This window comes from Limimaricola hongkongensis DSM 17492, assembly GCF_000600975.2.
Lineage (GTDB): Bacteria > Pseudomonadota > Alphaproteobacteria > Rhodobacterales > Rhodobacteraceae > Limimaricola > Limimaricola hongkongensis.
The window spans coordinates 1-113,221 of the sequence record NZ_KK088648.1; the positions used below are offsets into that span (position 1 = coordinate 1).

Genomic DNA, 113,221 nt, shown 5'->3' on the forward strand with positions numbered 1-113,221 from the left:
CCCCTACCGGCGCGACATACAGACGTTGATCCATCGAAATGAACCGAAGCCGCCCGCATATCTCTTCAGATATCTGCGATGTCAAAGAGCGTGAAGAAAACCAAACCAGAGCGCCACTCAATGGCGCCCCGCCCCGCTTCCTTCGGAATGTCGTTCCCGCCGGTGCATCTCTGCGCCGCCGGTGAGGGGCCTTCTACCCATGGGGGCCGCAGGGCGCAAGAGGTTTTTTCGCCCGAAGGCGATTTTTCTTCACCCGGCCCCTTCCCGCCCTTGCAAGACCGCCCCGACCGGAGGGTCGGGGCGGTCAAAACAAGCGTCGCGCCGTCAGGTGAACCTCGGGTAGAGGAAGACCTTCGTCTCCAGCGGTACCTTGGGGTAGAGGTCGATGATGTGATCGTTGACCAGTCGGGCACAGCCGTTCGACACGGCCGTGCCGATGGTGCGCGGCGCGTTGGTGCCATGGATGCGCAGATAGGTGTCGCGCGGGCCGTCGAACAGGTAGAGCGCGCGGGCGCCGAGCGGGTTGTCGGGGCCGCCCTCCATGCCGTCTTCCCATTTCTTGTATTTCTCGGGCTCGCGCTCGATCATGTCGGGGGTCGGCGTCCAGCTCGGCCATTCCTTCTTGGCGCCCATGCGGAACACCCCGGTCTCGTAAAGCCCCTTGCGCCCGATCCCGACCGAGTAGCGCATCGCCTTGCCCTCGGGCAGCGTCCAGTAGAGCGCGAAGCGGTTCGGGTCGACGTGGATCTCGCCCGGGTTCATGGTCGCGGGGATGTTCACCATGCGCGGCAGGTATTTTTCGGGCAGATCCGGCCCGGCGCCCTCGTCCTGCGCCGCGGCGCGGCTGCCCAGAATGCCAAGCGCCGTCCCCGCCGCGAGAAAATAACGTCTGTCGATCATATCCAATGCCTCCGTCGGCAAAATCAACGGGACGGGAGGAGGTTCCCGCGATTTCGCCAGATTTCGAAACGCGTGGCGCCGCCCGGCGCCAGCCTTGGGCATGATCTGGCACGCGGGAGCGTTTGTTGACAACCGCGGCACCATCAATCCCGCGTCAGCACGGCCTGACGGCCCGCTCCCGCCCCTTTCTCCCTTCATGCGGGCCCATGCGCGGCGCGCCACCTTGCGGGCGGAACTCCGGGACGCGCCGGAACCGCCGGGGACCGGCGCGGTTGACCAAAGGGACACCAACCAGGCGGAGGGACCTTGGTTCATGCATGACAACGATTTGCGCCCGCACGAGCCGGGCCGCACCGAAGGCGACAGCAGGCGCGAAATGCAGGCCCTGGCGCGTGCGCGCATCTGCATCGAAAACCTCGACCCCGAGATCGATGGCGGCCGTTTCGCGGCCAAGGCCGTGGCGGGACGCCCCTTCAAGCTGCGGGCCGATATCTTCGGCGAAGGACATGACAGCATCCGCGCCGCGCTTTTGTGGTGGCGCCAGGGGTCTGACGACATGCACGAGACCCCGATGGCCTTCGTCGAGAACGACCGCTGGGAGGGCAGTTTCACGCCGCCCGAAAACGCGCTCTACCGCTATACGCTGATCGCGTGGCGCGACGATTTTCTTGGCTGGCGCAAGGACACCACCAAGAAAATCGCCGCCGGGCTGAACGTCGATCTCGAAGCCGAGATGGGCCACCGGCTCATCGCCAATTCGCGCGACCATGCCCCCGAGGGCGAGGGGCGCGCCGCACTCGAAAGCCTCGTGCATGCCACCAATCACGGCAGCACCGAAGAGCGCATGGACATTCTTCTGAGCGAGGACACGCTCGCCGAGATGACCCGCTCGGGGCGGCGCTACGGCCTGACGCGGCTCGACCGCGATCTCGCGGTCTTCGCCGACCGCGACGTGGCCGCGTTCTCGGCCTGGTACGAGCTGTTTCCCCGCTCCGCCGCGCCGGGCACCCGGCACGGCACCTTCCGGGACGTGATCGACCGGCTGCCCTATGTGCGGGATCTGGGCTTCGACGTGCTCTACTTCACCCCGATCCACCCGATCGGGCGCACCAACCGCAAGGGGCGCAACAACACGCTGACACCCGGCCCCGACGACGTGGGCTCGCCCTATGCCATCGGATCGGAGGACGGCGGCCACAGCGACATCCACCCCGAGCTGGGCACGATCGAGGATTTCGACGCGCTGGTCGCGGCGGCGCGCGAACAGGGGCTTGAGATCGCGCTCGACATCGCGCTCAACGCCTCGCCGGATCATCCGTGGATCAAGCAGCATCCCGACTGGTTCGAATGGCGGCCCGACGGCTCCATCGCCTATGCCGAGAACCCGCCCAAGAAATACGAGGACATCGTCAATTTCCGCTACTATCTCGAGGATGGCAGCCCCAACGCCCCTTATTGGGAAGCGGTGCGCGACATGTTCCTCTACTGGGCCGATCATGGCGTGCTGTGTTTTCGGGTCGACAACCCGCACACCAAGCCGTTCCCCTTCTGGGAATGGATCATCGACGAGGTACGCGCCCGCCATCCCGGCGCGGTGTTCCTGTCCGAGGCCTTCACCCGGCCCAAGGTGATGAAGCGGCTCGCCAAGCTGGGCTACAACCAGTCCTACAGCTACTTCACGTGGCGCAACACCAAGGAAGAGCTGACCGAGTACCTGACCGAGCTGACGACCGAGGAGTGCCGCCACTACATGCGGCCGAACTTCTTCGTCAACACGCCCGACATCAACCCGTATTTCCTGCAGACATCGGGCCGCGCCGGGCACCGGATCCGGCTCGCGCTCGCGGCGACGCTGGCGGGCAATTACGGCGTCTACAGCGGTTTCGAGATCTGCGACGCGCGGCCCCTGCCCGGCAAGGAAGAGTATCTCGACAGCGAGAAATACGAGATCCGCGACTGGAATTTCGACCGCGACGGCCACATCAAGGACGACATCCGGCTGTTGAACGGCATCCGCCGGCGCCACGCCGCGATGCGCGATTTCACCAATCTCGAATTCTTCGACGCGCATGACGACGCGGTGCTCTGCTATGGCCGCTTCGACAAGGACACCGGCAGCTACCTGCTGTTCCACGTGCTGCTCGATCCGCATGCGGGGCGCGATTTCTCGTTCGATCTGCCGCTGTGGCGCTTCGGCCTGCCCGACGAGGCCTCGATCGAGGTGCAGGACGCGATCCACGGCAACCATTTCACCTGGCACGGCAAGGAGCATCGGCTGACGCTCGACCCCGAGGACCGGCCCTACGCGATCTGGCGGCTGATCCCGCCGGGAGGAGCAAGAGACTGATGCAGGACCACAGCATGCCCACCGACGCACAGGACGCCCCGATCGATAACAATCAGCGCGACTGGTACAAGGACGCGGTCATCTACCAGCTCCACGTCAAGGCCTATCAGGACAGCAATGGCGACGGCATCGGCGATTTCGCCGGGCTGATGAGCCGGCTCGACCATGTGCAGGAGCTGGGCGCCACCGCCGTCTGGCTGCTGCCCTTCTACCCGTCGCCCTTGCGCGACGATGGCTACGACATCCAGGAATACACCGAGATCAACCCGCAATACGGCAACATGGACGAGTTCCGCGGTTTCGTCGAAGAGGCCCATCGCCGTGGCCTGCGGGTGATCACCGAGCTGGTGATCAACCACACCTCGGACCAGCACGAATGGTTCCAGCGCGCCCGCCACGCCCCCAAGGGCAGCCCCGAGCGCGATTTCTACGTCTGGTCCGACGATCCGGCCAAGTGGATGGACAAGACGCGGGTAATCTTCAACGACACCCATGACAGCAACTGGACATGGGACCCGGTCGCCGAGCAGTTCTACTGGCACCGCTTCTTCGACCACCAGCCCGACCTGAACTTCGACAACCCCGAGGTTCTCAAGGAGGTGCTGCGGGTCATGCATTTCTGGCTCGACATGGGGGTCGACGGGCTCCGGCTCGACGCGATCCCCTATCTCGTCGAGCGTGACGGCACCAACAACGAGAACCTGCCCGAGACGCATGACGTCCTCAAGGCGATCCGCGCCGATCTCGACGCGCATTACCCCGACAAGATGCTCTTGGCCGAGGCCAACCAATGGCCCGAGGACACGCGGCCCTATTTCGGCGATGGCGACGAGTGCCACATGGGATTCCACTTCCCGCTGATGCCGCGCATGTACATGGCGGTGGCCCAGGAAGACCGGCACCCGATCACCGACATCATCCGCCAGACGCCCGACATCCCCGAGGATTGCCAATGGGCGATCTTTTTGCGCAACCATGACGAGCTGACGCTCGAGATGGTGACCGACAAGGAGCGCGATTACCTCTGGGACACCTATGCGAGCGACAAGCGCGCGCGGATCAATATGGGCATCCGCCGCCGGCTCGCGCCGCTCATGCAGAACGACCGGCGCAAGATCGAGCTTCTCAATTCGCTGCTGATGTCGATGCCCGGCACGCCGATCCTCTATTACGGCGACGAGATCGGCATGGGCGACAACATCTACTTGGGCGACCGCGACGGCGTGCGCACGCCGATGCAATGGTCGCCCGACCGCAACGCGGGGTTCTCCCGCGCCGATCCGCAGCAGCTCTATCTGCCGACGATCCAGGATTCGATCTACGGCTTTCAGGCGCTCAATGTCGAAAGCCAGTCCAAGGACCCGTCCTCGCAGCTGAACTGGATGCGCCGCATGGTGCAGGTGCGCTCGAACCACAGCGTGTTCGGGCGCGGCGAGATGAAGCTTTTGTACCCGTCGAACCGCCGCGTGCTCGCCTATATCCGCGAGCACGAGGGCGAGGCGGTGCTTTGCGTCGCCAACCTGGGCCGCGCCGCGCAGGCGGTGGAGATCGACCTGTCGGGCTATCAGGGTCGGGTGCCGATCGAGCTTACGGGGCATTCGGCCTTTCCGCCGGTGGGCGCGCTGCCCTATCTGATCACCCTGCCCTCCTACGGCTTCTACTGGTTCCTGCTCGCGGACGAGGACCAGGCCCCGTCCTGGCACCAGCCGCCGCAGCAGATCCTGCCGGAATTCGTGACGCTGACCACCCGCGACGGGCGCGTCTCCTCGGCGATCTCGGGGCGCGACGGGCGGCTTCTGGGCACCGACGTGCTGCCGAAATTCCTGCCGCTGCAACGCTGGTTCGCGGCCAAGGACGCGCGCATCTCCCGCGTCGGCATCGCGCCGCTGGCCGAGATCGGCGGCAATGGCGCGCTGGGGCTGATCGATGTCGAGGTCGGCGGCGAGACGCAGCATTACCTGCTGCCGCTGGCCGCCGTCTGGGGCGAGGACAGCGTGTCCTTCGGCTCCTCGACGCTGGGCTACACCATGGCCAAGCTGCGCAAGGGGCCGCGCGTCGGCGGGCTGATCGACGGCACGGTGGACGAAACCCTGATGGGCGAGCTGTTCGCGGCGCTGCGCGACGGCCATGAGACCGACACGCCGCGCGGCAGGCTCGTCTTCGCGCCCAGCGCCGCGATGGCCGAGATCGAGGCGCCGGGCGAGCCGCGCCTTCTCAACGTCGAGCAGTCCAACGCCACCGTCGCCTTCGGCGACAAGGCCGTGCTCAAGATCTATCGCCGCCTGCGCGAGGGCCTCCAGCCCGATATCGAGGTGGCGCGCTTCCTGACGGACGTGGCGGGTTTCGACGGCACCCCCGCCTATCTGGGCGAGATCGCGCTGCGCCCCGAGGAAGGCGAGACCACGTCGCTCGGCGCCGCCTTTGCCTATGTCGCCAACCAGGGCGACGCCTGGGGGGCCGTGACCAACGCGCTCGACCGCTACCTGCAGGACAAGGCGACCGGCAACGAGGACCAAAGCCCGCCCTACCTGCCGGTGCTGGGCATCGCGGGCACGCTGGGCCGGCGCACCGCGCAGATGCACCGCGCGCTGGCGCATCCGACCGACGATCCGGCCTTTGCCGCCGAACCGCTGGACGGGCCGCATCTTGCCGCGCTGTGCGACGAGGTCCGGGCCGAAACCGTGGCGATGCTCGACCGGCTCAAGGGCCTGGCCGACCTGCCCGAGCGGGCGGCACAGCATGCCGAGCAGATCCTCGCACGGCGCGACAGGCTGATCGCGCGGATCGACGCGGTGTCGCGGATGACCCCTTCGGGGCAGCTGACCCGGCTGCATGGCGATTATCACCTCGGGCAGGTGCTGATGGCGCAGAACGACGTCATGATCATCGATTTCGAGGGCGAGCCGCGCCGCACGCTGGCCGAGCGCCGCGCCAAGGGCCACGCGCTGCGCGACGTGGCGGGCATGCTGCGATCGCTCGACTACGCGGCCTATTCGGCGCTGCGCTGGGCCGAGAACTCCGGCACCGACGGCGCCGAGGCCGAAACGCTGATCCGCGAATGGCGCAAGGAGGCCATGCGCGATTTCATGACCGAGTACCACGCGGTCATCGCCGACAGCCCCGCCCATCCTGACGACGAGAGCTTTGCCGCCGCGCTGCTGGATCTCTTCGTGATCCAGAAAGCGGTCTACGAGGTGGGCTACGAGCTTGCCAGCCGCCCGGCTTGGGTGGACATTCCGCTGAGCGGCCTGCTCGACCTGATCGACGAAGAGGATACCCAATGACGACCAACGCGAGCGACACCCAGCCCGCATCCGCCCCCGACCCCTCCCGGATCGAAGCGATCATCCGGGGCCGCATGGGCGACCCGTTCGAGATCCTCGGCCCGCATAAATCCGAGGGCGGCGTAATGGGGCTCACCGTCTTTGCCCCCGACGCCGCCGAGGTGACGGTGCTCACCCCCGAGGGAAGCGACGTCGCGCCGCTTGCCCGGATCAACGCCGAGGGCGTGTTCTGGGGCGAAATGCCCGAAGGCTTCGATTACGGCACGCCCTACCGGCTGCGGATGCGCGCGGGCAGCCATTCGTGGGAGCGCGACGATCCGTACCGCTTCACCCCTGTGCTGGGCGAGATGGACGAATACCTCGTCGCCGAGGGCCGCCACGAGGAGATCTGGAAACGGCTCGGCGCGCATCCCGTGACCCATGAGGGCGTCGAGGGCGTCTCTTTCGCGGTCTGGGCCCCCAATGCCCGCCGCGTCAGCGTGGTCGGCCAGTTCAACGCGTGGGACGGGCGCCGCCACCCGCTGCGCCGCCGCTTCGGCGCGGGGCTGTGGGAATTGTTCGTCCCCGGCCTCGCGGTGGGCGATCTCTACAAGTTCGAGATCGTCGGCGCGCATGGCGACCTGCAACCGCTGAAAGCCGACCCGATGTCGTTCCGGCAGGAGCAGCCCCCCTCCACCGGGTCGATCGTGCACGGCATGCACCGGCATGACTGGCAGGACGGCGACTGGATGGAGAGCCGCTCCAAGGGCACGCTGCACGACAAGCCGGTCTCGATCTACGAGGTGCATCTCGGGAGCTGGCGCCGCGGGGCCGAGGGCGAGGTGCTCGATTACGACACGATCGGCGAATTGCTGGTCGACTACCTGCGCGACATGAACTTCACCCATGTCGAATTCATGCCGGTCTCCGAGCACCCCTTCACCGGCTCGTGGGGCTACCAGCCGGTGGGTCTCTTCGCGCCGACCTCGCGCTATGGCACGCCCGAACAATTCGCCTCCATGGTCGACCGGCTGCATCAGGCGGGGATCGGCGTCATCGTCGACTGGGTGCCCGCGCATTTCCCGTCGGACGCGCATGGCCTCGCCAATTTCGACGGCACGGCGCTTTACGAACACGCCGATCCGCGGCAGGGCTTCCATCAGGACTGGAACACGCTGATCTACAATTTCGGGCGCAACGAGGTGGCGAACTTCCTGCGCTGCTCGGGTACCTTCTGGCTCGACAAGTACCACATCGACGCGCTGCGCGTGGATGCGGTCGCCTCGATGCTCTATCTCGACTATTCGCGCAACGAGGGCGAATGGATCCCCAACCAGTATGGCGGGCGCGAGAATCTCGACGCGATCGAGTTCCTGAAGGGCACCAATGCGCAGGTCGTGGCGCGCACGCCGGGTGCGGCCACCATCGCCGAGGAAAGCACCGCCTTTCCGGGCGTCAGCCGCCCCGTCGATCAGGGGGGCCTCGGCTTCGACTTCAAGTGGAACATGGGCTGGATGCATGACAGCCTCAGCTACATCCAGAACGATCCCGTCTACCGCAAGTACAACCACCACCAGATGACCTTCTCGATCCACTACGCGTGGTCCGAGAATTTCGTCCTGCCGATCAGCCATGACGAGGTGGTGCACGGCAAGGGGTCGCTTTTGAACAAGATGCCGGGCGACCGCTGGCAGAAATTCGCGAATTTGCGCGCTTACCTGGGCTTCATGTGGACCCATCCGGGCAAGAAGCTTCTGTTCATGGGCTGCGAGTTCGGGCAGGAGCGCGAGTGGAACCACGACGTCTCGCTCGACTGGCACCTGCTCGACGACGACAAGCACAAGGGCGCGCAGAACCTCGTGCGCGATCTCAACCGGATCTACCGCGACGAGAAGGCGCTGCACGCGCTCGACTGCGACCCGGCGGGCTTCGAATGGGTCGATGGCGGCGATGACGAACGCTCGATCTTCGCCTTTCTGCGCCGCGCCGACAGCGGCACGCGCCCGGCGCTTGTCATCTCCAACATGACGCCGGTTGTGCGCGAGGATTACCGCATCGGCCTGCCCGAAGGCGGCGACTGGACCGAGCTTCTGAACACCGATGCCGAAATCTATGGCGGCTCGGGCGTCGGCAATGGCGGCAGGATCGCCTGCCGTCAGGAGGAATGCCACGGGCGTTCGGTCTCGCTGTCGCTGACGCTGCCGCCGCTGGCGACCGTCATCCTCGTTCCCGACCGCTAGGACCGCAAAGGCCGGAGCCGGGGCTGCCAAGACCGGCGGCCCACGGCCAACTTGTCACGGCGGGCCGGGGGTTTACCGGCCCTGCCGTCCCCCTCTTTCCCCACGGAGTCCGCATGACCGACCTTGCCGATCTGTGCCATCATCACGGGATCACCACCGAATACGACGATCCCGACGGCGGCACCCGCCCGGTGCCCGAGGCGACGCTGCGGCTGATCCTGCGCAAGATCGGCGTCGATCCCGACGCCGCCGCCAGCGGTCCCGCCGCGCCGCAGGAGATGACCGTGCCCGAGGATGGCGTCTGCCACCTGCCCGGCTGGCTCGACCGCGCGCGCCGGCTGGGGGCTGTTCTGCCAGCTCTACGAGCTGCGCTCGGCGCGCAATCACGGCATCGGCGATTTCCGCGACCTGGCCGAGATGGCGCGCATCGCCGGGCGCGCGGGCGCGGATTTTCTCGGGGTGAACCCGCTGCACGCGCTGTTCTGGGGCGACCCGTCCAAGCGCAGCCCGTTTTCCCCCTCGACCCGGAGCTTTCTCAACCCGGTCTATATCGCGCTGGATGACCTGCCCGGCCATGACGCCGCCGACATTGATGGCGCCGCACTTCGGGCGGGCGATCTGGTCGATTACGACGCGGTGTTTCCCGCCAAGCTGGCGGCGCTGCGCGCGGCCCATGCGCGCCAACCCTTCGACGATGACGAAGACGCCTTCGAACGCTTCGTCGAAAAAGGCGGCCAGCCGCTCCATCGCCACGCGCTGTTCGAGGCGCTCTCGCTCGACATGGCGGGCAAGGGGCACGGCGTCGGCTGGGGCGGCTGGCCGGAGGATCTTCGGGATGTCGAAAGCAAGGCGGTCGCGGATTTCGCGACGTCGCAGGCGGAAGACATCCGCTTTCATCTCTGGCTGCAATGGCAGGCCGCGCGCCAGCTCGACGCCGCCATGGCCTGCGCGAAAAAGGCGGGCATGCGGATCGGGCTCTACCTCGACCTCGCGGTCGGCGAGGCGCCCGACGGCTCGGCGAGCTGGGGCGGCGGCGAGGTGCAGATGACCGGGTTGTCGGTCGGCGCACCGCCCGATGTCTTTGCCTCCGAGGGCCAGAACTGGGGGCTTTCGGCGTTTTCGCCGGGGGGCCTGCGCAAGCACGATTTTGCCCCCTTCCGCGACATGATCGCGGCCCAGCTGGCCCATGCGGGCGCGCTCAGGATCGACCACGCGATGGCGCTGTGGCAGCTGTTCCTGATCCCCGAGGGCGAAAGCGCCAGCGCCGGGGCGCATCTGCGCTACCCGTTTGCAGAGCTTTTGCGCGTGCTCGCGCATGAGAGCCGCGAAAAGGAGGCGGTGGTGATCGGCGAGGATCTCGGCTTCGTGCCGCCGGGGTTCCGCGAGGCGATGCAGGCGGCCAACATCCTGTCCTACTCGATCCTTTACTTCGAAAAGGACGGCGCGCGCTTCAAGACGCCGCAGGAATACCGGCCCACGGCGCTGGCGTGTCTTTCGACCCATGACCTGCCGGTGCTGGAACGCTGGTGGGCGGGCGAGGATATCGAGCTGCGCCGCGAGCTCGGCCTCGTGAACGATGCCGACAGCGATGCCCATGCGCGCGAGCGGGCGCGCGAACGCCGCGCGCTGCTCGACGCGATGCGCAGATCCGGCGCGCTCAGGGGCCGCCTGCCGCGCCGGCGCGAAATGCCGCGCGAGGTGCTGGTCGCCGCCCACCGATACCTCGCGCGGACGCGCGCGGCGCTGGTGGGGGTGCGGCTGGCCGACATGGTCGGGCCGAAATCGCCCACCAACATGCCCGGCACCGTCGACAGCTATCCCAACTGGCGGCCGCGCGCGCCGCTCGATCTCGACGACATCGCCACCCATCCCGATTTCCGGGCCGTGACCGCGATGATGCGCCGCGAGCGGCCCCGCGACCCCGGCTGAGCGGGATGACTGAGCGGGCGGGGCCTCAGCCCTGCGAGGCGAGGTCTTCCCCGCCCTGCGCGCCCTGCCCCGCGACGCGTTCGCGGTGCACCACATAGGCGCCCGAGCCGAGAATGATCGCGGTGCCGAGCATCGTCGGCGCGTCGGGCAACTCGTTGAAGACGAAATAGCCCAGGATCACCGCGCCGACGATTTCGAGATACTGGAACGGCGCCAGAAGCCCCGCCTCGGAGCGGCGGAACGCCTCGGCGATGAGCAGGAACGTCCCCGCCGACAGCAGCCCGGCCAGCGGCAGCACGCCCCAGACCCACCCCGGCGCCGACAGCGCCGCAAACCCCGGCCCGCCCATGAGCCGCACCGCTCCGAATACCAGCAGCGCGATCGCGCCGGCATAGAGCGTGGCGCCGGTCTGGATCGTCAGCGCCGAGCGGGTGCCCGACACGCCACGCAGGATCACCGCGTTGAGCGCATAGCCCGTGGCCGCCGCCAGCGGCAGCAGCGCCGCCGGGGTGAAACCGTCGAAACCCGGCCGGATCACCACCAGCGCGCCGAGAAACCCGACGCCCACGGCGGCATAACGGCGTGGGCCGACCTTTTCGCCCAAGAGCGGCGCCGCCAGCACCACGAGGATCAGCGGCTCCACGAAGAAGATCGCGATCGCCGTGGCGATCGGCATCACCGCGAAGGCCCCCACGAGACCGGTCATCGTGACGACTGAGCACAGCCCCGACAGCACCAGCACCGGCGAGAACATCGGCCCGCGCAGGCGGTGGCGCAGCAGCATTGCCAGCCCGGCGAGGATCGCCCCCTGAAAGCCGAAGCGCCACAGCACCACCTCGCCGGGCGGCATCGCCTGCGTCAGAAGCTTGGCCAGCGTGTCGCCGACCGGCAGCAGCGCCATGGCGATCGCCATCATGAGGATGCCCGTCCCGGCGGCGCCTTGCGCGGCGCGGCGCGGCGGGGCCACGGGGCTCTTGGTGCGGGGGCGGATCATGGAGGCGTCTCCCAACATGCGCGACCCACCTGCGAGGGGCGCGGCTGTCCGGGCGTCCGGGACGGAAATGAAACATGGCCGGGGGTTCTGACGACGCCATCGCCCACCCCGTGACCGGCCATGTCCAAGGGCTAGAGGAGGCATGACACCGGGTCAAGCGGCGCCATCGGCCCCGGCATGTCCCGGACCCCGGCGCGCGCCCGGCCCCGGCGCGCCCCGGCCTCGATGCCGCCACTCCTCAGCTCTGCGGCGCGGGCAGCGACAGCCGTTTCGGCCCCGTGGCCCGTTGCCGCGCGCGATCCTCGGCCAGCGCCGCGCGCAGCCGGTCGTCGAGCCGGTCGGCCACATGGGCGGGCGCGCGGAACCAGTCGGTCGACCAGACCCGCTCGATCCGCCAGCCCAGCCCTTCGAGCACCGCCTGCCGCACCCGGTCGCGATCGCGCGCGGTGGCCGCCGAATGATAGGTCGCCCCGTCGCATTCGACGCCGGCGAGATAGGCCCCGCCCCGGTCGGGATGCACCACGGCAAGGTCGATCCGGTAGCCCGACACGCCGATCTGGGTGCGCACCTCCCATCCCTTGGCCTCGAGGCTGCGCGCCACCGCCTCCTCGAACGGGTTCTCCGCCGGGCCGAGGCTGCCGGTGTCGCGCGCGGGCAGCGCTACCGCGCCGCGATCGGCATAATCGAGAAACGCCTTGAGATCGGCCACGCCGCGGGCGCGGCTGCGGCCCAGATCGATATCCTCCGCCCCCAGCGAGGCAAAGACATGCAGCTCGCGCCGCGCCCGCGTGATCGCGACGTTGAGCCGCCGCTCGCCGCCCTCGGCGTTGAGCGCGCCGAAATTCATGCTGAGCTTGCCCGCGAGATCCGGCCCGAAGGTGACCGAGAACAGCATCACGTCGCGCTCGTCGCCCTGGATGTTCTCGAGGTTCTTGACGATCACCGGCTCGTCACGCGCCTCGTCGAAGAACCATTCCAGATCGGGCGCGTCGCGCCGCATCGCGTCGAGCTGGTCGAGGATCAGCGCCTGCTGGTCGCCGTTGAATGTGATGACACCGATGCTGTGCCGCACGGCTTCGGGTCGGGCCAGCTCGGCCACGAGCCTGTCGCGGATCATCGCGGTGACGGCGCGCGCCTCCTCGATATTGGTGCGCCCGCGGCCCCGGCCATAGCGCCCGTCGACGCGGTGCAGCGCGATCGCCTCCCCGCCGGTTCCCGGCGAGGGAAAGGTGACGAGACCGCCATCGTAATAGAAATGGTTCGAAAACGCGATCAGCGCCTCGTCGCGCGAACGGTAATGCCAGTCGAGGCGGCGCACCGGCACGCCAGAGGCCGCCACCTCGTCGAGGATCGACGGCATGTCGCGCAGCGCGAAGGCGCCCTCTTCCTCGTCGTCCTCCTCTTCTTCGGCGCGGCCGAAGAAATTGGTCGGCGGCAGCTGCCTGGGGTCGCCCACCACGATCGCCTGACGCCCGCGCGCGATGGCGCCGATGGCGTCCCATGTGGTGATCTGGCTCGCCTCGTCGAAGATCACCACGTCGAAGGCGGGCTGGCCCGCGGGCAGGTACTGCGCCACCGACAAGGGCGACATCAGCACGCAGGGCGCCAGCTGCGGGAGGCTGTCGGGCATCTGGCCCAGAAGCTGGCGGATCGGCATGGAGGGCCGCTTGAGCCCGAGCTGGTGGCGCAACAGCCCCAGCTCCGAGGCGCGCGGCACCGCGTCGCGCGCGGGCAGCCCCCCGCCGATCCGGCGCAGCGCCTCGCCCGGCGCCAGCGCGGCGGCGCGGTCGTCGAGCATGCGGAACCGGGCGACGAGATCGTCCTGCGCCCAATGCGCGAAATCGCGCAACAGCGGCTCGGCATCCATCGCGCGCGGCAGCCACCACGCGGCATAGGCCGCCTCGAAGGCGGCGCGGGCGGGCCGGTCGAGCCGTCCCTCTTCGATCGCCTCCACCAACGGCGCGAGCCCCGCCGCTTCGGCCCGCGCGCGCAGATCCATCCAGCGGGTCCAGTCGGCCAGCCGCGCCGCCTGTTCGGCCAGCGCGTCGAGCGCGCGCGCCAGCTCCGCCGGGGCCATTGTGTCGGGCACCCGACCGCCGAGATGTTCGAACGCCGCCCGCGCCGCCGCGACCTCCGCCTCGGATCGTTCAAGCGCCGCGAGCGCCGCGCGCAGCGGCCCGTCGCCGGGCCGGGTCAGCTCAGCCCGCAGCGCGCCGAGCCGGGGCGCCTGCGCGCCCTCCCCGGCGAGCCCGGACAGGGCGGTCTCGACCGCGCGCCGCGCTGTGACGAGATCCGCGATCCGGTCCTCGGCCAGATGCGACAGCGGCGAGGCCTCCAGTGCTGCGCGCGCCCGCCCGAGCCGGTGCAGCGCGTCGAGATCGGCGTCGGGATCGACGGTGCCGGCGCGGGCGTGGCTTTGCAGCACGGCGCGCACCCGGCGCCGCGCCAGCGCCGAGAGCGGCCAGACCCCGCCCTGCGCCGCGCGCCAGTCGGCGTCGAGCGCGGCGATGTCGAGCCGGGTGTCGATATCGGGCGGGTAGTCCGCGGCGAGCCGGGCGCGCGCCGCCGCCATCGCCGCATGGGCCGCGCCTTGCGCCTCGGCGGCGCGCTCCAGCTCGGCCAGAGGCAGGTCCGGCAGCTGCGACAGGTCGGGCGCGTCGGGCCCCGCCAGCGCCGCGAGCCGCGCGAAAAGGTCGCGCCGCGCCGCCATGCGCGCCGCCTCGGGGGCGAGGCCGACCCGGTCGCACAGCACCCCGAGGCACCGTCCCTGCCCGCGCGCCGCCCCGCCCAGCGCCGCGGCCGCGTCGAGGAACTTCTGCTGCCAGTCGAACGACCATTCGGCGCCGTGCAGCAATTCGGTCGGCGCATCGCCCCCGGCCACCTGTGCCAGCCGCTCCAGATCGCCCGCCAGATCGCGCAGCCGCGCATAGCTCGTCGCGTCATGCGCCTCCGGCCCCGCGAACGAAAGCCGCAGCGGCGGCGCGCCATCCGCGACGCGGCCGATCGCCTCGAACACCGAGAACCCCTGCCGCCCCTTGCGATGCAACGCCGCGACATAGGCGTTGAGCCGGTCGCGGGTGATACGCAGATCCTCGGTCACCTCGACCCAGTCATCCGCATCTCCCGCCGCCGCCCGGTCCCAGCCGCGACCGAGCTGGGCCAGCACGGATTTGCGGTCGGTCTTGCTCGAATGCAGCTCAAGGCAGGCATCACCCAGGCCATGCGCGGCAAGGCGGCGATGCACCACGTCGAGTGCGGCGGCCTTTTCGGCCACGAACAGCACGGTGCGCCCCTGCGCCATGACCTGCGCGATGATGTTGGCGATGGTCTGGCTCTTGCCGGTGCCCGGCGGGCCGATCAGCACGAAATCGCGCCCCTGCGCCGCCGCCGCCACGGCGGCGAGCTGGCTGCTGTCGGCGGGCAGCGGCGTCACCAGATCGGCGGGCGCGAGCGCGGCGTCGAGATCATGCGGCGCGATCTGCGGCAAATCGGGCTGGGCAAACGCCTCTTGCGGCCCGTCGAGCAGATGCCGCACCAGCGGGCTGTCGCGCAGCGCGGCCTCGCGCGCGACGAGATCCTCCCACATCAGGAACTTGGCAAAGGAAAAGGTCGAGAGCGACAGCTCCTCGATCACCTCGAAGCCCGGCATGTCGCGCACCGCGAGGCGCACCAGATCGAAGATCCGCGCAAGGTCGATACCGCTGTCGTCGCGCGGCAGATCGCCATCGAGACCGGGCACCGTCAGCGCGAAGTCGCGGCGCAGGAATTCGAGCAACGTGGCGTTGATGCGCACCTCGTCCTCCAGATGGCCGAGCCGGAACGCGGATTTGGCCGAGCGCCGCTCCAGCCGCGCCGGGATCAGCAGAAGCGGCGCGCGATAGGCCCGCTCCTCGCCCTCGCGGCGCCAGCGCAGGAACCCGGCGGCAAGGAACAGCGTGTTGGTGCCGCCCTCCTGCATGTCGCTCTTCGCGCGGCGGTGCAGCGCCACGAGGCGGGCGTTGAGTTCCGCCGCGGTGAGCGGCGAAGCCAGCCGCCCGCGCTCCTGCGCCCGGCCCGCGCGGTCGGCGATCTCGTCGGGCGACAGGCTTTCGGCCTCGTCCATCGGCTCGGGGATCGCGGTCGCCCCGCCCGCCAGCCGATCCTCGAACGCGGCCATGTCGGTGCACAGAAACGGCACCGCGCCGCGCCCGTCGCGAAAGTTCAGGAGCCGGTTGCGCAGGCTCAGGTCCAGAAGCTTGCGCTGCCAGCGTTCGATGCGCCCCTCCGGGGTGGCGGGGTCGTCCTCGACCTCCTCCACCGGCAGATCCTGCGGGCCGGGTCCCGCCGGGAGCGGCGGTGTCACCGCTCCGCCCGGCGCGGAGGCCGGGTCGAGGCCGGTGGCCCCCAGCGGCGCGATGCCCGCCGCCCGCGCCGCCGCCACGTCGATCGCGGCGATGAAGCCCGTCTCCTGCGCCTCGGCGCCCAGATCGCGCCCCGCCGCCCGCGCCGCCTCGAAGCCCGCGCCACGGCCAAGCGCTTCGGGGTCGAGCACCAGAAGCTCGCGCGCGGCGATCGCCTTGCGCAGCGCCACCGCGTCGGGCTCCACCACCCGGCCCAGATCGCGCGGGGTGAGCCAGACGCCGCACCAGACCCGGCCCCGGGCAAAGGCGATGACCGGGTTCAGGCCCAGCGCCTCGGCCCCCGCCGCCAGGAGCACCGCCGCCTCCAGCGGGGTCGCCAGCCGCTCGCTGCGGATCCGGCCCGGCTGGCGCAGGCTCTGGCCCTGCACGGCCACGTCGCCGCCCGCCATGGCGCCGCGCAGCCCCCAGCCCGCGGCCGCCGACCACAGCGCCGCCACCTGCATCCAGACCCGCCCCGGATCGTTCGCGCGGTAGCCGTCGGGCGCGCCCCGCCCGGCCTCGGACAAAAGTGCTGTCGCCGCCTCGGCCAGCCCCGCCGTCACGGCGGCGTCGGGCTGCACGAAGGCGGGCAGAAGATGCGCCATTTCGCCCAATCCCCCCCAGGCGTCGCGCGGCAAAAGCGTCGCGGTCCGTTCGGCGCGGGCCAGCACGCGCCCCCCCTGCCGCAGCTCCAGCCGCAGCGTGGCGGGCGTGGCGGTCTCCAGCGTGGCGAGCGGCGCGGGGTCGAGCGCGACGGCAAGATCGGTGATCGCGACCCGCTCGCCCGGCGTGATCCGGTCGAGCCGCCATTGCCGGGGCCGCAGCACCGCCGGGTCGGACCAGACATGCAGCTCGGCGCCCTCGACCGGCACCTCGCCCTCATGCACCAGCTCCAGCGACCGGATCACCGCCGCGCGCGCCTGCGCGCTGGCGAAACCGAGCCGCGCCGCCGTGTCGACCGCGATGGAGATGCGCGGCGCGAGCACCGGCAATTGGGGGTCTTGGTTCGTCATCCGTTCTCTCCTGCGGCTGGCCGGACATGAATCCATTTGCCCTTTGCCGTCAACAGCCTCGCCCGGCTCCGGCAAGCCGCCGCCGACGCGAAAGGCTGGACAAGCCCCCCGCGCATGGATTTATCTCGCCTCTGGGCCCGCTGCCCGGGAGGGGCGCGGGACATGAGAGACAACAGGGAGAGACGCGTGGATCGTCGTTCGTTCATCACCAAGGCCGGTCTCGGCGCAGGCGCGGCCGCACTGGCCGCCCCCGCCGTGGCGCAGGGCAACATCACCTGGCGCATGGTCACCACCTGGCCCAAGAACTTCCCCGGTCTCGGCGTCGGCGCGCAGCGCCTGGCCGACCGGATCACCGCCGCCTCGGGCGGGCGTCTGACGATCCAGGTCTATTCCGCCGGTGAACTCGTGCCGCCGCTGCAATCGCTCGACGCGGTGATCGACGGCACCGCCGAGATGTCGCATTCGGCCGCCTATTACTGGCAGAACAAATCCTCGGCGCTGAACTTCTTCACCGGCGTGCCCTACGGCATGACCTCGGGCGAGCTGGCGGGCTGGATGCGCCACATGGGCGGCCAGGAGCTGTGGGACGAGGTCTATGACCAGTTCGGCGTGAAGGGCTTCCTATCGGGCAACACCGGCACGCAGGCGGGCGGCTGGTTCCGCGACGAGATCACCTCGCTCGACGACCTGCAGGGCCTGCGCTTCCGCACGCCGGGCCTCGGTGGCCGGGTCTGGGAGAAGATGGGCGTCACCGCGACCAACATGGCCGCGGGCGAGATCTTCCAGGCGCTGCAGTCGGGCGCGCTCGACGCGGCCGAGTTCGTCGGCCCCTACAACGACCTCGCGCTGGGCTTCCACCAGGTCGCCAAGAACTACTATTTCCCCTCCTTCGTGGAGCCGGGGCTCGCGACCGAGCTGGTGGTCGACAAGGCCAAGTATTCCGAGCTGCCCGAGGATCTGCAGGCGATCATCCGCGACGTGTCGCAGGCCGAGTACGATCAGGTCGCCTCGGACTTCGCCGCCAACGACCCGCGCGCGCTCAAGACGCTGGTCGACGAGCATGGCGTCAACGTGCAGCAGTTCCCCGAAGAGGTGCTCAAGGCCGCGGCGGATGCCGCCAAGGAGGTGCTGGGCGAGCTGCGCGACGGCGGCGACGACCTGACCAAGCGCACCACCGAGAGCTTCATCTCCTCGCTCAAGCTCTTGCGCACCAAGGGCGAGACGGCGGATGCCAACTTCATCCGCGCGCGCCAGCAGTATTTCGACATGTAAGCGCAAGCCGCTTTGCAAAGAGAAAGCCCGGATCGAAGGATCCGGGCTTTTTCGTTCTGTCTCGCCGGGTTCGGACGGTCAGAGCACCGTCGGCAGCCAGGTCACGATGCCGGGGAACGCGAACAGGATCGCGATGCCGATCATCTGCAGCACCACGAAGGGGATGATGCCGCGATAGATCGCCGATGTCGGCAGCGAGCTTGGCGCCACGCCGCGCAGGTAGAACAGCGCGAAGCCGAAGGGCGGCGTCAGGAACGAGGTCTGCAGGTTCATCCCCACCAGCACGCCGAGCCAGATCGGATCGACATCGAGTGCCAAGAGGATCGGCGCGGTGATCGGGATCACGATGAAGATGATCTCAAAGGTGTCGAGGATGAAGCCCAGCACGAACATGATCGCCATGACGACGATGACGGCCGCCACCGTGCCGCCCGGCAGGTTGGTCAGGAACTCGTGCACGAGGTTGTCGCCGCCCATCAGGCGGAACACGATCGAGAAGACCGAGGCGCCGAACAGGATGATGAACACCATCGAGGTGATCGTCGCCGTGGCCACCACCGTCTCGTGCAGCACCTTGAACGACAGCCGCCAGCGCAGCGCCGCGAGGATGATCGCGCCGACCGCGCCCACGGAGGCCGCTTCGGTCGGGGTCGCGACGCCGCCCAGGATCGAGCCCAGCACCGCCATGATCAGCAAAAGCGGCGGCAGCAGCGCCACCACCACCTCGCGCCACAGCCCGCGCTTTTCGGCCTCGGGCACCGGCGTGGCGGGGCAGCTGTCGGGATCGGTGATCGCCTTGAACACGATCCAGAGCGAATAGAGCACCACCAGCATCACGCCCGGCAGCAGCGCGCCCGCGAAGAGATCGCCGACCGACACCGGGGTGGGCGCGAAATTGCCCTTTTCCATCTGCACCTGTGAATTGATGCCAGACAGCATGTCGCCCATGAAGATCAGCACCGTCGAGGGCGGGATGATCTGGCCCAGCGTGCCGGACGAACAGATCACGCCGGTGGCGAGCTTGGGGTCGTAGCCCGCGCGCAGCATCGCGGGCAGCGAGATGAGACCCATGGTGACGACCGTGGCGCCGACCACGCCGGTGGAGGCCGCGAGCATGGCGCCGACGATCACCACCGACAGCCCCAGCCCCCCGCGCAGATTGCCGAACAGCTTCGACATGGTGAGCAAAAGCTGCTCGGCGATGCGCGAGCGTTCCAGCATCACCCCCATGAAGATGAACAGCGGCACCGCGACCAGCACCTCGCTCGACATGAAGCCGATGTAGCGGCCCGGCAGGCTGCCGAAATTCGACGGGTCGAACACGCCGATCGCCCAGCCCGCGAGCCCGAACAGAAGCGACACGCCCGCCAGCGTGAAGGCGACCGGGAAGCCCATCATCAAAAAACCGATGATGCCGAAGAACATGAGACCCGACAGGATCTCTCCGATGAGTACTAGGTCCATGTTATTCGGCGGCCTCGGTCAGATGGTCGGGTTGGAGCGTGTAGCGCAGCCGCTCGGGCAACAGCCCGTCGCGCCCGGCCAGCGTCAGGATCGAGCGGCCCGCCATGGCGAGGCCCTGAAGACCGACGAGCAGCGCGAAGGCGATGATGAAGCTTTTCAGGATGAACAGCCCCGGCAGGCCGCCGATGTTGGCCGAGGCCTCGTAATAGCCCCAGGAACGCTGCACGAAGGGCATCGCGTAGAGCCAGACCACCACGCAGAAGGGCATGAGGAACAGCACCACGCCGATCAGGTCGACCAGCGCCTTTCTCGGGATCGAGGCGGGGCGGTAGAAGATGTCGACCCGCACATGGTCGTCGCGCAAAAGCGCAAAGCCCGCCACGGCGGTGAACATCGCGCCGTTGAGCCAGATATAGAGATCCTGCATCCAGACATGGCTGATGGCGAAGACGTAGCGCTGCACCACGACGGTGAAGCAGACCACGACGATCCCCAGCGCGAGCCAGGAAAAGACGTGGCCGATGATCCGGTTCAAGGCCGATATGGCGGTGACCACCGCCGCGAGAGCGCGCATTTCTCCCCCCTCCCGGGTAAATTCGTGTCGCGCTGTCATGGCATTCGGGGCCGCGTCTCGCAACGCTTCGATGCGGCGCGGCGCCGGAAAACTGCCCTGCATGATGGCATTTTCGCAAGGTTTTCTGCACGACAGCGAAATTTTGCGGCGCTGGCGGAGCCCGAGCCCTGCCACATGGTTGACACACGCTCCGGCTGCTGCCTAGCTTCGTTGAAATCCGCCCGGGGAGTAACGGAGGCGGAACGCAAAATGGGAGGAAGGCAGTGATGCAGATCACGTTTGCCGGTCCGCGTTCGCGGGGCGGTTGGTGATGGACGCCGTTCTGAAGGCCGAAGGGCTCACCAAGGAATTCAAGGGCTTCGTCGCCGTCAACAAGGTCGACCTCACGGTCGAGCGCGGATCGATCCACGCGCTGATCGGCCCCAACGGCGCGGGCAAGACCACCTGCTTCAACCTGTTGACCAAGTTCCTGCAACCGACCCGCGGCACCATCACCTATGACGGGCGCGACATCACCAGGATGGCGCCCGCCGACATCGCCCGGCTCGGCATGGTGCGCAGTTTCCAGATCTCGGCGGTGTTTCCCGATCTCAGCGTGTTGCAGAACGTGCGCGTGGCGCTGCAGCGCAAGCGCGGCGACAGCTATGATTTCTGGCGCTCGGAGCGCGGGCTGACCCAGTTCGACGACGAGGCGCGCGCGCATATCGACGCGGTCGGCCTGTCGGAGTTCACCGACACCCGCGCGGGCGAGCTGTCCTATGGCCGCAAGCGGGCGCTGGAGATCGCGACGACGCTGGCGCTCGATCCGGCGATGCTGCTGCTCGACGAACCGATGGCCGGGATGGGCCAGGAGGACGTGGAACGCACCTCGGCGCTGATCAAGCGCATCGCCGCGAACCGCACCATCCTCATGGTCGAACACAACCTGAAGGTCGTCGCGGATCTGTCTGACAAGATTACGGTTCTTGCCCGTGGCGAGATCCTCGCCGAAGGCGATTACGACACCGTGTCGAAATCCCCCGACGTGATCGACGCCTATATCGGAGCCGGACATGACTGATGCCGCCACGATGAGCCAGCGCCCCGCCGCCACCGGCGAGGCGCTTTTGAAGATCGAAAATCTGCAAGGCTGGTACGGCGAAAGCCACGTGCTGCACGGCATCGACTTCGAGGTGCGCGAGGGCGAGGTCGTCACGCTTCTGGGCCGCAACGGCGCGGGCAAGACCTCGACGCTTCTGGCAATCATGGGGATCCTGTCCAAGCGCAGCGGCTCGGTGACGATGCGGGGCACCGAGATGATCGGGCTGGAGCCGCGCCACATCGCCAAGCGCGGCATCGCGCTGTGCCCCGAGGAGCGCGGCATCTTCTCCTCGCTCAATGTCGAGGAAAACCTGATGCTGCCGCCCAAGATCGCCGAAGGCGGCCTGTCGGTCGAGCGGATCTACGAGCTGTTCCCGAACCTGCTGGAGCGCAAGCGCAGCCAGGGCACCAAGCTGTCGGGCGGCGAGCAGCAGATGCTCGCCATCGCCCGCATCCTGCGCACCGGGGCCAAGCTGTTGCTGCTCGACGAGCCGACCGAGGGTCTCGCCCCCGTCATCGTCCAGCAGATCGGCGCGACGATCCGGCAATTGAAGCAGGAGGGCTTCACCATCGTGCTGGTCGAACAGAATTTCCGCTTCGCGGCCTCGGTCGCGGACCGGCACTACGTCGTCGATCAGGGCCGGGTGGTGGACATGATCCCCAACGCCGAACTCGACGCCAACATCGACAAGCTTCACGCCTATCTGGGCGTCTGAAGACTTCAAAAGGCGCATCAAAAGCGCCGTCCAATGGGAGGAAAACATGAAGAAAACGGTACTTGGTGCGCTGACTGTCGCATCCTTTGGCCTGCCCGCCATGGCCCAAGACAGCATCGACGTCACGCTCGGCGTGCTCAATGACCGCTCCGGCGTCTATGCCGACCTGTCGGGCGAAGGCTCGGTGGTCGCGGCGCGCATGGCGGTCGCGGATTTCGGCGCCGCCGACAAGAGCATGAATGTCGAGGTGATCTCGGCCGACCACCAGAACAAGCCCGACATCGCGTCGAACATCGCGCGCCAGTGGTACGATCAGGACGGCGTCGACGCGATCCTCGACGTGCCGACCTCCTCGACCGCGCTCGCCGTGGCCGACATCACCGCGCAGGCCAACAAGATCCTGATCGACAGCGGCGCGGGCTCCACCGCGCTCACCGGCGAGCAGTGCCAGCCGACCACGATCCACTGGACCTACGACACCGCCGCCCTCGCCAAGGGCACCGGCGGCGCCGTGACCGAGCGCGGCGACGCCAAGTGGTTCTTCCTGACCGCCGACTACGCCTTCGGCCATTCGCTCGAGGAAGAGACGATGAAGATCGTCGAGAACTCGGGCGGCGAAGTGGTCGGCTCGGTGCGCCACCCCTTCCCGGCGACCGACTTCTCGTCCTTCCTGCTGCAGGCGCAGGCTTCGGGCGCCGACGTGATCGGTCTTGCCAATGCGGGCGGCGACACGGTCAACGCCATCAAGCAGGCCGCCGAGTTCGGCGTGACCCAGTCGGGCCAGGCGCTCGCCGCCCTGCTGATGTTCATCACCGACGTCCACGCGCTCGGCGCCGAGACCGCCCAAGGCCTCGTGCTGACCGAGGCCTTCTACTGGGATCACGACGACGACACCCGCGCCTGGTCGGCCCGGTTCGAGGAGCAGTTCGGCTCCAAGCCCACCATGGTCCATGCCGGGGTCTACTCGGGCACCATGCATTACCTACGCGCCGTCGAGGCCACCGGTTCGACCGATGGCGACGTGGTGGCCGAATGGATGAAGGCCAACAGCTTCGACGACCCGCTCTTCGGCGAAGGCTATGTGCGCAAGGATGGCCGGGTGATCCACGACATGCATCTCTACGAGGTGAAGTCGCCCGATGAATCCACCGGCGAGTGGGATCTCTACAACCACGTCTCGACCATCTCCGGCGAGGACGCGTTCCTGCCGATGGAAGGTTCGGGCTGCGCCTTTGCCAACGAAGGCTGACGGCTGACCGGGCGCGCCGCGCAAGGCGCGCCCACCCCCGCCCTTCGGGGCCACTCAAAACAACGGGACAGGCATGTTCGAACTCCTAGGCATTCCGCCGCAGGTTCTGATGGGGCAGCTCCTGCTCGGGCTGATCAACGGGTCGTTCTACGCGGTCCTCTCGCTCGGGCTGGCTGTGATCTTCGGCCTGCTCAACATCATCAATTTCAGCCATGGCGCGCAGTACATGCTCGGCGCCTTCGTCGCGTGGATGCTGCTCGAATATCTCGGCATCAACTACTGGTGGGCGCTGATCCTCGTGCCCGTCATCGTCGGCGCGACCGGCATCGTGCTCGAAAAGCTGGCGCTGCGGCGGCTCTATCACCTCGATCACCTCTACGGCCTCTTGCTGACCTTCGGCGTCGCGCTGATCATCCAGGGGCTGTTTCGCAACTATTACGGGATCTCGGGCCTGCCCTACAACATCCCCGACCAGCTTTCGGGCGGCCAGAACCTCGGCTTCATGTTCCTGCCCAACTATCGCGGCTGGGTCGTGGTGGCCTCGGTCATCGTCTGCTTCGGCACCTGGTTCGTGATCGAGAAGACCCGGCTCGGCGCTTACTTGCGCGCCGCGACCGAGAACCCGACGCTGGTGGGCGCCTTCGGCATCAACGTGCCGCTGATGATCATGCTGACCTATGGCTTCGGCGTGGCGCTGGCGGGCTTTGCGGGCGTGCTCGCGGCGCCGATCTACTCGGTCAATCCGAACATGGGCGCGGATCTCATCATCGTCGTCTTTGCGGTCGTCGTCATCGGCGGCATGGGATCGATCATGGGCGCCATCGTCACCGGCTTCGGCCTCGGCGTGATCGAAGGGCTGACCAAGGTGTTCTACCCCGCCGGTTCCGCCGTCGTCATCTTCGTCATCATGGCCATCGTGCTGATGATCAAGCCCGAAGGCCTGTTCGGGAGGAACAACTGATGAGCGTCAGCGATATCCAGCCCGAAACGAACGAACGCCGCCCCGCCACCGCCGGCATGCCCAAGCTGCACATGGCGATCTTCGCCGTGCTGTTCGTGGTGCTCGCGGTGCTGCCGATGCTGGTCTACCCGGTCTTCGCGATGAAGGTGATGTGCTTTGCGCTCTTCGCGGCGGCCTTCAACCTGCTCTTGGGCTTCGGCGGGCTCTTGTCCTTCGGCCATGCCGCCTATTTCGGCGGCGCCTCCTACGTCGCGGCGCATGCCTCCAAGGTCTGGGGGCTCTCGCCCGAGCTGTCGATCATCGCGGGCACCCTCGCCGCGGGCATTCTCGGCCTCGCCATCGGCGCGCTGGCGATCCGGCGGCAGGGGATCTATTTCGCCATGGTCACGCTGGCCTTCGCGCAGATGGTCTATTTCTTCGCGCTGCAGGCCGATTTCACCGGCGGCGAGGACGGCATCCAGTCGGTGCCGCGCGGCTCGCTGTTCGGGATCTTCCCCGTCGACAGCAACGAGGCGCTCTACTACCTCGTGCTCGCCGTGACCTTCGGCGGCATCCTGTTCCTCTACCGGATCGTGCATTCGCCCTTTGGCCAGGTGCTCAAGGCGATCCGCGAGAACGAGCCGCGCGCGATCTCGCTCGGCTACAGGGTGAACCGCTACAAGCTCATGGTCTTCGTGCTCTCGGCCTCCTTCGCGGGTCTGGCGGGCGCCACCAAGAGCCAGGTGTTCCAGCTTGCCTCGCTCACGGACGTGCACTGGTCGATGTCGGGCGAAGTGGTGCTGATGACGCTTCTGGGCGGGGTCGGCACGGTGTTCGGGCCGCTCTTGGGGGCCACCATCGTGGTGACGATGCAGAACTACCTCGCCTCGATGGGCGCATGGGTCACGGTGATCCAGGGCGTGATCTTCGTGCTCGGCGTGCTGCTGTTCCGCGAAGGCATCGTCGGCGTGATCTCGAAATGGCTCAAGCGGCCGCTCTGAAGCGGCAGCGAACGGAACCGAAAAAAAGGCCCGGGGGGATGCTCCCGGGCCTTTTTGCGTGGCGCGATCCGACATGTCGGGTTTGCGTATTTGTGGAACAAAGTGGCCTCAGCCAAAGCGGCGACCGGCCTCCAGCGCAAGACCCGTGCCGACCGACCCCAGCATGTCGCCTGTCGCGATCCGCGCCTCGGGCAGACGCTCGGCCACCAGCGCGCGCAAGATGGGCAGGCGCGAAGAGCCGCCTGTCATGAACACCGTGCCGATCGCCTGGGGCCCGACGCCCGCCTGAGCCAGTACCGCGCCGATCCGGTCGCCGATCCGGGTCAGCGGTGCGGCAATGGCCGCCTCGAATTCCGCGCGCGTCACCACCGGGTTCGGGCCGCCCACCAGCGGCTTCAACTCAAGGCGCGCGGCCTCGGCCTCCGACAACTCGACCTTCACGCCCTCCACCGCCATGGCAAGCGCGTGGCCGCGCCGGTCCTCGACCGCGCGGACCATGCGGCCCACCAGCTCGGGCGCATCCGCCTCGCGCGCGAGCGCCTTGAGATCCGACAGCGCGCGCGCCGCATAAAGCCGGTTGATGCGGTGCCACGTGGCGAAATCGACGTAGTAATGCCGCGGCATGTCGCCCTTGCCGCCCCGGATCGGGCTGCCGAGACCGAGATGCGGCATGGCGCTGGCGAGGCTCAAGAGCCGGTCGAGATCGGTGCCGCCGACCCGGATGCCGTCATTGGCAAGGATGTCGTCCGCGCGGTCGGGACGCGACCTGCGCCCGGGGCCGACGCGCACCACCGAGAAATCCGAGGTGCCGCCGCCGATATCGACGATCAGGACAAGCTCTTCCTGCGCGATGCCGCTTTCGTAATGCAGCGCCGCGGCGATCGGCTCGTATTGAAAGCTCACCTCCGAAAACCCCGCGCCGCGCGCGATCTCCTCCAGCGCGTCCTGCGCCGCGCGGTCGCCCGTCGCATCGTCGTCGACGAAATGCACCGGGCGGCCCAGAACCGCGCGTTCGACGCCGGGCATGGCCGCGTCGAGCCGGGCGCGCAGATGCCCGAAGTAATGCCCGAGGATCTCCACGAAGCTCACCGAGCGGCGGCCGATCGCCGTGCGCTCGGTGATCAGCGACGAACCCAGCGTGCTTTTCAACCCGCGAAGGAGCCGCCCGTCCTCGCCCTCGGCATAGGCGTCGATCGCGGCGCGGCCAAAGATCGGCGCGGGATCGTCCACCTCCCAGAACACCGCGCTCGGGATCGTCGGCTCTTCTCCCTCGACCGCGATCAGCCGCGCGCCCTGCGCGCAGCCCAGGCCGACGGTGGAATTGGAAGTGCCGAAATCGATGCCGCAGGCCGTGGACGTCATGAGGGGTCTCCGCCGAGTGAGGCCCCGCCGGGCCGGTCCGAGCGGACCTCTCTAGACGTCCGGGACCACGGGCGAAAGCCCCCTTCAGCCGGGCGCGCGGCGCAGCGGCGCGGGCGCCGCCGGGGGCTTGGGCAACGCCACGGCGATGCCCGCCTCGGCCAGCATGCGGTAGATCTCGGCAAAGCTTTCATCGGCGACCATCGCTTCGCCCTTGCGCTGGCTGAGAAACGTGTCGGCGGGGCGCGCGAAGCGGATCGCGGCGTCGACCTCCTCGTCGGAACCGGACTTGTAGGCACCGATGCGGATCAGCTCCTCCATGTCGGCATGCCGCGCGAGGCTGCGCCGCGCCGCCTGCAACACCGCGTATTCCGCCGCCGAATGACAGCCGGGCAGCATCCGCGAGATGCTCTTTTGGATGTTGACCGCCGGAAAGCGCCCCTGCTCGGCGATGGCGCGGTCGAGCACGACATGGCCGTCGAGCACGCCGCGCACCGCGTCGGCCACCGGCTCGTTCATGTCGTCGCCATCGACCAGCACCGTGTAGAGACCGGTGATGTCGCCCTGCCCCTCGGCGCCGGGGCCCGAACGCTCAAGGAGCTGCGGCAGCTCGGCGAACACCGTGGGCGGATAGCCCTTGGCCGTCGGCGGCTCGCCCGCCGCCAGCCCGATCTCGCGCTGCGCCATGGCAAAGCGGGTGACGCTGTCGAGAAGCAAGAGCACCTGAAGCCCCTGATCGCGGAAATGCTCGGCCACGGCGGTCGCGGTCCAGGCGGCCTGTCGGCGCATGAGCGGCGGCTCGTCACCGGTGGAAACCACCATGACCGAACGCGCCATGCCCTCCGGCCCGAGATCCTCCTGGATGAAATCCTGCACCTCGCGGCCGCGCTCGCCGACAAGGCCCACCACGATCACGTCGGCCTGCGCGCCGCGCGCCAGCATCGCCATCAGTGTCGATTTGCCGACGCCCGAGCCGGCGAAGACGCCCATGCGCTGGCCCCGGCACAGCGGCACGAAGACGTCGAGCGTCTTGATGCCCGTGTCGAGCCGCGCGCCGACCCGGCGGCGGGCAAAGGCGGCGGGCGGCCCGGCGCGCACCGGGCGCGCGGCCTCGCCCTCCATCAGCGGCCCGCGCCCGTCGAGCGGCTCTCCGAGCGCGTTGACCACCCGCCCGATCCACGCGCCGTCGGGGCGCACCAGGTCGCCGCGCGGGCTGCTTTCGACCCGGTCGCCGACCACCACGCCGGACCACGATCCGAAGGGCAGAAGATGCGTGCCGCGCGCGTCGATGCCGACCACCTCGCCCAAGACCGGCCCGCGCGCGCCATGCACCGTACAGCGCCCGCCGATCCCGACCGCCCGCTCCAGCCCGCTCACCGTGAGCGACAGGCCCAGCACCGCGCGCACCTCGCCCGAGACGCGCGCCTCGGAGGCGTTGCGCAGTTGCGACGTCAGTTCCGAAAATGCCGTCTGCATGAAGATCATCCCGGTAGTCATGCCGATTTATACATGCTATCCATGATCGACCCGAAAGGAAACGCAAATGCTCGATGGCATGTCCTTCTTTGCTCTTGCTTCGAAACGGCTCGATTGGCTCGCGTCGCGGCAGAAGGTGATCTCCGAAAACGTCGCCAACGCCGACACGCCGGGCTTTCGCGCGCGGGAGGTGTCGGGCTTCGACGCCGTGCTCGCGGGGGCGCAATCCGGGGTCGCCACCACCGATGCGCGCCACATCACCTCTTCCGGCGGGCGCCACGACGCGACCCGCGTGATCGACGATCCCGCCGCCTGGGACGCCTCGATCGACGGCAACACCGTGGTGCTCGAACAGCAGACCGTGAAGGCCGCGGAGGTGAGCGAAAGCTATCGCCTCGCCAGCCAGCTCTACCGCAAGGGCCACGAGCTTCTGTCGCTGTCCGTCACCGGCATGCGCTGAGCTTCAGGAGATCGCCATGGACCCTCTCAACTCGATCAGCGCGATCGCCGCCAGCGGCATGAAGGCGCAGGGCGAACGGCTCAAGGTGGTCGCCGAGAACGTCGCCAACGCGGATTCCACCGGCAGCACGCCCGGCGCCGATCCCTATCGCCGCAAGACGCTGTCCTTCGAGGAGATGATCGACCGCGAGATCGGCGCCTCGATGGTCCGGGTCGAGGATTTCGGCCGCGACAAGACGCCTTTCATGCTGGTGCACGACCCCGCGCACCCGGCGGCGGATGCCAAGGGCATGGTGAAGATGCCCAACGTCAACCCGATCCTCGAGATGAGCAACATGCGCGAGGCCTCGCGCAGCTACGAGGCGAACATGAACATGTTCGAGGCCGGGCGCGCGATGCGGACCCAGATGCTTGATCTGTTGCGATAGGTTTGACCGATGACCGAATTTTCCTCGATCCTTTCCACCTCGAATGTCCGCGGCGCCTACCGCTCCTCGCAGGAGCTGTCGGGCACGCCTGTTCCGGCCGAACCCGCGGCCACCGGCGACAGCTTTGCCGAGATCCTGAAGGGCGCCACCGCGAACACGGTCGGCAACATACGCGACGCCGAAGCCGTGGCGCATAAGGGGCTGGTGGGGGAAGTCAGCACCCAGCAGGTGGTCGAGGCGACGCTCGAGCTCGAAAGCACCGTGAAGATGATGGTCTCGATGCGCGACAAGGTGGTCGAGGCCTATCAGGAAATCATGCGGATGCCGATCTGATCGCGGCATCGTTCAGGGCGCGGGGGCCGCGGCGATGACCGAGAGCGATACATACGACATCCTGTCGGAGACGATCCTCGCGGTGCTGATCGGCTCGGGGCCGATCCTGGCGCTGGCGCTGGGCGTCGGGCTCGTCATCGCCTTCTTTCAGGCGCTGACCCAGATCCAGGAAATGACGCTGACCTTCGTGCCGAAGATCGCGGCGATCTTTCTCGGCCTGCTGGCGGCCACGCCCTTCATCTATGCCACGCTGACCAAGCTGTCGGACCGGGTCTTCGACCTGATCGCGAGCGGCGGCGCATGAGACGGCTCGGCCTCGCCGTGGCGCTGGTCGCGGCGCTCCTGCCGCGGCCCGGCCTTGCCGGCTGGGGCGATTTCTACCGCGGCTCGGGCGCGCGGCAGGCCCCGGCCGCCGCCGGGGCCGATGCGCATGGCGCGCCGCTCGAACACGGTGTCTGCGTGGCCGAGATCCTGCGCGCGCAGCTGCGCCACCGCATCCCCGGCAATTTGCTGCTGGCCATCGGCATCCAGGAGGCCGGCGTGACGCGCGGCGGCCATCAGACGATCTGGCCCTACGCGGTGAACGCCGCGGGCGAAGGCCGGCTGTTCGACAGCCGCGCGCAGGCGCTGGGCTGGATCGCGCAGCGGCGCGCGGCGGGGATCGACAGCATCGATGTCGGCTGCATGCAGATCAACATGCGCTGGCATCCCGAGGCGTTCGAGGACACGGCCCAGGGGTTCGACCCGGCGCGCAATGTCGATTACGCGGCGCGGTTCCTGCGCGGGCTCTACGAGGAATTCGGCGACTGGACCGCCGCCGCCGGGGCCTATCATTCCCGCACGCCCGAGGCGCAGCAGGTCTATCTCGCGGCGCTGCGCCGCAACATCGAGGTCGCCAATGACCGCATCGCCGGGTTTCGCGACATCGCCGGCCGTGGCGCGGCATCACCGGTCGCCCCCGGCGCCAGCCCGCTGGCGCGCGGCGCCATGCGGCGCGGCTGGTCGGCGGGTGGCGCGGCGGGCGGCGCGCGCTTCGGCATCTACAGCAACGCCCCGCTCAGGCCGGTGATCGGCCGCGCCGATCCGGCATCGTGAGACCCGCATGAGCCCGAAACCCGCCCCCCACACCAAGCCCGCCTTCTCGATGGTCGACATGGGCCTCGCCAACCGCGACGTCGGCTTCGCGGTCGGGGTCACGCTGGTGCTGGCGGTGCTGTTCGTGCCGCTGCCCTCGGTGCTTCTCGATCTCGGCCTCGCGGTGTCGCTGGCGCTTTCGGCGCTGATCCTGATGGTCGCGTTGTGGATTCCGAAACCTCTGGAGTTCAACAGCTTTCCGACCCTGCTCCTGGTCGTGACCATGCTGCGGCTGTCGCTCAACGTGGCCTCGACCCGGCTGATCCTGAGCCAGGGCCACACCGGGCCGGGGGCGGCGGGCGGCGTGATCGAGGGGTTCTCGCGCTTCATCGTCGCGGGCAGCTTCGTGATCGGCATCGTGATCTTCGCGATCCTCGTGGTGATCAACTTCATCGTCATCTCCAAGGGCTCGACCCGCATCGCCGAGGTCGCGGCGCGGTTCTCGCTCGACGCGATGCCAGGCAAGCAGATGGCGATCGACGCCGATCTGGGCGCCGGGCTGATCGACGAGACCGCCGCCAAGGAGCGGCGCAAGGAGCTCGAGGACGAAAGCAAGTTCTTCGGCGCCATGGACGGCGCGTCGAAATTCGTGCGCGGCGACGCGGTGGCGGGGCTGATCATCACCATGATCAACATCGTCGGCGGCATCCTGATCGGCGTGGTCCAGCACGGGCTGCCGATCGGCGAGGCGGCGAATGTCTATACCACGCTGACCATCGGCGACGGGCTGGTGAGCCAGATCCCGGCGCTGATCGTGTCGCTCGCCGCCGGTCTCATCGTCACCAAGGGCGGCACCGAGGGCGCGGCCAACGAGGCGGTGCTGACCCAGCTCGGCAAGTTTCCCAAGGCGCTCTACATGGCCGCAGGGCTGCTGTTCGGGATCGGCCTCCTGCCGGGCTTTCCGCTGCCGGTCTTTGCCATCCTCGCCGCGATGATGGCCGGTCTGGGCTTCGTGATGGACCGCGAGGCCAAGGCGCGCGCCGCGCGCGAGGCGGCCAGCGCGATCGCGGGCGAAGCGGCCGCGAGCGCCCCGCCAGAGGACGACGTCCAGCAAACGCTCAAGCTCGACGATCTGCGGCTCGATCTGGGCGGGGCGCTGGTGCCGCTGATCAACCGCCCCGACGCCGCCCTGCCCGGCAAGATCAAGAGCCTGCGCCACCTCTTCGCGCGCGAATACGGCTTCGTGCTGCCCTCGGTGCGGATCAAGGACGACCCCGTGCTCGGCGCCGACAGCTATGCCATCACCGTGCAGGGCGTCGCCGCCGCCACCGCCGAGGTGCGCGCCACGGGCATGATGGTCATCAACCCCTCCGAGGCCGCGATCGCCCTGCCCGGCCCGCGCACCAAGGATCCGACCTTCGGGCTCGAGGTGGTCTGGGTCGACCAGAGCCATGCCGACGCCGCCGAAGCCGCGGGCTGCACCGTGGTCGATCCCGAAAGCGTCATCACCACGCATCTGACCGAGGTGATCAAGCAGCACATGCCCGAGCTTCTGACCTATGGCGCGGTGCAGGAGCTGATCGAGGGGCTGCCGCGCCCCTACCAGAAGCTCGCGGGCGAGATCTCGGGCACCAGCCCGACCATTCTGGTGCAGCACGTGCTGCAGGCGCTGCTGCTGGAACGGATCTCGATCCGCAACCTGCCCTTGATCGTCGAGGCGATCGCCGAAGCCGGGCGCACCACGTCGAGCGTGACGCTGATCACCGAGCATGTGCGCCGCCGCCTGTCGAACCAGATCTGCCACGCGCTGACCGACGCGCAGGGCTTCGTGCCCGTCATCACCATGTCCTCGGCCTGGGAGACGGAGTTCAACGGCGCGGTGCGGATGAACGGCGATGAGCGCAATTTCCTGATGTCGCCGCAAAGGGTGCAGGAATTCGTGCTGGAAGCCCGCAAGGAGATCCAGCAATTCGCCCAGAAGGATGAATGGCCCGCGCTGATGGTCAGCCCAGAGGTCCGCTCCTTCGTGCGCTCCATGCTGGAGCGGGTGAGCCCGATGACGCAGGTGATCTCGCACAACGAGGTGCACCGCAAGGCGGCGCTGCGCACCGTCGCCACGATCGGCGGCTAGGCTTGGATCTCGCCGAGATCCTCGTCGGGCAGGCACTGTCCGCGGGCCTCGTCTTCGCGCGGCTGGGTGCTGCGCTGATGTTCCTGCCGGGTTTCGGCGAACAGGCGATCCCGCCGCGCCACCGGCTGCTCTTCGCGCTGATGCTGAGCGCCGCGCTCGCCCCTCTGGTGCCGGTCGAGGGCGCGGCGCGGATCGCGCCGGTGCCGCTTCTGGCGATGCTGGCGGTCGAGATCACGATCGGGCTGTGGATCGGCACCACCGCGCGGATCCTGTTCTCGGCGCTGAGCTTCGCGGGCTATCAGCTCGGCATGGTGGCGGGGCTGTCCAACGCCTTCGCCCCGGCGACGGGCAGCTTCGAGGGCTCCACCCTGCTGGCCAGCGTGCTGATGATGGCGGGGGTGGCGCTGATCTTCGTGACCGAGCTGCACCACCTGATGATCCGGGCGCTGGTCGACAGCTATGTGCTGTTTCCGCCCGGCCAGCTGATGCTGGGCGACCTGGCGCAGCAGGTGGTGCGGGCGGTGGCGCAGAGCTTCTATCTGGGCGTCTCGCTCGCGGCGCCGTTCTACGTGCTGTCGCTGGTGCTCAATCTCGGGATGGGGCTGGCCAACCGGGCGATGCCGAGCCTGCCGGTGTTCTTCGTGGCCGCGCCGATCCTGATCGCCACCGGGCTTCTGGGGCTCGTCCTCGCCGGTCCGGCGATGCTGGCCGGCACGGCGCAGGCGCTGGCCGACTGGTTCAACGGCTTCAGGTTCTAGGGGGGCGCGATGTCCGAAGAGGACAAGAGCAGCAAGACCGAGGAGCCGACGGAAGCCAAGCTGCGCAAGGCGCGGCAGAAGGGCGACGTCCCTTCCTCCAAGGAAACCGGCAACATGATGAGCGCCTTCGCGCTCCTCGTGCTGGCGCTTTACGTGCTGCCGACGATGATGCCGCGGCTCGCGGGCGATCTGTCGGGGCTTCTGGCCGCGGCGGGCGGCATGGAGATCGGCGTCGGGGCGACGGGGCTGCGCGACGTCAGCGGCGTGGCGCAGCATCTCGTGATCGCGGTGGCGGGGACGCTGGCGCCGGTGGTTCTGGTGATGGTGCTGGCGGCGCTGTTCGGGGTGCTGATCCAGGGCCAGACGGTGGTGGCGCTGGAGCGGATCAAGCCCAAGCTGTCGAAGATCAATCCCGGCTCGGGCTTCAAGAAGCTGTTCTCAGCCGATGCCTTCGTCGAGTTCGGCAAGAACATCGCCAAGGTGGCGGTGGTCACGGTGATCGCCATCTTCGCGGTGCGCGGATCGGTCATGGAGATCTGGGAGGCGCCGAATTTCACGCCCGAGACACTCTTGTCGCATGCGCGCGGCGCGATCGTGCGGATGCTGGTCGGCGCGACCGCCTTTCTCGCCGCCGTCGCGCTGATCGACATCATCTGGAAGCGGATCGACTACATCCGCAAGCAGCGGATGAGCCTCAAGGAGATCCGCGACGAGCACAAGGACAGCGAGGGCGACCCGCATATCAAGTCCAAGCGCGCGCAGCTGCGCCGCAAGCGCGCCCAGCAGCGGATCGCGACCGCCGTGCCGCAGGCGACCGTCGTGCTGACCAACCCGACCCATTACGCGGTGGCGCTGCGCTATACGCCGGGGGTGGACGCCGCGCCGGTCTGCGTCGCCAAGGGCGCCGACCTGATCGCCGCGCAGATCCGCCGCATCGCGCGCGAAAACGAGGTCACGGTGGTCGAGAACAAGCCGCTGGCGCGCGCGCTGCACGCGGTGGTGGAGGTCGACGACGCGATCCCGGCCGAGCATTGGCAGGCCGTGGCCGAGATCATCGGCTACATCATGGATCTCAAGCGCCGGATCCGCCGCGCCCCGCCCGAAGGCTCGCGGTTGCGCGAGGAGGATTAGGGCCTATTGCAGCCGGATGCCGTCGAGCCGCTGGTCGCCCGGCAGCTTGGAGCGTTCGAGAATGATCATCGAGATCGCCTGCGCGCGCACCACGTTCATCGCCGCCAGCACCGGCGCGGCGTCGCGCTCGGGCATGGCGCCGAGGATCGTCACCGCGACGGCGATGTCGAGATCGTTCATGATGGTCGCGGCCTCGCGCGGCTTCATGTTGACATAGAGCGCCACCAGCCGGTCGACATCGGCCTGCCGGGCGTCGTCGATCTCGTTCAACAACCCCTGCAGCTCGCCGCGCAGCTCCTCGAGCCGGGCGGTCTCCACCTCCAGCGTCTCGCGCGCGAGCGCGATCTCGGAGGCGCGCCCGTCTAGCGCGGTGCGCTGCTCGTCGAGCAGGCCGCGCTCGGTCGCGATCGCCGAGAGCACCTCTTCGGGCGCGGCACAGCTTTGCGGGATGGCGGCGGGCGCCGGCGCAGGCGCGGGCGGCGCGGCGGGTTCGGCCTCGCCGCCCGCGGCATTGGCGGCGCCGACGAACAGGCCGGGGCGCGGCTGCGGCGATGTGGGGGCGTCAGCGATGCCGCCCACCAGCAGCGCCGCCTTGGCGACCCCGGCCAGCGCCAGACCGCCGATCACCATCTGGAAGGGACGCGGCATGGTCATTGGCCGCGCTCGCGCACGCTGTCGAAAAAGCCCTGCACCAGCTCGGTCTTGCCGGTGACGCGGGTGACGCCCGCCGCCTGCGCGCGCGCGGCACGCGCGGCGCGGGCCGCCTTGTCGCCGCCACGCGGCGCGGGTTTGTCGCGCGGCGCGGGCGCCTTGGCAGAGCGGGATTCGGCCTCGGTCATGCCGCGCGCCGTGCTCGACAGGTCGCGCGCCGTTTCCTCGGAGCGGTCGACCGCCGCGGAATAGGCGGTGATCATCGGCTGCAGCTCGCGCAGGGTGTCCATCAGCGACCGCACCCGGCGGTCCACCATGAAGGCGTATCCCAGGACCCCGGCCAGCATCAGCAGGATCACCGCGTCAATCAGCACGGCCATCGTCGCGCTCCTTCTCGTCTCCAAGCTCTTCGGTGACGCGCAACGCCACCGCGCCGTTCTTGCGACGGCCCATCGCGGCGCGGAACAGCGCGCGTCCGTTGCACGATACGGTGGCCTCGTGCTCCATGTCGATCCCAAGGTCAATGACCTGCCCCGGCGCCCAGTCGAGCACCTCGCGCAGGCCCAGCCGCACCTCGTGCAGCACCGCCGTCAGCCGCGCCTCGGAGCCCGAGATCGACCGGCCGAGCGCCTCGCGCCAACCGCTGTCGCCACCGATGTCTCCGCCCGGAAAGCTTTGCGACAACAGCGGCCTAATGCTTTCGAGCGCATTGTCGGGAATGACGAAATCGAGCGTGCCGCCGCGCCCTTCGAGCCCGACCTGCAACCGGATCCGCACCGCCGGCGTGGCCGGCGGGGCGATCACGGCATTGGAGGGGATGTTCTCGAGGTGATCGAAGCGGAACCGCACCCCGCCGACCGGCTCGAAGCCCGGCTCCAGTTCGTCGAACACCATCTCGGCAAGCTTCTGGCAGAACCGCCGCTCGATCGCGGTGAAGCTGCGCGGCGACCACGCCCGGCTGTCGCCGTTGCGCCCGCCCAGCATGATCTCCAGCGTCGAGAACAAAAGCTCCGGCGACACCGCCAGCGCGATCCGCGCGTCCCACGGATCGGCCCGCGCCACCGCCGTGAGCGCCGGCGCGCCGATCGCCTCGAGCGCCGGGCCGCAGGGCAGGTATTCGAACGACAGAAGCGTCACCTCGCAGGGCATCGCCACGAAGCTCTTGAACGCGCTGCCGAGCGTCAGCGCGTAGCGCTCGAAGATCGATTCCAGCAGCGGCAGACGCTCGTAGCTGAGCGAGGCCATCTGGATGATCTGTTCCTCGATGCTGCCCGCGGTCAGGCCGCCCTCGGGCTGGCGCAGCGTGCGCTGGTTCATGCGGCCTCTCCCCTCACTGGACGATCATGTCCGACACCAGGATCTCGCGCGGCGCCGCGCCGCCCGAAACCGCGCGGGCCCGGCGCAGCAGCTCCGATTTCAGCTCGGACAGGCCGAGGCTGCCGCGCAGGTCGCGCTCGTCGAGCGTGCGCAGGTAATCCTGGAAACTGTCGCGCATGTAGATCCGCCGCTCTTCGAGCCGGGCCGCGTCGGGCGCGGCCGAATCATAGATCAGCGCGAGGTCGAGCTTCAGGAACCGGCTGGTCTGGCGGCCCGAAACGGTGGTGGCGGTGATGTTGACGATGATTTCCTCGAACGGCATCGCCATGCGCGCCGGATCGGCGGCCAGCGCCGCGCGCATCTCCTCGGGGGCGGTGTCATGCGCCTGCGCCGCATCGGCCTGCGGCGCCTTTGCGCCGCCGAGACCGGCCAGCGCCATGATCCGCGACGGGCCCACCGCCGCGACGAGACCGCCGCCGAGCGCGACCACGGAAACGAGGATCAAGAGGATCAGGCGCAACCGGCCCGGGCGCGCGCCGTTTTCCCGGCCCGCCAACTTGGCATTCGCATCGGACATGACTGACGGTCCCCGGAGTGTCGTCGGAACATGGACAATATGTGTTGTTTGGGCCTAACAGGCAAGAACTTATACATGACTATACTTGTTCCACTGCCGCAGTTCGGAATAGATTGCCTGTCAAAGACCCGTACCGGCGAGGCCTTGGCGTGCAATCCATCATCGACAATCTCGCGGCATTGGGCCGCCCGCGGCTGATCGCCCTAGGGGCGACCGGGCTGGGCCTCGTGCTGGCGCTTCTGGTGGGGCTGAACCTCGTGCTCGCGCCGAGCTATGCGCCGCTGTACTCCGACCTGTCGCTGGCCACCGCCGGGCGGGTGGTCTCGGCGCTCGAACAGGACGGCTTCGACGTCGAGCTGTCGGGCGGCGGCACCATCGTCAGCGTGCCGCAGGACGACGTGGCGCGGGCGCGCATGGCGCTGGCCGAGCAGAACCTGCCCGGCGAGGGCGGCGCGGGATGGGAGATCTTCGACCAGTCCTCCGGGCTCGGCATGAACAGCTTCATGCAGCAGGTGAGCCGGCTGCGCGCGCTCGAGGGCGAGCTGGCCCGCTCGATCCAGACCATCGACGGCATCGACGCGGCGCGCGTGCATCTCGTGCTGCCCCGAGCGCGAGGCGTTTTCGCGCACCCGGCCCGAACCCTCCGCCTCGGTCATCGTGCGCGGCCGTGCCACCTCCTCGATCTCGCGCCGGCAGGGGCTCGCGATCCGGGCGCTGGTGGCCTCCGCCGTGCCCGATCTCGCGCCGTCGCGCGTCACGGTGCTGTCGGCCAGCGGCGAGACCATCCTGAGCGAGGAGACCGAGGGCGACGCCGGCGTGCAGGCGGCGGGCGCCTCGATGCAGGAGCGGCTGCAGCGCTCGATCACCGAGATGCTGACCGCGCGGGTCGGCGCGGGCAATGCGCGGGTGCAGGTCAATGTCGACCTGTCGACCGAGCGGCAGGTGATCCGCGAACAGAGCTTCAACCCCGACCAGCAGGTGGTGCGTTCGACCGAGACCCGGCAGGAAGAGAGCCAGGACCGCGAGGGCACGCAGCAGGAGGTCGGCGTCGCCAACAACCTGCCGCCCGAGCTTGGCGGCGACGTCAATGGCGACCAGTCGGCCTCCACCTCGACCCGCACCGACGAGATCGTCAATTACGAGATCGGTTCGACCCAGAGCGAGACCGTGCGCGAGCCCGGATCGGTGCAGCGGATCTCGGTCGCGGTGCTGGTCAACGGCATCTACAACGTCGCCGCCAATGGCGAGACGATCTATGAAGAGCGCGGCGCGCAGGAGCTTGAACGGCTCGAGGCGCTGGTCCGCTCGGCGGTGGGCTATGACGAGGCGCGCGGCGACACCGTCTCCGTCGACAGCCTGCGCTTCATGGATTATTCGATGGATGTCGGCGCGCCGATCGGGCTGTCGCTGGGCCAGACCATCGCGCAGAACTTCGGCGCGATCCTGCGCGGCACCTTCGCGCTGGCGCTGGTGGCGGCGGTGCTGGGCTTCGGGCTGCGGCCGATGCTGCGCCGGGTGCTGCCCGAGACCGGGACGGGGCTAGCGCTCGCGGGGGCGACCGAAGCGGGTGCCGCGCGGCTCGGCTATGACGGCCAGGGCGCGACGCAGCTGCCCGGCATGGCGGCGCTGCCCGGACAGCTGGGCCAGGCCGGACAGGCCGGGGCCGCGGCGGCGCTGCCCGATGGCACCGGCCAGCACGCGGTCCTGCCCTATGAGCAGCAATTCGCGACCTATGATGGCGGCGAGATGGTCTCGCTCGCCTCGGTCGACGGCAAGGTCAACAAGCGCCGCCTCGTTTCGGTGGGCGACATGGTCGAAAGCGAGCCCGAAGCCTCCTTGAAGGTGGTGCAGAGCTGGCTGGCCGAGGAGGCCTGAGATGTCGATCTTCGAAAGGGATTTCGACCGCGAGATCGCGCAGGAGCGGCAGGTCGCGCAGCGCGAGCGGCGGGCGCGCCACACCGATGAGGAGCTGCTCGCCGCCATCGAGGCGGTGCGCGCCGAGGCCCTGGCGCAAGGCCGCGCCGAAGGCCGCGCCGCCGCCGAAGCCGAGGCGCAGGCGGCCGAGACCGAGGCCCGCTCAAGCGCGCTGGGCCGGATCGCGGCGCGGCTCGACGCGGTGCTGGCGCACGAGGCCGAGCATCGCGCGGCGCTGGAGCGGCAGATCCTCGGCTACGCCGCCGCCACCGCCGAGACGGTGCTGCCCGAGATCCTCGACACCCGCGCCCATGCCCGCGCGCTGGCGCAGGTGCGGCGCGGGCTCAGGCTCGGTCTCGGGGCGCCCCAGCTGCAGATCGCGCTGCCGCCGGCCGGCGATCCGGCCAGCGACCTGCGCGCCGATGTCGAGGCGCTCGTCGCCGCGCAGGGCCTCGGGGCGCAGACACGGATCACCGAGGACCCCGCTCTCGTGCCCGGCGATGCGCGGGTGACATGGGAAGGCGGGCGGCTCGATTACAGCTTTTCGCGGATCTGCGCCGCGATCCGCGACACCTTGCGGGCCCACGCCCGCCCCCACCCCGAACAAGAGGACCGCACGTGACGGATACCCCCAGCAAGACCACCGGCGCCGAGTTCCCCGAGATCGAGGAGGACGCCGCCGCGCTGTTCGACGACGCCCCCGAGGCCGAAACGGCCAAGGGCGGGCGCAACATCGAGGCGATGCTCAATGTCGGGCTCGACGTGCAGATCGTGCTCGGCCATGCGAGGCTGCCGATCGCGCAGCTTCTGAAGTTCGGGCGCGGCTCGGTGATCGAGCTCGACAAGCGCATCGGAGAGCCGGTCGAGGTGGTGATCAACGACCGCCTCGTGGCGCGCGGCGATCTCGTGAAGCTGGGGGATGCGCGGATCGGCGTCTCGCTGACCGAGATCGTCAAGGATTACGTGACGGGCGACTGACACCACCGATGGCCCGCCACCTCCTCTTCTTCGCGACCGGCGCGCTCGCGCTCACCGCGCTGCCGGCCATGGCGCAGGACGGCGCGGGCGTGCTCGGCGCGCTGGGCGACGTGTTCTCGGATGCGGCGCCGGGCTCGGACGAGCGCGCCTCTCTGTCGGGGCGGATCCTGCAGCTCGTGGCGCTGATGACGGTGCTGTCGATCGCGCCGGGCCTGCTGATGATCATGACCAGCTTCACCCGCTTCGTGATCGTCTTCTCGATGCTGCGCTCGGCGCTCGGCCTGAACCAGACGCCGCCCAACATGGTGCTGTCCTCGATGGCGCTGTTCATGACCTTCTTCGTCATGCAGCCGGTGTTCGAGGATGCCTGGGAGGGCGGTCTGCAGCCGCTTTTGAACAACGCCATCACCGAGGAGCAGGCGATCGCGCGGATCGGCGACCCGTTTCGCGATTTCATGTTCGCCAACACCCGTCCGCGCGACATCGAGCTGTTCGAGGGGCTGGCCGCGCGCGCCGACGGCACCGAGCCCGCCCCGGTGCCCGAGACCGCCGAAGACGCGTCTTGGCGCTCGCTGATCCCGGCCTTCATGATCTCGGAGCTGCGCCGGGCCTTTTCGATCGGCTTCCTGATCTACCTGCCCTTCGTGGCGATCGACCTGATCGTCGCCTCGGTGCTGATGAGCGCCGGCATGATGATGCTGCCGCCGGTGTTGATCTCCTTGCCGTTCAAGGTGATCTTTTTCGTGCTGATCGACGGCTGGTACATGCTGGCGGGCAGCCTGATGGAAAGCTATGTGCCGCTGGCCGGAGGATGACGATGAACGCGATGACCCCTGCGCCCGCCCCCGAACCCAACCCCGTGCGTGCCGCGGCGACGCCGCCCACCCCGCCGCTGCGGCGGCTGCGCGGCGCCGAAAAGGCGGCGATCCTGTTTCTGTGCCTCGGCGAGGAGCGCGGCTCGGAGCTGATGCGCAAGCTCTCCCCCGAGGACATCGCCAAGATCACCCGCGCCGTGGCCCGGCTCGGCGTGGTGCAGGCCGAGCTGGTCGAGCAGGTGCTGGCCGAGTTCTCCGAAGGCGTGGATACGGGCGGTGGCGTGGTCGGCTCCCTGACCACCGCCGAGGCGATGCTGCGGGCGTTCCTGCCCGACGAGCAGGTCGAGGCGATCCTCAACGACATTCGCGGCCCGATGAAGGAGCGCGACCTCTGGGCCAAGTTCTCGGCCATGAACGAGGCGGTGATCGCCACCTACATCAAGGGCGAGCACGGCCAGACCGCCGCGGCGATCCTGTCGAACATCGACACCGACGTCGCCGCCAAGGTGCTGCCGCTTCTGGGCGATGAGATGATGGGCGACGTGGTCGAGCGGATGATCCGCATGGAGGCGGTGCCGCCCAAGATGATGGCGCAGATCGAGGAGACGCTGCAGACCGACATGCTCTCGGCGGGCGGCCAGTCGAGCGCGGTCGAGATGGAACAGCGCATGGCGGACCTGTTCAACAAGCTCGACCGCGACGTGTTCGAGGGGCTGCAGGCCGCGATCGACAGCCGCCGGCCCGGCGCGCTCGAAGGCATCGTGTCCAAGATGTTCACCTTCGAGGACCTGATCCGGCTCGACGCGCAGAGCCTCGCGCGGGTGATGCGGGGCCTGCAGGGCAACACGCTGCCGCTGGCGCTGCGCGGCGCCTCCAAGGAAATGCGCGCGCATTTCCTCGACGCGCTGACGGCGCGGGCGCGCGACATGCTGCTCGACGAGATGAACACGATGGGCCCGGTCAGGGGCCGCGACGCCCGCGCCGCGCAGACCATGATCGTCGACTACACCCGCCAGCTCGCCGAGGAAGGCTCGATCGACCTGCCGAGCGCCAGCGACGAGGACGAGGATATCCTGGAGTGACGCGGCCCGGCCCGCGCCGCATTCAATAGGTGCGGCGCGGCAGCGCGGTGATGGCGCTGATGTCGAGCGTGATCGGCGTGAACCGCCCCCCCGCCCCGGCGCTGACGGCGGCGTTCATCAGCGACAGCGCGGCATTGGCCGAAGCCTGCACCCCGGCCTTGGCGTCCGAGATCGCGACATATTTGCGTTCGAGCTTTTCCAGCTCGGCGGGGTTCTTGAAATCCGCCAGGTCGAATTTCTGCCTGAACAGGTCGGCCTGCTTGTCGATGTCGAGCCCGGCGGCGCTGGCGGGCACGCCGAGCGCGGTGCGCATGAATTCGGACAGGTCCTTGTCCTTGAGCACGTCGAACCAGTTCTTGATCTCGCCCGCCTTGCGGCGGAATTCGAGCACGGTGCCGACCTTTTCGTTCTGCTCGGCCTGCGCGCTCTCGAACCGCTGCTCGACATAGCGGTCGACCATGTCGCTCTGCCAGCTCGTGGAAAAGGTATTGAGGTTGTTCTGGCCTTCGTCAACGAAGCCCATGACCTCGTGCATCTCGCGAAACCGCGGATCGGTCAGCCGGTTGACCAGCGATTTCGGGTCGTCCGGGTCGCTCTTGAGGATCTTTTCGACCATGGCCTTGCCAAAGATCTGATCCTCGAGCCCGAAGGCCTTCATCGTGAAGACATAAAGCTCGCGGTCTTCCATCAGCTGGTCGACCGAGAACACATTGCCGATCCGCTCTTCGAAGGCGGCGATGGCGCGCTTGTCCTCTGCGCTGTCGCGGATCATGTCGAGCTGGCGGTCGCGCGTAGCGTCCACCAGCTGCAGGCCCATCCGCGTGTTCAGGCCCGAAAGGCTGATCATCCGACCGCCCGCCGCTCGGGTTCATGCGCTTCGGGCGCGCGCGCCGCCATGGCGGCCTCGTCGCGCGCCGCGATCCGCTCGAACAGCTCGGCCTCATGCGCGATCACCGGGCGCAGCGCCCGCAGCGCCTTGTAGAAATCGCCGATCGAGACGTAGTTCGCCGCCTCGAAGACATGGCCGAGGCTGGGGTTACCGAAGGTCGTGGCAAGCGCGGCGAGCTGTTTCTGGATCACCGGCAGCAAGTCGTCGCGCACCGCCTTCTGGATCAGCGCGGTCTGGATCAGGAAATAGACCCGCGTCACCGGCGTCGCGGGCGCGTCCTCGTCGAGCAGGTCATGACCGCGCACCACGTCGGCGTGGCTTTCGACGGTCAGCACATGGCGGCGCGAGGAGTTGCGCATCATGCAGCCGTTCACGACGATGCGTTCGTCGGGCTTGAGCGTGAGCTTGAGCGCCATGTCAGGCCACCTCCGCCGTAGCGGGAGCCTGCCCCGCGAGGCCCGCGACGATCGAGCGATTGACCTCGACCAGCGCGCCGACACCGGCATTGCCGCCCATCACCGCATTGGTCTGGCGATCCACCCAGAGCGCGAGCGAGATCAGCCCGGCGCGCAGCTCGGCCGGCAGCGCGTTTTCGGGCTGCGCGAGATCGTATTTCAGCTCGTTCCAGAATTTCTGGTTGGTCGCGAGATCATTCCGCAGCCCGTCGGACAAGAGCGCGCCGCGATCGAGCCTGCTGTCGGCCCGGTCATAGGCCTCGGCGCGGCTGGCCATCTGGCCGGTCACGCGGCTCAGGATGCGGCGTTCGATCTGGCGGGGGGTTTCGCTTTCGCGGATGGTGGTCTTGTAGGCGGCGATGCTCATGCGTTCTGCTCTCGCGCTGGGCCCCGCTGTTCTCGCAGGGCGTGGTGGAGGCGGACGCGGACACAGCCCGAGGAGCGCGCAGACGCGTCAGCCGGTCGGAAATCTTGGAGAAATGCCGGGCGCTGGCCCGGACGGGGTGCGGCCCGCCCCGAGGGGCGAGCCGCGCCGAACCTTAGCGGAACAGGCTCAGGATGTTCTGCGGCGCCTGGTTGGCGATTGACAGGGCTTGGCTGGAGAGCTGCTGCTGGACTTGAAGCGCCTGAAGACGAGCAGCTTCTTCTTCCATGTTCGCATCGACCATGGAGCCGACACCGCTATCAAGACGGTCAGACAGCGAGGTCAGAAACTCTTGCTGAGTTTCCAGCGTCTTCTCGGCTACACCGAGAGTGGTCGCAGCCTCAACAGCATAGCCCAGTGCAAGCTCGGCCACTTCGAGACTATATTTCATGCGTGCTTCAGCGGTAGTGCCGGCATATGCGGCCTTCCCGCCGATGGTTCCAGCGTCCGCAGCAACTGGTGTGGTCTCGTCGGCTTGATCGTTAATATCGATCGTTGCAAGCGCGTCTTTGATGGCGGACAAGTTTACTTGGCTGACTTTGATCGACGTCGTTGAGAAAGCGCCAGCAGCATCGCGCTTCAACCCAGTCACAACGTCAAGTTCATCAGCCGTCTTGACTGCGTTTTCAAGCCCGACTGTACCGTCCGTGACGCTGTTGCCATTGAAGGAGGATTGATCGATCGCAGATCCGATGCGCTTTACAAGCTCGTCGAGCTCTTTCTGAACCTCTTTACGGTCAACCCCTTCGGCCTGCGCAAAAGCGACGCGCTCAGAGAATTCTTTGGCGAGCGTTTTGACAGTCTCCGCACCAAGGCGGCCAGTAGACACCACGTTCTTGGTAAGAGTCAGCCCTTCGTTGACCGATTTGGTCATGCCGCTGTCGCCCTTCATGGTCTCGGAAATCGAGAAATAGGCGGCATTGTCCTTGCCCGAGGAAACCTTGAGGCCCGACGAAATGCGGTCCTGGGTGTTGCTCAGGCTCGAGTTGATGTTCCGCAGGGTCGAGAGGGCGGACATCGCGGAATTGTTGGTGAGGATCGAAGACATTTTTACTGCTCCAGCGTTCTTACTGTTCGATCGTCTTTCTGACGAAGTCGGCATGACCGCCGCGGTATGACTATGGTTAAAGCCATGAATTGGGGCGCGTTTGTGGCGCTATACCGATTTATCCATGGAGGCGCGCGAGAGTGTGTCCCGCGCGCTACGATGGCCGTCGGCGCCGTAAAGACCGCCAAGCCCGTGCCGGTCGCGCAGACGCGACAATTCGCGGTTCACCTCGGCGGTGATCTCGCGCATCCGCTCCAGCAGCGCCGCGTCGCGCGCGATCAGCGCCGCCAGCGCGTCGAGACGCGCGCGCAGCCCGTCCCCGTCCTCGTCATCCAGCGCCGCGCCGATCTCGGGCCCGGCCGCGTCGAGCCGCGCCGCCAGCGCCGATTTCTCTTCGAGCCGCCCGGCCACGCGCGACAGATCGCCCGTGCGGATCTCCGCGATTTCCGCTTCGAGCAGGTCGGTCAGCGCCGCGATGTCGGCGTCGAAGCCGGGCGCGTCCGCCACGTCCTGCGCGCTCACGTGCGTCCCTCCCCGGCGTCCCCATAGGCGTCGATGGCGCGCGCGACGCTTTGGGCGATGCCCGAGCTGCCCTGATCGGCGATCTGCTCGGCGAAGGCGCGGGCGAGAAAGCTGCGCCACTGTTCCTCGGCATGGCCGCCGCCGAAGGCGCCGGTACCGGCGCTCTTGAGCATCTCGTCCACCGTCTGGGCGAGGAACATCTCCTCGAATTTCTTGGCGGTTTCCATGGTCTCGGGGTCGGGCTCGCGGGTCTTGGCCAGTGGCCGGATCGACAGCGAGCCGGGGCTGATTTCCATCAGATGATCTCCAGGTCGGCGTGAAGCGCGCCCGCGGCCTTGATGGCCTGCAGGATCGAAATGGTCTGGCTGGCGGTGACGCCGATGGCGTTGAGACCGTCGACCAGCCGCTGCAGGCTGACATCGCCTTCGAGGATCGAGAACTGCGCCTCCTGCTCCTCGACCGTCACCTCGGTCTGCGGCACCACCACGGTGTTGCCGATCGAGATCGGCTCGGGCTGGCTCACCTCGATCTCCTCCTTGACGATCACCGTCAGCCCGCCCTGGCTCACCGCGACCTCGGCGATGCGGACCTGCGAGCCGATCACGATGGTGCCCGAGCGCGCGTCGATCACCACCTTGGCAATGGCGTCGGGCTGCACGCGCAGCGATTCGATCTCGGCCAGCAGGCCGGGGATGTCGTTCTTGTCGGTGGGCCGCACCTCGATCGTGCCCGAATCAAGCGCCGTGGCGCCGCCGCCGAGGCGGTCGTTGATCACCCGCTCGACCCGGTCGGCGGTGGTGAAATCGGGCGTGCGCAGCGCGATGCGGATGCTGTTCATCTCGTTGATCGAAAAGTCGATCTCGTTCTCGACCGTGGCGCCGTTCTCGATCCGCGCCACCGTCGGCACGCCTTCGACGATGCTGGCATTGGCGCCCTGGGCGGCATAGCCCGCCACCGCGATCGGGCCCTGGCTGACGGCATAGACCTCGCCATCCGCGCCGGTCAGCGGCGTGACGATCAGCGTGCCGCCGCGCAAGGACGAGGCATCGCCCAGAGAGGAAACCACCACGTCGATGGTCGAGCCGCGCCGCGCGAAGGGCGGCAGCATCGCCGTGACCATGACGGCGGCGGTGTTCTGGGTGCGCATCTGTTCATCGGTCAGGTTGCCGACGCCGAGCCGCTCCAGCATGCCTTCGATCGAGCGTTCGGTGAAAGGCGAATTGCGCAGGCTGTCGCCGGTGCCGTTCAGACCGACCACGAGACCATAGCCCACGAGCTGGTTCTCGCGCACGCCCTCGAACTGGGCGATGTCCTTGATCCGCACCTCGGCCCGCGCGGACGGCGTGGCGGCCGGGATCAGCGCGAGCGCCACCGCAAGCGCGGGCCAGAGCCCGGTGAACCGTCCTGCCATGATCCGCTCCCGCCATTTCGTCGCCCCCTCATCCTATCGGAGCGGCGGTCGGCATCACAAGAATAGATGGAAGCAATCCATGCACAGGTTGCATTAATGCAAACTGTGCATGGAAGTTTGTCAGACGTAGTTGAGGAAGGAGAGCTTCGACAGCCGCGATGTCACCATGTAGCTCGCTTCGAGCTGGGTCTGCAGCTCGGTCAGCCGGGTCGCCGCCTCGTAGGGATCGACGGTCTCGATGGCGTTGCTCTGCTTGGCATAGAGGTCGCGCTTGACCGCGTGGGCCTCCATCACCGACTCTAGCCGCGCCTGCTGCGCGCCGAGCTTCGATTCGGCCTGCAAAAGCTTGGCGTTGCCGTCGCTCATCGCCCCGACCGCGCGGTCGAGCCAGGCCTGCCCGGCAGCCGGGTCGGCGAATTGCGACACATCCGTCGCCGCGAGCATCGACAGGCCGCGCAGCAGATCCGTGAAGCCCGGGTCATTGGCCTGGATGCCGTGCGTGATCGTCTCGTTCTCGTCGATCCGCGCCATCAGCCGGTCCGGCACCGCGGCGGCGGTGCCGTTGTAGAAGCTGTCCTCGAAATTGCCGGTGCCGGGGGTGAAGACCGCGGCCAGCGTATCGGCCATCGCCTCGGCCCCGGCGGCGTCGGCCGGACCCGCGCCGATCACCGCATCGACCATCTGGCGCGGCGAGACACCGCTGCGCGGGTTCACCTCGTCAAAGGGCTGCAGCGGCGCGCGGTCGGTGTCGATCCCCGAAAACAGCGCCTCGCCCGCATGGTCGCGGTTGGCGATGCCGATGATCTGCTCGAGCGCCGCCTGCGCGCTGGCCTGCAAGGTGGCCGTGACCTGCCCCGAGCCGCCGCTTTGCAGCGCCGTCTCGATCACGCCCTGCGCGGTGGTGCGAATGTCGCTCAGCGCGCCCGCCCCGGCTTCGAGCCGCCGCGACAGCGCGCCGTTCGACTGCACGAAACCGTCGATCCGCGCCAGCTGCGAACGCACCGCCAGCGCCTCGGCCGAGCGCGGACCGAGCGTGCGGTACATGTCGGCATGCTTGCCGGTACTGACCTCGCGGCCCGCGCTGTCGAGCCGTTGCGACAGGTCGGCGATGTTGCGGCGGCTCGCGAGCGAGCCTTGCAGGGTGGCCATGGAATTCATCGTCGAGATCATCTTGCGTCCCCCCTTACCGGACCGCGTTCAAGAGCGTGTCCATCATCTCGTCGAGCGTGCGCATCACGGTCGCGTTGGCGGCATAGCTCTGTTCGATCAGCATCAGCTGCTGCAGCTCGTCGTCGATGTTCACGCCCTGCGCCGCCGCGCGGGTGGCCGCGACCGCGTCGCGCCCCGCCCCGAGCGTTTCGGCCCGGTCGCGGGCATCGTTGCGCAGGCCCTGCTGCTCGGCGAGCAGCGAGCCGGCGAAATCCGCCGCCGTCGCCTGCGTGCCAAGCCCGGCGGCGGCGTCGAAGCTCATCGGGTCGGAGAGCATCTGCGAAAACGCGTCGGCGAGACCGCCATAGCCGGCCGGGCCGGGCTGGATGGCGCCGATGCCGTCCCGAAGCCGCCACGCGCCGCCACCCTGGTCCGCGCGCACCGCGGGGTTGATCTCGATGCGCTGCGCGAGCCCGTCGATCTGCGCCGCGTCGAACCCCGCCCCCGCATCGGTGAACAGCCCCGGCTGACCGGCACCGACGCTGGGATCGGCATCCTCGAAGCCGCGCATCAACGCCCCGGCCATCTCGTCGAGCTGCCGCTGCATCCGCGGCAGGTCCGAGCCGAGCAGGTCGAGCCGCGCCGCGAGCCGCCCCTCCTGCGAGCCGCGCGCGCCGGGCGTGCCGGGCGTCACGTCGACGCCGTTGACCGACAGCGACGCGGCGGCGACGTCGAATTCAAGCTCATGCGCCGTGTCGTTCTCGACCAGCATCGCGCCGCCCGTGGTGGCGACCGAAATCCGCCCCTTGTCGTCGCGGCTGACCCGCAGGTCGAGCACCTCGGCCAAGCCGTCGAGCGTCTTCGACAGGCTGTCCTCGAGCCCGGCGCGGCGCTGGGTCGGGCCCGGCTCCTGGCTGATGCGGCGGTTCAGGTCGACGACCTCGCGCAGCGTGGCGTTGATTGTCCCGACATCGGACATCACCCCGGCGGCGGTCTGCTCGCGCACGCCTTCGAGCGCCGAGGCGGTTTCGCGCAGGCCGGAGGCAAGACCGGTCGCGGCGCGCAGCGCGTCCTGCTGGATCGCGGGTTCGGAGGGGTTGGAGGCGAGCGTGTCGAGCCCGACCTGAAGCGCCGAGAGCCGGTCCGACAGGTTGGTGCCGTCGCCGACCTGCCCGAGCGTCGCGGCATAGGTTTCGAGCGCGCCGGCGATGGCCTCCTGCCCGGCCACGCGCGAAATCTCGATCCGGTGCGACTGGTCGAGCCGGTCGTCGACGGCGCGCTGGATGCCCGACGCGGCGACGCCGCCGCCCGGCTGGCCGACCAGTGGCGCGGCGCGGCGCGCATAGCCTTCGCGCGTGGCGTTGGCGATGTTGCCGGAGGTGAGTTCGGCCCAGCTCTCCGCCGCGGCGAGCCCGCTGCGGGCGCTGGTGAAGGCGCTCGTGATGCTCATTCTGATATCTCCAAAAGCCGGGGGCGCGGCGCGTTCTGCAGCCGCCCTGCCCCCTTTGCCGCGATCAACGCTTCAGGCGCATCGTCTCGTCGAGCATCTCGTCGACGGTTGTAACGATCTTGGCGTTCGAGGAATAGGCCCTCTGGGTGCTGATCAGCTCGGTCAGCTCCTGCGCGATCTCGACGTTGGAGCTTTCCAGCGCCCCCGCCGTCAGCGATCCCGCCGAGCCTTCGGCGGCCTGGTTCAGGCTGTATTTGCCCGAGCTGCGCGACAGCGCATAGGCGTTGCCGTCGGCCGCCAGCAGCCCGTCGGGATTGGCGACCTGCGCCAGCGGGATGTTGTAGAGCGGCTTGCGGCTTCCATTGTTGAACACGCCGTAGACATCGCCGCGCTCGTCGATCTCGGTGCGCACCAGAACGCCGCTCTCGGCCCCGTCCGACGCCATCTTGAGCGGCGAGTAATCGCCCGCGAACTGGGTCATGCCGCCATGCGTGTCCGGCTCGCCGATCGCCACCTCGATGACCTGCGGCACGGCGCCGTTGTCGACGGTCAGCGTCGCGGTGCCGGTCGCCGGATCGAAGGCGAAGCCCGCCGGCGCCGTGGCGTTCGAAACCGGGTTCGAATAGAGCCGCGGCGCCCCGGCCAGCGGGCCGCTGTCGTGGAAATCCACCGTCACGTCGCCGTATTGCGTGCCATCCGCGTCGGCGATGCTCAGCGTCCACTGGCTGGCCGTCGCGGTCGGCTGCCACGAGAACTGCATCCGCTCGGCCTCGCCCAGCGGCGAGAAATACTCCGCCGAGCTGAGAAACGGCTCGCCCGGCGTGGCCAGGCCGGTCTGCTGGGCGGGGATGTTGCCGCTGACGGTCATCTCCTTGGTCGGCGAGCCGGTCTGCGACAGGCTGCCGAGATTGACGGTCTTCAGATCGCCGAACTGGTTGCGGTCGACATTGCCGATCGAGGCGGTCTGGTCATAGGGAAACCCGGCGAGGTAATAGCCCGCCGCGTTGCGCAGGTCGCCGTTCTCATCGGGCAGGAACGAGCCCGCGCGGGTCAGGAAGAAGTTGCTTTCATTGGTCTCGTTGGGCTGGGCGCTGACCACGAAGAACCCCTGCCCGCCGATCGCCATGTCGGTGGCCGAATTGGTGGCGCGCACCGCGCCCTCGGTGCTGACATCGGCGCTCTGGAAGGCGCGCACCCCCGAAGGCGAGATCCCGGCATTGTCGCTCAGCGTGCTGGTCGTCACCATCTGCACGAAGCTGCGCCGGTAGCCGTCGGTGTTGGCGTTGGCGATGTTCTCCGAAATCCGGCCCACCGCCGTGGAGTTCGCCCGCAGACCGCTCACACCGGTCTGCATCGCGTAGGAAATGCTCATAGGTCTGCCCTTTTTTCTGGGGCAGCAGCGCGGCGCCTTCAGCATTCGACGAAAGGCTGAGGTGAGTGGGCCAAGCTTCTACCCAAAGGTATTGTTATGCACCTATAGGAGTGGTCGATTGTGGCGACAATGCGTCCCCTGGGGCAAATTTCACCTTCTGTGAAATGGTTGCCATTTCGCATCTTGCCCAAGCGTCGCGAACGGCCCCGGCCCGCGCCGCATCACCCGAATAGCGGCGATGTCACGGCTTGAGGTTCCCGTCGCGCCAGAGGCCGGGCGATCGGGACAACGCATCCCGCGCGGCTGCCGCAATCGCGCGCCACCTGTATCCGAACTGCCATGGAAATCGACGGCGATGCGCCGGGTTTCGACAAGGTTCGATACCACCCGGCCCGCATGGACCGGATAGGTCAATTTCGAGCACCGCTCCGGGGACAGGCCGCGATCGCGGCGCTTCGGGGCGCAGAGCGATGACATTATATGCCACCGGTCGGTGCGTGGTTCACGAGTGGCCCGGTGGCGGCCCCTGTCTTTTCGTCACCGGGATGTCTGCCCTGTCCGCACCGTTGCCGGCAGCAGATGTTCAGTCGTCGTCGTCATCCCCGACGAATCCATCGGTCGACAGCACTGGGTCGCCGCCCGGCCGGTAATCGGCGCGGTCTTCGTCATTCAGCCGGCTGGTGGCATCCGGGGCGTCCCCGGTGATGCGCGTGTCCATCGGTGCATTGCACGCGGCGAGCAACAGGGCGGCCAGCGCGGCGGGGGCGAATGTCCTGATCTGCATGTCTGATCCTTTCGGTGTTGCGATATCCGGCCCAACGCCGCCCGAACGAACCGGTTCGTTTCCGCATCGCCCCCCTGCTCTGGACCGGCCCGGCCCGGCATGGCAGCTTGGCCGCTTCACGGGCGAGGCCGGGGGTGAACGGGATGATCGCATTGCCATGGGGGTTGGGCCGGCTCGACCGCAGGTTGCTGCTCGGCTTCGTCGCGCTCGATCTCGTGCTGCTCGCGGTCGGGGTGAGATACGGGATCGCTGTGGCGCGCGACCCGTCGGCGCATTGGCCGGATCTTTTGCAGTTCGACCATGACTGGGGCCTCGCGGAGATGGCGAATTACCTCAAATGGTCGATCGCCGCCGTGGCGCTGCTGTTGGCGTGGCGCCGCGAACGGGCGGTGCTGCCCGCCGCCATCGCGCTGACCCTGTGCGTGGCGGTGCTCGACGATGCCGGGCGGCTGCATGAACGCGGCGGCGTCATCCTCGCGCTGGCCTCGGGGCTTCATGCGCGGATCGGCAGCCTTGCCTTCCAGCTGGGCGAACTGGCCGTCTGGGCCGGTCTGGGGCTGGCCTGCGCGGCGCCGATCTGGATCGGCTGGCGCCGCGCGGGTGCGACGCTGCGCCGGCGCGCGATCGGGCTCGGGGCGTGTTTCGCGGGCGTGGTGCTCTGCGCCGTGGGCATCGACACGCTGCATGTGCTGGCCGGGCTGGCCTGGCCGGACAGGCCGGTTCTGGGCGGGCTGTTCATGATCGCCGAGGGCGGCGGCGAGAACCTGTTCCTCAGCCTGCTGGTGGCGCAGGCGGTGGGCAGCTTCGGGCGCGGCGGCCCCGGTCTCAGCGCGCCAGAACCAGCTCGGCCCTGAGCCCGCCCAGCCTGCCGCTGTCGCCCAGATGCAGCGCGCCGCCATGCGCATGCGCGATATCCGCCACGATGGCGAGCCCGAGCCCGACGCCGGTGCCGCGATCCTGGTTGCGCGCCGGATCGAGCCGGGTGAAGGGCCGCATCGCCTCTTCGCGCCGCGCCTCGGGAATGCCCGGCCCGTCATCCTCGACCAGAAGCCGCAGGCTGCGCCGCGACACGATCAGCGTGACCTCGCATCGATGCCCGTAGCGCAGCGCGTTGCCGATCAGGTTTTCAAGCGCGCGGCGCAGCGCCGTGGGGCGCAGCGGCATCGGTTCGGAGGGGCCTTGCACCGGCAGCAGCTTCACCGCCTGCCCGGTCCGACGCGCATCCTCGACCACCCGCGCGACCAGCGCGGCGGGGTCGACGCGCTCGACCTCGTCACCGGCATCGCCGCGGGCAAAATCGAGAAACGCGTCGAGCAGGCGGCGCATTTCGTCCACGTCGCCCACCAGCGGCGCGGCCTCTTCCTCGGGCAGCATCGACAGGCCGAGCCTGAGCCGGGTCAGCGGCGTGCGCAGGTCATGGCTGATCCCCGACAGCATCATCCGCCGTGCCTGGCTCTGCCGCTCGATCCGGTTGCGCATGTCGACGAACGCCATGCCCGCGGCCCGCACCTCAGATGCGCCGCCCGCCTTGTAGGGCACGATGCGCCCCTTGCCATAGGCGGCGGCGGCGGCGGCCAGGCGGGTGATGGGCCGCAGCTGGTTGCGCAAGAAGAGATAGGAGACCGTGCTCATCAGCGCGCCCAGCACCACGATCAGCACGATCAGCTGGTGCGGGTTGCTGGCCGAAACGCGCCGCCGCCCGAAACCGAGCGACAGCGGGCCGTGATCGGTGCCGATCCAGACCGTGACCTGCCGGCCGAGGGTTTCGACCGCCTGCACCCGGTCGAGCCCCTCGCGCAGCGTCGCCACGACCTGCCGCCCCGACAGATCCCACCGGCGCACCGAATCGCCCGCAACCGGCGGCGGCGCAAAGCGCGTCTCAAGCTCCAGCGGCCCGCCCAGCCGGGCGGCGGCGGCCGCGGCGGCGGCGCGGTCGGGGGCGGCATCGACGGTTTCGGCCACGTAGCGCAGGTCGATCAGCACCGACCTTGTCATCTGTTGCGTGACGCCTTCGTAATGGCGCTGCACGAAGCTGATCGAGATCACCAGTTGCAGCGTGACCACCGGCAGCAACAGGATCAGCGCGGCGCGGCCCTGCAGCCCGCGCGGCATCCATCGTTTGAGCCAATCGAAGGTCATGGCGCAGGCTAGCGACCCGAACCGGAAAGGAAAAGCATGTCCGAGGACACGCGCGAACGCTTTGAGCCCTCATTGGTGCGGCTGCGCGCTCCGAATCCGTCGCCAATGACCGGGCCGGGCACCAACAGCTATCTTCTGGGGCGCGACAGGCTGTGCGTGATCGATCCCGGCCCGGACCAGCCGGAGCATCTCGCGGCGCTGCTTTCGGCGATCGATGGCCGCCCGGTCGAGGCGATTCTCGTGACGCATGCGCATCGCGACCACTCCGCCCTCGCCCCGGCGCTCGCCGCTGCGACCGGCGCGCCGGTCTGCGGCTTCGGCCCCGCCGAAGCCGGGCGCAGCGCGCTGATGCGGCGGCTGGCCGGGGCCGGAATCGGCGGCGGCGAAGGGCTCGACGGCGCGTTCCGGCCCGACCGGCGGCTGTGCGACGGCGATCGGGTCGCGCCGGGCGGCACGCCGGTGGTGGCGCTGCACATGCCGGGCCACATGGCCGGGCACCTGTGTTTCGCGTGGCGCGGCGCGGTGTTTTCGGGCGATCTGGTGATGGGCTGGTCGAGCACGCTGATCTCGCCCCCCGACGGCGATCTCGCCGCCTTTCGCCGCTCCTGCGCGCGGCTGCGCGCGTTGCGTCCGCGCAGGCTCTATCCCGGGCATGGCGCGCCGGTCGACCTGCCCCGCGCCCGCATCGACGCGCTCGTGGCCCACCGCGCCGGGCGCGAGGCGCAGATCCGCGCGGCCCTTGCCCACGGGCCCGCCGATGCGGGCGCGATCACGGCGCGCCTCTATGCCGATGTCGCCCCGGCGCTGCATCCGGCGGCACGGCGCAACGTCCTCGCGCACCTGCTTGATCTCATGGAGCGAAACCTCGTCACCGCCGAAACCACCCGGCTCGCGGAGGCGCGATTCCGGCTGACGTGAGGTGAGGTGCATTTTTTCCCGAAAGGGCTCTGGACACTCCCGATCCGATAACTGTATATCGCCCACATGTTCCGGCGTAGCTCAGCGGTAGAGCAGTTGACTGTTAATCAATTGGTCGTAGGTTCGATCCCTACCGCCGGAGCCAACCACCTCTAGATGGTTGGAAATAGACGGAAAAGCGCTCCTTCGGGGGCGCTTTTCGCGTTTCGGACACAGGCTTTGGTACATCGGCGGTAGATGAGTGGCCCTTCAGGCCGCCACCTCCCCCAAGACGAGCCCCTGCAACCCAAATATCACCCCATCCTTGATAATGAATATTCATTATTTTACGTGTCCCTCATCAGGCAACGGGGACGACATGCACAGATCCAGCAAGGACCGAACCAGGCAGAAACTCCAAGACGCGGTCGTGGCCGAGGCGGTCGAGAACGGCATTGCCGCGGTCAGCATCGCGGGCATCGTCAAGCGCGCCAAGGTCTCGGCGGGCACCGTCTACGTGCATTTCGAAAACAAGGACGACATGCTGCGGCAGGTCTACCTGCAGCTCAAGGCGGACTTCCACGGCTGCCTGACCAGGCATCGCGACGAGGCCGATACCGCGAAGATGGTGCGCCATCTGTGGTTCGACATGTTCGATTTCGTCCGGGACCGGCCGCAGGATTTCCTGTTTCTCGACTATGCCCACGCCGCAAAGCTCCTGCCCCCCCGAGAACAGGCCATCGCCGACGAATACGCCGAAGACATCGCGGCGCTGCTGCGGCGCGGTGTCGATGACGGCACGCTCGCCCCGATGCAGGACGGGCTCTTGTCGCTTCTGCTCGTGGCGCCCGCCATGCAGCTGGCCCGCGGGGCGGTGCTGGCCGGGCGCCCGATCCCGCCCGAGCTGATTTCCCAGGCCTTCGACCGGGTCTGGCTTTCCATCGCCAACCCATGATCACAGGACACGAACCATGAAGAAAGTCATTCTCGTCACCGGGACCTCCACCGGCCTCGGCCTGGCCATCGCCGTGCAGGCCGCGCAAGCCGGGCACATCGTCTATGCCACGATGCGCAACACCGAAAAACGTGGCCAGCTCGACGAGGCGGCCCGCGCGGCTGGCGCGGCGCTCGAGGTGCTGCAGCTCGACGTGCAGGACACGGCCTCCGTCGCGGCGGCGGTCGAAACCGTCATGACCCGGCAGGGCCGCATCGACGTTCTCGTCAACAATGCGGGGATGGGCTATGTGCGCAGCCTCGAACAGGCCGACGAGGCCGACATCCGGACGATCCTCGACATCAACCTGATGGGGGTCATCCGCTGCACCAAGGCCGTGATGCCGCACATGCGCATGGCGCGCGCCGGTCACGTGATCAACATCACCTCGGTCGGCGGCCTGGTCGGGCAGCCCTTCAACGAGGTGTATTGCGCCGCGAAATTCGCGGTCGAGGGGCTGACCGAAGCCATGGCCAGCTACATCACACCGACCTTCGGCATCAACTTCACCGCGATCGAACCGGGCGGCATCGCGTCCGAATTCGTCAACACGGTGCTGAACCAGATGGCCGAAACCGGCGGCATGCTGGAGGATGAATACCTGCCGGCTCTCAACACCTACATCTCGGGCGCGCAGTCCCGGCAGGGCTATGGTGCGTCGCAGACGGCCGATGAAGTGGCCGAGGTCGTGATCGAGGTGCTCACTGCCGCGGAACCGCCGCTGCGCAGGCGGACCTCGGAATGGTCCGAAGACTTCACCAGGCTGAAGACCGGGCTGGACCCGGATGGCCGCAAGCAGCAGCAGCAGGTGATCGCGCAGCTCCTGACGTGATCCCCCTGCCCGGACGGTGCCACCCGTCCGGGCAGTCGCCCGGCGGTGCCCCTGCCTGTCCGGCGCCGCGCCACCCTTTTGCCCGTCGCCCCGCAGGCGTATGAGGGGCCGGCAGGAGATGAAAGGACCACCATGGATCGCGCCACCCGCATCAACCGGACAATCGGCCAGGACATCGGCGCGAACGCGCCCCAGGTCGCGGCCGCGATCAAGCTTCTCGACGAAGGCGCGACGGTGCCCTTCGTCGCGCGCTACCGCAAGGAGGCCACCGGCGGGCTCGACGACGCGCAGCTGCGCCTGCTGGCCGAGCGGCTCGGCTATCTGCGCGAGCTCGACGACCGGCGCGATGCGATCCTCAAGTCGATCCGCGAGCAGGACAAGCTCACCGAGGCGTTGACCCGCGCGATCGGCGCCGCCGAAACCAAGACCCAGCTCGAGGACATCTACCTGCCCTTCAAGCCGAAACGCCGCACCAAGGCGATGATCGCACGCGAAAACGGGCTCGAGCCGCTGCGCGACGCGATCATGGCGGATCGGGCCCGCGACCCGGAAACGCTTGCGAAAGCCTATCTGAGCGAGGCGGTGCCGGACGTGAAGGAGGCGCTGAACGGCGCCCGCGACATTCTCACCGAGGAGCTGTCCGAGACCGCCGGGCTTCTGGGCGAGCTGCGCGGTTTTCTTCAAAAGGAGGCCATCGTGACCGCCAGGGTGGTCGCCGGCCAGGAGGAGACCGGCGCCAAGTTCTCGGACTACTTCGATCATTCCGAGAAATGGGCGACCATGCCGTCGCACCGGGCGCTGGCGCTCTTGCGCGCCATGAAGGAGGGCGTCATCCGTTTCGAGATCGGCCCCGACAAGGAGATCGGCGCGCCGCGCTGCGAGGCCATGGTCGCCGCGCGGCTGCACCCGTCGGGCGATGGCCCCGGCGACCGCTGGCTGCGCGATGTCGCAAGCTGGGCCTGGCGGGTCAAGCTGTCGACCACGATGATGACCGAACTGGTGGCCGAGCTGCGCGCCCGCGCGCATGAAGAGGCCACCGCCGTCTTCGCGCGCAATCTCAAGGATCTGCTGCTGGCCGCCCCGGCGGGCGCGCGCCCGACGCTCGGGCTCGATCCGGGCATCCGCACCGGCGTGAAGGCGGCGGTGATCGACGCCACCGGCAAGCTGCTGGCGACCGACACGCTCTATCCGTTCCAGCCGCGCCGCGACGTGGCGGGCGCGCAGGCGGCGATCGCGCGGCTGGTGAAGGCGCATGGCGTCGAGCTCATCGCCATCGGCAACGGCACCGCCTCGCGCGAGACCGAGAAGCTGGTCGCCGACACGCTGGCGCTCATGCCCGCCGAGGTGAAAAAGCCGACCAAGGTGATCGTCAGCGAGGCGGGCGCCTCGGTCTATTCCGCCTCCGAGCTGGCCTCCAGGGAATTTCCCGATCTCGACGTGTCGCTGCGCGGGGCGGTGTCCATCGCCCGACGGCTTCAGGACCCGCTGGCCGAGCTGGTGAAGATCGAGCCCAAGAGCATCGGCGTCGGCCAGTACCAGCACGATGTCGACCAGCGCCGCCTGTCGAAATCGCTCGAAGCGGTGGTCGAGGACGCGGTGAACGCGGTGGGGGTCGATCTCAACACCGCCTCGGCGCCGCTGCTTGCGCATGTCTCGGGGCTGACGCCGGGGTTGGCCGAGTCCATCGTCGCGCATCGCGATCAGACCGGCGCCTTCACGACGCGCAAGGAGCTTCTGAAGGTGGCCCGCCTGGGGCCGCGCGCCTTCGAGCAATGCGCCGGTTTCCTGCGCATCCGAAACGGGCGCGAGCCGCTCGACGCCTCGGCGGTGCACCCGGAGGCTTACGGCGTGGCGCGCCGGATCATGACCGATTGCGGCCGCGACCTGCGCAGCCTTCAGGCCGAGCCCGGGCTGCTCAAGCAGGTGCGGGCCGAAGCCTATGTGGACGCGCATTTCGGGCTTCCCACCGTGCGCGACATCCTGACCGAGCTGGAAAAGCCCGGCCGCGACCCGCGCCCCTCCTTCAGGACCGCGACCTTCGCCGAAGGCGTGGAACAGATCGGCGACCTGCGCGCGGGAATGCGTCTCGAAGGCACGGTCACCAATGTCGCCGCCTTCGGGGCCTTCGTGGATATCGGCGTGCATCAGGACGGTCTCGTGCATGTCAGCCAGCTCGCCGACCGCTTCGTGAAGGACCCGCACGAGGTGGTGAAGGCCGGAGACGTGGTGCAGGTGCGCGTGACCGAGGTGGACGTGGCGCGCAAGCGCATCGGCCTGAGCATGCGCAAGGATGGCGGCGCCTCGGCCGGAGAGGATCGCGGCGCCCGCCAAAAGCCGCGCCCCGACGCCCCCCGCAAGACCAGCAAGACCGGCAAGCCGCCCCGCGGGCAGGCGCCGAAGAATGGCGGCTCCGGCGCAGAGAACCAGACCGGCTCTCTCGGATCGGCCCTGCTCGCCGCGATGAAGAAACGCTGAAATGTCGTGCCGCCGCCCGCGATGCCGGGCGGCGGCCCTCCTTCCCGGCGGGCCCATTGCCCCGAAGGCCAGCCGCCGCCACCCGGCCCGGCGCCCCGGCCCCAGCCTCGGCCCCTGCCCGCCTTGGCAACGGATCACGAAAAATCCGAACCTTGAGGCGATCCAAACCATGCATGGCGGGTTGTGACCGGATAGACCCGTGCCAAGGCATTCAAATTTCCACGATCGGCAGGCCCATGAGTTCCGGATTATTCGCACTTCTCGACGACGTCGCCCTCATCGCCCGGACCGCGGCGGCTTCGCTTGACGACGTGGCCGCCGCCACGCTCAAGGCGGGGTCCAAATCGGCGGGGGTGGTGATCGACGATGCCGCCGTCACGCCGAAATACGTGCTCGGCTTTGCCGCAGACCGCGAATTGCCGATCATCCGCAAGATCGGCATCGGCTCCTTGCGCAACAAGATCCTGGTGCTGCTGCCCGCGGCGCTGGCGCTGAGCTTTCTCGCGCCATGGGCGATCACGCCGCTGCTGATGCTGGGCGGGTTGTTTCTTGCCTATGAGGGCGCCGAAAAGATCGCCGAGGTGCTGCTCGGCCATGGGCATGGCGCGCAGAAGGACGCGCCGCTCGACGAGGACAGCACCGTCAAGGGAGCGATCCGCACCGACTTCATCCTCTCGGCCGAGATCATGGCGCTCACCCTGTCGACCGTCGCCGATCAACCCTTCGTCACGCAGGCGGTCGTGCTCGGCCTCGTCGGCATTTTCATCACCTTCATCGTCTACGGCGCCGTGGCGGTGATCGTGAAGGCCGACGATCTGGGCATCGCCCTGGCCGCGCGCGGCCCCGGCGGGCTGCTTCCGGCCTTCGGGCGGTTTCTGGTCAAGGCCATGCCCTACGTGCTCAAGCTTTTGTCGATCGTGGGCACGGCGGCGATGCTCTGGGTCAGCGGCGGCATCCTGATCCACGGGCTGGAGGCATATCACATCGCCCTGCCCGGTCATCTCGTGCATGACGCGACCGAATTCGTCGCCACGCAGGCGCCGATCCTGCCGGGCGCGCTGGGCTGGCTGACCGGTGCGACCATGATGGGAGTGGTCGGTCTCGCGGTCGGCGCGGTCATCGTCGCGGCGATGTCGGTGCTGCCCGTCAAAAGGCCGCAGCATTGAGACGACCCGAGGCGCAGCAGCCCGGCGGCATCGACGCCGCCGCGCCGCCCGGCGATCCGGGCCGGGCGCGGTCGATGCCGCGAGGGCCCAAGCGGCGCGTGGTCGAGCTTTACGAAGGCGAGACCCCGCGCGCGCACCGGTTCCGCTACTGGCTGCTGGGCTTCGACCTCGTCGCGATCCTGTTCGTGGTGGTGACGTCCTTCACCGCCTACGGGCCATGGATCCAGACCGTCGATCTCGCCTTCGGCGCGGTGATCGTGGCCGACCTTCTGGCGCGCATCTGGATCGCGCCGCGCCCGGCGCGGTTTCTCACCTACCCGACCACGCTGGCCGATATCGCCAGCGCCGCGTCGTTCTTTGCGCCGCTGGCGGGCGAAGGCTTTGCCTTTTTGCGGGTGCTGCGCACGCTGCGCCTGCTGCACATGTACCAGATGCGGGTCCGGCTCAGGACCGATTTCCGCTTCTTTCACGACAACGAGCAGATCCTCGTCGCGACGACAAATCTCGGCGTGTTCATCTTCGTGATGTCCGGCCTCGTCTTCGCGACCCAGCATCGCAGCAGCGCCGATATCGGCAATTACGCCGACGCGCTCTATTTCACGGTGACGGCGCTCACCACCACCGGCTTTGGCGACATCACGCTGCAGGGCACGTGGGGGCGGATGATCTCGGTCGCGATCATGATCTGCGGCGTCACGCTGTTTCTGCGGCTGGCGCAGGTGCTGTTTCGCCCCACAAAGGTGCGCGAGCCCTGCGAGACCTGCGGCCTCGCGCTGCACGACCCGGACGCGGTGCATTGCAAGCATTGCGGCACCACGATCAACATCGCGACCGAAGGCCATCTCTAGACCCCGAAGGGCGCGGACAGGTCAGGGCGCGCCCGTGCCTGACTGTTCGAGATAGATCCGCACCGCTTCCTGCACGTGGCGAAACCGGTCGCCGCCCAGATGCTTGCCGCCATACCAGCGGGTCACGACGACGAGGTGGTCGTGAAGCCCTTCGCGCTCCAGCATGCGCAGGATCACCATGCCCGCGCCGCTTTCGCCGTCATCGTTCTTGACCGGCCCGTCGCTGGCCAGAAGCCCCCAGCTGTTATGCGTCGCCTTGGCGAATTTCTTGCGCCGCTGCAGCGCCTTCACCAGCGCCTTGGCCTCGGCCTCCGAGCCGCAGGCCGCGCCGGAGACGGCGTATTTGGACCCCCGGTCGCTGATGATGTTCTCGATGACGCGCATGGTTCCGGCCTAGTATGGGGGCATGGCGACGATCAAGCGGTTTTCGGGCCGGATCTGGCGCCCGGCCCATGCACCCGGACCCGTGCGCCTGCGCCCGTGGCCTAGCAGCGCAGCGGGATGCCAAGCAGCCGTTCGTAATGCGCTTCGGGCGCGCCGTAGAACCCCTCCGCCAGCGCCACGAGACCTGCGCGGTCGCGGATCACGACGCGGCCGCGCTGCGACCGGATCAGGTGGTCGCCTTCGAGCTTGTGCAGCGCCACCGTCACGCCGGACCGGCGCACCCCCAGCATCAGCGCGAGAAATTCGTGGGTGAGATCGAGGGTGTCCTGACCGGTCCGGTCCTGGCACATCAGCAGCCACCGCGCGAGCCGGATCTCGATCACCGCCTTGCCATAGGCCAGCGCGCTGTGGGTGAGCTGGATCAGCATCGACTGCATGTAGCGCAGGCTGCGATCGCGCAGCGGCGCCTCGCGCAGCGCCTCGCGGAACGACGCGGCGTCCACGCGCCAGCCCCGCCCGCCGATCTGCATCATCATGTCATGCACGCTCTCGTCGCCGCCGAGCACGAGCATGTGCCCCGACATGCCCTCGCAGCCGACGAGACCGGCCTCGACCGATTGCCCGCCGGGGCCGCGCGCCACCACTGACAGGATGCCCGACGAAGGAAAGATCACGTGCTCGATCTTCTGTCCCATGCGTTCGACATAGGTGCCTTGCGGCAACTCCACCGGTTCGAGCGCACCGGATTGTCGCAGCGGATGCGATGCGTCGCACTTTTCGAGCAGCAGGTTGCCCTGCCCTAGGATCATTCTTTCGATGGTCTCGCTCCACACATTGCGCATCGGCTGCGCCGCGCAACTTTACCAGCCTTGGCGGTGCCGCACAATTTTTCCCGGCAGACGCGCAACTTAAGGTGTGCGCCGCGCGACAAGATGCACGCAATCATAGCTCAGCCCGAGCCGCCCGTCCGGCAGCGCATGCGCCGCGCGCCAGCGCGTCTCGGCCCGGCGCAGCGCCGCCCGGCCCCAGCCCGCGCGCGCATTGCCGGTGACGCCGGTGGCTCGCAGGTGGCGCAGAAGCTGCGGCAGATCGTCAAAGCCCAGCACCTCGCGCCGACGCTCGATCGCCCGAAGCTCCAGCCCGGCGGGCAGCAGGCCGGGCCAATCCTCGGGATCGGCGTAAAACAGCGGCGCGGGGGCCGCGAGCGTCGAGATTTCGCGAAAATGACCGCGCCCGAACCCGCCGAGCAGCAACCGCCCCCCCGGCGCCAGATGCGCCGAAAGCCGCGCCAGAAGCGCCGCCGGGTCGGCGATCCACTGGATCGTGGCGCCCGACGCGATGAGGTCATAGGCCCCGCCGAGCTGCAGGTCCTCGACCGGGCCGGGCCGAAACCCCGCCCGCAGATCGGGCGGCAGATGCGCCGCCGCCTCCGGCAGCAGGTCGTTGGCGTCGTAGCCCGCGATGTCGAAGCGCGCCCGCAACCGGCGCGTCAAAAGCCCGGTGCCGCAGCCGAATTCGAACACGCGCCCGATCCGCGGCCCCGCCCCGTCCTGCGCCAGCATCTCGGCCAGCCGCCCGGCGCTCGCGGCCTGCACCGACGCGGCGTCGTGATAGCTCGGCAGGCCGCGCCGGAAGGCGCGCGCCACGCGCTCATGCGTCGCATTCACGCCAGCACCTCGTCCCAGCCCGCCCATGCGCCGAACGGGCAATGCGGCGCGTCGATCTCGCGCGGCGCGCGCTCCGCGAAGACGCGGCGCAGATTGGCGGCGGGAAAGACATGGTCGCGCGTGGCGATCACCGCCGCGTCCCAATCCACCGCGGGCGCGGGGCCGCGCGCGGCCACCGCGTCAAGCTCATGGCAGAGCGCAGCGATATCGGGCGCGGTCACGCGCGGCGCCCCGGCCCGGTCGAGAAAGGCGTCGAGCGTGGCCGGGTCGAGCCGGTCGCGGGTGCGCGCGAAGATGGCGGGCGGGATACCGAGACGGCGATCCACCGGCACCGGGCTGCCGCAGATCGCCACGCGCCGGTCGAAGATGTCCTCGCGCCCCGCCTGCCAATGCGCATAGGCGGCCACGCCAAAGGACCACGCCACGAGGCTGCGCCGCCCGTATCCCGCAAGCGGCGGCAGGTCGGCGCCGAGATCGTCCCAGCCCTCGACGAACAGCACGTCGCGATCGGCGCGCAGATGCGCCAGCGGCGCGGCGCCCGCGGCCCAGCCGCCGAAGACGACGACCACCTCGGGCGCCGGTCCCGGCCCGCTGAGCCAGCGCCAGCGCATCGGTCTAGAGCACGCCCGCGAGACGGATCATCGCGGCGCTGACCTTGCTGACCTCGTCGGGGGTCAGGATGAAGGGCGGCATGGCATAGATGTTGCGGCCGAACGGGCGCAGCCAGACGCCGGTTTCGCGCGAGATCGGGTGCGCCCGGTCGGCGCTGACCTCGTGATCCATCTCGATCACCGCGATGGCCCCCAACACCCGCACATCCGCGACGCCGGGCATGTCGCGCGCGGGCGCAAGCTCGCTTCGCATCTGCGCCGCGATCGCCTCCACCCGCTCGCGCCACGTCCCGTCGGCCAGAAGATCGAGGCTGGCGCAGGCGGCGGCGCAGGCCAGCGGATTGCCCATGAAGGTCGGCCCATGCATGAACAGACCCGGCTCGCCCTCGCCGATCCGGCGCGCCACGGCGCCCGAGGCCATGACCGCGGCAAAGGACATATGCCCGCCGGTCAGCGCCTTGCCCAGGCACATGATGTCGGGCGCCACCCCGGCGAGATCGGCGGCGAACAGCTCTCCGGTGCGACCGAACCCGGTGGCGATCTCGTCGAAGATCAGCAGGATGCCCATCTCGTCGCACAGTCTGCGCGCCCGGCGCAGGTATTCGGGGTGGTAAAAGCGCATGCCCCCCGCGCCCTGCACCACCGGTTCGAGGATCAGCCCGGCGATCTGGTCGCCATGCTCGTGCAAGAGCCGCGACAGCGCCGCCGTGCCGTTGGCCTCGTCATCCTCGGGCCAGTCCTGCCCGAGCGCCACGGGCGGGCGCGGCGCGAAATACTGGACGTTGAGCGCGCCTTCGAACAGATGATGCATCCCGTTGACCGGGTCGCAGACGCTCATCGCCTTCCACGTGTCGCCGTGATAGCCGCCGCGCGGCGTGGCAAAGCGGGTGCGGCCCGGATTGCCCGCGGCCAGCTGGTGCTGCACCGCCATCTTCATCGCCACCTCGACCGCGACCGAACCGCTGTCGCAGTAGAACACATGCTGCAGCCGCTCGGGCGTCATCGCCACCAGCCTGCGGCCCAGCTCCACCGCCGGGGCATGGGTCAGCCCGCCGAACATCACATGCGGCAGCCTGTCGATCTGGGCATGCATCGCGGCGGTGATGGCGGGGTTGCGGTGGCCGTGAATCGTGCACCACCACGACGACATCGCGTCGATCATCCGCGTGCCGTCGTCGAGCGTGATCCACGCGCCCTCGGCGCTGTCGACCATGTAGGTCGGCCCCTGCGCCATGACGTTGGTATAGGGATGCCACAGGTGGTCGCGGTCGAATGCGGCGTCGGTCATGCGGCCTCCATCGCGGCGCGGATCGCCGCAAGGTCCAGCGCATCGCCCGCGGCGCGCAGCGTGTCGGGCGTCAGCGGGTCGAGCCGGTCGAGCCGGCCCAGATGCGCCACGCCGCCCATCTCGATGATGGTTCTTTCGACCCGCGGCGCGGCCTCGCCCGAAAAGATCACCCCCGCCACCGGCACGCCCGCCGCGCGCAGCGCCGCGAGCGACAGCAGAGAATGGTTGATCGTGCCGAGCGCCGTGCGCGCCACGAGCACCACCGGCGCGCCCCAGCGAGCAAAGAGGTCGAGAAAGGTCGTCTCGTCGTCCAATGGCACCATCAGGCCGCCCGCCCCTTCGACCACCAGCGGGCCGGAAATTTCGGGCAGCTTGAGTGTCTCGGGATCGATCCGCACGCCCTCGGCCTCGGCCGAGATATGCGGGCTCGCGGGCAGGCTCAGACGCACCGCCTCGGGCAGCACCTCGGCGCCCGACAGACGCGCGACGATGTCGCTGTCGGTCTCCTCCTCAAGTCCCGACTGCACCGGCTTCCAGTAGCGCGCGCCGAGCAGCTGGACGAGTGCCGCGGAGACGATGGTCTTGCCGATGCCGGTATCGGTGCCGGTGACGATGATCGGCCTCATGCTGCGGCCTTTCGAAGATCGGCGAGATCCGCGAACAGCGCGTCGATCTCGGCCGGTGTGACATTGGGGGTGATCGAAACGCGCAGCCGCGCCGTGCCGCGCGGCACGGTGGGCGGGCGGATCGCGCGCACGTCGTGGCCGCGCGCCTGCAGGGCGGTGGCCAGCGCCACGGCCCCGGCATCCTCGCCGACGATCACCGGCAGGATCTGGGTGCTGAAATCGCCAAGACCCGCGCGCCGCGCGGCGTCATGGGCGTGGCGGATGTTGTCCCACGCCGCCGCGCGCAGCTCGGGCCGCGCCGCCATCAGCGTCAGGCTGGCGCGCACCACCGCCGCGTCGAGCGGCGCGGGCGCGGTCGAAAAGACGAAGTTGCGCGCCCGGTTGACCAGCGTGTCGATCAGCACCGGATCGGCGCAGACCAACCCGCCCGCAGAGCCGAGCGCCTTGCCGCAGGTGTGCAGCGTCACGAGATCGACCGACGGGTCGAGCCCATGTGCCCGGCCCTGCCCGCGCGCGCCATAAAGCCCGGTCGCATGCGCCTCGTCGACCACGAGCACCGCGCCGTCCTCGGCCGCCACGGCGGCCAGATCGTCGAGCGGCGCAAGGTCGCCCTCCATCGAGTAGAGGCTCTCGCAGGCGATCCAGACCCGGCCCGTGCCGCCCGCCTCGCGCCAGCGTTTCAGCGCGTCGCGCGCGGCATCGGCGTCGTTATGGGCAAAGCCCAGCGTCTCGGCCCGCCCAAGCCGCATCCCGTCATGCGCGCTGGCATGGACCAGTTCGTCATGCAGCACCAGGTCGCCCTGCATCGGCAGGCCCGAGAAGATCGCCACGTTGCCCGGAAACCCCGCGCCCATGTAAAGCGCGGCGGGCGCGTCGAAGAACGCCGCCGCCTCGGCCTCCAGGGCGATGTGCTCGGCGTCGTTGCCGCGCAACAGCCGCGATCCGCCCGATCCCGTGGCCACGCCCCGGTCGAGCGCTGCGCGCGCGGCGTCGCGCAGTAGCTCGGCGCCCGCCAGTCCGAGATAGTCGTTCGAGGAAAAATCCCCGCCCCGCGCGGGGCATCAGCGCCCGCCTGCGCCCCCGCGCGCCGAGCGCGTCGAGCGCCTCGGCGTGGCGCGGGAAGCCGGGGCGGCCCCGTGAGGCCGCCGCGCTCATCTTGCCCCGGTCTCGCCGAGCTCCATCGGCTCCAGCCCGAGCCGCCCGAACAACACGCTGTCGCGGTCCTCGCCGGGGTTCTCGGCGGTGAGCAGCACGTCGCCCGAGAAGATCGAGTTGGCACCGGCAAAGAAGCACAGCGCCTGCGTTTCCTCGCTCATGGAGGTGCGGCCCGCCGACAGGCGCAGATGCGCTTTCGGCATCAACACGCGGGCCAGGGCGATCACCCGCACGAAATCGATCCCGTCGACCGGCTCGGCATCGGCGAGCGGCGTGTCGGGCATCGGCATCAGCTGGTTGATCGGCACGCTGTCGGGATGCTCTTCGAGATTGGCGAGCGCCAGGAGCATGTCGATCCGGTCCATCTCCGTCTCGCCCATCCCGAGGATGCCGCCCGAGCAGACCTTGATCCCGGCCTCGCGCACGCGGTTGAGCGTGTCGATCCGGTCGGCGAAGGTGCGGGTGGTGATGACCTCGGGATAGTACCGCTCGGAGGTGTCGATGTTGTGGTTGTAGTAGTCGAGCCCCGCGCCCTTGAGCCGGATCACCTGGTCGTCCTCGAGCATGCCCAGCGTCATGCAGGTCTCCATGCCCATGGCGCGCACGCCTTCGACCATGGCGACGAGCTGGTCCATGTCGCGCTCTTTCGGCGACCGCCACGCGGCGCCCATGCAGAACCGGGTGGAGCCCTGCTCCTTGGCGCGGCGCGCCTCCGAGAGCACGCGCTCGACCTCGATCAGCTTGGAGGCCGGCAGATGCGAGCCGTTGCGCGCCGACTGGCTGCAATAGGCGCAATCCTCGGCGCAGCCGCCGGTCTTGATGTTGGAAAGCCGGCTGCGCTGGACCTTGTTGGGGTCGAAATGCTGCCGGTGCACGGTCTGGGCCTGGAACAGCAGGTCGTTGAACGGCTGGTCGAAGATCGCCTGCGCCTCGGCGCGGGTCCAGTCGTGGCGGATGGGGCTGGCGTCGGTCAAGGCAGGTCCCGCTTCTTGAAAGTGTTGCTGACTTCTAGGCCGCCGGGGGCGACGGGTCAAACGGGTTCGGGTTCAGCATGGCTGCGCGGCGGCGGGACGCGCGGGCACCAGCGCCACGACCACGAGCCCGGCCAGCACCAGAAGCGCCCCCGCCAGGCGCGGCACCGTCACCGGCTCGCCCACCACGGTCACCGCCAGCAGCCAGGCCGTCACCGGTTCGGCCAGCGCCAGCGTCACGGCGGTCGAGGCGGCAAGCCGGGCCAGCCCCCCAGGTATAGAGCGCGTAGGACAGCGCCGTCGCACCGATCCCGAGGAACGCCATCGCCGCCCAGCTTTCCGCCCCCGACAGCCAGACCGGTGGCGCCAGCAGCAGCACCGGCAACGTCAGCAGCGCGCCAAGTCCGAAGGTGGCCGCCGCCAGCGCCAGCGGCGGCGCGCGATGGCCCAGCCGCGAGGTGACGAGCGAATAGGTCGCGTAGCAGGCTCCCGCCCCGGCCGCCAGCGCCACGCCGAGCGCCGAGCCCTGCGCGCCGCCGCCCGCCAGCGCCAGCAGCACCACCCCGGCGACCGAGACGACCTGCCCCGCGCCGCGCCACCGGTCGGGCCAGAGCCGCTGCGCCGCGATTTCCCATGCCGTGGTCCAGAGCGGCGCGCTGCCGATCGCCACCGCGGTGCCGATTCCGACACCCGCGATCTCGACCGCGCGGAAAAACAAAAGATTGTACCCGGCCACCGCAACGCCTGCCAGCGCCAGCCCCGCCCAAGGCAGGCCGCGCAGCGCCCGACGGCTCGGCCCATGCGCGAGCGCCATCGCCAGCAGCGCCAGCGCGCCGAAGGACAGCCGCAGCGCGCCGACCGCCAGCGGATCGCGCGCCGCCGGCAGCAGCGCCTGCACCGTTCCGGTCGTTCCCCACAGCATGGCCGCCGTCACGGCGGCCATGATCCCCGCAAATCTCGTCGTCACCACCCGCCCCGCGCCGCCGTTCACGAACGATCTGGCGCATGGCGAAGGCTGGGGTCAAGGCCGCCGCATACGGCACAGGCGACCCCGGTCGCCAGCGCGCAGGCGCAGCGTCGAAGATGTGCATATCATTGGTGAAATGGCGCACCCGAGAGGATTCGAACCTCTGGCCTCTGCCTTCGGAGGGCAGCGCTCTATCCAGCTGAGCTACGGGTGCCGATGAAGGCTCGATAGGCGAAAGCGCGGGCGGGCGCAACGGCTTTTCGCGCCCGCCCCCGCGTCAATCTCGCGTCAGGCGAACAACTCGTGGCACAGCTCCAGCGCCTCGACCAGCCGATCGACCTCGGCTTCGGTGTTGTAAAGCCCGAACGAGGCCCGGCAGGTCGCGCCAAGACCCAGATGCTGCATCAGCGGCATCGCGCAATGCGTGCCCGCGCGCACCGCGATGCCCTTCTTGTCGAGCACGGTGGAAATGTCATGCGCATGCGCCCCGCCTTCGAGGGTGAGCGAAAATATCGCGCCTTTTCCTTCCGACTGCCCCTGAATGTTGAGCCAGTTCAGCCCCTTGAACCGGTCGATCGCGTGATCGCGCAGGCGGCGCTCATGCGCGGCGATGGCCTCCATCCCGAGATCCATCATCCAGTCGAGCGCCACGCCCATGCCGATGGTCGACACGATCGATGGCGTGCCCGCCTCGAACTTCATCGGGGCGGCGTTGTAGGTGACGGTGTCGCGCGTGACCTGATCGATCATGTCGCCGCCGCCCATGAAGGGGCGCATCTCCTCCATCCGCTCGCGCGCGACATAGATCGCGCCCGCCCCCGAGGGGCCATAGAGCTTGTGGCCGGTGATCGCGTAGAAATCGCAGCCGATATCGGCGACGTCGACCGGCTGGTGCACCGCCGCCTGGCTGCCATCGACCAGCACCGGCACGCCTTTTGCACGCGCGCCCGCGCAGATCGCCTTCACGTCGACCACGGTGCCGAGCACGTTCGACATGTGGGTGACGGCGACGAGCCTGGTCTTCGGCCCGATCGCGTCGATCACCGCCTGCGGGTCGAGATCGCCATTGGCGTCCGTCTCGACCCATTTGATCACCACGCCCTGCCGTTCGCGCAGGAAATGCCACGGCACGATGTTGGCGTGGTGCTCCATGATCGACAGCACGATCTCGTCGCCCGGCTCCATGCGCGGCATGGCCCAGCCATGGGCGACCATGTTGATGCCCTCGGTGGTGCCGGTGTTGAGGATGATCTCATTTTGCGAGGGCGCGCCCAGAAACCGGCGCACCACGTCGCGCGTGCCCTCGTAGCGTTCGGTCGAGATGGTCGAAAGCGTGTGCAAGCCCCGGTGGACGTTGGAATATTCCTCGGCATAGCCGCGGGTGATCGCGTCGATCACCACCTGCGGTTTCTGCGCCGAGGCGCCGTTGTCGAGATAGACCAGCGGCGCCTTGCCGATCTTGCGCGACAGGATCGGGAACTGGGCCCGGATCTCATCGACGTCATACATTGGACAATCCTCCCTGGACGGTCAGCCCGGTGAGCGCCAGCACCAGCGCAAGGCCGGTGCCGATGGCGAGAAAGGCGAGAAACAGCGCCACGACGGCGCGGCCGATGCCGGAAAAGCCGTGCAGGGTCTGGATGAACCGCGCAAGGCACCAGAACAGCCAGACCAGGCCGGCCAGGCCCACGAGCCCCGCCAGCGGCGGCAGCACGAGGATCAGCACGCCCTGCACCAGCCGCAGCGCCATGGCCAGCACTTCGAGCCAGACGACGAGCGCGAGCGCCTGCCCGAACCGGCCCGCGCCGCCCAGGACCCGCCCCGCCGCCGTCATGCCGCCCGCGAGCAGCACCAGCGACACCCCGAGCAGCCCGGCATAGACGAAGGGCGTGAGCCCGAAGCCCGTGGCGGCGCCCTCCATCGGCATCATCGGCATCGCGCCCTGGATCAGCGCCGTGAGCACCACGCTGACGCAGGTGACGAGCACGAGCCCCTGCCAGGCCGCGGCAGTGCCGGGAAAGGTCGCGAGCAGCCGTGCCGCCGCATCGCCGGGCGCGCGCAGGCTGAGCCGCAGCAAATCGGTCATATAGCTCCACATGACCTCAGCTCCGACGCGCGATGACGGCGCGCAGACCCTGCGCCCAGAACAGCAAAAACGCCGCGATCCAGACCGCGCCGACGAGGTTCGTGGCCGCGCCCGGCCCGTTCAGCCCGGCCTGCAGCCCGTAGAGCAGCCCCGCCGGCGTCGCCGCGAGAAACGCCCAGAACAGCGCAAGCCGCGCGTCGAAGGCCGTGACACCGCGCCGGAACAGGCGGATCACCAGCCAGCTCAGACCGGCGATGATGTAGAAGAACAGCGGCCAGACAAAGATCCAGGCCAGCAGGTCATAGGTCATGAGACGGGTCAGATCGGCCCCCGTCTCATGCGCCACCCGCACCAGCCGCGGCCACTGCGCCACGAAGATCAGGCCGCAGGCCGCGAAAAGCCAGACCAGCGCCCGGTCTTCGCGCCGCCCCTGATCGGCCAGTTCGGCCACGACCCGGCGCGGGCCGCGCCAGGTCCTCATGATGTCCGAGGACACCGCCATCTCAGCGGCGCCGCTCGAGCCAGCCCGCGAGCTGCTCGCGCAGCGTCTCGGCAAGACCCTCATCCTCGATCTCGGCCAGCGCCTCGGCGACGAAGGCCAGAACCAGAAGATCCTGCGCCTTGTCCTCGGGGATGCCGCGCGACTTCAGATAGAACAGCGCCGTCTCGTCGATCGCGCCCGAGGTCGAGCCGTGCGAGCACTGCACGTCGTCGGCGTAGATCTCGAGCTCCGGCTTGGCGAGGAAATTGGCGTCCTCGTCCAGCAGCAGCGACTGGCTGATCTGGTAGCCATCGGTCTTCTGCGCGTCGGGCTGCACGAGGATCTTGCCCTGGAACACGCCGGTGGCGCCGTTGCGCAGCACCTTCTTGAACACCTGGCGGCTTTCGCAGTTCACCGCGTCATGGGTGACGAAGACCGTGTCGTCATGGTGGAAATCGCGCCCGTCGCCAAGCGCCGCCCCCGCCACATGCGCCACCGCGTCGCCGCCCTTGAGCGTGATCACGACCTCGTTGCGGGTCATCATGCCGTTGAGCGAGAGCGTGAAGCTCTTGAAGGTGCTTTCCTGCCCCAGACGCGCGAAGGCATGCGTGGCGGCGCGGCGCTCGTGGTCGCGGCCCTGCATGCGCACGTGGTGGAACGCGCCATTGTCGGCGATGTCCACTTCCATGCCGGTGTTGAGCCGCGCGGCCCCCACGCCGCTTTCCAGAAGCGTCAGCTCGGCGCCGTCCTCGATCCGCACCATGTGGCGCAGCACGGCTTCGGCCTGCTCGCCCGCGCGGCGATACTCGACATGCACCGGTCTGGCGACCTTGCCGGTCGCGCGCAGCACGAGGCCGTCTTCGGCAAAGGCGGTGTTGAACGTCGCCAGCGGACGGTCGACCCGGTCCTGCCCTGCCGTCTCAAGAACGCCGAGCAAGCCTTTGACCCAATGGATATCCTTGGTCACGGCATCGGCGAAACGCTCGATCTCAAGCGCCTCTTGCGACAGGTCGTCGGAGGCCGCCTCGTCGAACACGCCATCGGTAAAGACGACGCGCAGCGCTTGCGTGTCCTCAAAGCCCGGCGCATCGAGCGCGATCTCGGCACGCGGCGTCTCGGGTGCGAGGAACTCGGCGGGGTTGGTAAAGCGCCAGTATTCGTCGCGGCGATAGGGCAACCCCATGCCGGTCAGCCGCTCCAGCGCATCGTTGCGCGCCGCGCGCGCCCAGCCCGCGCCACCCTCGGGGATCTGCATCCCCGACAGGCGCGCCTCGGTGGCGTCGATTTTCGCTTTGGGAAGCGCCATTACTGCACCTCGTCCATCAGATCGGCATAGCCGTTCTTCTCAACCTCGAGCGCCAGCTCGGGCCCGCCCGATTTCACGATGCGGCCATTGGCCATGATGTGCACGACGTCGGGCACGATGTGGTCGAGAAGACGCTGGTAGTGGGTGATCACGAGGAACGACCGGCCTTCGCTGCGCAGCGCGTTGACGCCGTCGGAGACGAGCTTCATCGCGTCCACGTCAAGACCGCTATCGGTTTCGTCGAGGATGCACATCTTCGGCTCGAGCACCGCCATCTGCAGGATTTCGTTGCGCTTCTTCTCGCCGCCCGAAAAGCCGACATTGACCGGACGCTTGAGCATCTCGGCGTCGATCTTCAGGTCCTTGGCCTTTTCGCGCACCAGCTTGAGGAACTCGGCCGCCGAGACCTCGTCCTCGCCGCGCGCCTTGCGCTGCGCGTTGTACGACGTGCGCAGGAAGGTCATGTTGCCGACGCCGGGGATCTCCACCGGGTATTGGAACGCAAGGAACAGGCCGGCGGCGGCGCGCTCCTCGGGCTCCATGTCCAGAAGGTCGACGCCTTCGAGCGAGGCCGACCCGCCGGTGACCTCATAGCCGTCGCGGCCCGACAGCACGTAGGACAGCGTCGACTTGCCCGAGCCGTTCGGCCCCATGATCGCATGCACCTGACCCGCGCCGACCTCGAGGTCGACGCCTTTCAGGATCTGCTTGTCTTCTTCTTCAAGTTTGACCTTCAGGTCACTGATCTTGAGCATATTTTTCTCCTTCCGCATCACTTCCTGCGGGTGAATGTCTCGAGGATCCAGGTCAGGTCGCCTGCCGGGATCGGTGTGGGGTCGAGGGCGAACTCGGCCATGCGGCCATGCATCGCCACCGGGGCGCCGTAGCGTTCGACCTCGTGATAGGTCGGGCGCTCGGCGTAATCGTCGAAGAACAGCCGCACCGGACGGGTGATCCGAAACAGCGTGGTCAGGAAACAGGCTGCCCGGAACCGCCCATCCACCAGCACCACGTCGGGGTGGACGAAATCGTCGCGATCCCAGACCGATGACGGGTAGCGGTGAAACCGCCGCCAATGCCCCGCCTCGTCCGCCGGTTGGCCCCAGCGCGCGGTGGGGCCGATATCGCCATGGTGCAGATGCACCGTGGCGGCGGGCGGATGGGCGTCGAACCGGCGCCGCAGATCGGCGATGAAAGCCTTGTCGCCTTCGACCGAAAACACGGTCTTGCCGGGCATTTCGGCCGCCATCGCGGTCGATCCGCCGGCGCCGTATTCCAGGATCGCGGCCGCACCCTCATAGCCCGCGCGCAACGCGCGGGCCTCCGTTTCCGGCAAGGTGAGGGTCGGGGCCGCGACCTGATCCATCAGCCGACCGAGCCTTCGAGCGAGATCGCGACGAGGCTTTGCGCTTCCATGGCGAACTCCATCGGCAGCGCCTGAAGCACCTCCTTGCAGAAGCCGTTGACCACGAGGGCCACCGCCTCCTCCTCGTCCATGCCGCGCTGGCGGCAATAGAACAGCTGCTCGTCATCGACCTTCGAGGTGGTCGCCTCGTGCTCGACGCGGCTCGAGTTGTTCTTGACCTCGATATAGGGGACGGTGTGCGCCCCGCACTTGTCGCCGATCAGCAGGCTGTCGCACTGGGTGTAGTTGCGGCTTTCCTTGGCCTTGGGGTGCATCGAGACGAGGCCGCGATAGGTGTTCTGCGCCTGACCGGCGGAGATGCCCTTGGACACGATGCGCGACTTGGTGCGCTTGCCCAGATGGACCATCTTGGTGCCGGTGTCGGCCTGCTGGTGGTTGTTGGCGATGGCGATCGAGTAGAACTCGCCCTGGCTGTCGTCGCCGCGCAGGATGCAGGACGGGTATTTCCACGTCACCGCGGAGCCGGTTTCCACCTGCGTCCACATCACCTTGGCGCGGTCGCCGCGGCAATCGGCGCGCTTGGTGACGAAGTTGTAGATGCCGCCCTTGCCGTCCTCGTCGCCGGGATACCAGTTCTGCACCGTGGAATATTTCACCTCGGCGTCTTCCTCGACGATGATCTCGACCACGGCGGCGTGCAGCTGCGCGGTGTCGCGCTTGGGCGCGGTGCAGCCTTCGAGATAGCTCACGTAAGAGCCCTTGTCGGCGATGATCAGCGTCCGCTCGAACTGGCCGGTGTTCTCGGCGTTGATGCGGAAATAGGTCGACAGCTCCATCGGGCAGCGCACGCCCGGCGGCACGTAGACGAAGGAACCATCCGAGAAGACGGCCGAGTTCAGCGTGGCATAGAAGTTGTCCGACTGCGGCACCACGGTGCCGAGATACTTCTTCACCAGCTCGGGGTGCTCGCGGATCGCCTCGGAGATCGAGCAGAAGATGACGCCCGCCTTCTTCAGCTCTTCCTGGAAGGTCGTGCCGACGCTGACGCTGTCGAACACCGCGTCCACGGCGACCTTGCGCTCGCCATCGGCGGGGGCCTGATCTTCGGCGCCCTCGACACCGGCAAGGATCATCTGCTCCTTCAGCGGAATGCCGAGCTTCTTGTAGGTTTCAAGCAGCTTGGGATCGACCTCGTCGAGCGATTTCGGCTTCACTTCCATGCTCTTGGGGCGGGCATAGTAGAAGATGTCCTGGAAATCGATCTTGGGGTAGTTGACCATCGCCCAGTTCGGTTCGTCGAGCTTCTCCCAGCGCGCAAAGGCCTGCAGACGCCATTCGGTCATCCACTCGGGCTCTTCGTTCTTGTCCGAGATCAGCTTGACGATGTCGGTGTTCACGCCCTTGGGCGCGTAGTCCATCTCGATCTCGGTGTTCCAGCCGTGCTTGTAGGCACCCGACAGCTTGGCCACGGCATCGACCGTCTCCTGGTCGACGCCTTCCTTGGCTTCCTTGGTCATGTCCTGCTCGAGGATCGCCATGACGGTCTCCTTTGTTCACTCACGCCGCGCGGGCGCGCATTTTCCTGTAGGCCGAGCCCCAGGCATCCGCGAAACGCAGCACCTCGTCCTCGGTCGTCTCCACTCCCAGCGAAACACGAATCGCGGATTGCGCGATGTCGCTGGCATATCCCATGGCGGTCAGCACCCGGCTGGCGCGGACCTTGCCGCTCGAACAGGCCGAACCGGCGGAAATCGCGATCCCGGCGAGATCCATCGCCATCACCTGCGTCTCGCCCTTCCAGCCGGTCGCGGCGAAACAGCTCGTGTTGGGCAGCCGCGCCGCGCCCCTGCCTGCAAAGATAAGATCCGGCGCCGCGGATTCCACCGCCTGCTCCAGAGTGTCGCGCAGGCGCTCCACCCGCGCCCATGCGCCGTTTTCCAGATCGCGCTGCGCGGCGCGGGCCGCCGCCGCCATGCCACTGATGCCGATCACGTTCTCGGTCCCGGCACGGCGGCCCATTTCCTGCCCGCCGCCACGGATGCGCGCGGCCAGATCGGTGCCGCGTTTCAGGATCAGCACGCCAACCCCCTTGGGGCCGCCGAATTTGTGGGCCGAGAGGATCGCCATGTCCAGCCCCGCCCAGTCGAAGGCAAAGGGCAGCCGCCCGAAGCCCTGCGTGATGTCCGACAGCGCCAGCCCCTGGGGCAGCGACTGGATCACCCCGGTTTCCGAATTGGCGAGCTGCAACACCGCGCGGCCCGGTTCGGCCACGCTGACCCGGCCCTGCGCATCGACCGGCAGCGCGTCCGACACCCATGCCGCGACGGCGTCATGCTCGACCGCCGCGCCATCGAGCCCCCGGCCTTCGAGCGCCAGCGCTGAGGCTTCGGTCGCGCCGGACACGAAGACGATATCGGCGGCGTTCGCCCCGGTCGCCTCGGCGATGTCGGCGCGGGCGCGTTCGACGATGGCCTTGGCGGCGCGGCCCTCGGCATGGACCGAGGACGGGTTGCCGGTCACGTCCATCGCCGCGATCATCGCCGCGCGCGCCTCGGCGCGCAGCGGCGCGGTGGCGTTGTGGTCGAGATAGATCCGGCTCATTCGTCCACCACGTGGAACAGCGTCGGCACCGCCGGACAGGGCGCGAGCCCGTTGCAGGTCACGTCCGACAGCCGGGTCTGGTGCAAGAACACGTAGACATGCGCCGAAAGCCCCTCCCACAGCCGGTTGGTGAGCGATTGCGCCCGGCTGCCCGAGGCGCCGCCAGAGACGCCCGCCCCCTTGTGCATCGCGCTCACCGTTTCATCGACCGCGCCGAGGATCTCGGCCACGCGGATTTCCGAGGCGGGCCGCGCAAGGCGATAGCCGCCGCCCGGCCCGCGCACGCTTTCGACGAGCCCCTCGCGGCGCAGCTTGACGAAGAGCTGTTCGAGATAGGGCAGCGAGATGTCCTGCCGCCGGGAGATCTCCCCCAACGTCACCAGCGTGCCCTGTGGCTGCAGCGCGAGATCGGTCAGGGCCACCATGGCATACCGCCCCTTGGTCGACAGCTTCATCGCGCCTCCGCTCCGCTTGGACGCCCCGTGAAGGGCCATTCTCATTGACGCCGCGAAGGGGTCTGGTTAACTCCCCTGCAGCCGCTCCGATGCGATCGCCTTCGGAGTTAGAACCGTTCTAAGGTGCCCGAGGTTTTCTGTCAAGAAACCGTCACACGCGCCGCAGCCGCAAGGGACGTCCATGCCCGAAGTCATCTTCCCCGGCCCCGAGGGCCGGCTTGAAGGCCGCTATCACCCGCAAAAGGACCGCGACGCGCCGATCGCCATCGTGCTGCATCCGCATCCGCAGTTCGGCGGCACGATGAACAACCGCGTGGTCTACAACCTGCACTATGCCTTTTACGAAATGGGTTTCACGGTGCTGCGCTTCAACTTCCGGGGCGTCGGCCGCAGCCAGGGCGAATACGACCAGGGCGTGGGCGAATTGTCGGACGCCGCCTCGGCGCTCGACTACCTGCAGTCGATGAACAACAACGCCAAGCATTGCTGGGTCGCGGGCTTTTCGTTCGGCGCGTGGATCGGCATGCAGCTGTTGATGCGCCGCCCCGAGATCACCGGCTTCGTCAGCGTGGCGCCCTTGGCCAACATGTACGACTTTTCCTTCCTCGCGCCCTGCCCCTCCTCGGGGCTGATCATCAACGGCTCCGCCGACCGCGTGGCGCCGCCCGCCGACACGGTGGGTCTCGTCAACAAGCTGCATGATCAAAAGGGCATCACCATCACCCACGAGGTGGTCGATGGCGCCGGGCATTTCTTCGAAGACCCGCACATGGACACGATGATCGGCTCGGTGAAGGGCTATGTCGGCCGCCGCCTGACGGAAAACACCCGCTGATGGGCGTGACCGAGGATCTCGCCGACGCGCTGGCGCGCGATGCCATCGCCGCGGCCGAAAGGCTCGGCGATGACGAGGTGATTTCCGAGGTGTCGGAGGCGCTCGGCGCGTCGTCGACGACGACGCAGGAGGCGTTCATGACCTCGGTCCGGGTCCGCCTGGCCGAGCAGCGTGCGCGCCGCCTGCTTGAAGAACGGCTGCGCCAGGGCCCGTCCGCGTGAGCCGTCTCGACGCGCAGATCGCCTTTCTCGGCGAGGCCGACCGTCTCAAATCCGTGCTGCGCGCGACCACGCTGCACGATGCCTCGCGGCGCGAAAATTCGGCCGAACACAGCTGGCACGTGATGCTGCACGCTGTGGTTCTGGCCGAGCACGCGGCCCGTCCCGTCGACGTGTCGCGCGTCCTGACGATGCTGCTTTTGCACGATCTCGTCGAAATCGACGCCGGCGACACCCCGATTCACGGCGACCACGACCCGGCCGAGCAGGAGGCGCTCGAACAGGCCGCCGCCGATCGCATCTTCGGCCTGCTGCCCGCCGATCAGCGCGACGGCCTGCGCGCGATCTGGGAAGAGTTCGAGGCCGCCGAGAGCGACGACGCGGTGTTCGCCAAATCGATCGACCGGGTGCAGCCGGTCCTGTCGAACCTCGCCTCCGGCGGCGGCACATGGCCCGAATACAACGTCACGCCGGAGCAGCTCGAAACCCGCGTCGGCACCAAGGTCGCGCGCGGCGCGCCCGCGCTCTGGTCCGGCCTCAGATCCCGGATCGACGCCTGGTTTTCCGGGCGCTGATCCCCTTCACCATTCCCCAAATACGCAAGATCCCGCCCGCGCCTCATCCACGCGGCGTCACGTCGCGCGCCACCCTCACCGCGTCCTGCTCGAGATGCTCGCGCAAAATCGCCGCGTTGCGCAGGTTCGCCTTGAAGCCGAAGTCGATGAGATCGCCGATCACCGGAATCGACCCGACCACGTAATCGACGCCGGTGTTCACCGCCATGCGCCCGATCTTGCGCTTGGGCACGCCAAGCTGATGCGCGCGCCAGACCAGCCAGGCCGAGGGCGCGAGCGAGATCGTGTCGCCAATCCCGGGGATGAGCCCGAGCAGGCTGTCATACCCGAACCGGAAACCGAAAACCTTGAACCGCGCATCCATGAGATGCGCCATGCGGTCGAGCCGGGCCAGCTCTTCGGCGTGACGGATCGTTGCGGTGGTGTCCTTGGGCATGATCTGGCTCCTTTCGCGGCCCCAACCCGCGAGCGCGCGCGAAGTTCGCCCGTATACAAGTGTATGCCGCCTTTCACACCGGCGCGATCTGCGCTATTGCGGCGCGGAACGGCACAACAGATGCGGAGGCCCCCGTGACCAAGATCAAAGTCGAAAATCCGGTCGTCGAGCTCGACGGCGACGAGATGACCCGGATCATCTGGGACTTCATCAAGCAAAAGCTGATCCTGCCCTATCTCGACATCGACCTGAAATACTACGATCTCGGCATCGAGGCGCGCGACGAGACCGACGACCAGATCACGGTCGACGCGGCGCATGCGATCCAGAAATACGGCGTCGGCGTCAAATGCGCGACGATCACCCCCGACGAGGCCCGCGTCGAGGAATTCGGCCTCAAGCGGATGTACCGCTCGCCCAACGGCACGATCCGCAACATCCTTGGCGGCGTGATCTTCCGCGAGCCGATCATCTGCCGCAACGTGCCGCGCCTCGTGCCGGGCTGGACCCAGCCGATCGTCGTCGGCCGTCACGCCTTTGGCGACCAGTACCGCGCCACCGATTTCCGCTTCCCCGGCAAGGGCAAACTGACGATCAAGTTCGTCGGCGAGGATGGCGAGACGATCGAGAAGGAGGTGTTCGACGCGCCCTCCTCCGGTGTCACCATGGCGATGTACAACCTCGACGATTCGATCCGCGATTTCGCCCGCGCCTCGATGAACTACGGTCTCGCCCGCGGCTGGCCGGTGTACCTGTCCACCAAGAACACGATCATGAAAGCCTATGACGGCCGCTTCAAGGATCTGTTCCAGGAGGTGTTCGACGCCGAGTTCGCCGAGGACTTCAAGAAGGCCGGCATCACCTACGAGCACCGCCTGATCGACGACATGGTCGCCGCGGCGATGAAGTGGTCGGGCGGCTATGTCTGGGCCTGCAAGAACTATGACGGCGACGTGCAGTCCGACACCGTGGCGCAGGGCTTCGGTAGCTTGGGCCTGATGACCTCGCAGCTGATGACGCCCGATGGCGCCATCGTCGAGGCCGAGGCCGCGCATGGCACCGTGACGCGCCACTACCGCCAGCACCAGCGCGGCGAGCAGACCTCGACCAACTCGATCGCCTCGATCTACGCCTGGACCGGCGGCCTGAAGCACCGCGCCAAGCTCGACGGCAACGAGCAGCTCAAGACCTTCGCCGAGACGCTCGAAAAGGTCACGGTGCAGGCGGTCGAGGACGGTCACATGACCAAGGACCTCGCGCTGCTGGTCGGCCCGGATCAGAAGTGGCTGACCACCATGGGCTTCCTCGAGAAGATCGACGAGTACCTCAACAAGTCGCTCGCCTGAGCGCCATGCGCCTGATGCGCAAGCTGAAATGGAGCGCGGCGGCCCTGATCGGGGCCGCCGTTCTTCTGCCCGTGGCCCGCGACCGGCTGGGCCCGGAGCGATTGCCCGATGCCGATCACTGCATTTCGGACCTGCGCACCAACCAGTGCGACGCTGATATCGTGGTGCAGGCCGAGGGCGTGCCGGGCCGGATCTGGCTGGCGCCGGGGCGCTCGCTGCCGCGCGATGCGCAGCCGCCCTATCACGCCTGCGAGATCCCCAACCTGCCCGCGCAGCTGCCGCACCGTCTTTTGCCCGGCGCCACGGTCTGGGGCTGCGAGCTGCCGCCACGGCTGCGCGGCAATTGAGTCACTGGACAGGTCAGCATTCCTGCCCTAGAGGGCGGCCATGCGCACCATCTCCTCCGCCACCCGCCACTCCGCCCTCGAAGATGTTCAGGGGCTGAGCATCGGCATCTTCGCCTGCAGCCTCGGGCTGCACGTGCTGACCCATGCCGGCCTGATCACCGGGCAGACGGCGGGGATAGCGGTGATCCTCTCCTATCTGACCGGCTGGTCTTTCGGGGCGGTGTTCTTCGTGGTGAACCTGCCCTTCTACTGGCTGGCCTGGCTCCGGCTCGGACCGGAGTTCACGGTGAAATCGGTGATCTCGGTAACGCTGTTGTCAGTGGTGACCGAGGCCCTGCCGGGGCGGTTCGACATCGCCCATCTCGACCCTTGGCTCGGCGCGGTGATCTTCGGCGTGCTGGTGGGGCTCGGGCTTCTGGGGATGTTTCGCCACAATGGCAGCCTCGGGGGCCTGGGCATCGTCGCGCTGATCGTTCAGGATCGCTACGGCTTTCGCGCGGGCTACGTGCAGCTTGGCGCCGATGCGGTGATCTTCTGCGTGGCGCTGGCGCTGTTTGACCTCGATGTCGTTTTGTGGTCGCTTCTCGGCGCCGCGATCCTCAACACCGTGATCGCCTTCAACCATCGCCGCGACCGTTACATCGCCACCTGAGGTGCCGCGTCATGCCCTGGATCGTCCTCATGTTCGCCATCGCCGCCGAAACCGTCGCCACCACGGCGCTGCATGCGAGCCAGCAATTCACCCGCATCGGCCCCACGCTGGTCGCGGTGCTGGGCTATTGTTTGTCCTTCTATCTTCTGTCGCTGGCGCTCAAGGCGATCCCGGTGGGCATCGCCTACGCGATCTGGGCGGGTCTCGGAATCGTTCTGATCGCCGCGATCGGCTGGACCCTGTTCGGCCAGAAGCTCGACACGCCGGCGGTGATCGGCATGTCGCTGATCCTGTCGGGCATCGTGGTGATCAACGTCTTTTCCGGCGCCAACCCGCACTGACCGCATCCCGGCGCGCGCAAACCCGCCTTGTCGCCACGATACGGCGACAAGACTGGCCATGGCGCGGTTTTTGGTGTAGAGGCGCGACGACCCCTGAAAGAGTGAATTGAATGGATATCCGCAACATCGCGATCATCGCGCACGTTGACCATGGCAAGACGACGCTGGTGGACGAGCTGCTGAAACAATCCGGCGCCTTCCGCGAGAACCAGGCCGTGTCCGAGCGCGCCATGGACAGCAACGACATCGAGCGCGAGCGCGGGATCACCATCCTCGCCAAGGCGACCTCGGTCGAGTGGGGCAACACCCGGATCAACATCGTCGACACCCCCGGCCACGCCGATTTCGGCGGCGAGGTCGAGCGCATCCTGTCGATGGTCGATGGCGTGGTGCTGCTGGTCGACGCCGCCGAAGGCCCGATGCCGCAGACGAAATTCGTGACCCAGAAGGCGCTGGCGCTCGGGCTCAAGCCGATCGTGGTGCTCAACAAGGTCGACAAGCCCGACGCCGAGCCCGACCGCGCGCTCGACGAATGCTTCGATCTCTTCGCCAATCTCGACGCCGATGAAGAGCAGCTCGATTTCCCGGCGATGTACGCCTCGGGCCGCTCCGGCTGGGCCGACATGGAGCTCGACGGGCCGCGCAAGGATCTCAAGGCGCTGTTCGACATGATCGTGCGCCACGTTCCCGCGCCCAAGCAGCAGCAGGCCAAGGACGAGCCGTTCCGCATGCTGGCCACGACGCTGTCGGCCGACCCGTTCCTCGGGCGCATCCTGACCGGCCGCGTCGAAAGCGGCACGCTCAAGCCGAACGAGACCGTCAAGGCGCTGTCGCGCAAGGGCGACAAGATCGAGCAGTTCCGCGTCTCCAAGATCCTCGCCTTCCGCGGTCTCGGCCAGCAGCCGATCGACGCCGCCGAAGCCGGCGACATCGTCACCCTCGCCGGCATGACCAAGGCGACCGTGGCCGACACGATCTGCGACCTGTCGGTCGAGGAGGCGATCCCGGCCCAGCCGATCGATCCGCCGACCATCACCGTGACCTTCGGCATCAACGACAGCCCGCTTGCGGGCCGCGACGGCAAGAAGGTGCAGTCCCGCGTGATCCGCGAGCGCCTGATGAAAGAGGCCGAATCGAACGTCGCGATCCGCATCGACGACACGCCGGGCGGCGACGCCTTCGAGGTGTCGGGCCGCGGCGAACTTCAGATGGGCGTGCTGATCGAGAACATGCGCCGCGAAGGCTTCGAGCTGTCGATCTCGCGTCCGCAGGTGATCTTCCAGCATCAGGACGGCGTCCGCATGGAGCCGGTCGAGGAAGTCACCATCGACGTCGATGACGAATACACCGGCCCGGTGGTCGAAAAGCTCACCGGCGTGCGCAAGGGCGAGCTCGTGGAGATGAAGCCCGGCGGCGCCGGCAAGACCCGGATCATCGCGCATGTCCCCTCGCGCGGGCTGATCGGCTACCAGGGCGAGTTCCTGACCGACACGCGCGGCTCGGGCGTGATGAACCGCATCTTCCACGGCTGGACCCCGCACAAGGGCCCGATCCAGGGCCGCCGTCAGGGCGTTCTGGTGTCGATGGAAAACGGCACCACGGTCGCCTTCGCGCTGTGGAACCTCGAGGATCGCGGCAAGATGTTCGTGCATCCGCAGGCCGCCGTCTACGAGGGCATGATCATCGGCGAGCACAGCCGCGACAACGACCTCGAGGTGAACCCGCTCAAGGGCAAGAAGCTCACCAACGTCCGGGCCTCGGGCACCGACGAAGCCGTGCGCCTGACGCCCCCCGTCGAGATGAGCCTCGAGCAGGCCATCGCCTATATCGACGATGACGAGCTGGTCGAGGTCACGCCCAACGCGATCCGCCTGCGCAAGCGCTATCTCGACCCGCATGAGCGCAAGCGGCAGGCCAAGGCCAGCTGATCTCGCGACGAGACATGAAAACGCCCGGTCGGAACGACCGGGCGTTTTTCGTTCCATCCGCGCCGTGTCAGACCGGCGTGACGTCATCCCCGAGGGCGATCCGCCCCGGATCGACCACCTCGCAGCACCAGCCGCCATGGCCGCGCATCGCGTTGTAGCCGCCCTCGCCGAGCGCCGCCTCCATCCGCGAGCACGGCGCGCAGGGCACCGAAAACCGCAGCACGGCAGAGCCCACGCGCAAGAGCCGATGCCGCGCGGCGGTGAGGTTCAATCCTGACACGACGATGTTGCGGCGCAGGGTCTCGGGCGCGATGACCCCAAGCCCGGACAGAGCCGCGATGACCGGCAGGTGTTCGGCCTGAATCAACGTCACCGCCCGTTTGCCGGGGCGGGCGTGATCGCCCGCCAGCCCGGCCTGTTCGATTTCGGCCCCGTCGACGGCCACGAGATCCGCGCGCCGCGCCGGGCGCAGGCCGATCCAGTCGACCCGGCCCGGACGCGGAAACCGCGCGGTGAGGCTGGCGACCGTCTCCAGCGTCAGGCCTCCTCGACGATCACCAGCTCGCGTTCGGCGGCGCCCTTGGCGAAGCTCAGCGCCTCCTGGTAGGCGTCGGAGTGGTAGCAGTCATGCGCCGCCTGAAGGCTGGGGAAGCGCGCCACGACGTTACGCGGACGGTCCGGACCCTCCAGTTGCTCGTAGGGGCCGCCACGCACGAGGAATTCGCCGCCGTGATCGGCGATCGCGCCCGTCGCGCGGCGCGCATATTCCATGTAGCGCGCCTCGTCGGTGACCTTCACATGGGCGATCCAGAGCGCGCTCATGCCACGCCCTCCAGCGCCTGCGCCAGCACGCCTTCGGCGGCCTTGATCGCGGCTTCGGCGTTGTCGGCGCTTGCGGCACCGCCCTGCGCCATGTCGGCGCGGCCACCGCCGCCCTTGCCGCCCAGCTCGGCCACCGCCGCGCGCAGCAGGTCGACCGCCGAAATGCGGTCCTTCAGGTCGTCGGTGACACCGGCGGCCACCGCCGCCTTACCGCCGGTATCGGCGATCAGCAGCACCGCGCCCGATCCGATCTGGCCCTTGAGGCTGTCGATCAGCGCCGGGAGGTCCTTGCCGGTGACGCCCTGCATCACCTGCCCCTGGAACTTCACGCCGCCGACCTCGACCGCCTGCGCGCCCGCGCCGCCACCGCCGCCCATGGCGATGTCACGGCGCAGCTGCGCCACCTCGTTGGCAAGCGCGCGGCGCTCATCGGCCAGCGCCTTGACGCGGTCGAGCACCTCGGAGACCGGGGTTTTCAGCACCTGCGCCACTTCCGTGAGCGTCTGGCCCTGCGCGGCGAGATGCTTCAGCGCCTCGCGCCCGGTCAGCGCCTCGATCCGGCGCACGCCGGAAGAGGACGCACCGTCGGACAGCAGCACGAAGGCGCCGATATCGCCGGTCTGGCGCACATGCGTGCCGCCGCACAGCTCGATCGAATAGGTCGCCTGGTCGGTGCCCTTGCCCGAGCCCGCGCGCTTGCCCATCGAGACGACGCGGACCTCCTCGCCGTATTTTTCGCCGAACAGCGCCTGCGCGCCCATGCCGCGCGCCTCGTCCGGCGTCATCACCCGCGTTTCCACGGCCGAGTTCTGCCGGATCATCTCGTTGACCTCGTCCTCGATCCGCTCGATCTCGGCCGGGGTCAGCGCGGCGTTGTGGCTGAAGTCGAAACGCAGCCGGTCATGCGCGTTGAGCGAGCCGCGCTGCACGACATGATCGCCAAGTGCGGCGCGCAGCGCCTCGTTCAGAAGGTGCGTCGCCGAGTGGTTGGCGCGGATGCCGGTGCGGCGGTCGTGATCGACCTTCAGCTCGGCGCCCTGCCCGCGATCGACATGGCCCTCGGCCACCTCGCCGACATGCACGAAGAGCCCCGCGATGCGGCGGCAATCGGTGACGCGCACGAGACCGGTCTCGGTGCGGATCGTGCCGGTGTCGCCGACCTGACCGCCCGCCTCGCCGTAGAACGGCGTCTGGTTCAGGACGACCTGCACCTTGGTCCCGGCCTCGGCCTTTTCGACCTGATCGGCGCCGGTCAGCACGGCGAGGATCTGGCCCTCGGCCTCTTCGGTGTCATAGCCGAGGAACTCGGTCGCGCCATGCGCGTCGGCCAGATCGTACCAATGGGTGGCGTCGGCCACCTCGCCCGACCCGGCCCAGGCGGCGCGGGCCTTGGCCTTCTGCTCGGCCATGGCGGCGTCGAAGCCCTCGGTGTCGACGGTGCGGTTCTTCTCGCGCAGCGCGTCCTGCGTCAGATCGAGCGGGAAGCCATAGGTGTCATAGAGCTTGAACGCTGCCTGGCCGGGCAGCGCCGCGCCTTCGGGCAGACCCTTCAGCTCGTCGTCGAGAAGCCGCAGGCCCCGGTCGAGCGTCTGGCGGAAGCGGGTCTCCTCGGCGCGCAGCGTTTCCTCGATCAGCGCGCGGGCCTGCCCCAGCTCGGGGTATGCCGCGCCCATCTCCTGCACCAGAGCGGGCACGAGACGGTGCATCAGCGGGTCCTGCGCGCCGAGCTGGTGCGCGTGGCGCATGGCGCGGCGCATGATCCGGCGCAGCACGTAGCCGCGGCCCTCGTTCGACGGCATGACGCCATCGGCGATCAAAAAGGAGGTCGAGCGCAGGTGGTCGGCCACGACGCGGTGATGCATCTTGCCGGGGCCATCCGGCTCGGACGAGGTGGCGTGCGCCGAAGCCTCGATCAGCGCGCGCATGAGATCGGTGTCGTAATTGTCGTGCTTGCCCTGCAAGAGCGCGCCGATCCGCTCCAGCCCCATGCCGGTGTCGATCGACTGCGCGTCGAGATCGCGGCGCGTGCCGTCCTCGAACTGCTCGAACTGCATGAAGACGATGTTCCAGATCTCGATGAACCGGTCGCCATCCTCCTCCGGGGAGCCCGGAGGGCCGCCCCAGATCGACGGGCCGTGATCGTAGAAGACCTCAGAACAGGGGCCGCAGGGGCCGGTCGGCCCCATCATCCAGAAATTGTCCGACGTCGCGATACGGATGATCCGCTCGTCGGGCAGGCCCGCGATCTTCTTCCACAGGTTCGCCGCTTCGTCATCGGTGTGGAACACCGTGACCAGCAGCTTGTCGGGGTTGAGACCGAACTCCTTGGTCAGAAGCTCCCAGGAATAGCGGATCGCCTCTTCCTTGAAGTAATCGCCGAAGGAGAAATTGCCCATCATCTCGAAGAAGGTGTGATGCCGCGCGGTGTAGCCCACATTGTCGAGATCGTTGTGCTTGCCGCCCGCGCGCACGCATTTCTGCGCGGTGGCGGCGCGGGTGTAGTCGCGCGTCTCGACCCCGGTGAACAGGTTCTTGAACTGCACCATGCCGGAGTTGGTGAACATCAGCGTGGGATCGTTGCGCGGCACCAGCGGCGAGCTTTGCACCACGGCGTGTCCCTGCCGCCGGTAGAAGTCCAGGAAGGTGGAGCGGATATCGGCGAGGCTGGTCATGTCGTCTCCTTCGGGTCGCGGCGTCCACGTCCTATCCCCGGCCTCGCGGCGCGTAAAGTCCCGTGCGCGAAGGGGCCGGAACGCGAAAGGGCCGGGGCGCGCGATGGCCCCGGCCCTCCGGCTTGCCTGGCGGCGATGGTTCAGCCGTCGACGAGGCTGTCGTCGCTGCCGCCGTCATCGTCGGACATCAGGAATTCGAGCCCGTGCGCGGCGCGGATCTTGTCCTCGATCTCGGAGGCGACCTCCTTGTTCTCCTTCAGGAAGGTCTTGGCGTTCTCGCGCCCCTGCCCGATCCGCTGGTCGCCATAGGAAAACCACGAGCCCGACTTGTCCACGACGCCGGCCTTGACGCCGAGATCGAGCAACTCGCCGGTCTTGGAGATGCCTTCGCCATACATGATGTCGAATTCGACCTGCTTGAACGGCGGCGCGACCTTGTTCTTGACCACCTTCACGCGAGTCGAGTTGCCGACCACCTCGTCGCGATCCTTGATCGCGCCGATGCGGCGGATGTCGAGCCGCACGGAGGCGTAGAATTTCAGCGCGTTGCCGCCGGTCGTGGTTTCGGGCGAGCCGAACATGACGCCGATCTTCATCCGGATCTGGTTGATGAAGACGACCATGCAGTTGGAACGCGAAATCGAACCGGTGAGCTTGCGCATCGCCTGGCTCATCAGCCGGGCATGCACGCCGACCGAGCTGTCGCCCATGTCGCCCTCAAGCTCGCTCTTGGGGGTCAGCGCCGCGACCGAATCGACCACCACCATGCTGACCGCGCCCGAGCGCACCAGCGTGTCGACGATCTCGAGCGCCTGCTCGCCGGTGTCGGGCTGCGAGATCAGCAGCTCGTCGAGATTCACGCCGACCTTCTTGGCGTATTGCGGATCGAGCGCGTGTTCCGCGTCGACGAAGGCGCAGACGCCGCCCTTTTTCTGTTCCTCGGCCACAGCGTGCAGCGTCAGCGTCGTCTTGCCCGAGCTTTCGGGGCCGTAGATCTCGATGATCCGGCCTTTCGGCAGGCCGCCGATGCCCAGCGCGATGTCGAGCCCGAGCGACCCGGTCGAGGTCGCCTCGATGTCCGGGAAGGCGTTTTCGCCCCCCAGCTTCATGATGGAGCCCTTGCCGAACTGCCGTTCGATCTGGGCCAGGGCGCTGTCGAGCGCCTTCTGCCGGTCTGCCGTGCGCTTGTCGCTCATCTGGAGAAGATCTGCCATTGCCATTGTCCGCAATCCTTATCCCACACCCGCCACATGGCGGCAATCATTGCGTCGTTCACGTCTTGTTCACTCATGCAGATATGGGACCATAAGAGGAACATTGCAAGCGAAACCTGCCCCCAGTTTCCCTCGGAAGCGGTTAATGTAAGGTTAGCGCGATCACGTCACGGAGAGCTTCATGCTGGTATTCTGGAAAGAACGCCTGATCCTTCTGGCGGTGCCCAAGACGGGCACCACGGCGCTCGAGGGAACGCTCGCGCCGCGCGCGCAATTCGTGCTGCGCGACCCGCCGCAGATCAAGCATGCGCCGCTTTACCGCGCCCGCCGCTTCGTGCTGCCGCTGATCGAGGCGGCGGGTGGTACGAGGTTCGAAACGGTCGCCGCGGTGCGCGAGCCGGTCGACTGGCTCGGCAGCTGGTGGCGCTACCGGCAGCGCGCCGATCTCGCGGGGCACGAGAATTCCACCCGCGGCGTGGCCTTCGAGGATTTCGTCGACCAGTACGCGCGCGGCAAGCCTGCTCCCTATGCCGCCGTCGGCAGCCAGGCGCGGTTCGTCGGCTGCGGCGAAGGCAGCATCGGCGTCGATCATCTGTTCCGCTACGAGGCGATGGATCGGCTCGTGGGCTTTCTCGAAGAGCGTCTCGCCATGTCGATCGACCTGCCCCGGCTCAACGTCTCGCCCGAGCATCCGATGCCGTTGCCCGATCATGTCGCCTCCAAGCTGCGGCGCAAGCGCGAGGCCGAGTTCTCGGTCTGGGAGGCGGCGCGGAGCTAGGCCGGGTCAGGCCGCGGGCTTGCCGCCCAGCGCGGCGGCGCGTTCGGGATCCATGCCGCGCTTGAGCGCGCTGTCGCGCACCGCTTCGCGCACCGCCGGGCTGCGCCGCATCAGCCGCAGGAACCGCGCCTCGTCCAGCTCCAGCAGCACCCCGTGGCTGAGCGCCCGGACCTCGGCCCGCTTACGCCTGGGGCTCAAGAGCGCGAGCTGGCCGAACATCTCCCCCCGGCCAAGCCGGACGGTCTGCCCGGCGGTTTCGATCTCCACCGCGCCGGAGGCGATGAAGCTGACCGACCGCGCCGGGGCATCGCGGCCCTGCAGCACCTCGCCCGCGGCGACGAAGCGCGTCACCAGCGCCTTGGACAGCCTCTGGCGCACGCCTGCGTCGAGATCGGAGAACAGTGGGAACTGCTGCACCAGCACCGCCTTTTGCACCGCGAGGTCGAGCTTGGGGCGCGCCTCGGCTTCGCTGCGCCGGGTCTCGATCTGCGCCAGCAGGGTCGCGTGCAGCTCCGGCCCGATCAACCCGTCCTCGCGCAGCGCGGCGTATTCGCGTTCCTCGATCCGAAGCGCGGTGCGGCGGATGAAGCGTCGCTCCAGTTCCTCGGCATAGCCCGGATATTGCAACCTGAGCCCGTCGAGCGCCTGCGCCACCTGTTCGGCCCGCCTGCCGATCAGGTCGTGCAGAAGCTCCGCCACGCGCCGCCCATGGATGCGCCTGATGCGGCTGTCGATGAACCCGTCGAGATCGCGCAGCACGAGCCCTTGGGTCAAAAGCAGCTCGAACCGGTCGGCAGTGAGCCGCGCAAGCGGCCCCGACACATGCAGCCGGTTGTGCAGGAAGGCGGCAAAGCGTGTCCGCCCGCCCTGCCCGATGCTGGCGCGCGCCGCCCGCCTGTAGCCCATGCGTCCGCCGGTGCGGGTCGTCTCGATCAGCCGGTCGGCCTCGGCCAGCGCCTGTTCGGCCTGCCGGTTGGAGATCGCCCGATCCCGGAACAATTGAAGAACATGGTCGCGTTCCGCCCCGGCCAGCGCGATCAGCCCGAGCGTGATCCGGTCGCTGTCGGAGATCGCCTCGCCCTCTTCGGCGCGGGCCACGGCATCGTCGAGCCGGGCGGCAAAGCTCTTGGCCTCCGAGCGCACCGTCTCCCGCGTGAGCCCGTAATTCTCGGCCGCCTCGGCCACCGCTTCGCGCACGCTTTGCAGCGCCACGGCGACCACCTGCCGCGCCAGCGCCGCGTCGAGCGGCGACAGCTTCTCCAGTCCCAGCCACTTGATCAGCGGGCGCAGCGTGACACCCTGCACGATCAGCGTGAACAGCGTGAAACCGGTGGCGATGATGCCGGTGAGACGGCGCACATCCTCGGGCACCCGCAGGCTTTCGGTCACCGCCAGCGCCAGCGCCAGCGTGATCGCCCCGCGCAGGCCGCCCCACAGGATCGCGGCGCGGTAGGGCCGCTCCACCGGCGGCGACAGCCCGGCCAGGCTCAGTAGCGGCAGCAACCCCCACAGGATCGCGGCGCGCGCGCCCAGCGCGGCCAGCGTGACGACCGCCACGAGCGCGAAATCGACCGGCCGCGCCCCGTCGAGCAGCCGCGGGATCAAGAGCGCGGCGAGCAGGAAGATGAAGGCCCCCGCCCAATGCGCCAGCAGGTCCCAGACCTCGCGCATGTTGGTCCATGACAGCGGCGACAGCCGCCCCGGCGCCGCGAGGTTGAGCGTCAGCCCCGCGCCCACCACGGCAATGACGCCGGAGGCGCCGACCAGCCGCTCGGCGGCGATATAGGCAAGATAGGGCAAGGCGACCGAGATCGAGACCTGCGCCAGGGCGAACCGCTCCAGCCAGCTCATCAGCCGCACCCCCGCCTGCGCCATCACCCAGCCGGTCAGCCCGCCCGCCCCCAGAAGCCACGGGAACTGCGCCAGCGCCGGACCCAGTTCGGGGTTCGGCACGCCGCGCATCACGAAACCCATGAACAGGCCGAACAGCGCGATCGCGGCGGCGTCGTTCAAAAGGCTTTCACCTTCGATGATCCGGCTCAGGCGGCGCGGCGCGGCGAGGTTGCGAAAGATCGAGACCACGGCAGAGGGGTCCGTGGTCGAGACGATCGCCCCGATCAGCAGGCAGGCCATCAGCGGCAGCACCCCCGTCAGGTAGAGCGCGCCGCCCACCGTGAAGGTCGCCACCACCACCGCCACCACCGCCAGCGTCAGGATCGGCACCCAGTCGTCGATCATCCGCCGCAGGTTCACCCCCAGCGTCACCTGGAAGAGCAGCGTCGGCAGGAACACGTAGAGAAACACGTTCGAACGGATCGGCAGGTTCAGGATCGCCTCCGCCACCGGGTTGAGCGCATCGGTCAGCTGGGTGTTGAGAAAGAAGGTCGCGCCGAGACCCGCCAGCACGCCGAAGCCCGCGAGGATCACGTTGAACGGCAATCGCAGCCGCGCGGCGAGCGGCTCCCCCAGCCCGATCAGCAGGAAAAAGGCGGCAAGGATGGCGGTGGCGATGATGATATCCATGCGACTGCGATACAGCCTTGGCGCGGCGCGGGAAATGGCCCGCGCGCGCGATGGGCGGCAGCGCGCTGTCGGGCCCGGCCTCCTTGGCGCGCGGCGGTGGCACGTGGCGGTCTGGAAACATGACCAACGCGCTTGCCAGACCCTGCCCCCTCATGCAGTCTCTGCCCCAGCGAGGCGGCCGGAGGGGGCCGCCGCACAGGGAGAACCGCATGACCATCACCACCATTCTCAAGGGCGCCGTGGCCGCAACGGCGCTCGTGACCGCACCGCTGGCCGCCAACGCGCAGGAGTTCATCAACATCCTGACGGGGGGCACCTCGGGCGTCTATTACCCGCTCGGCGTCGGGCTTTCCAACATCTACGGCGAGAACATCGAGGGCGCGCGCACGCAGGTGCAGTCGACCAAGGCCAGCGTCGAGAACATGAACCTTTTGCAGGACGGGCGCGGCGAGCTGGCCTTCGCGCTGGGCGACACGGTGGCGATGGCGTGGGAGGGCAACGCCGATGCGGGCTTCACCGCACCGCTCGACCAGATCCGCGGCATCGCCGCGATCTATCCCAACTTCATCCAGATCGTCGCCTCGGCCGAGAGCGGCATCACCAGCTTCGAGGAGCTCAAGGGCAAGGGGCTGTCGGTCGGCGCGCCCGCTTCCGGCACCGAGCTCAACGCCCGCGCCATCTTCGGCGCGATGGGAATGAGCTATGACGATCTGGGCAAGACCGAGTACCTGCCCTTCGCGGAATCGGTCGAGCTGATCAAGAACCGCCAGCTCGACGGCACGCTGCAATCGGCCGGTCTCGGCGTGGCCTCGATCCGCGATCTCGCCGCCGCGCTCGACATCAACGTCGTGGCGATCCCCGAGGAAACCGCCGAAAGCCTCGGCGCGCCCTATATCGCCGCCACCATTCCCGCGGGCACCTATGACGGCCAGGCCGAGGATGTGCCCACCGTCGCGGTGTCGAATTTTCTCGTGACCCATGCCGGCGTGTCGGACGATCTCGCCTACGAGATGACCAGGCTGCTCTACGAGAACCTCGACTCGCTCGAGGCCAACCACATGGCCGCCGCCGACATCAAGATGGAGAACGCGCTGAACGGCATGCCGATCCCGCTGCATCCGGGCGCGGAGCGTTTCTACCGCGAGCAGGGCATGATCGACTGATCGACTGACCTTTCGCCGGGGCGCGCTTTGGCGCCCCCGGCCCGATCCAGATCGCGCCCCGCCATCCCGCCCGGATGACGGGGCGTTTCGCACCAGACCGAAGGCATTCCCCCATGACCGCGCAATCCGACCCGCTCAAGGAGATCCCCGCCGAGGCGGGCGGTCCCGATCACCACATATCCTCCTTTCCGCCGGGCACGACCGGGCGGATGCTGTTCTGGATCGCGGTCGCCTTCTCGACCTTCCAGATCGTCACCGCCGCCCATCTCGTCGATCTGCCGAGCCAGGTGACGCGGGCGCTGCATGTCGGCTTTTTGATGCTGATGACCTTCCCGCTGGTGGCCGCCGCGCGCGGGCGCGGGCCGGGGCTCAAGGCGGTTGCCTGGGCCTTCGCGCTCGCGGGCGTCGCGGTCGCGCTTTACCAGTGGTGGCAATACGAACCGCTGATCCTGCGCGCGGGACGGCCGCTCACCATGGATCTCGCGATCGGGGTGATCGCGCTTCTGACCGTGTTCGGCGCGGCGCTGGCGCTGATGGGCCCGGCGCTGCCGATCATTTCGGGGCTGTTTCTCGCCTATACGCTGTTCGGCCAGCACCTGCCGCCGCCGCTCATCCATCGCGGCTATGATTTCGAGCAGGTGATCGACCACATGGCGTTCGGCACCGAGGGCATCTACGGCATCCCGGTCTATGTCTCCTCGACCTATATCTTCCTGTTCATCCTGTTCGGCGCCTTTCTCGAAAAGGCCGGGATGATCCGGCTGTTCACCGATGTCGCGCTCGGCCTGTTCGGCCATCGTCAGGGCGGCGCGGCCAAGGTCGCCGTGGTCTCCTCCGGCCTGATGGGCACGATCTCCGGCTCCGGCGTCGCCAATGTCGTCACCACCGGCCAGTTCACCATCCCGCTGATGAAGCGCTTCGGCTACCGCGCGGCCTTCGCGGGCGGGGTCGAGAGCACCGCCTCGATGGGCGGGCAGATCATGCCGCCGGTGATGGGCGCCGTCGCCTTCATCATGGCCGAGACGCTGGGCGTCGATTACGTCGAGGTGGTCAAGGCCGCGATCGTGCCCGCGCTGCTCTATTTTCTTTCCGCCTTCTGGATGGTGCATCTCGAAGCGGGCCGGCACGGCCTGCGCGGCCTGACACGGGCCGAGCTGCCCTCGGCCATGGCGGCGATCCGCGAAAACTGGATGCTGATCGTGCCCTTGGGCATCCTGATCTACCTGCTGTTCGCGGGCTACACGCCGCTTTTCGCGGGCACCGTCGGCCTCGGGCTCACCGTTCTGCTGATCCTTGGCGGCTCGATCGCTCTGGGCCTGCCCAGCGCGGCGCTGCGTTCGATCGTCTGGGTCGGGCTCGGCCTCGTCGCCGCCGCCTTCCTGCAATGGGGGATCGAGGTGCTGGTGGTGGCGATCGTCGCGCTGATCGCGGCCTGCGCCGCCTTCAGGGGCGGGCGCGAGACGCTCTTGCTGTGCCGCGACAGCCTCGCCGACGGCGCGCGCACCGCGCTGCCCGTGGGCGTCGCCTGCGCTCTAGTGGGCGTGATCATCGGCGCGATGACCCTGACGGGCGCGGCCAACACCTTTGGCCAGTTCATCGTCGCGGTCGGCCAGAACAACCTGTTCCTGAGCCTCGTGCTGACGATGATCACCTGCCTGCTTCTGGGCATGGGCATCCCGACCATCCCCAACTACATCATCACCTCCTCGATCGCGGGCCCGGCGCTTCTGGAGCTGGGCGTGCCGCTGATCGTCAGCCACATGTTCGTGTTCTATTTCGGCATCCTCGCCGATCTCACGCCGCCCGTGGCGCTGGCCTGCTTCGCCGCCGCCCCGATCGCGCGCGAGAGCGGGCTGAAGATCTCGATCGAGGCGATCAAGGTCGCGGCGGCGGGCTTCGTCATTCCCTTCATGGCGGTCTATTCCCCGGCGCTGATGCTGCAGGCGGGCGGGCCTCTGGCCGAGGCGATCGGCTACTGGCCCGCCGTGGCGTGGATCATCACCAAGTCGCTGCTGTCCATCGGTCTTTGGGGCGCGGCGGTGATCGGCTGGGTCGGACGCCCCCTGCCCGCATGGCTGCGGGTGCTGGCGATGATCGCGGCCTTCACGCTGGTCGCGGCTTGGCCGATCACCGACTGGATCGGGCTCGGGCTGGCGCTTCTCGTGGCGCTGCTGATCCGGTGGCGTCCCGCGACGGCCGCCGCATGAGCGCCTGCCTGATGATCGGCGGCGTGGCGCTCGGCCTCGCCGCCGGAACGTTCGAGCTCGAATGGACCCATTCGGTCGAAAAGATCGGCTGGCGCGAAAGCTGGCGCGTCGAAGACGGCGCGCTGCATCTCGACGAGGCCCGCGTGCGCGGCTCCGGCGCGGGGATGGAGCCCGGCCCGGAGGCGCGCCTGCAGAACGGCTGGTGGGTCTGGGCGCCCGGCCTTTCCATCCCCGCGCTCGACCTCGCGGCCTCGGGCGCGACCGGCGCGGGATGGCGGCTCTGCGCGGATGGCAACTGTCGCGAAATAGGTACAGATCCGGGCAAGGCGATCCACCTCACGCCCTGTTGAGGGACCCGTGCCGGCGTGTCCCCGTTGGATTGGCGGAAGGTCGCCCATGACCTGCCGCTTTTTTGCCCGGCCGCTGTCGCCATGCGCGTGCAGCCTTGAAGAATCGCAACCGCCGGAGTGAAGCAGCGTCGCATGAGGCGGCCAGAACGAAGGCCGCAGACAAGGAACGCGACATGCCGAACACCATCCCGTCCAAAGACGCCCCCGCCAAGCCGCGCAAGGGTCAGCAGCCCCCCGCCAAGCCGCTGTTCCGGGACTTTGCGGCGATCTGAGGCGCGACCCTTTCGCGGCGCGGCGCGGCGGGCTAGAACGGATCGGATCGCGTTCTCCAACGGAGCCTTCCGATGACCTATAGTCGCCGCGCCGCTCTTGGCCTCGGCCTTGCCGCGCTTGCCGCCTGCGGCCGCGGACCGTCCGGCAGGACGCCCGCCATCCCCGATCTCTATCCGAACGAGACCCCGCAGATCAGGCGGCTCATCAACAAGCATGCCGACGCCTACAAGGTGCCGCGCGATCTCGTGCACCGGGTGGTGCAGCGCGAAAGCTCCTACCGGCCCGGCGCCCGCAACGGCCCCTATTACGGGCTGATGCAGATCCTGCCCGAAACCGCCCGCACCATGGGCCATCGCGGCCCGGCCTCCGAGCTTCTCGATGCCGACACCAATTTGCGCTACGCGGTCAAATACCTGCGCGGCGCGTGGATCGTGTCGAACGGCAACCGCGACAAGGCGGTGCAATGGTACGCGCGTGGCTACTACTACGAGGCGCGCAACCGCTGCCTGCTGGTCGAGACCGGCCTGCGCGACAGCGAAGTGAAGTGCTGAGCCCGTGACCGTCACCGACCCCAGGCGCCTGCGCGAGATCGTCGACGAGATCTGCGACCGCATGGCCGCCGAGACCGATCGCGGCCATGTCGCCGATTACATCCCCGAGCTGGCGCATGTCGATCCGCGCCGCTTCGCGCTGGTGCTGTCCACCGCCGAGGGCAACGTGATCGCCGGCGGCGATGCCGACACCCGGTTCTCGATCCAGTCGATCTCCAAGGTCTTCGCGCTCGCCGTGGCGCTGGGCCGGATCGGCGATCAGCTCTGGAGCCGCGTGGGCCGCGAGCCTTCGGGCGATCCGTTCAACTCCATCGTCCAGCTCGAACACGAGCGCGGCATTCCGCGCAACCCGTTCATCAACGCAGGCGCCATCGCGGTGACCGACGCGATCCTGTCGCGGTCCGAGCCGCGCGAGGCGCTGGGCCAGATCCTGCAATTCGTGCGCTTTCTGGCCGATGACGACGACATCGCCATCGATCCGGCGGTCGCGAAATCGGAAACCGAAACCGGCTGGCGCAACGCCGCACTGGCCAATTTCATGCGCGACTTCGGCACGATCCAGCGCCACCCCGAAAAGGTGATCGGCACCTATTTCCACCACTGCGCCATTTCCATGACGCCGCGCCAGCTGGCGCAGGCGGGGCGCTTTCTCGCCTTTGACGGCGCGCTCAGCCCCGGCGGCGCGCGCGCCATCGCGCCGCGCATGGCGCGCCAGATCAACGCGTTGATGCTGACCTGCGGGCATTACGACGGCTCGGGCGAATTCGCCTTCCGCGTCGGCCTGCCGGGCAAGAGCGGCGTCGGCGGCGGCATTCTCGCGGTGGCGCCGGGCCGGGCCGCGATCGGCTGCTGGTCGCCGGGGCTCAACGCGGTGGGCAATTCGCATCTCGCCTCGATCGCGCTGGAGATGCTGGCCGATCGCACCGGCTGGTCGGTCTTCGCCCCGAAATGAAAAAGGCCCGCGCTTTCGCGCGGGCCTTTCCTCGAAAGCTCGAATGAGCGGCTTCAGCCGACCAGTTCGAGGCCCGAGAAGAAGAAGGCGATCTCTTCCTTGGCGGTGTCCGGCGCGTCCGAGCCGTGCACCGAGTTCTCGCCGACGCTTTCGGCGAACTCGGCGCGGATGGTGCCGGGGGCGGCGTCGGCGGGGTTGGTCGCGCCCATGACTTCGCGGTTCTTGGCGATCGCGCCTTCACCTTCGAGCACCTGCACGACGACCGGGCCGGAGGCCATGAATTCGGTCAGTTCGCCGAAGAAGGGACGCTCGGCATGCACGGCATAGAACTTGCCGGCCTGGTCCTGGGTCAGCTGGATCCGCTTCTGCGCGACGATGCGCAGGCCGGCATCCTCGAACTTGGCGTTGATTTTGCCGGTCAGGTTGCGCTTGGTGGCGTCGGGCTTGATGATCGAGAGCGTGCGTTCGGTGGCCATGATGTCCCTCATTTGAACGGGTTGCAGCAGGGGGTGCGAAGATGCGCCCCCGGTCGCCGCGCGCCCTAGCACGCGGGGCACGGGCTGAAAAGACGCTCGATGCGCTCCAAGGCTCCGGCGGCGCACCCGGCCCGGCCCGTTGCGCCTTGCGTATTTGAGGAATGGTGAAAGGATGGGCGCGCCCCTGTTTCACCATTCTCCAAATACGCATGGCGACCGGTTGCCGCCGCCGCGACGGCGCCCGAACGCCTCCGGCGTTGACGCGCGGCCCGGCTTCGGGCAAGGCGCTGCCATGTTGCGCATCACAGACATCTCATATTCCGTCGAGGGCCGACCGCTTCTCGAACACACCTCCGCCGTGATCCCGGCCGGCCACAAGGTCGGCGTGGTCGGTCGAAACGGCACCGGCAAGACCACGCTGTTCAAGCTGATCCGCGGCGAGCTGACGCTCGACACCGGCGAGATCGAGCTGCCGCGCGGCGCCCGCATCGGCGGCGTGGCGCAGGAGGTGCCGGGCAACGAGGTCTCTCTCATCGACACCGTGCTCGCCGCCGACACGGAGCGCGCGAGCCTGATGGCCGAGGAATCGACCGACCCCGCCCGCATCGCCGAGATCCAGACCCGCCTGACCGACATCGACGCCTGGTCCGCCGAGGCGCGCGCCGCGACGATCCTCAAGGGGCTCGGTTTCACCCATGAAGAGCAGCTCATGCCCTGCTCCGCCTTTTCGGGTGGCTGGCGGATGCGCGTGGCGCTCGCCGCGGTGCTGTTCTCCGAGCCCGACCTCTTGCTGCTCGACGAGCCGACCAACTATCTCGACCTCGAAGGCGCGCTCTGGCTCGAAAACTACCTCGTGCGATACCCGCACACCGTGCTGATCGTCTCCCACGACCGCGAGCTTCTGAACCGCTCGGTGGGCGGCATCCTGCATCTGGAGAACCGCCAGCTCACCTACTGGACCGGCGGCTACGACCAGTTCGCCAAGGCCCGCGCCGCGCAGCGCGCCGTGCAGGTGGCGGCGGCCAAGAAGCAGGACGCGCAGCGCGCCCACCTGCAAAGCTTCGTCGACCGTTTCAAGGCCAAGGCGTCCAAGGCCAAGCAGGCCCAGAGCCGGGTGAAGATGCTCGAAAAGATGGAGACGATCCGCGTGCCCGAGGACGCGGCGCGCACCGTCTTCACCTTCCCCGAGCCCGAGGAGCTGTCGCCCCCCATCATCGCGACCGAGGGCGTCAGCGTCGGCTATGACGGCCGCGCGGTGCTCTCGAAACTTGACCTGCGCATCGATCAGGACGACCGCATCGCGCTTCTGGGCCGCAACGGCGAAGGCAAATCGACCCTGTCGAAGCTGCTTTCGGACCGGCTCGCGCCGATGGGCGGCAACATCATCCGCTCCAACAAGCTGCGCATCGGCTTTTTCGCCCAGCACCAGGTCGACGAGCTGCGCGTCGAGGAGACGCCGCTGCAGCACATCCAGCGCGCCCTGCCCGACATCGCCCCGCCCAAGCTGCGCGCCAAGCTCGCGGGCTTCGGCCTTGGCGCGGCGCAGGCCGACACCGAGGTGGGCCGTCTCTCGGGCGGGCAGAAGGCGCGGCTGTCGCTGCTGCTCGCGACGCTCGACGCGCCGCATCTGCTGATCCTCGACGAGCCGACCAACCACCTCGACATCGAGAGCCGCGAGGCGCTGGTCGAGGCGCTGACCGCCTATTCGGGCGCGGTGATCCTCGTCAGCCACGACATGCATCTTCTGTCGATGGTCGCCGACCGGCTCTGGCTGGTGAAGGACGGGCGCGTCACCGCTTACGACGAAGACCTTCCGACCTATCGCAAGATGCTGCTCTCGGGCGACAAGCCCGCCGAAAAGCCGAAAGCGGAAAAGCCCAAGCTCGAGAAACCCTCGCGCGAGGCGGTCCTCGCGCTCAAATCCGAGGCCCGCAAGGCCGAGGAGCGGGTCAACAAGATCAACGACATGCGCGACAAGCTCGCCAAGAAGCTCGCCGACCCGGCGCTCTACGAGGATGGCCGCAAGGGCGAGCTGGAGACGTGGAACAAGAAATACGCCGAAGTCATGGAGGCGCTCGGCCGGGCCGAGGCGCTGTGGATGGCGGCGCTCGAAAAGCTGGAGGCCGCGCAGGCGGCCTGACCGAGTTCGGGGGCGCGAGCCCCCGGGCCTGCGGCCCTCCCCCGGCGTATTTTGAGAACAAAGTCACGAGCGGCGCCGCGTCACCCTCGGCGCGGCCTTGCTCCACCGGCCGTCACCCGGCACGCTGCGACAGGAATGCGGGTCCGGCCCGCCGACAGGCCCAAGGACCGCCTCCCGTGATCGAAATCGCTACCCTCGTCACCGCCTTCACCACGCTGTTCGTGATCGTCGATCCGATCGGTCTCGCGCCGCTTTACGTCGCGATGACGGCGGGGATGACGCCGGCGCAGCGGCGCGGCGTGGCGTTCCGGGCGCTGTCGACCTCGGCGGTGCTGATGCTGCTGTTCCTGATCCTCGGCGACGCGGTGCTGCGCTTTGTCGGCATCTCCGTCCCGGCCTTCCGCATCGCGGGGGGCGTGCTGCTGTTTCTCACGGCGCTCGACATGCTGTTCGAGCGGCGTCAGGCGCGCCGCCGCGACAACGCCGAAGAGGGCAGCGAGCCCGATCACGACCCGTCGATCTTTCCGCTGGCGCTGCCGCTGATCGTCGGGCCCGGCGCGATCACCACGCTGATCCTGCTCACCGCCGAGGCCACTGGCCCGCTCGGCTATGCCGCGATCTACGGCGTGGCGCTGGCGGTGCTGGCGACCGTCTGGATCGCCTTTGCGCTGGCCGATCCGCTGGCGCGGGTGCTGGGGGCGGTCGGGCTCAACGTGGTGACGCGGGTGCTGGGCATGCTGCTGGCGGCGCTGGCGGTGCAGTTCATCATCGACGGCCTGCACGGGTCGGGCTTCGGCCTGCCTTTTCCCGGCGCCGATTGACCCCATATTGATGGGCATGAGCCCCGACAACCTTGCCAGCCTCGCCTATCTCGGACTTCTCGGCGCCGCCATCGCCGGGTGGTTTCTCGTGCAGAACCGCGACCGCCTCGGGCAGGTCGCGCAGCAGGCCGCGGTCTGGACGCTGATCTTCATCGGCGCCATCGCCGCCGCGGGGCTGTGGTCCGATATCCGCGACGAGGCGGTGCCGCGCCAGACCATGATCGGCGCCGAAGGCATCGAGGTGCCGCAGGCCCGCGACGGGCATTACTATCTCACGCTCGCGATCAACGGCGTCCCGGTCGATTTCGTGGTCGACACCGGCGCCACCGACATGGTGCTGGGCCGCGAGGATGCGCGCCGCGCCGGGATCGACCCGGAAACGCTCGACTATTTCGGCTCGGCCACCACCGCCAACGGCACCGTGCGCACCGCGCGGGTGACGCTCGACAGCGTGGCGCTTGGCGGGATCGAGGACGAAAACATCACCGCCGTCGTCACCGATGGCGACCTCGCGGGCTCACTGCTTGGCATGGGCTACCTGCGCCTGTTCGGCCGGCTCGAAATCGAAAACGGCACGCTGGTCCTGACGCGCTGAGCCGGGCCACTTCGTTCCGAAAATACGCAAACCCGACGCAGGCCGCGCGCGCTAGCCTTCGGCCTTCTTGGTCCAGCGTCCGTTTTCCTGCGCCCAGTACTGCGCCGAACACCCCGCCTTGGTAAGCCGCTTCCACTGCTCCCGCGCCGCCTGCACCGCCTCCTGATCGAATCCGTCGAACAGGATGCAGACCCGCTCGGCGCCGCGCACCTCGTCGGGCGCGGCCTGCGCCCCGTCGAGACAGATCACGCAAGGCAGGCCCGGCGCGGCCTCGCCTTCGACGGTGAGCAGGATCGGCTGCGCCGCGTCCTGCGCCCCCCCCGCGCGGCCATGCGGCAGAAAGCTTTCGGGCGACCCCATGCGCCACAGATCGGTGTCGAGCCGGTCCATGGCGCGGGCGGCGCGGCCCCGGATCTCCACCCGCCAGCCCTGCTTGCCCGCGAGCTTGAGCAGCTGCGGCAACAGCTCCTCGGCGGGGCCGTCGGTCAGGTGGTAGAAAAAGGCCGCGCCCATGACATCAGCCCTCGTAGCGGTCGGCCACGAGCCGGTTGAGCGCCATCACCCCCCAGCCGGTCGCACCCTTGGGTCCGAGCGCCCAGTCGGATTTCAGCGACGCGGTGCCCGCGATGTCGAGATGGATCCAGGGCGTGCCGTCCTGCACGAAGCGCTTGAGAAACTGCGCCGCGGTGATCGAGCCGCCCTCGCGCCCGGTGCCGACGTTGCGCATGTCGGCCACGCGGCTCTTGAGCACCTTGTCATAGGCCTCGCCCATCGGCAGGCGCCACGCGCCTTCGCCCTCGGTCTGCGCCGCCGCCAGAAGCGCCTCGGCAAAGCCGTCCTCGTTGGAAAAGACGCCGGTGTTCTCGTGGCCCAGCGCCACGATGATCGCGCCGGTCAACGTCGCGAGATCGATCATGCCCGAGGGCTTGAACCGCTCCTGCGCGTACCACATCACGTCGGCCAGAACGAGCCGCCCCTCGGCGTCGGTGTTGATCACCTCGATCGTGTCGCCCTTCATGGAGCGCACCACGTCGCCCGGACGCGTCGCGTTGCCCGAGGGCATGTTCTCCACGAGACCGACGAGCCCGACCACGTTGGCCTTGGCCCGGCGCAGTGCCAGCGCGCGCATGGTGCCCGCGACGGTGCCCGCGCCGCCCATGTCCATGGTCATGTCCTCCATGCCCGCGGCGGGCTTGAGAGAGATGCCGCCGGTGTCGAACACCACGCCCTTGCCCACGAGCGCCAGGGGCGGCTCGTCGCCGCCGCCCTCCCAGCGCATCACGACGACCTTCGACGGGCTGTCCGAGCCCTGGCCCACGGCCAGCAGCGCGCCCATGCCGAGACGGGCAAGCTCGTCCTCCTCGAGGATCTCGACCTCGAGCCCCAGCTCCTGCATCGCCGCGAGACGGGCGGCGAAATCGTCGGTGGTCAGCACGTTGGCGGGCTCGTTCACCAGATCGCGGGTGAAGGCCACGCCTTCGGCGATCGCGGCCATCGGCCCGGCGGCACGGGCCAGCGCCTCCGATTCGTCGGACATGATCCGCACCTGCCCATCGGGCGCCTCGGTCGCGTCGGGCTTTTGATGCGCGTCGAAGCGGTAGGCCCGCAACGCAACGCCCAGCGCCACCTCGTCGGCATGGCGCAGCTCCGAGGCGAGGATCGTCAGCTCGCCGCGCCCGGCGGCGGCGGCGATGGCGCCGCCCATGCGCCGCATTGCCAGGCGGTCGGCCTCGGCATCGTGCCGGACCACGAGCACGGCCTCGGCGGCCAGCCCGGCGGGCACGGCGATCTCGATCACCTCGCCGGTCTTGGCCCGGCCCCAGCGCGCGCCCGATGCCAGCCGCGACAGCGCCCCGCCGGTGCGCTCGTCGAGACCGCGGGCCACCGCGCTTTCGGGGCCGTCCGGCCCGACGAAGACCGCGATGCGGCCCGGCGTGGCGAACAGCGTGTCGGCGTCGTGGGGAAGGAAATCGATGCGGGGGGTGCGGGACATGCCGGCTCCTTGGGGATCGTGGGGTTTGGCGGCGGAGCCTAGCGACGAGCCGCGGCAATGACCAGATCGCGGTTCAACCCGCCCGCCGCCTCGGCTAGGATGCGCACAGGCAGGCGGCCACCTCGGCGGCCAGAGACGGACGAGGGACCGGTGGCGCGATTCGACAGGTACATGCTGTCGCAGCTGATGATGCTGTTCGGCTTTTTCGCGCTGGTGCTGGTGCTGGTCTACTGGGTCAACAGCGCGGTGCAGCTGTTCGACCAGCTCGTGGCCGACGGGCAGAACCTGTCGGTGTTTCTCGAACTCACCATGCTGACCCTGCCCTCGTTGATCCGGCTGGTGGTGCCGATCTCGGGCTTTGCCGCTGCACTCTACGTCACCAACCGCCTCACCTCGGACAGCGAGCTGACGGTGGTGCAGGCCATGGGCTATTCGCCGTTCCGGCTGGCGCGGCCCGTGCTGCTGTTCGGGCTTCTGTCGGGGCTCTTGACCGGCGCGCTCACGGTGGTGATCAACCCGCTCGCCAATGCCCGTCTCGCCGAGCGGCAATCCGAGATCGCCCGATCCGCCACCGCGCGGCTGTTGCAGGAGGGCGAATTCCTGTCGCCGATCTCGGGCATCACCCTTTATATCCGCGAGATCACCCCCGAAGGCGAGCTGCGCGATCTCATGATCTCCGACAGCCGCGATCCGCAGGAGACCGTCACCTACACCGCCGCCAGCGCCTATCTGGTCGAAACCGCGACCGCGCCGCAGCTGGTGATGATCGACGGCCTGGTGCAGGTGCTGCGGCCCGACGCGGCGCGGCTGTCGACCACCCGTTTCGAGGATTTCGCCTATGATCTCGAACCGCTGACCCGCGCCTCCGACAGCGGCCGGCTGCGGGTGCGCGAGGTGCCCACATGGGATCTCTTGCGCCCGACGCCCGAGCTGCTCACCGCGACCGAGCGCAGCCCCGAGCAGCTCGCCGCCGAGGCGCATGAACGGATCGCGGGCGCCGTGCTGGCGGCGGCGGCGCCGCTGATCGGCTTTGCGACGCTGCTGATCGGCGGGTTCTCGCGGTTCGGCGTCTGGCGCCAGATCCTTGCCGCGATCGGGCTGATCATCATCGTGCAATCGCTGGAATCGGTGGCCGCGACGATCCTGCGCGGCGCGCCGGGGCAATGGCCGGTGACCTACCTGCCCGGCGTCACCGGCTTTGCCATCGCCACGATCGAGCTGGCGCTCGCGGGACGCCCGCGCAGGCGGCTGCGCCGGAGGTATCCCGCATGATCCTGCACCGCTATTTCGCCCGCCGCTTCGTGATGGCGTTTCTCGGCACGCTGGGCGTGTTCTTCGTGATGCTCGGGCTGATCGACTTCGTCGAAAAGGCCCGCCGCTACGGCGATGCCGCCGGGCTTGGCGAGCTGCTGGCGCTGACGCTGCTCAGCGTGCCCGCCGATCTCTACGAGATCCTGCCGCTGATCGTGATCATCTCGGGCATCGCGCTGTTTCTCGGTCTCGCCCGCTCCTCCGAGCTGGTGGTGACCCGCGCCGCCGGGCGTTCCGCGCTGTCGGCGCTGCTCGCGCCGGTCGTCATGACGCTGCTTCTGGGGCTCGCGGCGGTGGCGCTGATCAACCCGCTGGTCGCCGCCACCAGCCGCGCCTACGAGGCCCGCACCGACAGCCTGCGCGGCGAGGAACGCGTGGTCAGCCTGTCGGAGGACGGGCTGTGGCTGCGTCAGGGCGATGGCGAGGCGCAGACCGTGATCCGCGCGCGCGCCAGCAATCTCGACGGCACGGTGCTGCACGACGCCACCTTCCTGAGCTATGACAATGGCGGGCTGCCGCGCCAGCGCGTCGAGGCCAGCCTCGCCGAGCTTCAGGACGGCCACTGGCTGCTGCGCGGGGTCAAGCGCTGGCCGCTTCTGGCCGACAACCCCGAAACCGCCGCCGAGCGGATGCCGCAGATGACGCTGTCCTCCTCGCTCACCGCCAACCAGATCCGCGACAGTTTCGGCGATCCGGCGACGATCTCGGTGTGGAAGCTGCCGGGCTTCATCGAACGGCTGAAGGCGGCGGGCTTTGCCGCGCGCCGTCATCAGGTGTTCCTGCAGACCGAGCTGGCGCAGCCCGCCTTCCTGACCGCGATGCTGCTGATCGGCGCGGGCTTCACCATGCGCCACCAGCGCGGCGGCCGGGTCGGCGTCATGGTGCTGGGCGCGATCCTGCTGAGCTTCGGGGTGTATTTCCTGCGCAACTTCGCGCAGATCCTCGGGGAAAACGGCCAGATCCCGCCCTTCATGGCGGCCTGGGCGCCCCCTCTCGCGGCGATCCTGTCGTCGCTCGGCCTGCTTCTACACCTGGAGGATGGATGATCCGTCGCCTGATCACGGCCCTGGTCGGGCTCGCGCCCGCCTTCGCACCCCTGCCCGCCGCGGCCCAGGGCCTCGCGCAGCTCGTGGCCGACAGCGTCACCGTCACCGCGGATGAGACGCTCGTGGCGCGCGGCAATGTCGAGGCCTTCTACGACGGCACCCGGCTCTCCGCCGCCGCCATCGCCTATGACCGGGCCGCCGACCGGCTCAACGTCACCGGGCCGATCCTGATCACCACCCCCGAGGGCGAGGTCTTCACCGCCCGCGCCGCCGAGCTCAGCCCGCAGCTCGAGGCCGGGCTGCTGCGCGGCGCGCGGCTGGTGCTCGACCGGCAGCTGCAGCTTGCCGCCCACCGGATCGACCGCACCGGCGACGGGATCACCGCGCTCACCCGCACCGCCGCCACCTCCTGCCGGGTCTGCGGCGGCGGCCCGCCCTTGTGGGAAATCCGCGCCGCCCGCGTCGTGCATGACGAAGAGGCGCGCCAGCTCTATTTCGACGATGCCAGCTTTCACATCCGCGGCGTGCCGGTGATGTGGCTGCCGCGGATGCGGCTGCCCGACCCGACGCTGGAACGCGCCTCGGGGCTTCTGGTGCCACAGCTGTTTTCCTCGGACACGCTCGGGTTCGGGGTGCAGCTACCTTACTTCGTGCGGCTCGGCGGGCGCCGCGACCTGACCGTGACGCCGTGGATCGCCACCGGCGCGCGCAATCTCGAACTGCGCTACCGGCAGGCGTTCCGCAACGGCTGGACCGAGATCGAGACCCATCTGAGCGAGGACGACAACCGCGCCGGGCCGCGCTACGCGCTGCTGGCCGAGGGCGCCTTTGCGCTGCCGCGCGACATCCGGCTCGAATTCGACATCGAGGCGGTCTCCGACGATGCCTTCCTGCTCGATTACGACCTGTCGGACCAGGACCGGCTCGACAGCAGCCTGCGCGCCTACCGGTTTCGGGATGACGGCTACGCTCTGGCCGAGATCACCTATTTCGAAAGCCTGCGCGAAGCCGAGGCCAGCGCCTCGCTGCCGCCGCTCGTGGCCCGGCTCGAACGCGAAAAGGTGCTGACGCCCGGCATCGGCGGACGCCTGACGCTGCGGGCCGATGCGGATGCGCTGTGGCGCGACGGCACCGGCGCCGAGGCGTCCCGCGACGTCGCCCGCATCGGTCTCTCGGCGGATTGGCACGGCGCCGGGCTGGTCGGGCCGGGCCTGCTCGTCGATACCGCGCTGCGGGTCGGCGCGGATGGCTATGCCGTCTCGGACGACCCGGCGCAGGACACGGCGCAGACGCGCCTGTCGCAGGCCGCGGGCGTCACGCTGCGCTGGCCGCTCTTGCGCCGCGAAGGCCCGGCCAGCGGCGCGACCCAGATCGTCGAGCCGGTGGCGAGCCTTGCCTATGCCGGGGTGCAGGGCGACACGGTGCCCAACGAGGACAGCAAGCTGATCGAGTTCGACGCCACGACGCTGCACGCGCTCGACCGGCTGCCGGGCGAGGATCTCGTCGAGGAAGGTCTCAGCGCCGGGCTCGGGCTGCGCTGGAGCCGGATCGACAGCGCGGGCCGGACCCTGTCGCTGCAGGGCGGGCGGCTGTTTCGCGACCGGGTCCAGCCGGAGCTGTTCGACAATTCGGACCTGTCGCAGCGCCGCTCCGACTGGCTCGTCTCCAGCAGCCTCGATTTCGGCACCGGCGCCGGGGTGGAACTGACCGCCAGCTTCGACGACGCGCTCGACATCTCGGGGGCCGAGGCGCGCGTGGCGCTGGAACAGGCGCAGTTCGATCTGAGCGCCGCCTATCTGTGGCTGGAGCCGGACGTGGCCGAGGGCTTCGACGAACGCATCACCGAAACCGCGCTCGACACCACGCTCCGCTTCGGGCCGCGCTGGAGCCTTTCGGCGCAGGCCCGCTACGACATCGCCGCCGAAGCCCCCGTGCGCGCCGAGTTCGGCGTCGGCTGGCGCAACGAATGCGTCACGGTGGACCTTTCCGCATCGCGCCGCTACACCGACACGCAGGACGTGGACCCCTCCACGAGCTTTGGCCTGTCGGTCAACCTGAGCGGGTTTTCCGCGGGCCGGCCGGCTGTCGCGGCCGCCGGGCGCTGCGAGGGGTGATGCGGACGGATCGGACGAGGATGGGAGCCGGGATGCGGGCTTTGGATTTCGTGAAGGCGGCGGTGATCGCCACCGCCCTCGCCGCGCCGATGGGCGCCGCGGCACAGGGGCTTTTTGCCCCCGCGATCACGGTGAACGGCGCCGCCGTCACCAATTACGAGCTGGACCAACGCGCCAGGCTGCTCGCCGCGTTCAACACGCCCGGCGACACCGCCGCCGAGGCGCGCCGCCAGCTGGTCGAGGAAAAACTCAAGCTTCAGGAGCTTGACCGCGCCGGCATGCAGCTCACCGACGAAGGGCTCGAAACCGCGATGGCCGAATTCGCGCAGCGCGCCGATCTGTCGCTCGACGCCTTCGTCGCGCAGCTCGCGGGTCAGGGCATCGCGCGCGAAACGCTGCGCGATTTCGTGAAGGTCAACGCCTCGTGGCGCGACTATGTCCGCCGCCGCTACGGCAGCGGCGTCGAAATCTCCGACGCCGAGATCGACGCCGAGCTGGCCAAGACCGGCGGCCCGGACGCGGTCGAGCTGCTGCTGTCGGAGATCATCATCCCCGCGCCGCCGCCGCGCGCCGCCGCCGCACAGGCCCGCGCCGAACAGATTTCCCGTCTGCGCTCCACCGCCGCCTTCGAGGCGCAGGCCCGCGAGGTGTCGGCCCTGCCGACCCGCGAACAGGGCGGCCGGCTCGACTGGCTGCCGCTGAGCAACTATCCCGCCGGGCTGCGCGGCCTGCTGCTGTCGCTGGAGCCGGGCGAGGTGACGCCGCCGATCCCGATCCGCAACGGCGTGGCGCTGTTCCAGCTGCGCGACATCCGCGAGGCGCCGCAGGCCCCCGCCGCAGATCGCCGAGATCGACTATGCCCAGTTCGCCATCCCCGGCGCGGGCACCGCCGAGGCGCTGGCCGAGGCGCGCCGCGTCGCCGGGCTGACCGACACCTGCGACGATCTCTACGGCGTGGCGAAGGACCTGCCCGAGGAGCGGCTGGTGCGGCGCAGCGTGGCGCCCTCGGCGCTGCCGCGCGATCTCGGGCTCGAACTGGCGCGGCTCGACCGCAACGAGGCGGCGTGGAACCTGAGCGAGGATGGCACGCTGTTCTTCACCATGCTGTGTTCGCGCACCCCGGTCGCGGCGCAGGGCGCCGATCGCGACGCGGTGCGCAACCAGCTCGTCGGCCAGAAACTTTCGGCCCGCGCCGACATCCTGCTCGCCGAGCTGGAGGCGCAGGCCCGCATCGTGCCGCAATGACCCCGATCGCGATCTCCTGCGGCGAGCCCGCGGGCATCGGCCCGGAGATCGCGGCCCGCGCCTGGGAAAGGCTGCGCGGTGAGATCCCGCTGCTGTGGCTCGGCGATCCGCGCCATTTGCCCGACGCGGTGCCGTGGCAGGCGGTGGACGACGCGGCGCAGGCCGCTCCTGTGTCGGCCACGGCCCTGCCCGTGCTCGCGCGCGATTTCGGGCCGCCCGCCGTGCCCGGCGCGCCCGACCCGGCCCATGCCCAGGGCGTGATCGACGCGATCCGCGACGGCGTCGACCTCGTGCGCTCCGGCGCCTGCGCGGCCCTGTGCACCGCGCCGATCCACAAGGCGGCGCTGATCGACGGCGCGAGTTTCGCCCATCCCGGCCATACCGAATACCTCGCCGCGCTCGCGGGCACGGACGAGGTCGTGATGATGCTCGCCTGCGAAGCGCTGCGCGTCGTACCGACGACCATCCACGTGCCGCTCGCGCAGGTGCCCGCGCGGTTGACGCCCGACCTGTTGGAGCGCACGATCCGCATCACCCGCGACGCGCTGATCCGCGATTTCGGCGTGGCCGCGCCACGGCTCGCCATCGCCGGTCTCAACCCGCATGCGGGCGAGGACGGCAAGATGGGCGGTGAGGAAATCGCCATGATCACGCCGCTTCTCGACCGGCTGCGGGGCGAGGGGTTCGACCTTGCGGGGCCGATGTCGGCCGACACCATGTTCCATGCGGCGGCGCGCGCCACCTATGACGCGGCGATCTGCATGTATCACGACCAGGCGCTGATCCCGATCAAGACCATCGATTTCTCGGGCGGCGTCAACGTCACGCTCGGCCTGCCCTTCATCCGCACCTCGCCCGATCACGGCACCGCCTTCGGCATCGCCGGAAAGGGGCTCGCCGATCCGTCATCGATGATCGCGGCGATCCGCATGGCGGCGGATATGGCGCAGGCGCGCGGGCCGCGCTAGACGGGCGGCACGGCGGGCCCCGAGCGGCGCGCCATGCGTATTTTTGGAATGGTGAAACAGGAGCGCGTCATGGCCGCCATCGACGATCTGCCCCCGCTGCGCGAGGTGATCGAAACCCACGGCCTGCGCGCCAAGAAGACACTGGGACAGAATTTCCTTCTGGATCTCAACCTCACCGCGCGGATCGCGCGGGCGGCGGGCGATCTTCAAGGGTCGGACATCCTCGAAATCGGGCCCGGTCCCGGCGGGCTGACGCGCGGGCTTCTGGCCGAGGGCGCGCGCCGCGTGCTCGCGATCGAAAAGGACGGGCGCTGCATGCCGGCGCTGGCCGAGATCGCGGCGCATTACCCCGGACGGCTGCAGGTGATCGAGGGCGACGCGCTCGAGGTCGACCCGCTGGCCCATCTGACGCCGCCGATCCGGGTGGCGGCGAACCTGCCCTACAATGTCGGCACCGAGCTTCTGGTGCGCTGGCTCACGCCCAAAGACTGGCCGCCCTTCTGGGAAAGCCTGACGCTGATGTTCCAGCGCGAGGTGGCCGAGCGGATCGTCGCGACGCCCGGCTCCAAGGCCTATGGGCGTCTCGCCATCCTCGCCCAGTGGCGGGCGAATGCGCGCATCGTGCTCGACCTGCCGCCGCAGGCCTTCGTGCCCGCACCCAAGGTGTCCTCGGCGGTGGTGCATCTCACCGCCCTGCCCGAGCCGCGCTTCCCGGCCGATCCGGCCGTGCTCTCGCGTGTCGTGGCGGCGGGCTTCAACCAGCGGCGCAAGATGCTGCGCGCCTCGCTCAAGGGCGTGGCGCCGGGGATCGAGGATCACCTCGCCGCCGCCGGCATCGCGCCGACCGAGCGGGCCGAACGGGTCGGGCTCGAAGCGTGGTGCGCGCTGGCCCGGTCGGTCGCCGCGGCACGCTGACGAAAAAGGCGGCACCCGCAGAGGGCGCCGCCTTTTTTCTTCGACGTCGACGGAGCGCCTACTCGGCGGCTTCGGCCGAGTCGCTTTCCGTCTTGGCCGGGGCCTTGGGCTTGCGGGCGCGCGGCGCGGGCTTCTCCCCATCGGGCGTGTCGCGCTTCACGCGCGGCTTGCGCGCGCGCTTGGGCTTTTCGGCCTCGGCGGCCTGCGGCTCCTGAGCGGGGATCTCGCGCCCGGTTTCGCGGGTTTCGGGCGTCTCGACGATATCGGCGGCGCTGTCTTCGCGGCGCGGCTCGCGCGCGGGCTCGGGGGCTTGCTGGGTCTGCTGCGCCTCTTCCTGCGCCCGCAGCCGGGCGGCGCGTTCGCGGTCACGCTCGGCCTGGCGGTCGCGCTCGGCCTGCCGCTCGCGGTTCTGCGCCTCGGCCTCCTCGCGCTTGGCCTCGATCTCCTTTTGCGCCTCGGCCAGCATTCTCAGGTAATGCTCGGCATGCTGGGCAAAGTTCTCGGCGGCGACGCGGTCGCCCGACAGCTGCGCGTCGCGGTGCAGCTGGGTGTATTTCTCGATGATCTGCTGCGGCGTGCCGCGCACCTTCCCGTCCGGGCCCGAACTGTCGAACACGCGGTTGACGATGTTGCCACCCGAGGGACGGTTGTTGCGGTTCTTGTTGCCGCGCGAGCGTGACTTCGATGATCTCATGTGATTCTTCGGTTCCGGCCTGGCTCAGGCGTTGCGCTTGTGCCCCGGTCTGCGCGCGCGATGCGCGCTGCTGCGACGTCGGGGCCTGCGATGATCTGGCAGCGTGTCGGGGCTTGAAGGCGCTTGCGCCTTCCTCCGTCCGATGCCTAGGACTAACCATGCGAGGCGGGGTGGAGCAAGCAGAAACTGCCCGATCCACGCAAAACGCGGGTTTTTCCGCGCTCAGAACCCCGATTGCGGCAATCCCAGCACGATCACCCGGTCGCGCCCGTCAAGATCGGGGATGAGCGCGACCGGCGCGAACCCCCGCGCCACGGCAAGCCCGCCCACCGCCTCGGCCTGCTCCGCGCCAAGCTCCATCACCAGCCGACCGCCCGGCGCCAGCACCCGCGCGGCGCCATCGAGGATCGCGCGGTAGCATGACAGCCCGTCCGCCCCGTCGGTCAGCGCGCCCTCGGGCTCCCAGTCGCGCACCTCTGGCGCGAGATCCGCCATTTCGCCGCGCGCGATATAGGGCGGGTTCGACACCACGAGATCGAACATGCCCTCGACCCGGCTGACCCAGTCCGACACCGAGATATGCGCCCGGTCGGCAAGCCCCAGCGCCCGCGCGTTCTCGCGCGCCACCGCGCAGGCGGCCTCGGACACATCGACGCCCACCCCGCGCGCATCCGGCATTTCCGCCAGCAACGTCAGCAGGATGCAGCCCGATCCCACGCCAAGATCGAGCACGTGGCCGAACGGTTCGGACAGCGCCGCCTCGACCAGCATCTCGGTTTCGGGGCGCGGGTCGAGCACGTCGCGCGTCACCTTGAAGCGACGGCCATAGAAGGCCCGGCTGCCGGTCAGGTGCGACACCGGTTCGCGCGCGCAGCGCCGCGCCACCAGCGCCTCGAACGCCTCGAGCTTCGCGCCGTCGATCGGCTCGGGCAGCACCAGCGTCAGCCGCCCCGGATCGACGCCGACCGCATGCGAAAACAGCCGCCGCGCGTCGCGGCCCGGATCGGGCACCCCGGCCTCGGCCAGCCGCCGCGTTGCCGCGAACAGCGCCGCCGAACCGGTCAGCGGGCCCGCGGGCAGCGGGCTCATGCCTCCATCTCCGCCAGCAGCGCCGCCTGCGCCTCGGCCGTCAGCGCGTCGATGATCTCGTCGAGATCGCCGCCCATCACCGCGTCGAGCTTGTAGAGCGTCAGGTTGATGCGGTGATCGGTCATGCGGCCCTGCGGGAAATTATAGGTGCGGATGCGCTCTGAGCGGTCGCCCGAGCCGACCTGCGCGCGCCGATCGGCGGACCGCGCGCCCTCCACCCGCATCCGCTCGGCGTCGAACAGCCGCGAGCGCAGCACCTCCATCGCCAGTTCGCGGTTGCGGTGCTGCGACTTCTGGCTCGAGGTGACGACGATGCCGGTGGGAATATGGGTGATCCGCACCGCCGAATCCGTGGTGTTGACGTGCTGGCCGCCCGCACCGGACGCGCGCATCGTGTCGATGCGGATGTCATTGGGGTCGATCTTCACATCGACCGCCTCGGCCTCGGGCAGCACCGCCACGGTCGCCGCCGAGGTGTGGATGCGCCCGCCGCTTTCGGTTTCGGGCACGCGCTGCACGCGGTGCACGCCGGACTCGTATTTCAGCCGGGCAAAGACGCCCTCGCCCGCGACCCGCGCGACGACCTCCTTGATGCCGCCCAGCTCGGTGGCCTGCTCCTCGATGATCTCGAAGCGCCAGCCGCGCGCATCGGCGTGGCGTTGATACATGCGAAGCAGGTCGGCGGCGAACAGCGCGGCCTCGTCGCCCCCGGTGCCGGGGCGGATCTCGATCATCGCCGGGCGCGCATCGGCGGCATCCTTGGGCAAAAGCGCAAGGCGCAGCGCCGTCTCGGCGGCCTCCAGCCGCGCACGCAGGCCCGGCAGCTCTTCTTCCACGAGGTCGCGCATCTCGGGATCGTCGCGCAGCGCCTGCGCCTCGTCGATCTCGGCGGCAAGCCGCGCGTGCAGCGCCGCCGTTTCCACCACGGGCTTCAGCTCGGCATATTCGCGGCCCAGCTCGGCGATTTC

The 113,221-nt window shown here is 68.7% G+C and carries 104 protein-coding genes, 2 tRNA genes and 3 pseudogenes (1 of these 109 cut by a window edge); 55 read left to right on the forward strand and 54 right to left on the reverse strand.

Annotated elements, in window-relative coordinates:
• Positions 1-324: 324 nt before the first annotated feature.
• The gene (locus LOKHON_RS00850) at positions 325-900 is read right to left on the reverse strand and encodes a L,D-transpeptidase (RefSeq protein WP_017929947.1); all 576 of its coding nucleotides are present in this window, start codon (positions 898-900) and stop codon (positions 325-327) included.
• Between the two features lie 376 nt (positions 901-1,276).
• On the opposite strand from LOKHON_RS00850, the gene LOKHON_RS00855 reads away from it, so the two are divergent.
• From LOKHON_RS00855 to malQ, 4 genes are all read left to right on the forward strand, one after another.
• A complete protein-coding gene (locus LOKHON_RS00855) occupies positions 1,277-3,247 on the forward strand; it encodes an alpha-1,4-glucan--maltose-1-phosphate maltosyltransferase (protein ID WP_026147648.1) in 1,971 nt (656 codons plus the stop codon).
• Positions 3,247-6,531, forward strand: a complete 3,285-nt coding sequence (treS, locus tag LOKHON_RS00860) for a maltose alpha-D-glucosyltransferase (protein ID WP_017929949.1) — start codon at positions 3,247-3,249, stop codon at positions 6,529-6,531. Before LOKHON_RS00855 ends, treS begins: the two co-directional genes overlap by 1 nt.
• Positions 6,528-8,750, forward strand: a complete 2,223-nt coding sequence (glgB, locus tag LOKHON_RS00865; RefSeq protein WP_017929950.1) for a 1,4-alpha-glucan branching protein GlgB — start codon at positions 6,528-6,530, stop codon at positions 8,748-8,750. The genes treS and glgB overlap by 4 nt, the downstream gene beginning before the upstream one ends.
• Before the next feature lie 294 nt (positions 8,751-9,044).
• The gene (gene malQ, locus LOKHON_RS00870) at positions 9,045-10,679 is read left to right on the forward strand and encodes a 4-alpha-glucanotransferase (protein ID WP_245631412.1); all 1,635 of its coding nucleotides are present in this window, start codon (positions 9,045-9,047) and stop codon (positions 10,677-10,679) included.
• Positions 10,680-10,704: 25 nt separating this feature from the next.
• Here the strand turns inward: malQ and LOKHON_RS00875 are convergent, their stop codons facing one another.
• Complete coding sequence (locus LOKHON_RS00875; protein WP_017929952.1) at positions 10,705-11,673, reverse strand: DMT family transporter; 969 nt, start codon at positions 11,671-11,673, stop codon at positions 10,705-10,707.
• Positions 11,674-11,911: 238 nt separating this feature from the next.
• Positions 11,912-17,065, reverse strand: a complete 5,154-nt coding sequence (locus LOKHON_RS00880; RefSeq protein ID WP_017929953.1) for a DUF4011 domain-containing protein — start codon at positions 17,063-17,065, stop codon at positions 11,912-11,914.
• A 186-nt stretch (positions 17,066-17,251) separates the two neighbouring features.
• On the opposite strand from LOKHON_RS00880, the gene LOKHON_RS00885 reads away from it, so the two are divergent.
• Complete coding sequence (locus LOKHON_RS00885) at positions 17,252-18,337, forward strand: TRAP transporter substrate-binding protein (protein ID WP_017929954.1); 1,086 nt, start codon at positions 17,252-17,254, stop codon at positions 18,335-18,337.
• Between the two features lie 78 nt (positions 18,338-18,415).
• Here the strand turns inward: LOKHON_RS00885 and LOKHON_RS00890 are convergent, their stop codons facing one another.
• Together LOKHON_RS00890 and LOKHON_RS00895 are read right to left on the reverse strand one after the other, a co-directional pair.
• Positions 18,416-19,801 (reverse strand): TRAP transporter large permease, encoded by a 1,386-nt coding sequence (locus LOKHON_RS00890; RefSeq protein WP_026147642.1) that lies wholly within the window; start codon positions 19,799-19,801, stop codon positions 18,416-18,418.
• 1 nt (position 19,802) lies between these two features.
• Entirely contained in the window at positions 19,803-20,375 is a 573-nt protein-coding gene (locus LOKHON_RS00895) for a TRAP transporter small permease subunit (RefSeq protein WP_017929956.1), read from the reverse strand.
• Positions 20,376-20,685: 310 nt separating this feature from the next.
• On the opposite strand from LOKHON_RS00895, the gene LOKHON_RS00900 reads away from it, so the two are divergent.
• The 5 genes from LOKHON_RS00900 (at position 20,686) to LOKHON_RS00920 (ending at position 25,361) form a co-directional block, all read left to right on the forward strand.
• Positions 20,686-21,435 (forward strand): ABC transporter ATP-binding protein, encoded by a 750-nt coding sequence (locus LOKHON_RS00900; RefSeq protein ID WP_017929957.1) that lies wholly within the window; start codon positions 20,686-20,688, stop codon positions 21,433-21,435.
• On the forward strand, positions 21,428-22,171 hold the full coding sequence (locus tag LOKHON_RS00905) for an ABC transporter ATP-binding protein (protein WP_026147643.1): 744 nt from the start codon (positions 21,428-21,430) through the stop codon (positions 22,169-22,171). The genes LOKHON_RS00900 and LOKHON_RS00905 overlap by 8 nt, the downstream gene beginning before the upstream one ends.
• Before the next feature lie 46 nt (positions 22,172-22,217).
• Positions 22,218-23,420, forward strand: a complete 1,203-nt coding sequence (locus LOKHON_RS00910; protein WP_026147644.1) for an ABC transporter substrate-binding protein — start codon at positions 22,218-22,220, stop codon at positions 23,418-23,420.
• Positions 23,421-23,493: 73 nt separating this feature from the next.
• Positions 23,494-24,381 carry a branched-chain amino acid ABC transporter permease gene (locus LOKHON_RS00915; RefSeq protein WP_017929960.1) on the forward strand — a complete coding sequence of 296 codons (888 nt, stop codon included), beginning with the start codon at positions 23,494-23,496 and terminating at the stop codon, positions 24,379-24,381.
• Positions 24,381-25,361, forward strand: a complete 981-nt coding sequence (locus LOKHON_RS00920) for a branched-chain amino acid ABC transporter permease (protein WP_017929961.1) — start codon at positions 24,381-24,383, stop codon at positions 25,359-25,361. Before LOKHON_RS00915 ends, LOKHON_RS00920 begins: the two co-directional genes overlap by 1 nt.
• 108 nt (positions 25,362-25,469) lie before the next feature.
• Here LOKHON_RS00920 and LOKHON_RS00925 read toward each other — a convergent pair whose 3' ends face one another.
• Together LOKHON_RS00925 and fliI are read right to left on the reverse strand one after the other, a co-directional pair.
• Complete coding sequence (locus LOKHON_RS00925) at positions 25,470-26,723, reverse strand: Hsp70 family protein (protein WP_017929962.1); 1,254 nt, start codon at positions 26,721-26,723, stop codon at positions 25,470-25,472.
• Positions 26,724-26,807: 84 nt separating this feature from the next.
• Complete coding sequence (gene fliI, locus LOKHON_RS00930) at positions 26,808-28,196, reverse strand: flagellar protein export ATPase FliI (RefSeq protein WP_051059678.1); 1,389 nt, start codon at positions 28,194-28,196, stop codon at positions 26,808-26,810.
• A gap of 79 nt (positions 28,197-28,275) precedes the next feature.
• On the opposite strand from fliI, the gene flgB reads away from it, so the two are divergent.
• The 8 genes from flgB to flhB are packed head-to-tail and all read left to right on the forward strand — an operon-like array spanning position 28,276 to position 34,510.
• Positions 28,276-28,656 carry a flagellar basal body rod protein FlgB gene (flgB, locus tag LOKHON_RS00935; protein ID WP_245631413.1) on the forward strand — a complete coding sequence of 127 codons (381 nt, stop codon included), beginning with the start codon at positions 28,276-28,278 and terminating at the stop codon, positions 28,654-28,656.
• 16 nt (positions 28,657-28,672) lie between these two features.
• The gene (flgC, locus tag LOKHON_RS00940) at positions 28,673-29,083 is read left to right on the forward strand and encodes a flagellar basal body rod protein FlgC (RefSeq protein WP_017929965.1); all 411 of its coding nucleotides are present in this window, start codon (positions 28,673-28,675) and stop codon (positions 29,081-29,083) included.
• A gap of 9 nt (positions 29,084-29,092) precedes the next feature.
• The gene (gene fliE, locus LOKHON_RS00945) at positions 29,093-29,416 is read left to right on the forward strand and encodes a flagellar hook-basal body complex protein FliE (RefSeq protein ID WP_017929966.1); all 324 of its coding nucleotides are present in this window, start codon (positions 29,093-29,095) and stop codon (positions 29,414-29,416) included.
• 34 nt (positions 29,417-29,450) lie between these two features.
• Positions 29,451-29,720 carry a flagellar biosynthetic protein FliQ gene (locus LOKHON_RS00950; protein WP_017929967.1) on the forward strand — a complete coding sequence of 90 codons (270 nt, stop codon included), beginning with the start codon at positions 29,451-29,453 and terminating at the stop codon, positions 29,718-29,720.
• Positions 29,717-30,511: a transglycosylase SLT domain-containing protein gene (locus LOKHON_RS00955; RefSeq protein WP_017929968.1), complete on the forward strand. Its 795-nt coding sequence runs from the start codon at positions 29,717-29,719 to the stop codon at positions 30,509-30,511. Before LOKHON_RS00950 ends, LOKHON_RS00955 begins: the two co-directional genes overlap by 4 nt.
• A 7-nt stretch (positions 30,512-30,518) precedes the next feature.
• Positions 30,519-32,621 carry a flagellar biosynthesis protein FlhA gene (gene flhA, locus LOKHON_RS00960; protein ID WP_017929969.1) on the forward strand — a complete coding sequence of 701 codons (2,103 nt, stop codon included), beginning with the start codon at positions 30,519-30,521 and terminating at the stop codon, positions 32,619-32,621.
• Positions 32,622-32,623: 2 nt separating this feature from the next.
• Entirely contained in the window at positions 32,624-33,379 is a 756-nt protein-coding gene (locus LOKHON_RS00965; RefSeq protein WP_017929970.1) for a flagellar biosynthetic protein FliR, read from the forward strand.
• 9 nt (positions 33,380-33,388) lie between these two features.
• Positions 33,389-34,510: a flagellar biosynthesis protein FlhB gene (flhB, locus tag LOKHON_RS00970; RefSeq protein WP_017929971.1), complete on the forward strand. Its 1,122-nt coding sequence runs from the start codon at positions 33,389-33,391 to the stop codon at positions 34,508-34,510.
• 3 nt (positions 34,511-34,513) lie between these two features.
• Here flhB and LOKHON_RS00975 read toward each other — a convergent pair whose 3' ends face one another.
• Genes LOKHON_RS00975 through LOKHON_RS00990 form a run of 4 tightly spaced genes read right to left on the reverse strand, consistent with a single transcriptional unit; the run spans position 34,514 to position 37,055 of the window.
• Positions 34,514-35,164 carry a MotE family protein gene (locus LOKHON_RS00975; RefSeq protein ID WP_017929972.1) on the reverse strand — a complete coding sequence of 217 codons (651 nt, stop codon included), beginning with the start codon at positions 35,162-35,164 and terminating at the stop codon, positions 34,514-34,516.
• On the reverse strand, positions 35,161-35,541 hold the full coding sequence (locus LOKHON_RS00980) for a hypothetical protein (protein ID WP_017929973.1): 381 nt from the start codon (positions 35,539-35,541) through the stop codon (positions 35,161-35,163). Before LOKHON_RS00980 ends, LOKHON_RS00975 begins: the two co-directional genes overlap by 4 nt.
• Complete coding sequence (locus LOKHON_RS00985) at positions 35,525-36,478, reverse strand: flagellar motor switch protein FliM (RefSeq protein WP_017929974.1); 954 nt, start codon at positions 36,476-36,478, stop codon at positions 35,525-35,527. The genes LOKHON_RS00980 and LOKHON_RS00985 overlap by 17 nt, the downstream gene beginning before the upstream one ends.
• A 13-nt stretch (positions 36,479-36,491) precedes the next feature.
• A complete protein-coding gene (locus LOKHON_RS00990) occupies positions 36,492-37,055 on the reverse strand; it encodes a flagellar basal body-associated FliL family protein (RefSeq protein WP_017929975.1) in 564 nt (187 codons plus the stop codon).
• A gap of 317 nt (positions 37,056-37,372) precedes the next feature.
• Between LOKHON_RS00990 and LOKHON_RS16395 the strand changes: the two are divergent.
• The 6 genes and pseudogenes from LOKHON_RS16395 to LOKHON_RS01015 all read left to right on the forward strand — a co-directional run.
• Positions 37,373-37,781: pseudogene (locus tag LOKHON_RS16395) on the forward strand (flagellar basal-body MS-ring/collar protein FliF); the annotation flags it as partial.
• 144 nt (positions 37,782-37,925) lie between these two features.
• Positions 37,926-38,930 (forward strand): flagellar M-ring protein FliF C-terminal domain-containing protein, encoded by a 1,005-nt coding sequence (locus LOKHON_RS16400; protein ID WP_245631415.1) that lies wholly within the window; start codon positions 37,926-37,928, stop codon positions 38,928-38,930.
• 1 nt (position 38,931) lies between these two features.
• Positions 38,932-39,591, forward strand: coding sequence for a FliH/SctL family protein (locus LOKHON_RS01000; RefSeq protein WP_017929977.1), 660 nt, complete (start codon positions 38,932-38,934; stop codon positions 39,589-39,591).
• Entirely contained in the window at positions 39,588-39,947 is a 360-nt protein-coding gene (locus LOKHON_RS16320) for a FliM/FliN family flagellar motor switch protein (RefSeq protein WP_017929978.1), read from the forward strand. The genes LOKHON_RS01000 and LOKHON_RS16320 overlap by 4 nt, the downstream gene beginning before the upstream one ends.
• 8 nt (positions 39,948-39,955) lie before the next feature.
• Positions 39,956-40,762 (forward strand): flagellar type III secretion system pore protein FliP, encoded by an 807-nt coding sequence (gene fliP / locus LOKHON_RS01010; RefSeq protein WP_017929979.1) that lies wholly within the window; start codon positions 39,956-39,958, stop codon positions 40,760-40,762.
• Positions 40,763-40,764: 2 nt separating this feature from the next.
• Positions 40,765-41,844, forward strand: a complete 1,080-nt coding sequence (locus tag LOKHON_RS01015; protein ID WP_017929980.1) for a flagellar motor switch protein FliG — start codon at positions 40,765-40,767, stop codon at positions 41,842-41,844.
• 22 nt (positions 41,845-41,866) lie between these two features.
• On the opposite strand, the gene LOKHON_RS01020 is transcribed toward LOKHON_RS01015, so the two are convergent.
• The 11 genes from LOKHON_RS01020 to LOKHON_RS01070 all read right to left on the reverse strand — a co-directional run bounded on the left by LOKHON_RS01020 (position 41,867) and on the right by LOKHON_RS01070 (position 51,348).
• Entirely contained in the window at positions 41,867-42,691 is an 825-nt protein-coding gene (locus tag LOKHON_RS01020; RefSeq protein ID WP_017929981.1) for a DUF1217 domain-containing protein, read from the reverse strand.
• Positions 42,688-43,149 carry a flagellar biosynthesis repressor FlbT gene (locus LOKHON_RS01025; RefSeq protein WP_017929982.1) on the reverse strand — a complete coding sequence of 154 codons (462 nt, stop codon included), beginning with the start codon at positions 43,147-43,149 and terminating at the stop codon, positions 42,688-42,690. The genes LOKHON_RS01020 and LOKHON_RS01025 overlap by 4 nt, the downstream gene beginning before the upstream one ends.
• Before the next feature lies 1 nt (position 43,150).
• Complete coding sequence (locus tag LOKHON_RS01030) at positions 43,151-43,555, reverse strand: flagellar biosynthesis regulator FlaF (protein WP_017929983.1); 405 nt, start codon at positions 43,553-43,555, stop codon at positions 43,151-43,153.
• A gap of 172 nt (positions 43,556-43,727) precedes the next feature.
• Complete coding sequence (locus LOKHON_RS01035; RefSeq protein WP_026147647.1) at positions 43,728-44,660, reverse strand: flagellin N-terminal helical domain-containing protein; 933 nt, start codon at positions 44,658-44,660, stop codon at positions 43,728-43,730.
• A 108-nt stretch (positions 44,661-44,768) separates the two neighbouring features.
• Positions 44,769-45,182, reverse strand: a complete 414-nt coding sequence (locus tag LOKHON_RS01040; RefSeq protein WP_017929986.1) for a flagellar protein FlgN — start codon at positions 45,180-45,182, stop codon at positions 44,769-44,771.
• Entirely contained in the window at positions 45,179-45,478 is a 300-nt protein-coding gene (locus LOKHON_RS01045; RefSeq protein ID WP_017929987.1) for a rod-binding protein, read from the reverse strand. Before LOKHON_RS01045 ends, LOKHON_RS01040 begins: the two co-directional genes overlap by 4 nt.
• Complete coding sequence (locus LOKHON_RS01050) at positions 45,478-46,593, reverse strand: flagellar basal body P-ring protein FlgI (protein ID WP_017929988.1); 1,116 nt, start codon at positions 46,591-46,593, stop codon at positions 45,478-45,480. The genes LOKHON_RS01045 and LOKHON_RS01050 overlap by 1 nt, the downstream gene beginning before the upstream one ends.
• Positions 46,594-46,713: 120 nt before the next feature.
• Positions 46,714-47,763 carry a flagellin gene (locus tag LOKHON_RS01055; RefSeq protein WP_017929989.1) on the reverse strand — a complete coding sequence of 350 codons (1,050 nt, stop codon included), beginning with the start codon at positions 47,761-47,763 and terminating at the stop codon, positions 46,714-46,716.
• A gap of 13 nt (positions 47,764-47,776) precedes the next feature.
• Entirely contained in the window at positions 47,777-49,192 is a 1,416-nt protein-coding gene (flgK, locus tag LOKHON_RS01060; protein WP_017929990.1) for a flagellar hook-associated protein FlgK, read from the reverse strand.
• A 64-nt stretch (positions 49,193-49,256) separates the two neighbouring features.
• A complete protein-coding gene (locus LOKHON_RS01065) occupies positions 49,257-50,564 on the reverse strand; it encodes a flagellar hook protein FlgE (RefSeq protein ID WP_017929991.1) in 1,308 nt (435 codons plus the stop codon).
• Positions 50,565-51,147: 583 nt separating this feature from the next.
• Positions 51,148-51,348 carry a hypothetical protein gene (locus tag LOKHON_RS01070; RefSeq protein WP_017929331.1) on the reverse strand — a complete coding sequence of 67 codons (201 nt, stop codon included), beginning with the start codon at positions 51,346-51,348 and terminating at the stop codon, positions 51,148-51,150.
• A 134-nt stretch (positions 51,349-51,482) separates the two neighbouring features.
• Here LOKHON_RS01070 and LOKHON_RS01075 point away from each other — a divergent pair, with 134 nt between their 5' ends.
• On the forward strand, positions 51,483-52,202 hold the full coding sequence (locus tag LOKHON_RS01075; protein WP_162561744.1) for a hypothetical protein: 720 nt from the start codon (positions 51,483-51,485) through the stop codon (positions 52,200-52,202).
• Here the strand turns inward: LOKHON_RS01075 and LOKHON_RS01080 are convergent.
• Positions 52,174-53,487, reverse strand: a complete 1,314-nt coding sequence (locus LOKHON_RS01080) for an ATP-binding protein (protein WP_017929333.1) — start codon at positions 53,485-53,487, stop codon at positions 52,174-52,176. The genes LOKHON_RS01075 and LOKHON_RS01080 overlap by 29 nt on opposite strands.
• Positions 53,488-53,523: 36 nt before the next feature.
• Between LOKHON_RS01080 and LOKHON_RS01085 the strand changes: the two genes are divergently transcribed.
• The 7 genes from LOKHON_RS01085 to LOKHON_RS01115 all read left to right on the forward strand — a co-directional run bounded on the left by LOKHON_RS01085 (position 53,524) and on the right by LOKHON_RS01115 (position 60,699).
• Positions 53,524-54,405, forward strand: a complete 882-nt coding sequence (locus LOKHON_RS01085; RefSeq protein ID WP_017929334.1) for an MBL fold metallo-hydrolase — start codon at positions 53,524-53,526, stop codon at positions 54,403-54,405.
• A 70-nt stretch (positions 54,406-54,475) separates the two neighbouring features.
• Positions 54,476-54,550: transfer RNA gene (locus LOKHON_RS01090), tRNA-Asn, on the forward strand.
• Positions 54,551-54,763: 213 nt separating this feature from the next.
• The gene (locus LOKHON_RS01095; RefSeq protein WP_110549274.1) at positions 54,764-55,339 is read left to right on the forward strand and encodes a TetR/AcrR family transcriptional regulator; all 576 of its coding nucleotides are present in this window, start codon (positions 54,764-54,766) and stop codon (positions 55,337-55,339) included.
• Positions 55,340-55,355: 16 nt separating this feature from the next.
• Complete coding sequence (locus tag LOKHON_RS01100; RefSeq protein WP_017929336.1) at positions 55,356-56,210, forward strand: SDR family oxidoreductase; 855 nt, start codon at positions 55,356-55,358, stop codon at positions 56,208-56,210.
• Between the two features lie 132 nt (positions 56,211-56,342).
• Positions 56,343-58,685 (forward strand): Tex family protein, encoded by a 2,343-nt coding sequence (locus tag LOKHON_RS01105; RefSeq protein WP_017929337.1) that lies wholly within the window; start codon positions 56,343-56,345, stop codon positions 58,683-58,685.
• Between the two features lie 236 nt (positions 58,686-58,921).
• Positions 58,922-59,851 (forward strand): DUF808 domain-containing protein, encoded by a 930-nt coding sequence (locus LOKHON_RS01110; RefSeq protein ID WP_017929338.1) that lies wholly within the window; start codon positions 58,922-58,924, stop codon positions 59,849-59,851.
• Positions 59,848-60,699, forward strand: a complete 852-nt coding sequence (locus tag LOKHON_RS01115; protein WP_017929339.1) for a potassium channel family protein — start codon at positions 59,848-59,850, stop codon at positions 60,697-60,699. The genes LOKHON_RS01110 and LOKHON_RS01115 overlap by 4 nt, the downstream gene beginning before the upstream one ends.
• 21 nt (positions 60,700-60,720) lie before the next feature.
• On the opposite strand, the gene LOKHON_RS01120 is transcribed toward LOKHON_RS01115, so the two are convergent.
• From LOKHON_RS01120 to iscR, 19 genes and pseudogenes are all read right to left on the reverse strand, one after another.
• A complete protein-coding gene (locus LOKHON_RS01120; protein WP_017929340.1) occupies positions 60,721-61,083 on the reverse strand; it encodes a YigZ family protein in 363 nt (120 codons plus the stop codon).
• Positions 61,084-61,184: 101 nt separating this feature from the next.
• Positions 61,185-61,892 (reverse strand): Crp/Fnr family transcriptional regulator, encoded by a 708-nt coding sequence (locus LOKHON_RS01125; RefSeq protein ID WP_033315644.1) that lies wholly within the window; start codon positions 61,890-61,892, stop codon positions 61,185-61,187.
• A gap of 99 nt (positions 61,893-61,991) precedes the next feature.
• Positions 61,992-62,750 carry a methyltransferase domain-containing protein gene (locus LOKHON_RS01130; RefSeq protein ID WP_017929342.1) on the reverse strand — a complete coding sequence of 253 codons (759 nt, stop codon included), beginning with the start codon at positions 62,748-62,750 and terminating at the stop codon, positions 61,992-61,994.
• Between the two features lie 71 nt (positions 62,751-62,821).
• Positions 62,822-63,361: pseudogene (locus LOKHON_RS01135) on the reverse strand (pimeloyl-ACP methyl esterase BioG family protein); the annotation flags it as partial.
• Positions 63,362-63,365: 4 nt separating this feature from the next.
• The gene (bioA, locus tag LOKHON_RS01140; protein ID WP_017929344.1) at positions 63,366-64,649 is read right to left on the reverse strand and encodes an adenosylmethionine--8-amino-7-oxononanoate transaminase; all 1,284 of its coding nucleotides are present in this window, start codon (positions 64,647-64,649) and stop codon (positions 63,366-63,368) included.
• The gene (bioD, locus tag LOKHON_RS01145) at positions 64,646-65,275 is read right to left on the reverse strand and encodes a dethiobiotin synthase (protein ID WP_017929345.1); all 630 of its coding nucleotides are present in this window, start codon (positions 65,273-65,275) and stop codon (positions 64,646-64,648) included. Before bioD ends, bioA begins: the two co-directional genes overlap by 4 nt.
• Positions 65,272-66,291: an aminotransferase class I/II-fold pyridoxal phosphate-dependent enzyme gene (locus LOKHON_RS01150; RefSeq protein ID WP_245631416.1), complete on the reverse strand. Its 1,020-nt coding sequence runs from the start codon at positions 66,289-66,291 to the stop codon at positions 65,272-65,274. Before LOKHON_RS01150 ends, bioD begins: the two co-directional genes overlap by 4 nt.
• Before the next feature lie 135 nt (positions 66,292-66,426).
• Entirely contained in the window at positions 66,427-67,404 is a 978-nt protein-coding gene (gene bioB / locus LOKHON_RS01155; protein ID WP_017929347.1) for a biotin synthase BioB, read from the reverse strand.
• A gap of 34 nt (positions 67,405-67,438) precedes the next feature.
• On the reverse strand, positions 67,439-68,368 hold the full coding sequence (locus tag LOKHON_RS01160; RefSeq protein ID WP_245631414.1) for a DMT family transporter: 930 nt from the start codon (positions 68,366-68,368) through the stop codon (positions 67,439-67,441).
• A 137-nt stretch (positions 68,369-68,505) separates the two neighbouring features.
• Positions 68,506-68,582: transfer RNA gene (locus tag LOKHON_RS01165), tRNA-Arg, on the reverse strand.
• Between the two features lie 74 nt (positions 68,583-68,656).
• Positions 68,657-69,877: a cysteine desulfurase gene (locus LOKHON_RS01170; RefSeq protein ID WP_017929349.1), complete on the reverse strand. Its 1,221-nt coding sequence runs from the start codon at positions 69,875-69,877 to the stop codon at positions 68,657-68,659.
• Positions 69,870-70,454, reverse strand: a complete 585-nt coding sequence (locus LOKHON_RS01175) for a YIP1 family protein (RefSeq protein ID WP_162561745.1) — start codon at positions 70,452-70,454, stop codon at positions 69,870-69,872. The genes LOKHON_RS01170 and LOKHON_RS01175 overlap by 8 nt, the downstream gene beginning before the upstream one ends.
• 16 nt (positions 70,455-70,470) lie before the next feature.
• Positions 70,471-70,935 (reverse strand): hypothetical protein, encoded by a 465-nt coding sequence (locus LOKHON_RS01180; RefSeq protein WP_342670082.1) that lies wholly within the window; start codon positions 70,933-70,935, stop codon positions 70,471-70,473.
• Between the two features lie 22 nt (positions 70,936-70,957).
• Positions 70,958-72,241, reverse strand: a complete 1,284-nt coding sequence (gene sufD, locus LOKHON_RS01185) for a Fe-S cluster assembly protein SufD (RefSeq protein WP_017929352.1) — start codon at positions 72,239-72,241, stop codon at positions 70,958-70,960.
• A complete protein-coding gene (gene sufC, locus LOKHON_RS01190) occupies positions 72,241-72,996 on the reverse strand; it encodes a Fe-S cluster assembly ATPase SufC (RefSeq protein ID WP_017929353.1) in 756 nt (251 codons plus the stop codon). Before sufC ends, sufD begins: the two co-directional genes overlap by 1 nt.
• A gap of 17 nt (positions 72,997-73,013) precedes the next feature.
• A complete protein-coding gene (locus tag LOKHON_RS01195; RefSeq protein ID WP_017929354.1) occupies positions 73,014-73,607 on the reverse strand; it encodes a hypothetical protein in 594 nt (197 codons plus the stop codon).
• The gene (gene sufB / locus LOKHON_RS01200; RefSeq protein WP_017929355.1) at positions 73,607-75,145 is read right to left on the reverse strand and encodes a Fe-S cluster assembly protein SufB; all 1,539 of its coding nucleotides are present in this window, start codon (positions 75,143-75,145) and stop codon (positions 73,607-73,609) included. The genes LOKHON_RS01195 and sufB overlap by 1 nt, the downstream gene beginning before the upstream one ends.
• A 19-nt stretch (positions 75,146-75,164) precedes the next feature.
• Positions 75,165-76,208 (reverse strand): cysteine desulfurase family protein, encoded by a 1,044-nt coding sequence (locus LOKHON_RS01205; protein WP_017929356.1) that lies wholly within the window; start codon positions 76,206-76,208, stop codon positions 75,165-75,167.
• Positions 76,205-76,663, reverse strand: coding sequence for a Fe-S cluster assembly transcriptional regulator IscR (gene iscR / locus LOKHON_RS01210; protein WP_017929357.1), 459 nt, complete (start codon positions 76,661-76,663; stop codon positions 76,205-76,207). Before iscR ends, LOKHON_RS01205 begins: the two co-directional genes overlap by 4 nt.
• Positions 76,664-76,844: 181 nt before the next feature.
• Between iscR and LOKHON_RS01215 the strand changes: the two genes are divergently transcribed.
• Genes LOKHON_RS01215 through LOKHON_RS01225 form a run of 3 tightly spaced genes read left to right on the forward strand, consistent with a single transcriptional unit; the run spans position 76,845 to position 78,291 of the window.
• The gene (locus tag LOKHON_RS01215; protein ID WP_017929358.1) at positions 76,845-77,498 is read left to right on the forward strand and encodes an alpha/beta hydrolase; all 654 of its coding nucleotides are present in this window, start codon (positions 76,845-76,847) and stop codon (positions 77,496-77,498) included.
• Positions 77,498-77,719: a hypothetical protein gene (locus LOKHON_RS01220; RefSeq protein WP_017929359.1), complete on the forward strand. Its 222-nt coding sequence runs from the start codon at positions 77,498-77,500 to the stop codon at positions 77,717-77,719. Before LOKHON_RS01215 ends, LOKHON_RS01220 begins: the two co-directional genes overlap by 1 nt.
• Entirely contained in the window at positions 77,716-78,291 is a 576-nt protein-coding gene (locus tag LOKHON_RS01225; protein ID WP_017929360.1) for an HD domain-containing protein, read from the forward strand. The genes LOKHON_RS01220 and LOKHON_RS01225 overlap by 4 nt, the downstream gene beginning before the upstream one ends.
• Before the next feature lie 43 nt (positions 78,292-78,334).
• On the opposite strand, the gene LOKHON_RS01230 is transcribed toward LOKHON_RS01225, so the two are convergent.
• The gene (locus tag LOKHON_RS01230) at positions 78,335-78,727 is read right to left on the reverse strand and encodes a DUF4112 domain-containing protein (protein ID WP_017929361.1); all 393 of its coding nucleotides are present in this window, start codon (positions 78,725-78,727) and stop codon (positions 78,335-78,337) included.
• Positions 78,728-78,861: 134 nt separating this feature from the next.
• Between LOKHON_RS01230 and LOKHON_RS01235 the strand changes: the two genes are divergently transcribed.
• From LOKHON_RS01235 to typA, 5 genes are all read left to right on the forward strand, one after another.
• Positions 78,862-80,073 (forward strand): NADP-dependent isocitrate dehydrogenase, encoded by a 1,212-nt coding sequence (locus LOKHON_RS01235; protein WP_017929362.1) that lies wholly within the window; start codon positions 78,862-78,864, stop codon positions 80,071-80,073.
• Between the two features lie 5 nt (positions 80,074-80,078).
• A complete protein-coding gene (locus tag LOKHON_RS01240; protein WP_017929363.1) occupies positions 80,079-80,420 on the forward strand; it encodes a hypothetical protein in 342 nt (113 codons plus the stop codon).
• 40 nt (positions 80,421-80,460) lie between these two features.
• Positions 80,461-81,072 carry a YitT family protein gene (locus LOKHON_RS01245; protein ID WP_017929364.1) on the forward strand — a complete coding sequence of 204 codons (612 nt, stop codon included), beginning with the start codon at positions 80,461-80,463 and terminating at the stop codon, positions 81,070-81,072.
• A gap of 11 nt (positions 81,073-81,083) precedes the next feature.
• Positions 81,084-81,413 carry a DMT family transporter gene (locus LOKHON_RS01250; protein WP_017929365.1) on the forward strand — a complete coding sequence of 110 codons (330 nt, stop codon included), beginning with the start codon at positions 81,084-81,086 and terminating at the stop codon, positions 81,411-81,413.
• Between the two features lie 110 nt (positions 81,414-81,523).
• Complete coding sequence (gene typA, locus LOKHON_RS01255; protein ID WP_017929366.1) at positions 81,524-83,341, forward strand: translational GTPase TypA; 1,818 nt, start codon at positions 81,524-81,526, stop codon at positions 83,339-83,341.
• 67 nt (positions 83,342-83,408) lie between these two features.
• Here the strand turns inward: typA and LOKHON_RS01260 are convergent, their stop codons facing one another.
• From LOKHON_RS01260 to recA, 4 genes are all read right to left on the reverse strand, one after another.
• Positions 83,409-83,786 (reverse strand): MOSC domain-containing protein, encoded by a 378-nt coding sequence (locus LOKHON_RS01260; protein WP_017929367.1) that lies wholly within the window; start codon positions 83,784-83,786, stop codon positions 83,409-83,411.
• A 92-nt stretch (positions 83,787-83,878) separates the two neighbouring features.
• Positions 83,879-84,163, reverse strand: a complete 285-nt coding sequence (locus tag LOKHON_RS01265) for a DUF1330 domain-containing protein (protein WP_017929368.1) — start codon at positions 84,161-84,163, stop codon at positions 83,879-83,881.
• Complete coding sequence (alaS, locus tag LOKHON_RS01270) at positions 84,160-86,835, reverse strand: alanine--tRNA ligase (RefSeq protein WP_017929369.1); 2,676 nt, start codon at positions 86,833-86,835, stop codon at positions 84,160-84,162. Before alaS ends, LOKHON_RS01265 begins: the two co-directional genes overlap by 4 nt.
• 140 nt (positions 86,836-86,975) lie before the next feature.
• Entirely contained in the window at positions 86,976-88,055 is a 1,080-nt protein-coding gene (recA, locus tag LOKHON_RS01275) for a recombinase RecA (protein ID WP_026147574.1), read from the reverse strand.
• A gap of 175 nt (positions 88,056-88,230) precedes the next feature.
• On the opposite strand from recA, the gene LOKHON_RS01280 reads away from it, so the two are divergent.
• Complete coding sequence (locus LOKHON_RS01280) at positions 88,231-88,827, forward strand: hypothetical protein (protein WP_017929371.1); 597 nt, start codon at positions 88,231-88,233, stop codon at positions 88,825-88,827.
• A 6-nt stretch (positions 88,828-88,833) separates the two neighbouring features.
• On the opposite strand, the gene LOKHON_RS01285 is transcribed toward LOKHON_RS01280, so the two are convergent.
• Positions 88,834-91,350 (reverse strand): cation:proton antiporter, encoded by a 2,517-nt coding sequence (locus tag LOKHON_RS01285; RefSeq protein ID WP_017929372.1) that lies wholly within the window; start codon positions 91,348-91,350, stop codon positions 88,834-88,836.
• A 209-nt stretch (positions 91,351-91,559) separates the two neighbouring features.
• Between LOKHON_RS01285 and LOKHON_RS01290 the strand changes: the two genes are divergently transcribed.
• The 5 genes from LOKHON_RS01290 (at position 91,560) to LOKHON_RS01310 (ending at position 96,846) form a co-directional block, all read left to right on the forward strand.
• On the forward strand, positions 91,560-92,513 hold the full coding sequence (locus LOKHON_RS01290) for a TAXI family TRAP transporter solute-binding subunit (protein WP_017929373.1): 954 nt from the start codon (positions 91,560-91,562) through the stop codon (positions 92,511-92,513).
• Positions 92,514-92,626: 113 nt separating this feature from the next.
• Entirely contained in the window at positions 92,627-94,720 is a 2,094-nt protein-coding gene (locus tag LOKHON_RS01295) for a TRAP transporter permease (RefSeq protein ID WP_017929374.1), read from the forward strand.
• Positions 94,717-95,070, forward strand: coding sequence for a DUF1850 domain-containing protein (locus LOKHON_RS01300; protein WP_026147576.1), 354 nt, complete (start codon positions 94,717-94,719; stop codon positions 95,068-95,070). The genes LOKHON_RS01295 and LOKHON_RS01300 overlap by 4 nt, the downstream gene beginning before the upstream one ends.
• 344 nt (positions 95,071-95,414) lie before the next feature.
• Positions 95,415-95,894 (forward strand): lytic transglycosylase domain-containing protein, encoded by a 480-nt coding sequence (locus tag LOKHON_RS01305; RefSeq protein ID WP_017929377.1) that lies wholly within the window; start codon positions 95,415-95,417, stop codon positions 95,892-95,894.
• Between the two features lie 4 nt (positions 95,895-95,898).
• Positions 95,899-96,846, forward strand: a complete 948-nt coding sequence (locus tag LOKHON_RS01310; RefSeq protein WP_017929378.1) for a glutaminase — start codon at positions 95,899-95,901, stop codon at positions 96,844-96,846.
• Between the two features lie 53 nt (positions 96,847-96,899).
• Here the strand turns inward: LOKHON_RS01310 and ndk are convergent, their stop codons facing one another.
• Positions 96,900-97,322 carry a nucleoside-diphosphate kinase gene (gene ndk, locus LOKHON_RS01315; protein ID WP_017929379.1) on the reverse strand — a complete coding sequence of 141 codons (423 nt, stop codon included), beginning with the start codon at positions 97,320-97,322 and terminating at the stop codon, positions 96,900-96,902.
• Between the two features lie 292 nt (positions 97,323-97,614).
• Between ndk and LOKHON_RS01320 the strand changes: the two genes are divergently transcribed.
• From LOKHON_RS01320 to LOKHON_RS01330, 3 genes are all read left to right on the forward strand, one after another.
• Positions 97,615-99,462 carry an ABC-F family ATP-binding cassette domain-containing protein gene (locus LOKHON_RS01320; protein WP_017929380.1) on the forward strand — a complete coding sequence of 616 codons (1,848 nt, stop codon included), beginning with the start codon at positions 97,615-97,617 and terminating at the stop codon, positions 99,460-99,462.
• Between the two features lie 176 nt (positions 99,463-99,638).
• On the forward strand, positions 99,639-100,283 hold the full coding sequence (locus LOKHON_RS01325) for a MarC family protein (protein WP_017929381.1): 645 nt from the start codon (positions 99,639-99,641) through the stop codon (positions 100,281-100,283).
• A gap of 16 nt (positions 100,284-100,299) precedes the next feature.
• Positions 100,300-100,878 carry a retropepsin-like aspartic protease family protein gene (locus tag LOKHON_RS01330; RefSeq protein WP_026147578.1) on the forward strand — a complete coding sequence of 193 codons (579 nt, stop codon included), beginning with the start codon at positions 100,300-100,302 and terminating at the stop codon, positions 100,876-100,878.
• A gap of 51 nt (positions 100,879-100,929) precedes the next feature.
• On the opposite strand, the gene LOKHON_RS01335 is transcribed toward LOKHON_RS01330, so the two are convergent.
• A complete protein-coding gene (locus LOKHON_RS01335; protein WP_017929383.1) occupies positions 100,930-101,391 on the reverse strand; it encodes a DNA polymerase III subunit chi in 462 nt (153 codons plus the stop codon).
• 4 nt (positions 101,392-101,395) lie between these two features.
• Positions 101,396-102,871 (reverse strand): leucyl aminopeptidase, encoded by a 1,476-nt coding sequence (locus LOKHON_RS01340; RefSeq protein ID WP_017929384.1) that lies wholly within the window; start codon positions 102,869-102,871, stop codon positions 101,396-101,398.
• A gap of 171 nt (positions 102,872-103,042) precedes the next feature.
• On the opposite strand from LOKHON_RS01340, the gene lptF reads away from it, so the two are divergent.
• The 6 genes and pseudogenes from lptF (at position 103,043) to rsmA (ending at position 110,470) form a co-directional block, all read left to right on the forward strand.
• Positions 103,043-104,143, forward strand: coding sequence for an LPS export ABC transporter permease LptF (gene lptF / locus LOKHON_RS01345; protein WP_017929385.1), 1,101 nt, complete (start codon positions 103,043-103,045; stop codon positions 104,141-104,143).
• The gene (gene lptG / locus LOKHON_RS01350; RefSeq protein WP_017929386.1) at positions 104,140-105,228 is read left to right on the forward strand and encodes an LPS export ABC transporter permease LptG; all 1,089 of its coding nucleotides are present in this window, start codon (positions 104,140-104,142) and stop codon (positions 105,226-105,228) included. Before lptF ends, lptG begins: the two co-directional genes overlap by 4 nt.
• On the forward strand, positions 105,225-107,342 hold the full coding sequence (locus LOKHON_RS01355) for an LPS-assembly protein LptD (RefSeq protein ID WP_017929387.1): 2,118 nt from the start codon (positions 105,225-105,227) through the stop codon (positions 107,340-107,342). Before lptG ends, LOKHON_RS01355 begins: the two co-directional genes overlap by 4 nt.
• 311 nt (positions 107,343-107,653) lie before the next feature.
• Positions 107,654-108,121 (forward strand): annotated as a pseudogene (locus LOKHON_RS16405) (peptidylprolyl isomerase); the annotation flags it as partial.
• A 462-nt stretch (positions 108,122-108,583) separates the two neighbouring features.
• Complete coding sequence (gene pdxA, locus LOKHON_RS01365) at positions 108,584-109,555, forward strand: 4-hydroxythreonine-4-phosphate dehydrogenase PdxA (protein WP_017929389.1); 972 nt, start codon at positions 108,584-108,586, stop codon at positions 109,553-109,555.
• Positions 109,556-109,624: 69 nt separating this feature from the next.
• Positions 109,625-110,470, forward strand: a complete 846-nt coding sequence (gene rsmA / locus LOKHON_RS01370; RefSeq protein WP_017929390.1) for a 16S rRNA (adenine(1518)-N(6)/adenine(1519)-N(6))-dimethyltransferase RsmA — start codon at positions 109,625-109,627, stop codon at positions 110,468-110,470.
• A 58-nt stretch (positions 110,471-110,528) separates the two neighbouring features.
• Here the strand turns inward: rsmA and LOKHON_RS01375 are convergent, their stop codons facing one another.
• The 3 genes from LOKHON_RS01375 to prfA all read right to left on the reverse strand — a co-directional run.
• The gene (locus LOKHON_RS01375; RefSeq protein WP_017929391.1) at positions 110,529-111,164 is read right to left on the reverse strand and encodes a DUF4167 domain-containing protein; all 636 of its coding nucleotides are present in this window, start codon (positions 111,162-111,164) and stop codon (positions 110,529-110,531) included.
• Positions 111,165-111,386: 222 nt separating this feature from the next.
• Positions 111,387-112,253: a peptide chain release factor N(5)-glutamine methyltransferase gene (gene prmC, locus LOKHON_RS01380; RefSeq protein WP_017929392.1), complete on the reverse strand. Its 867-nt coding sequence runs from the start codon at positions 112,251-112,253 to the stop codon at positions 111,387-111,389.
• Positions 112,250-113,221, reverse strand: the 3' portion of a protein-coding gene (prfA, locus tag LOKHON_RS01385) for a peptide chain release factor 1 (protein ID WP_017929393.1). Its footprint extends 84 nt past the window's final position; the window shows 972 of its 1,056 coding nt (coding positions 85-1,056); the start codon falls outside the window, past its right edge; it ends in the stop codon at positions 112,250-112,252. The genes prmC and prfA overlap by 4 nt, the downstream gene beginning before the upstream one ends.

Coding starts and splice junctions, on each gene's coding strand:
- LOKHON_RS00850 (WP_017929947.1), bottom strand. CDS start 900: ATGATCGACAGACGTTATTTTCTCGCGGCGGGGACGGCGCTTGGCATT.
- LOKHON_RS00855 (WP_026147648.1), top strand. CDS start 1,277: ATGCAGGCCCTGGCGCGTGCGCGCATCTGCATCGAAAACCTCGACCCC.
- treS (WP_017929949.1), top strand. CDS start 3,247: ATGCAGGACCACAGCATGCCCACCGACGCACAGGACGCCCCGATCGAT.
- glgB (WP_017929950.1), top strand. CDS start 6,528: ATGACGACCAACGCGAGCGACACCCAGCCCGCATCCGCCCCCGACCCC.
- malQ (WP_245631412.1), top strand. CDS start 9,045: ATGGCGTCTGCCACCTGCCCGGCTGGCTCGACCGCGCGCGCCGGCTGG.
- LOKHON_RS00875 (WP_017929952.1), bottom strand. CDS start 11,673: ATGATCCGCCCCCGCACCAAGAGCCCCGTGGCCCCGCCGCGCCGCGCC.
- LOKHON_RS00880 (WP_017929953.1), bottom strand. CDS start 17,065: ATGACGAACCAAGACCCCCAATTGCCGGTGCTCGCGCCGCGCATCTCC.
- LOKHON_RS00890 (WP_026147642.1), bottom strand. CDS start 19,801: ATGGACCTAGTACTCATCGGAGAGATCCTGTCGGGTCTCATGTTCTTC.
- LOKHON_RS00895 (WP_017929956.1), bottom strand. CDS start 20,375: ATGCGCGCTCTCGCGGCGGTGGTCACCGCCATATCGGCCTTGAACCGG.
- LOKHON_RS00900 (WP_017929957.1), top strand. CDS start 20,686: ATGGACGCCGTTCTGAAGGCCGAAGGGCTCACCAAGGAATTCAAGGGC.
- LOKHON_RS00905 (WP_026147643.1), top strand. CDS start 21,428: ATGACTGATGCCGCCACGATGAGCCAGCGCCCCGCCGCCACCGGCGAG.
- LOKHON_RS00910 (WP_026147644.1), top strand. CDS start 22,218: ATGAAGAAAACGGTACTTGGTGCGCTGACTGTCGCATCCTTTGGCCTG.
- LOKHON_RS00915 (WP_017929960.1), top strand. CDS start 23,494: ATGTTCGAACTCCTAGGCATTCCGCCGCAGGTTCTGATGGGGCAGCTC.
- LOKHON_RS00920 (WP_017929961.1), top strand. CDS start 24,381: ATGAGCGTCAGCGATATCCAGCCCGAAACGAACGAACGCCGCCCCGCC.
- LOKHON_RS00925 (WP_017929962.1), bottom strand. CDS start 26,723: ATGACGTCCACGGCCTGCGGCATCGATTTCGGCACTTCCAATTCCACC.
- fliI (WP_051059678.1), bottom strand. CDS start 28,196: ATGCAGACGGCATTTTCGGAACTGACGTCGCAACTGCGCAACGCCTCC.
- flgB (WP_245631413.1), top strand. CDS start 28,276: ATGTCCTTCTTTGCTCTTGCTTCGAAACGGCTCGATTGGCTCGCGTCG.
- flgC (WP_017929965.1), top strand. CDS start 28,673: ATGGACCCTCTCAACTCGATCAGCGCGATCGCCGCCAGCGGCATGAAG.
- fliE (WP_017929966.1), top strand. CDS start 29,093: ATGACCGAATTTTCCTCGATCCTTTCCACCTCGAATGTCCGCGGCGCC.
- LOKHON_RS00950 (WP_017929967.1), top strand. CDS start 29,451: ATGACCGAGAGCGATACATACGACATCCTGTCGGAGACGATCCTCGCG.
- LOKHON_RS00955 (WP_017929968.1), top strand. CDS start 29,717: ATGAGACGGCTCGGCCTCGCCGTGGCGCTGGTCGCGGCGCTCCTGCCG.
- flhA (WP_017929969.1), top strand. CDS start 30,519: ATGAGCCCGAAACCCGCCCCCCACACCAAGCCCGCCTTCTCGATGGTC.
- flhB (WP_017929971.1), top strand. CDS start 33,389: ATGTCCGAAGAGGACAAGAGCAGCAAGACCGAGGAGCCGACGGAAGCC.
- LOKHON_RS00975 (WP_017929972.1), bottom strand. CDS start 35,164: ATGACCATGCCGCGTCCCTTCCAGATGGTGATCGGCGGTCTGGCGCTG.
- LOKHON_RS00980 (WP_017929973.1), bottom strand. CDS start 35,541: ATGGCCGTGCTGATTGACGCGGTGATCCTGCTGATGCTGGCCGGGGTC.
- LOKHON_RS00985 (WP_017929974.1), bottom strand. CDS start 36,478: ATGAACCAGCGCACGCTGCGCCAGCCCGAGGGCGGCCTGACCGCGGGC.
- LOKHON_RS00990 (WP_017929975.1), bottom strand. CDS start 37,055: ATGTCCGATGCGAATGCCAAGTTGGCGGGCCGGGAAAACGGCGCGCGC.
- LOKHON_RS16400 (WP_245631415.1), top strand. CDS start 37,926: ATGCTGACCGCGCGGGTCGGCGCGGGCAATGCGCGGGTGCAGGTCAAT.
- LOKHON_RS01000 (WP_017929977.1), top strand. CDS start 38,932: ATGTCGATCTTCGAAAGGGATTTCGACCGCGAGATCGCGCAGGAGCGG.
- fliP (WP_017929979.1), top strand. CDS start 39,956: ATGGCCCGCCACCTCCTCTTCTTCGCGACCGGCGCGCTCGCGCTCACC.
- LOKHON_RS01015 (WP_017929980.1), top strand. CDS start 40,765: ATGAACGCGATGACCCCTGCGCCCGCCCCCGAACCCAACCCCGTGCGT.
- LOKHON_RS01020 (WP_017929981.1), bottom strand. CDS start 42,691: ATGATCAGCCTTTCGGGCCTGAACACGCGGATGGGCCTGCAGCTGGTG.
- LOKHON_RS01025 (WP_017929982.1), bottom strand. CDS start 43,149: ATGGCGCTCAAGCTCACGCTCAAGCCCGACGAACGCATCGTCGTGAAC.
- LOKHON_RS01030 (WP_017929983.1), bottom strand. CDS start 43,555: ATGAGCATCGCCGCCTACAAGACCACCATCCGCGAAAGCGAAACCCCC.
- LOKHON_RS01035 (WP_026147647.1), bottom strand. CDS start 44,660: ATGTCTTCGATCCTCACCAACAATTCCGCGATGTCCGCCCTCTCGACC.
- LOKHON_RS01045 (WP_017929987.1), bottom strand. CDS start 45,478: ATGGAAATCAGCCCCGGCTCGCTGTCGATCCGGCCACTGGCCAAGACC.
- LOKHON_RS01050 (WP_017929988.1), bottom strand. CDS start 46,593: ATGGCAGGACGGTTCACCGGGCTCTGGCCCGCGCTTGCGGTGGCGCTC.
- LOKHON_RS01055 (WP_017929989.1), bottom strand. CDS start 47,763: ATGATCTCGACGATGAATTCCATGGCCACCCTGCAAGGCTCGCTCGCG.
- flgK (WP_017929990.1), bottom strand. CDS start 49,192: ATGAGCATCACGAGCGCCTTCACCAGCGCCCGCAGCGGGCTCGCCGCG.
- LOKHON_RS01065 (WP_017929991.1), bottom strand. CDS start 50,564: ATGAGCATTTCCTACGCGATGCAGACCGGTGTGAGCGGTCTGCGGGCG.
- LOKHON_RS01070 (WP_017929331.1), bottom strand. CDS start 51,348: ATGCAGATCAGGACATTCGCCCCCGCCGCGCTGGCCGCCCTGTTGCTC.
- LOKHON_RS01080 (WP_017929333.1), bottom strand. CDS start 53,487: ATGACCTTCGATTGGCTCAAACGATGGATGCCGCGCGGGCTGCAGGGC.
- LOKHON_RS01085 (WP_017929334.1), top strand. CDS start 53,524: ATGTCCGAGGACACGCGCGAACGCTTTGAGCCCTCATTGGTGCGGCTG.
- LOKHON_RS01095 (WP_110549274.1), top strand. CDS start 54,764: ATGCACAGATCCAGCAAGGACCGAACCAGGCAGAAACTCCAAGACGCG.
- LOKHON_RS01100 (WP_017929336.1), top strand. CDS start 55,356: ATGAAGAAAGTCATTCTCGTCACCGGGACCTCCACCGGCCTCGGCCTG.
- LOKHON_RS01105 (WP_017929337.1), top strand. CDS start 56,343: ATGGATCGCGCCACCCGCATCAACCGGACAATCGGCCAGGACATCGGC.
- LOKHON_RS01110 (WP_017929338.1), top strand. CDS start 58,922: ATGAGTTCCGGATTATTCGCACTTCTCGACGACGTCGCCCTCATCGCC.
- LOKHON_RS01120 (WP_017929340.1), bottom strand. CDS start 61,083: ATGCGCGTCATCGAGAACATCATCAGCGACCGGGGGTCCAAATACGCC.
- LOKHON_RS01125 (WP_033315644.1), bottom strand. CDS start 61,892: ATGATCCTAGGGCAGGGCAACCTGCTGCTCGAAAAGTGCGACGCATCG.
- bioA (WP_017929344.1), bottom strand. CDS start 64,649: ATGACCGACGCCGCATTCGACCGCGACCACCTGTGGCATCCCTATACC.
- bioD (WP_017929345.1), bottom strand. CDS start 65,275: ATGAGGCCGATCATCGTCACCGGCACCGATACCGGCATCGGCAAGACC.
- LOKHON_RS01170 (WP_017929349.1), bottom strand. CDS start 69,877: ATGTATGACGTCGATGAGATCCGGGCCCAGTTCCCGATCCTGTCGCGC.
- LOKHON_RS01175 (WP_162561745.1), bottom strand. CDS start 70,454: ATGACCGATTTGCTGCGGCTCAGCCTGCGCGCGCCCGGCGATGCGGCG.
- LOKHON_RS01180 (WP_342670082.1), bottom strand. CDS start 70,935: ATGAGGACCTGGCGCGGCCCGCGCCGGGTCGTGGCCGAACTGGCCGAT.
- sufD (WP_017929352.1), bottom strand. CDS start 72,241: ATGGCGCTTCCCAAAGCGAAAATCGACGCCACCGAGGCGCGCCTGTCG.
- sufC (WP_017929353.1), bottom strand. CDS start 72,996: ATGCTCAAGATCAGTGACCTGAAGGTCAAACTTGAAGAAGAAGACAAG.
- LOKHON_RS01195 (WP_017929354.1), bottom strand. CDS start 73,607: ATGGATCAGGTCGCGGCCCCGACCCTCACCTTGCCGGAAACGGAGGCC.
- sufB (WP_017929355.1), bottom strand. CDS start 75,145: ATGGCGATCCTCGAGCAGGACATGACCAAGGAAGCCAAGGAAGGCGTC.
- LOKHON_RS01205 (WP_017929356.1), bottom strand. CDS start 76,208: ATGAGCCGGATCTATCTCGACCACAACGCCACCGCGCCGCTGCGCGCC.
- iscR (WP_017929357.1), bottom strand. CDS start 76,663: ATGAAGCTGTCGACCAAGGGGCGGTATGCCATGGTGGCCCTGACCGAT.
- LOKHON_RS01215 (WP_017929358.1), top strand. CDS start 76,845: ATGCCCGAAGTCATCTTCCCCGGCCCCGAGGGCCGGCTTGAAGGCCGC.
- LOKHON_RS01220 (WP_017929359.1), top strand. CDS start 77,498: ATGGGCGTGACCGAGGATCTCGCCGACGCGCTGGCGCGCGATGCCATC.
- LOKHON_RS01230 (WP_017929361.1), bottom strand. CDS start 78,727: ATGCCCAAGGACACCACCGCAACGATCCGTCACGCCGAAGAGCTGGCC.
- LOKHON_RS01240 (WP_017929363.1), top strand. CDS start 80,079: ATGCGCCTGATGCGCAAGCTGAAATGGAGCGCGGCGGCCCTGATCGGG.
- LOKHON_RS01245 (WP_017929364.1), top strand. CDS start 80,461: ATGCGCACCATCTCCTCCGCCACCCGCCACTCCGCCCTCGAAGATGTT.
- LOKHON_RS01250 (WP_017929365.1), top strand. CDS start 81,084: ATGCCCTGGATCGTCCTCATGTTCGCCATCGCCGCCGAAACCGTCGCC.
- typA (WP_017929366.1), top strand. CDS start 81,524: ATGGATATCCGCAACATCGCGATCATCGCGCACGTTGACCATGGCAAG.
- LOKHON_RS01265 (WP_017929368.1), bottom strand. CDS start 84,163: ATGAGCGCGCTCTGGATCGCCCATGTGAAGGTCACCGACGAGGCGCGC.
- alaS (WP_017929369.1), bottom strand. CDS start 86,835: ATGACCAGCCTCGCCGATATCCGCTCCACCTTCCTGGACTTCTACCGG.
- recA (WP_026147574.1), bottom strand. CDS start 88,055: ATGGCAATGGCAGATCTTCTCCAGATGAGCGACAAGCGCACGGCAGAC.
- LOKHON_RS01280 (WP_017929371.1), top strand. CDS start 88,231: ATGCTGGTATTCTGGAAAGAACGCCTGATCCTTCTGGCGGTGCCCAAG.
- LOKHON_RS01285 (WP_017929372.1), bottom strand. CDS start 91,350: ATGGATATCATCATCGCCACCGCCATCCTTGCCGCCTTTTTCCTGCTG.
- LOKHON_RS01290 (WP_017929373.1), top strand. CDS start 91,560: ATGACCATCACCACCATTCTCAAGGGCGCCGTGGCCGCAACGGCGCTC.
- LOKHON_RS01295 (WP_017929374.1), top strand. CDS start 92,627: ATGACCGCGCAATCCGACCCGCTCAAGGAGATCCCCGCCGAGGCGGGC.
- LOKHON_RS01300 (WP_026147576.1), top strand. CDS start 94,717: ATGAGCGCCTGCCTGATGATCGGCGGCGTGGCGCTCGGCCTCGCCGCC.
- LOKHON_RS01305 (WP_017929377.1), top strand. CDS start 95,415: ATGACCTATAGTCGCCGCGCCGCTCTTGGCCTCGGCCTTGCCGCGCTT.
- ndk (WP_017929379.1), bottom strand. CDS start 97,322: ATGGCCACCGAACGCACGCTCTCGATCATCAAGCCCGACGCCACCAAG.
- LOKHON_RS01320 (WP_017929380.1), top strand. CDS start 97,615: ATGTTGCGCATCACAGACATCTCATATTCCGTCGAGGGCCGACCGCTT.
- LOKHON_RS01330 (WP_026147578.1), top strand. CDS start 100,300: ATGAGCCCCGACAACCTTGCCAGCCTCGCCTATCTCGGACTTCTCGGC.
- LOKHON_RS01335 (WP_017929383.1), bottom strand. CDS start 101,391: ATGGGCGCGGCCTTTTTCTACCACCTGACCGACGGCCCCGCCGAGGAG.
- LOKHON_RS01340 (WP_017929384.1), bottom strand. CDS start 102,871: ATGTCCCGCACCCCCCGCATCGATTTCCTTCCCCACGACGCCGACACG.
- lptF (WP_017929385.1), top strand. CDS start 103,043: ATGCTGTCGCAGCTGATGATGCTGTTCGGCTTTTTCGCGCTGGTGCTG.
- lptG (WP_017929386.1), top strand. CDS start 104,140: ATGATCCTGCACCGCTATTTCGCCCGCCGCTTCGTGATGGCGTTTCTC.
- LOKHON_RS01355 (WP_017929387.1), top strand. CDS start 105,225: ATGATCCGTCGCCTGATCACGGCCCTGGTCGGGCTCGCGCCCGCCTTC.
- pdxA (WP_017929389.1), top strand. CDS start 108,584: ATGACCCCGATCGCGATCTCCTGCGGCGAGCCCGCGGGCATCGGCCCG.
- rsmA (WP_017929390.1), top strand. CDS start 109,625: ATGGCCGCCATCGACGATCTGCCCCCGCTGCGCGAGGTGATCGAAACC.
- LOKHON_RS01375 (WP_017929391.1), bottom strand. CDS start 111,164: ATGAGATCATCGAAGTCACGCTCGCGCGGCAACAAGAACCGCAACAAC.
- prmC (WP_017929392.1), bottom strand. CDS start 112,253: ATGAGCCCGCTGCCCGCGGGCCCGCTGACCGGTTCGGCGGCGCTGTTC.